This window comes from Pseudomonas sp. Je.1.5.c (assembly GCF_051129895.1).
GTDB classification, from domain to species: domain Bacteria; phylum Pseudomonadota; class Gammaproteobacteria; order Pseudomonadales; family Pseudomonadaceae; genus Aquipseudomonas; species Aquipseudomonas urmiensis.
The window spans coordinates 1-81930 of the sequence record NZ_JBCPSP010000026.1 but is presented as its reverse complement, the minus strand read 5'-3'; the positions used below and the strand labels follow the sequence as shown (position 1 = coordinate 81930).

Annotated in this window: 72 protein-coding genes, 1 tRNA gene and 2 pseudogenes; 27 read left to right on the top strand and 48 right to left on the bottom strand. The window is 62.2% G+C overall.

Annotation, left to right across the window (positions count from 1 at the left end):
- Positions 1-221: 221 nt before the first annotated feature.
- Positions 222-1085, bottom strand: a complete 864-nt coding sequence (locus AAZU54_RS18450) for a universal stress protein (RefSeq protein ID WP_186557181.1) — start codon at positions 1083-1085, stop codon at positions 222-224.
- Positions 1086-1239: 154 nt separating this feature from the next.
- Here AAZU54_RS18450 and AAZU54_RS18445 point away from each other — a divergent pair, with 154 nt between their 5' ends.
- Positions 1240-1857: a tRNA-(ms[2]io[6]A)-hydroxylase gene (locus AAZU54_RS18445; protein WP_186557180.1), complete on the top strand. Its 618-nt coding sequence runs from the start codon at positions 1240-1242 to the stop codon at positions 1855-1857.
- Positions 1858-1888: 31 nt separating this feature from the next.
- Here the strand turns inward: AAZU54_RS18445 and AAZU54_RS18440 are convergent, their stop codons facing one another.
- Positions 1889-2209: a DUF883 family protein gene (locus tag AAZU54_RS18440; RefSeq protein WP_186557179.1), complete on the bottom strand. Its 321-nt coding sequence runs from the start codon at positions 2207-2209 to the stop codon at positions 1889-1891.
- Positions 2210-2340: 131 nt separating this feature from the next.
- Here AAZU54_RS18440 and AAZU54_RS18435 point away from each other — a divergent pair, with 131 nt between their 5' ends.
- A complete protein-coding gene (locus tag AAZU54_RS18435; protein WP_186557178.1) occupies positions 2341-2604 on the top strand; it encodes a hypothetical protein in 264 nt (87 codons plus the stop codon).
- 1 nt (position 2605) lies between these two features.
- Here AAZU54_RS18435 and AAZU54_RS18430 read toward each other — a convergent pair whose 3' ends face one another.
- A complete protein-coding gene (locus AAZU54_RS18430) occupies positions 2606-3094 on the bottom strand; it encodes an LEA type 2 family protein (protein ID WP_186557177.1) in 489 nt (162 codons plus the stop codon).
- A 130-nt stretch (positions 3095-3224) separates the two neighbouring features.
- Between AAZU54_RS18430 and AAZU54_RS18425 the strand changes: the two are divergent.
- The 3 genes and pseudogenes from AAZU54_RS18425 to AAZU54_RS18415 all read left to right on the top strand — a co-directional run.
- A pseudogene (locus tag AAZU54_RS18425) lies at positions 3225-3735 on the top strand (RNA polymerase sigma factor); the annotation flags it as partial.
- Positions 3736-4617 carry a FecR family protein gene (locus AAZU54_RS18420; RefSeq protein WP_312154579.1) on the top strand — a complete coding sequence of 294 codons (882 nt, stop codon included), beginning with the start codon at positions 3736-3738 and terminating at the stop codon, positions 4615-4617.
- Positions 4618-4731: 114 nt separating this feature from the next.
- Complete coding sequence (locus tag AAZU54_RS18415; RefSeq protein WP_186557175.1) at positions 4732-7167, top strand: TonB-dependent receptor; 2436 nt, start codon at positions 4732-4734, stop codon at positions 7165-7167.
- 105 nt (positions 7168-7272) lie between these two features.
- Here the strand turns inward: AAZU54_RS18415 and AAZU54_RS18410 are convergent, their stop codons facing one another.
- Positions 7273-8163 (bottom strand): LysR family transcriptional regulator, encoded by an 891-nt coding sequence (locus AAZU54_RS18410; RefSeq protein WP_434727485.1) that lies wholly within the window; start codon positions 8161-8163, stop codon positions 7273-7275.
- Between the two features lie 101 nt (positions 8164-8264).
- On the opposite strand from AAZU54_RS18410, the gene AAZU54_RS18405 reads away from it, so the two are divergent.
- The 6 genes from AAZU54_RS18405 (at position 8265) to AAZU54_RS18380 (ending at position 13871) form a co-directional block, all read left to right on the top strand.
- Positions 8265-9344: a polyamine ABC transporter substrate-binding protein gene (locus AAZU54_RS18405; RefSeq protein ID WP_186557173.1), complete on the top strand. Its 1080-nt coding sequence runs from the start codon at positions 8265-8267 to the stop codon at positions 9342-9344.
- Between the two features lie 27 nt (positions 9345-9371).
- Complete coding sequence (gene speB / locus AAZU54_RS18400) at positions 9372-10337, top strand: agmatinase (RefSeq protein WP_186557172.1); 966 nt, start codon at positions 9372-9374, stop codon at positions 10335-10337.
- A gap of 199 nt (positions 10338-10536) precedes the next feature.
- The gene (locus AAZU54_RS18395) at positions 10537-10854 is read left to right on the top strand and encodes a hypothetical protein (protein ID WP_405130155.1); all 318 of its coding nucleotides are present in this window, start codon (positions 10537-10539) and stop codon (positions 10852-10854) included.
- A 24-nt stretch (positions 10855-10878) separates the two neighbouring features.
- The gene (locus AAZU54_RS18390) at positions 10879-12030 is read left to right on the top strand and encodes a PQQ-dependent sugar dehydrogenase (RefSeq protein WP_186557170.1); all 1152 of its coding nucleotides are present in this window, start codon (positions 10879-10881) and stop codon (positions 12028-12030) included.
- Between the two features lie 138 nt (positions 12031-12168).
- On the top strand, positions 12169-13275 hold the full coding sequence (gene zapE / locus AAZU54_RS18385) for a cell division protein ZapE (protein WP_434727484.1): 1107 nt from the start codon (positions 12169-12171) through the stop codon (positions 13273-13275).
- Positions 13276-13286: 11 nt separating this feature from the next.
- Positions 13287-13871: a DinB family protein gene (locus tag AAZU54_RS18380; RefSeq protein WP_186557168.1), complete on the top strand. Its 585-nt coding sequence runs from the start codon at positions 13287-13289 to the stop codon at positions 13869-13871.
- Between the two features lie 39 nt (positions 13872-13910).
- Here AAZU54_RS18380 and AAZU54_RS18375 read toward each other — a convergent pair whose 3' ends face one another.
- From AAZU54_RS18375 to yegQ, 6 genes are all read right to left on the bottom strand, one after another.
- A complete protein-coding gene (locus AAZU54_RS18375; protein WP_405130157.1) occupies positions 13911-14909 on the bottom strand; it encodes an alpha/beta fold hydrolase in 999 nt (332 codons plus the stop codon).
- Positions 14910-14984: 75 nt separating this feature from the next.
- Positions 14985-15422, bottom strand: a complete 438-nt coding sequence (locus AAZU54_RS18370; protein ID WP_186557166.1) for a YqaA family protein — start codon at positions 15420-15422, stop codon at positions 14985-14987.
- Between the two features lie 10 nt (positions 15423-15432).
- Positions 15433-15861 (bottom strand): DUF411 domain-containing protein, encoded by a 429-nt coding sequence (locus AAZU54_RS18365; RefSeq protein ID WP_264235843.1) that lies wholly within the window; start codon positions 15859-15861, stop codon positions 15433-15435.
- Between the two features lie 13 nt (positions 15862-15874).
- On the bottom strand, positions 15875-16768 hold the full coding sequence (locus AAZU54_RS18360; protein ID WP_434727483.1) for a copper resistance protein B: 894 nt from the start codon (positions 16766-16768) through the stop codon (positions 15875-15877).
- Entirely contained in the window at positions 16761-18479 is a 1719-nt protein-coding gene (locus tag AAZU54_RS18355; RefSeq protein WP_405130158.1) for a copper resistance system multicopper oxidase, read from the bottom strand. The genes AAZU54_RS18360 and AAZU54_RS18355 overlap by 8 nt, the downstream gene beginning before the upstream one ends.
- 188 nt (positions 18480-18667) lie before the next feature.
- Positions 18668-20002, bottom strand: a complete 1335-nt coding sequence (yegQ, locus tag AAZU54_RS18350) for a tRNA 5-hydroxyuridine modification protein YegQ (protein WP_186557162.1) — start codon at positions 20000-20002, stop codon at positions 18668-18670.
- Between the two features lie 130 nt (positions 20003-20132).
- Between yegQ and AAZU54_RS18345 the strand changes: the two genes are divergently transcribed.
- Complete coding sequence (locus AAZU54_RS18345) at positions 20133-21197, top strand: AI-2E family transporter (protein WP_186557161.1); 1065 nt, start codon at positions 20133-20135, stop codon at positions 21195-21197.
- A 45-nt stretch (positions 21198-21242) separates the two neighbouring features.
- Here AAZU54_RS18345 and AAZU54_RS18340 read toward each other — a convergent pair whose 3' ends face one another.
- The 17 genes from AAZU54_RS18340 to AAZU54_RS18260 all read right to left on the bottom strand — a co-directional run bounded on the left by AAZU54_RS18340 (position 21243) and on the right by AAZU54_RS18260 (position 42295).
- Positions 21243-23306, bottom strand: a complete 2064-nt coding sequence (locus tag AAZU54_RS18340; protein ID WP_434727482.1) for a TonB-dependent receptor family protein — start codon at positions 23304-23306, stop codon at positions 21243-21245.
- Positions 23307-23546: 240 nt separating this feature from the next.
- Positions 23547-25016, bottom strand: coding sequence for an NADH-quinone oxidoreductase subunit NuoN (nuoN, locus tag AAZU54_RS18335; protein WP_186557159.1), 1470 nt, complete (start codon positions 25014-25016; stop codon positions 23547-23549).
- 7 nt (positions 25017-25023) lie between these two features.
- Positions 25024-26556 (bottom strand): NADH-quinone oxidoreductase subunit M, encoded by a 1533-nt coding sequence (gene nuoM / locus AAZU54_RS18330; protein WP_186557158.1) that lies wholly within the window; start codon positions 26554-26556, stop codon positions 25024-25026.
- A gap of 49 nt (positions 26557-26605) precedes the next feature.
- Complete coding sequence (gene nuoL / locus AAZU54_RS18325; protein ID WP_264235850.1) at positions 26606-28459, bottom strand: NADH-quinone oxidoreductase subunit L; 1854 nt, start codon at positions 28457-28459, stop codon at positions 26606-26608.
- Complete coding sequence (gene nuoK / locus AAZU54_RS18320) at positions 28456-28764, bottom strand: NADH-quinone oxidoreductase subunit NuoK (protein ID WP_008096201.1); 309 nt, start codon at positions 28762-28764, stop codon at positions 28456-28458. Before nuoK ends, nuoL begins: the two co-directional genes overlap by 4 nt.
- 3 nt (positions 28765-28767) lie before the next feature.
- The gene (gene nuoJ, locus AAZU54_RS18315) at positions 28768-29268 is read right to left on the bottom strand and encodes an NADH-quinone oxidoreductase subunit J (RefSeq protein WP_186557156.1); all 501 of its coding nucleotides are present in this window, start codon (positions 29266-29268) and stop codon (positions 28768-28770) included.
- A gap of 10 nt (positions 29269-29278) precedes the next feature.
- Positions 29279-29827 carry an NADH-quinone oxidoreductase subunit NuoI gene (nuoI, locus tag AAZU54_RS18310; RefSeq protein WP_027592814.1) on the bottom strand — a complete coding sequence of 183 codons (549 nt, stop codon included), beginning with the start codon at positions 29825-29827 and terminating at the stop codon, positions 29279-29281.
- A gap of 11 nt (positions 29828-29838) precedes the next feature.
- Positions 29839-30846, bottom strand: a complete 1008-nt coding sequence (nuoH, locus tag AAZU54_RS18305; RefSeq protein WP_186557155.1) for an NADH-quinone oxidoreductase subunit NuoH — start codon at positions 30844-30846, stop codon at positions 29839-29841.
- Positions 30843-33557 (bottom strand): NADH-quinone oxidoreductase subunit NuoG, encoded by a 2715-nt coding sequence (nuoG, locus tag AAZU54_RS18300; protein WP_186557154.1) that lies wholly within the window; start codon positions 33555-33557, stop codon positions 30843-30845. The genes nuoH and nuoG overlap by 4 nt, the downstream gene beginning before the upstream one ends.
- Before the next feature lie 133 nt (positions 33558-33690).
- Positions 33691-35070: an NADH-quinone oxidoreductase subunit NuoF gene (gene nuoF, locus AAZU54_RS18295; protein WP_434727481.1), complete on the bottom strand. Its 1380-nt coding sequence runs from the start codon at positions 35068-35070 to the stop codon at positions 33691-33693.
- On the bottom strand, positions 35067-35564 hold the full coding sequence (nuoE, locus tag AAZU54_RS18290; RefSeq protein WP_186557152.1) for an NADH-quinone oxidoreductase subunit NuoE: 498 nt from the start codon (positions 35562-35564) through the stop codon (positions 35067-35069). Before nuoE ends, nuoF begins: the two co-directional genes overlap by 4 nt.
- A 2-nt stretch (positions 35565-35566) precedes the next feature.
- Positions 35567-37348, bottom strand: coding sequence for an NADH-quinone oxidoreductase subunit C/D (gene nuoC / locus AAZU54_RS18285; protein ID WP_186557151.1), 1782 nt, complete (start codon positions 37346-37348; stop codon positions 35567-35569).
- A gap of 79 nt (positions 37349-37427) precedes the next feature.
- Positions 37428-38105, bottom strand: a complete 678-nt coding sequence (locus AAZU54_RS18280) for a NuoB/complex I 20 kDa subunit family protein (RefSeq protein ID WP_012313769.1) — start codon at positions 38103-38105, stop codon at positions 37428-37430.
- A 9-nt stretch (positions 38106-38114) separates the two neighbouring features.
- Positions 38115-38528: an NADH-quinone oxidoreductase subunit A gene (locus tag AAZU54_RS18275; protein ID WP_003251427.1), complete on the bottom strand. Its 414-nt coding sequence runs from the start codon at positions 38526-38528 to the stop codon at positions 38115-38117.
- Positions 38529-38909: 381 nt separating this feature from the next.
- Positions 38910-39572 (bottom strand): lysoplasmalogenase, encoded by a 663-nt coding sequence (locus AAZU54_RS18270; protein ID WP_434727480.1) that lies wholly within the window; start codon positions 39570-39572, stop codon positions 38910-38912.
- Between the two features lie 138 nt (positions 39573-39710).
- A complete protein-coding gene (gene aceA / locus AAZU54_RS18265; RefSeq protein WP_186557149.1) occupies positions 39711-41036 on the bottom strand; it encodes an isocitrate lyase in 1326 nt (441 codons plus the stop codon).
- A 494-nt stretch (positions 41037-41530) separates the two neighbouring features.
- Complete coding sequence (locus AAZU54_RS18260) at positions 41531-42295, bottom strand: secretin N-terminal domain-containing protein (protein ID WP_186557148.1); 765 nt, start codon at positions 42293-42295, stop codon at positions 41531-41533.
- Between the two features lie 127 nt (positions 42296-42422).
- Here AAZU54_RS18260 and AAZU54_RS18255 point away from each other — a divergent pair, with 127 nt between their 5' ends.
- Positions 42423-44138, top strand: coding sequence for a S8 family peptidase (locus AAZU54_RS18255; protein WP_434727479.1), 1716 nt, complete (start codon positions 42423-42425; stop codon positions 44136-44138).
- A 148-nt stretch (positions 44139-44286) separates the two neighbouring features.
- On the top strand, positions 44287-45729 hold the full coding sequence (locus AAZU54_RS18250) for a SulP family inorganic anion transporter (protein ID WP_186557146.1): 1443 nt from the start codon (positions 44287-44289) through the stop codon (positions 45727-45729).
- A gap of 72 nt (positions 45730-45801) precedes the next feature.
- Here the strand turns inward: AAZU54_RS18250 and fusA are convergent, their stop codons facing one another.
- Both fusA and AAZU54_RS18240 read right to left on the bottom strand, forming a co-directional pair.
- Positions 45802-47916: an elongation factor G gene (gene fusA, locus AAZU54_RS18245; protein ID WP_434727478.1), complete on the bottom strand. Its 2115-nt coding sequence runs from the start codon at positions 47914-47916 to the stop codon at positions 45802-45804.
- A 100-nt stretch (positions 47917-48016) separates the two neighbouring features.
- The gene (locus AAZU54_RS18240) at positions 48017-48445 is read right to left on the bottom strand and encodes a hypothetical protein (protein ID WP_312154701.1); all 429 of its coding nucleotides are present in this window, start codon (positions 48443-48445) and stop codon (positions 48017-48019) included.
- A 393-nt stretch (positions 48446-48838) separates the two neighbouring features.
- Between AAZU54_RS18240 and AAZU54_RS18235 the strand changes: the two genes are divergently transcribed.
- Positions 48839-49138 (top strand): hypothetical protein, encoded by a 300-nt coding sequence (locus AAZU54_RS18235; RefSeq protein WP_186557184.1) that lies wholly within the window; start codon positions 48839-48841, stop codon positions 49136-49138.
- A gap of 3 nt (positions 49139-49141) precedes the next feature.
- Here AAZU54_RS18235 and AAZU54_RS18230 read toward each other — a convergent pair whose 3' ends face one another.
- Entirely contained in the window at positions 49142-50392 is a 1251-nt protein-coding gene (locus tag AAZU54_RS18230) for a 2-aminoadipate transaminase (RefSeq protein ID WP_186557143.1), read from the bottom strand.
- Between the two features lie 194 nt (positions 50393-50586).
- Positions 50587-51483, bottom strand: a complete 897-nt coding sequence (gene gcvA / locus AAZU54_RS18225) for a transcriptional regulator GcvA (RefSeq protein ID WP_434727477.1) — start codon at positions 51481-51483, stop codon at positions 50587-50589.
- 258 nt (positions 51484-51741) lie between these two features.
- Between gcvA and AAZU54_RS18220 the strand changes: the two genes are divergently transcribed.
- The 5 genes from AAZU54_RS18220 (at position 51742) to AAZU54_RS18200 (ending at position 56171) form a co-directional block, all read left to right on the top strand.
- Complete coding sequence (locus AAZU54_RS18220; protein ID WP_186557141.1) at positions 51742-53148, top strand: amino acid permease; 1407 nt, start codon at positions 51742-51744, stop codon at positions 53146-53148.
- 196 nt (positions 53149-53344) lie between these two features.
- Positions 53345-53842 (top strand): PaaI family thioesterase, encoded by a 498-nt coding sequence (locus tag AAZU54_RS18215; protein ID WP_186557140.1) that lies wholly within the window; start codon positions 53345-53347, stop codon positions 53840-53842.
- A gap of 316 nt (positions 53843-54158) precedes the next feature.
- Entirely contained in the window at positions 54159-54545 is a 387-nt protein-coding gene (locus AAZU54_RS18210; protein ID WP_264235864.1) for a DUF4398 domain-containing protein, read from the top strand.
- Positions 54546-54557: 12 nt separating this feature from the next.
- Complete coding sequence (locus AAZU54_RS18205) at positions 54558-55343, top strand: OmpA family protein (protein WP_434727476.1); 786 nt, start codon at positions 54558-54560, stop codon at positions 55341-55343.
- Positions 55344-55475: 132 nt separating this feature from the next.
- Positions 55476-56171 (top strand): glutathione S-transferase N-terminal domain-containing protein, encoded by a 696-nt coding sequence (locus AAZU54_RS18200; protein ID WP_405130163.1) that lies wholly within the window; start codon positions 55476-55478, stop codon positions 56169-56171.
- 76 nt (positions 56172-56247) lie between these two features.
- Here AAZU54_RS18200 and AAZU54_RS18195 read toward each other — a convergent pair whose 3' ends face one another.
- Positions 56248-57864: an inorganic phosphate transporter gene (locus AAZU54_RS18195; protein ID WP_405130164.1), complete on the bottom strand. Its 1617-nt coding sequence runs from the start codon at positions 57862-57864 to the stop codon at positions 56248-56250.
- Between the two features lie 128 nt (positions 57865-57992).
- Here AAZU54_RS18195 and AAZU54_RS18190 point away from each other — a divergent pair, with 128 nt between their 5' ends.
- Both AAZU54_RS18190 and AAZU54_RS18185 read left to right on the top strand, forming a co-directional pair.
- Positions 57993-58379: a DUF488 domain-containing protein gene (locus tag AAZU54_RS18190; protein WP_186557135.1), complete on the top strand. Its 387-nt coding sequence runs from the start codon at positions 57993-57995 to the stop codon at positions 58377-58379.
- On the top strand, positions 58369-58800 hold the full coding sequence (locus AAZU54_RS18185) for a GNAT family N-acetyltransferase (protein ID WP_434727475.1): 432 nt from the start codon (positions 58369-58371) through the stop codon (positions 58798-58800). Before AAZU54_RS18190 ends, AAZU54_RS18185 begins: the two co-directional genes overlap by 11 nt.
- Before the next feature lie 137 nt (positions 58801-58937).
- Here AAZU54_RS18185 and AAZU54_RS18180 read toward each other — a convergent pair whose 3' ends face one another.
- The 11 genes from AAZU54_RS18180 to AAZU54_RS18130 all read right to left on the bottom strand — a co-directional run bounded on the left by AAZU54_RS18180 (position 58938) and on the right by AAZU54_RS18130 (position 73260).
- Entirely contained in the window at positions 58938-60392 is a 1455-nt protein-coding gene (locus AAZU54_RS18180; RefSeq protein ID WP_434727474.1) for a right-handed parallel beta-helix repeat-containing protein, read from the bottom strand.
- Positions 60393-60407: 15 nt separating this feature from the next.
- Positions 60408-61556 (bottom strand): polysaccharide lyase, encoded by a 1149-nt coding sequence (locus AAZU54_RS18175; RefSeq protein WP_405130174.1) that lies wholly within the window; start codon positions 61554-61556, stop codon positions 60408-60410.
- Positions 61557-61621: 65 nt separating this feature from the next.
- Complete coding sequence (locus AAZU54_RS18170; protein ID WP_405130166.1) at positions 61622-63031, bottom strand: alginate O-acetyltransferase AlgX-related protein; 1410 nt, start codon at positions 63029-63031, stop codon at positions 61622-61624.
- Positions 63032-63057: 26 nt separating this feature from the next.
- A complete protein-coding gene (locus AAZU54_RS18165; RefSeq protein WP_186557130.1) occupies positions 63058-63687 on the bottom strand; it encodes an alginate O-acetyltransferase AlgF in 630 nt (209 codons plus the stop codon).
- A gap of 18 nt (positions 63688-63705) precedes the next feature.
- The gene (locus AAZU54_RS18160) at positions 63706-64800 is read right to left on the bottom strand and encodes an alginate O-acetyltransferase (protein ID WP_186557129.1); all 1095 of its coding nucleotides are present in this window, start codon (positions 64798-64800) and stop codon (positions 63706-63708) included.
- Between the two features lie 9 nt (positions 64801-64809).
- Positions 64810-66237: an MBOAT family O-acyltransferase gene (locus AAZU54_RS18155; protein ID WP_186557128.1), complete on the bottom strand. Its 1428-nt coding sequence runs from the start codon at positions 66235-66237 to the stop codon at positions 64810-64812.
- 14 nt (positions 66238-66251) lie between these two features.
- A complete protein-coding gene (locus tag AAZU54_RS18150) occupies positions 66252-67706 on the bottom strand; it encodes an alginate export family protein (protein ID WP_186557127.1) in 1455 nt (484 codons plus the stop codon).
- Entirely contained in the window at positions 67703-69154 is a 1452-nt protein-coding gene (locus tag AAZU54_RS18145; protein WP_186557125.1) for a tetratricopeptide repeat protein, read from the bottom strand. The genes AAZU54_RS18150 and AAZU54_RS18145 overlap by 4 nt, the downstream gene beginning before the upstream one ends.
- A gap of 22 nt (positions 69155-69176) precedes the next feature.
- Positions 69177-70340: a PilZ domain-containing protein gene (locus AAZU54_RS18140; protein WP_264235879.1), complete on the bottom strand. Its 1164-nt coding sequence runs from the start codon at positions 70338-70340 to the stop codon at positions 69177-69179.
- Positions 70341-70356: 16 nt separating this feature from the next.
- A complete protein-coding gene (locus tag AAZU54_RS18135) occupies positions 70357-71889 on the bottom strand; it encodes a glycosyltransferase (protein ID WP_186557121.1) in 1533 nt (510 codons plus the stop codon).
- Positions 71890-71952: 63 nt separating this feature from the next.
- Positions 71953-73260: a nucleotide sugar dehydrogenase gene (locus AAZU54_RS18130; RefSeq protein ID WP_392466080.1), complete on the bottom strand. Its 1308-nt coding sequence runs from the start codon at positions 73258-73260 to the stop codon at positions 71953-71955.
- A 608-nt stretch (positions 73261-73868) separates the two neighbouring features.
- On the opposite strand from AAZU54_RS18130, the gene AAZU54_RS18125 reads away from it, so the two are divergent.
- The 5 genes from AAZU54_RS18125 (at position 73869) to AAZU54_RS18105 (ending at position 77527) form a co-directional block, all read left to right on the top strand.
- Positions 73869-74243, top strand: a complete 375-nt coding sequence (locus AAZU54_RS18125; RefSeq protein ID WP_186557110.1) for a helix-turn-helix domain-containing protein — start codon at positions 73869-73871, stop codon at positions 74241-74243.
- A gap of 78 nt (positions 74244-74321) precedes the next feature.
- A complete protein-coding gene (gene gacA, locus AAZU54_RS18120; RefSeq protein ID WP_023631421.1) occupies positions 74322-74960 on the top strand; it encodes a response regulator transcription factor GacA in 639 nt (212 codons plus the stop codon).
- Between the two features lie 9 nt (positions 74961-74969).
- Positions 74970-76793 (top strand): excinuclease ABC subunit UvrC, encoded by a 1824-nt coding sequence (gene uvrC / locus AAZU54_RS18115; RefSeq protein WP_186557108.1) that lies wholly within the window; start codon positions 74970-74972, stop codon positions 76791-76793.
- 33 nt (positions 76794-76826) lie between these two features.
- A complete protein-coding gene (pgsA, locus tag AAZU54_RS18110; RefSeq protein WP_186557107.1) occupies positions 76827-77387 on the top strand; it encodes a CDP-diacylglycerol--glycerol-3-phosphate 3-phosphatidyltransferase in 561 nt (186 codons plus the stop codon).
- A 64-nt stretch (positions 77388-77451) separates the two neighbouring features.
- Positions 77452-77527, top strand: a tRNA-Gly gene (locus AAZU54_RS18105).
- Between the two features lie 121 nt (positions 77528-77648).
- On the opposite strand, the gene AAZU54_RS18100 is transcribed toward AAZU54_RS18105, so the two are convergent.
- From AAZU54_RS18100 to AAZU54_RS18080, 5 genes and pseudogenes are all read right to left on the bottom strand, one after another.
- A complete protein-coding gene (locus AAZU54_RS18100; RefSeq protein ID WP_434727473.1) occupies positions 77649-77909 on the bottom strand; it encodes a PAAR domain-containing protein in 261 nt (86 codons plus the stop codon).
- Positions 77906-78724 carry a DUF6708 domain-containing protein gene (locus tag AAZU54_RS18095; protein ID WP_434727472.1) on the bottom strand — a complete coding sequence of 273 codons (819 nt, stop codon included), beginning with the start codon at positions 78722-78724 and terminating at the stop codon, positions 77906-77908. The genes AAZU54_RS18100 and AAZU54_RS18095 overlap by 4 nt, the downstream gene beginning before the upstream one ends.
- 95 nt (positions 78725-78819) lie before the next feature.
- Entirely contained in the window at positions 78820-79629 is an 810-nt protein-coding gene (locus tag AAZU54_RS18090) for a DUF6708 domain-containing protein (RefSeq protein ID WP_434727471.1), read from the bottom strand.
- A 42-nt stretch (positions 79630-79671) separates the two neighbouring features.
- Positions 79672-80481 (bottom strand): DUF6708 domain-containing protein, encoded by an 810-nt coding sequence (locus AAZU54_RS18085; protein ID WP_434727470.1) that lies wholly within the window; start codon positions 80479-80481, stop codon positions 79672-79674.
- Positions 80478-81930, bottom strand: a pseudogene (locus AAZU54_RS18080) (hypothetical protein); the annotation flags it as partial. The gene AAZU54_RS18085 and the pseudogene AAZU54_RS18080, both read right to left, overlap by 4 nt.

The following is an 81930-nucleotide window of genomic DNA, read 5'->3' as shown; positions in this document are numbered from 1 at the left end:
TCAGTAGTGAAACGATGCATCGCCGATGGTAGTGTGGGGTTTCCCCATGTGAGAGTAGGTCATCGTCAAGATTCATTTCGCAAAACCCCTATCTGCGCGAGCAGGTAGGGGTTTTGTCTTTCCAGACTTGCTATATCGCCGCGCCTAATACGGGCTTGCCACGCCCCCTGTAGGAGCGGGCTTGCCCGCGAAGACATGGCAACTGACACAACAAAGAGGGCTCAGCCCCGCGCTAGTTCTTCCAAGTGCTCCCTGGCCTCTTCACTTTTAAGCACCAGAACATCCCCCTCCAGCGAATCAAGCACAACCTCCGCCGTATTGCCGATCAAGGCCCCGGAGATGCCCGTCCGTGCAACCGTACCAATCACCGTCACCACCGCATCACAGTGCTTCTCGGTATAGGGAATCAACACATCCGCTGGCCCCTCAGCGATGTGCAAGCGCTCATCACTGATATCGAACTCAGCCTGGAAAGCCTTGCAAGCCTCACGATAGCGCTGCTCAATGGTATCCGAGTTCTGATAAACCGGGTCTGCCGCTGAGAGCATGGGGGAGGGGTGGGCGCTGATCACATGCAGTTCACCCTTCGCCAGCGCAGCGATGGCATAGCCATGGTCAATGATGTTGGTATGCAGCAGGCGGTGCGCCTCGTCATGATTGCCTACATCCACTGCCGCGAGGATCACCCCGCCAGTCCAAGGCCGCTCACTCTTGACCATCAGTACCGCAGACGGGCACTGGCGCAGCAGTTTCCAGTCGCTGGGCGTCAGCAATGCCTTTTTCAGCGGGTTGTCTGGCCGATGCTCCTTGATCACCAGATCACACCCTTCGGCTTGCTGCACAGCGATGATCGACTCGTGCAAAGTGTCGTGCCAGGCCTGTTCATGAGTCACGTTGTCGTAGCCGTCATCATGTAGTTGGCTCGCCAGTAGACTTAGCAGCGCACTGTGATCGTGCTTCTTGTCGCACATCAGCAGGTGCAAGCGGGCGCCGGTAACGCCTGCGATCAGTTTCGCCCGGGTCAGGGCGCGGCTATGGGCGTGATCGGGATCAAGTACGACCAGGATGCTACGGACCTGTTGCATGGACATGGGCTCCCCTCGGATTGTTTGGCCTGTGCCTGACTATAGTCGGCGTCCCTATCAATGCCGCTTGACGTGTATCAAGCATAGTCGCTGGCGATCGCCGCCACCCCCGGTATAATCGCCGGCCCTGCCGTTGTTGCGTGATTGTGAGCCTATGTCCCTGATTCCCGAAGTCGACGCCTTTCTCGGTTGCCGCACCCCTGACGCCTGGATCGAAGCGGCGCTCGCCGACCAGGAGACCTTGCTGATCGATCACAAAAACTGTGAGTTCAAGGCAGCGAGCACCGCCTTGAGCCTGATTGCCAAGTACAACACCCACCTTGATCTGATCAACATGATGTCGCGATTGGCTCGTGAAGAATTGGTCCACCATGAACAGGTGCTGCGCCTGATGAAGCGCCGTGGCGTGCCATTGCGTCCGGTTTCGGCAGGGCGCTATGCCTCGGGTCTACGCCGCCTGGTGCGCGCCCATGAGCCGGTCAAGCTGGTGGACACCTTGGTGGTAGGCGCGTTTATCGAAGCGCGCAGCTGCGAGCGATTCGCCGCCCTGGTGCCGCACCTCGATGAAGAGCTTGGGACCTTCTATCACGGTCTACTCAATAGCGAAGCACGGCATTTTCTGGGCTATCTCAAGCTCGCCCGCCAGTACGGCGACGAGGCCGACATCGCTCGCGTCGTGGCGTTAGTGCGTGAAGCTGAGGCTGAGTTGATCACCTCCCCAGATCAGGAGTTGCGCTTTCACAGCGGCATTCCGCTGGCCCAGGCGGCCTGAGCCTGATCTGGCGCCAGCGGATCGAACGAGGCTAGTGACGGCGGCCCAGTAGCAGGCCAATCACCAGGCCGAAGCCGGCCGAGACTGCCACCGTCTGCCAGGGATGGCCGCCGATATAATCCTGCGTGGCATCCACCACCGGTTGCGCTTTGTCGCGCACCGAGCCCGCCGCCTGGCGTGCTTGGCGCAGTTTCAGACTGATCTGCGCGCGCAGGGTGTCGGCTTCTTCGCCCACCAGGGTCGCACTTTGTTCGAGCAGCCTTTCGGATTCTTCGATCAACGACTGCAATTCGCTGAACACCTGGTCCTTGATCTGATCGCTATCGGTTTGCGTGGCAGTTTTCCTGGCCATGAACACGTCCTCGTCGATGGGTGGGTTAAAGCAATGGATGCCGCAGAGGCTGGAAAGTTGCGCCAACGTTCCGGGCGGGCGCTGCATCAGTGTAAGATAGCGCCCAATTCCAAGCGGTAGGGTAGACCTTCATGAGTTTCAATCTGGCCAACAGAAGCTTTGAGGAACGGGCGCAGATCGAAGGCGAGAAAGCGCGGCTGTTCGAGTATTGGCAAAGCAACCTGGGCAAGGCCAAGGCCGAGGCCGGGCGGTTGATCGCCGAAAAATCCCGGCGCAAAGGCAAGTGGGCCGAATGGGTGCGTGCCGAACTGGATGCCATGACGCCGGCCGATTTCGCCAATATGGTGCGCAGCGAAGTCAACAAGATGATGGCCGCCGCCAACAGCAACCGCTGATCTACCAGTTCGCGCTGCTGGCCTGGGGCAGGTCGAGCTTGCCCTTGTCAGTGAAACGCACCGTCCCCAGCGGACCGCCGGCCAACTTGCCGCGCAGCACATAGGGCAGGCCCTGCAGCGACTGCACCTGGCTCAAGCCATAGGCCTGGCGCAGGAAAGCGAACGCGGTGACGCTGACCGGCACCACGATCACAGTCTCGTCATACCGGCCGATATGCCCGCGCTGATCGCTCACGCCCGCGGCCAAGGGCTGATCGTTGACCTCCAGATTGAGCGCGATGCCGTTGAAATCCACCGGCGTCTCGTTCGGGTTCTGCACGCGAATCTTCACGGCCATGCGCAGCTCCAACTCCTGGCCGGGCAGCGGTTCTATGCCGATCACGCTGATGTTCAACGGGTCGCGCGCCTGAAACAGCGCGCACGCATTAACTGTGCAGGCCAACAGAGCGACCAACAAAAGCCGCAGGTGACGGGATAAGCGCAGCGTCATGGGGAAGGGCCTTGTGCATGACAGGTGAATGGCCAGTGTGGCAAATGCACGCCGACGTTGAAAGTGTTGGGCTTAATGAAAGATACTCTCATTAACGTCCGATAATTTTTCTTACTGGCTTTCTCCCTTCATGCTGACGTCTCCCGTGTCTGGGCTGCTGGCAAGTTTCCAGGAGCACTACGACGACCTGTTGCAGTTCCTGACCCGCCGCATGAGCGACCGCCAGCGCGCCGCTGACGTGGCTCAGGAGACGTACTTGAAGCTGGTGAAGATCGAGCAACAAGCGATTCCGGTGCTGCACGCCCGCAGCTTCATCTTCCGTGTTGCTGGCAACCTGGCTATCGATGCGCTGCGTCGCGAACAGCGCATCGCCGCCAATCACCAGACTAGTGAAGCCGCTGGCGAGCTACCGTGCCCGGCGCCGCCACCTGAAGCGGCGCTGCTGGCCAGTGAACGCCTGCAGATGTTGGACCAGGCCCTGCTTGAGCTGTCGAGCAATGCGCGGCAGGCGTTGCTGCTCAATCGCGTCGAGGGCCTGACTCAGGCGCAAATCGCAAGACGGTTGGGCGTTTCCGAGAGCATGGTGGCAAAATACATCGGCCAAGCCCTGCGCCATTGCCGCGACTGGCTCAAACACAACCATGACTGACCTATCTGCCATGCCCGAGCTACATCCGCTCAGCGATCTTTCCGATGATGCTCTCGACTGGCAGGTATTGCTGCATTCGGGCAATGCCAGCGCGGCTGACCAGGCGCGTTACCAGCGCTGGTGTCAGTTGAGCCCGGCGCATGCCGAGGCCGCGAGAGAAGCTGAGGCGTTGTGGGCAGACATCGGGCAGACCAACGCTGCGCAAATCTTCGTTGCTGAACCTGCGCCGCGCAAACGGCGTTGGCCACTGGCAATCGCTGCATCCGCGGTGCTCGCTGTGGCGGGCATCATTGGTTGGCAGCAAGTGCCGGTGTGGACCTCCGATTACCACACTGGCATCGGTCAGCGGCAGGTCATCACCCTGGCGGACGGCTCACGGGTCACGCTTAACAGTGGCAGCGCCTTGTCGCTCGCCTTTAGCGACAGCGAGCGCAAAGTCGTGCTCAAAGCGGGCGAGGCGTTGTTCGAAACGGCAAGCGACCTGCGTCCGTTCGTAGTCGAGGCCGGCGGTGAGCCCGTGCAGGGCCGCGAGGCGGTGTTCAGCGTCCGGCGTTTGGCCAGTGGCCCTAGCGTGGTGCTGGCCGAGGGTGAAGCACGGGTTGGTACGCAAGCGGTGGCGGTCGCCAATGATGCCCGGGCGCTGACCGCCTGGCAGCGTGGCAAGCTGATCTTCAACGGCAAGCCCCTGGGCCAGGTACTCAGCGAGCTTGAGCGTTACCAGCATGGGCGCATCCTGATTTCCGATCACACCTTGGCTGCGCTTGAAGTCAGCGGCGTGTTCGATCTCGACGAGCCAGAAGCGCTATTGCGCACCCTGGAGCAGCGCTACAACCTGAAAATCACCTACCTGCCGTGGCTCGCCGTGGTCCACTGAAGCGATAAAGCGAAATATTTTTCATCTCGCACTGCAAGTTGATGAAAGCCAGAACGTCGTAGTGGGACTGATCAGCAACCCATTCTCATTTACGCCTTGTCTGGAAGCCCTTTCGTGAAGGCCACGCTCAAACCCCTGCACCGCCGCGGCGGTCGTTTCAATCATGCCCTGTTGTCTTGCAGCGCCCTGGCCATGCTAGCCGGGCCGCTGCCCATCGCTGCGGTGCACGCCGCCGGTGACGCCCAGGTCGCAGCGCGTCATGTCCAGCTGGATCTGCCCGCCCAGGCCCTGGATCAGGCGCTGACCAGCTTCGCCGACCAGGCCGGTCTGCACTTGCTGTACACCACCCGCGACGTCGCCGAGCTGCAAAGCCCTGCGTTGCGAGGCAACTACAGCATCGAGCAGGCGCTGCAACAGTTACTCGCCGGCAGCGGCATGAGCTGGCAATTCAGCGATGCGCGCACGGTGACCTTGCGTAAGGCCAATGCTGCGCCGCAGAGCGTCAGCCTCAAGCCCACCGAAGTCACCGTCGCCTCGCGTACCAGCACCGCCATCAGCGAAATCCCCGGAACGGTCTGGGTGGTCGACCAGCAGCAACTGCGCGAGCAGCTCGACAGCGGTGTAAGCCTCAAGGAAGCCATCGGCAAACTGGTGCCAGGCCTTGACCTGGCGCCGGAAGGCCGGACCAACTATGGCCAGAACATGCGCGGTCGCGATGTACTGGTGATGATCGATGGCGTTAGCCAGAACAGCTCGCGCGGGCTTTCGCGCCAATTCGACAGCATCTCGCCCTTTAACGTCGAACGGGTCGAAGTGCTGTCCGGCGCCAACGCGGTCTATGGCGGCGGTGCAACGGGCGGCATCATCAACATCGTGACCAAGAAGGGCGAGCCAGGAGCGGCCCGCTTCGAAACCCAGATTGGCGCCAGCAGTGGCTTCAACAACAGTGACGACCTGGCCACCCGCATAGCCCAGTCGGTCAGTGGCGGCAACGAGCGGATCAACGCTCGCCTGGGTATTTCCGCCGAGCAGAACGAAGCCTTCTACGACGGCGCCGGCGATCAGATTTTCATCGACAACACCCAGACCGACCTGCAGTACAACCGGGCGATCGACGTCATGGGCAGCGTCGGCCTGAAGCTCACCGATGAGCAGAGCCTGGATTTGCTGGCCCAGTACTACGATTCCGGCAACCATGGCAGCACAGGTATCTATTTTCCCAACCTCAACCACAACGCGCCGTCGGACCTTGAAGATGCGCAGCTGCGTGGCGGCTACTCCTCTGATCTACAACCTCAGACCCGGCGCCTGCTGCTCAACGCAAACTACCACCACAGCGATGTCCTCGGTCAGGATTTCTACCTGCAGGCCTCCTACCGCAAGGAGGACGACAATTTCTACCCGTTCCCCTACTACAACCGTGGTGGGGTGCCAGGTTCGCGCGGCGTGTACTTTGCGGCCTCCCAGCAAAATTTTGAGGTCAGCAGCCTCAAGGCGCTGTTCGCCAAGCAGTGGGACACGCTCAAGCTCACCTATGGCGTCGACCTGGATCGCGAGCGCTTCAACGCCCAGCAAACCACCTTCGACCCACTGACTTCCTCGCAAAGTGGCGGCCTTGACCTGGACAAACTCAGCGAGGCGCCGCGCTATCCCAGCTATCGAGTCGATGGCGTCTCGGCCTACGCGCAGCTCGACTGGCGCCTGACCGACAACCTGACCCTGTCTGGCGGTGCCAGGCGTCAGCAGATGGACGTTGAGGTCAGCGACTTCAAGACGGTGCCGGGCGGCAACAACGACTATCAGGTCAACCTGTTCAACCTCGGCGCCATCTACGACTTCAAGAATGGCCACCAGGTCTGGAGCAACTACGGCGAAGGCTTCGAACTGCCTGATCCGGCCAAGTACTACGGCAAGCAAGGGCTGAGCGTTGACGACAACCCCCTGGCCGGGATCAAGAGCCGTCAGGTCGAACTGGGATGGCGCTATGCCGACCTGGACTGGGACGCCCAGGCTGCGCTGTATTACATCTGGACCGACAAGACCATCACCACCGATCCTGCGACCTTGACCATTGACGTGGTGGACTTCAAGAAGCGCGACTTTGGTTTCGAAGGCGCTCTGACCCGTCATTTCCAGAGTGGCTGGGAAACCGGCGGCACCGTGCATGTGGTCAAGTCGCAAGAGGAAGATCAGGACGGCGACTGGATCAAGCGTGATGCCCGCTACGCCTCGCTGTCCAAGGCCACGGCGTTTGTCGGCTGGAAGGGTGATGGGCGCAGCGCACGGCTGCAAGCCAACCACGCCTTCACTTTGAAAGACGATCAGGACCAGCAGATCGATGGCTATACCACCTTTGACCTGTTGGGCAGTCAGGACACCGGTTTTGGCACCTTCAGCGCCGGTATTCAGAACCTGTTCGACAAGCAGTACAGCACGGTCTGGGGGCAGCGGGCGACGCTGTTCTATTCGCCGACCTATGGACCAGCCTACCTGTATGACTATCAGGGCCGTGGGCGGACCTATACCTTGACCTGGAGTTTGGCCTACTGATAGGGATCGGCAGGGCATCGTCATCCCGGGACAAGCCCGCTGCTACAGGATCGAAGTTGACCTTGTAGGGCTTGTCCGGCGATGACGGCGACTGACACCTCTGTCTCAAGCGAACGCCGCCAATAGATCCTGCACAAACGCTTCCTGCGTGTCCCCCGGCACCTGCCCGCGATGACGCGCCAGGGTAAACGGCACGACGAAATCCAACCCCGAATCCAATGCCCGCAGCATCCCTCGCAGCAGCCAAGGCTCGGCATAGTGACACGGCAGATACCCCACGTGCCGCCCCGACAGGATAAAGGTCAGCACACTCTCGATCTGTTCGGCCTGGGCTGAACTGCGCTGGCTCTGAAACGCATCCGTTCCCTGCAAGAACCGATAGCTATGACGCACTTGGTCCGCCTCCAGCAGCTGTTCGCGGCTCACCGTCTCGGCCGTGAACAAGGGATGGCCCTGGCCGCAATACAACCGCTGGGTTTCCGCAAACAGCGGCTGGTAGTCGAATGCCGCCTGCTTACCGGAAAAATAGCTGATGGCCAAATCCAGCCGCTGCTCCAGCAGCAAGCGTTCCATCTCGGCGGGCGGGGCGCTGATCAACTCCAGTTGCACCGCTTCTTGTCGTTGCCTGAAGCGGGCGATTGCATTGCCCAGGCGTCGGCTCACGGCGCTGTGCTGGTTTTCGGCAATGCCAATGCGCAGGGTGCCCAGCAGTTGCCCGGCAGCGCCATTGGCCTGCTGGCGAAACTGTTCGATCTGCACCAGCAATTCGCGCGTTGCCTTGAGCAGCAACTGGCCTTTGTCAGTCAGCGCAAAGCCGCGTTTGCCGCGGCTGCACAGGCGATAACCCAGGCGCGTTTCCAGGCGTGCCATCTGCTGGCTGATACTCGGCTGGCTCAAGCCCAGCACGCCTTGGGCGGCACTGAAGCCGCCGGCCTCGACTACAGTGACGAACAGCCGCAACAGATGCAGGTCGGGGTCGTGCAGTTGTCCGAGCATCACATTGCTCCTGATGAATGTCAGCTTTGCAAACTTGCCATTCTTGCAATGTAACCCGGCTGGCATGCTGGCGGCATCCACCCATTGCCGAGGTGTCCGTCATGCGTCGATCGCTGTGCTTGCTGTCCCTGGTGCTGGCCCTGCCATTGCAGGCCGAAGAGAAGGTCGTCAACCTCTACAGCTGGGCCGACTACGTCGCCCCGCAAACCCTGGAGCGCTTCGAAAAGGAGACGGGCTACAAGGTGCGTTACGACACCTTCGATACCACCGAGGTGCTGGAAACCAAACTGCTCACCGGGCGCAGCGGTTACGACGTGGTGGTGCCGTCATCCACGGTCCTGGCGCGGGCGCTGCAGGCCAACGCGCTGCAGCCACTCGACCCGCAAACGCTGCCCGGTTATGCCAACCTCGACAAGGATTTGCTGGCCAAATTGGCCGTGGCCGACCCTGGCAACCGCTATGCCGTGCCCTACACCTGGGGCACGCTCGGCCTGGGGGTGAATGTCGAGGCCGTGCGCCAACGTCTGGGCGACGTGCCGCTGGACAGCCTCGACCTGCTGTTCAAGCCCGAGTACGCCAGCAAGCTCAAGGATTGCGGCATCGCCATGCCTGACTCACCACAGGAGGTGATTGGCCTGACCCTCAACTACCTGGGCAAGGACCCTTACAGCCAGAGCAAGGACGACCTGGATGCTGCCCAGGCGCTGCTGCGCCAACTCAAACCGTCGATCAGCTACGTCGCCAATGGTCGCCAGATCAATGACCTGGCCAATGGCAGCGTGTGCCTGGCGCTGACCTACAACGGCGATGCCGCCATGGCCGCCGACCAGGCGCGGCGCGCAGGCAAGCGCTTCGAGTTGGTCTATCGCATTCCCCGCGAGGGTACGGTGGTCTGGCAAGACAACCTGGTCATTCCCAAGGACGCCCCGCACCCAGAAGCCGCCCGCGCCTTCATTGCCTTCATGTTGCAGCCCGAATCGGTGGCGGCGCTGACCAACACGCTGTTCTTCGCCAACGCCAACCAAGCGGCAACGGCGTTGGTCGATGAGGCCGTACGCAGCGACCCGGACATCTATCCGCCTGCCTCCGTGCGTGAGCGGCTGTACGCCGACCGGGGCATGCAACTGTCCGACCTGCGCCAGCGCAACCGGCTGTGGAACGCCCTGCGCAGCGGCCAGTGACCTCTTCTCATGACAAGGAGCACAACCGTGGACCAAGCCCAGCACAATGACCAGGCGATGACCCGCGACAGCTTGTACGGCACTGCTGCCGAAAGCACCTACGCCGGCATTACCAGTTTCTCCCGGCGTCGTTACAGCCGTGATTTGCGCGGCGTTGACGTGGTGGTCAGCGGCGTGCCATTCGACACTGCCACCAGCAATCGTCCGGGGGCGCGCTTTGGCCCGCGCGCCATTCGTGCGGCCTCCGTGCAGCAAGCCTGGGCGCGGCACTGGCCGTGGACGTTTGATCCGTTCGACCACTTGGCCGTGATCGACTATGGCGATTGCGCGTTCGACAGCGGCACGCCGCAGAACGTGCCGGACAGCATCGAGGCGCATGCCCAGCACATTCTCGAGGCCGGCTGCGCCATGCTCACCTTGGGCGGCGATCACTTCATCAGCTACCCACTGCTCAAGGCTCACGCCCGCCGCCACGGCCCGCTGGCACTGATCCACTTCGATGCGCACAGCGACACCTGGCCAGACGAGGAGGGCAAGCGCATCGACCACGGCACCATGTTCTGGCATGCGGCGCGCGAAGGCCTGGTCGACCCTGCGCACTCGGTGCAGATCGGCTTGCGTACCACCAATGACGACAGCCAGGGTTTTGCCATCCTCGATGCGCGCCAGGTGCACCGTCAGGGCACCGAGGCGGTGATCGCGGCGATTCGTCAGCGGGTTGGACAACAGCCGGTTTATCTGACCTTTGACATTGATTGCCTGGACCCTGCCTATGCGCCGGGCACCGGCACGCCGGTGTGTGGCGGCCTCACTACTGTGCAAGCGCTGGAGATACTCGGCGGGCTACGCGGCATCAACCTGGTGGGAATGGACCTGGTCGAGGTGGCGCCGGCCTATGATCATGCCGATATCACCGCCCTGGCAGGGGCCACCTTGGCCATGGAGATGCTGTGCCTGTACGCAGCGCGGCATAAGGTCGACAAGCAGGTGTGAGGACTCAAGCCCGCCACCCACTTGTAGGCGCTAGTACAGCCTGCGATGGGCCGCACAGCGGCCTCCTATGATGGAGCAGGGGGGGCAGCACCGAAACATCAGGAATCATCTCCACACCAATTCCTACTTTTGTTACGAACCAGTCGCGACTTAGGCTATCCAACGCTTGAGCGCGGCTTTTTCGTGCAGGAGGTGAAGTATGAATCCGACACTGCCAGTGCTGGCCCTGGGTCTGCTTGTCAGTCTTCCGCTGTCTGCGGCACCTCCTGCGCAGCCCCTGATCGCGGCCAACGACAACAACCCCTATAACAGCCCGATCCAGCGCGCCAACCCCAACAGCCGCCAGGGCAGCATCCAGGCCACGCCACCGGTTCGCGGGCCTTCTACCCAGCCGATCCCGCGCCCACCGACCCTGGACAACCGCGGCATTGGCAACGGCGAAAACCTGCGCCGCCAACAGCAGACGCCTAACCTAGAACCGACCCGGCCCGCGCGCGATAGCCAACGCGCGCCTTGAGCCCTCAACTGCAAGGAATCGCGCATGCCCCCACGTAGCTGGTTGACCACCCTGGCCGCCGCCGCCCTGTTGCCAATGCTCGCCCAGGCCGCCTCCGAACAGCGCTATCCCAGTGAAGACGGCCAGCTGACCGTCAACACCGTCGCCGACGGTCTGCGTAACCCTTGGGCACTGGCGTTCTTGCCCGGTAGCAAGGACATGCTGGTCACCGAACGCCTTGGCAACCTGCGTGTTGTCAGCGCCGAGGGCAAGGTCGGCCCACCGCTCTCCGGTGTGCCCAAGGTATGGGCGCAAGGCCAGGGCGGCCTGCTGGATGTGGTGCTGTCGCCTGAGTTCGAGCAGGACCGCACCGTGTATCTGTCTTTTGCAGAAGAAGGCAGTGATGGCAAGGGGGGGACAGCGGTGGGGCGTGGCCAGCTCTCGGAGGACAAAGCGCGCCTGGAAAACTTCACGGTGATCTTCCGCCAGATGCCCAAGCTGTCCGACGGCAATCACTTTGGCTCACGGCTGGTGTTCGACCGCAACGGCTACCTGTTCATCGCCTTGGGCGAGAACAATCAACGCCCCACCTCGCAGGATCTGGACAAGCTGCAAGGCAAGATCGTGCGCATCCTGCCCGATGGCGAGGTGCCCAAGGATAATCCGTTCGTCGGCAAGGATGGTGTGCGCCCCGAGATCTGGTCGTTCGGCCATCGCAACCAGCAGGGCGCGGCGCTCAACCCGTGGACCGGCAAACTCTGGACCCACGAGCACGGCCCGCGAGGTGGCGATGAGATCAATATCCCGCAGGCGGGTAAGAACTATGGTTGGCCGATGGCCACCCACGGCATCAACTATTCCTTGTTGCCGATCCCTGAGGCCAAGGGCAAGCACGTCGACGGCATGGTCGATCCGCACCACGTCTGGGAGAAATCCCCCGGCATCAGCGGCATGGCCTTCTATGATCGACCGACCTTCAAGGCTTGGGACCACAATTTGTTCATCGGCGCCCTGGCGACTCAGGAGTTGATCCGGCTGCAGCTCGATGGCGACAAGATCGTCCATGAAGAGCGCCTGCTGGGCGATCTGCAAGCGCGCATCCGTGATGTGCGGGTGGGGCCGGACGGTTACCTGTATGTGCTTACCGATGCCAAGGATGGAGCGCTGTTGAAGGTAGGCCTGAGCCAAACCCCCTGAACAGTCGTAGGTTATCCCGGCTGCTTCGCGGTGGGCGCGCGCGTTGCCGCGAAGAGGCGGGCAGCGCTGACAGAAAATCTGCATGCTCGTCGCCGCCGCGTGCCGTAACATAAGTCTTTTGGGCACACACACCTGGGTATGTCGACCAATCCGCAATCGCTGTACCGCCAGGCTCTGGAGCACCAAGGCTTCGTTGCCGACCCAGCCCAGGCTCGCGCCGTCGCCGCGCTACAAGCCTGCTTTGCAGCCCTGCAAAGCGCCCAGCCGACTCAGGGTGTGTACCTCTGGGGGCCGGTTGGCCGTGGCAAGACCTGGTTGATGGACCAGTTTCATCAGTGCCTGGAGTTACCCTCGAGGCGCCAGCACTTTCACCACTTCATGGCCTGGGTCCACCAGCGCCTGTTCCAGCTCAACGGCACCGCCGACCCCTTGCTGGCGCTGGCTGCGCAGCTGGCCGGGCAGATCCGCGTGCTGTGTTTCGATGAGTTGTTCGTCAACGACATCGGCGACGCGATCATTCTTGGGCGGCTCTTCAAAGCGCTGTTCGAGCATGGGGTGGTGATCGTCGCCACCTCCAACCAACCGCCGAACCAGCTCTACCACGACGGCTTCAACCGCGAGCGTTTCCTGCCGGCCATCGCCGCCATCGAACGGCACATGCAGGTGCTGCCGGTAGCCGGCGAGCAGGACCATCGCCTGCACCCAGGCGAGAGCCACCAACGCTTCTGGCTGAGCGCACCCGGTCAGCCCAGCGCCTTGCAGGCCGTATTTGCGCAATTAAGCCCAGACGATGCCGGCTCGGATCAGCCCTTGCAACTCGGTTCGCGGCAGATCCGCGTGGTGCGCCGCAGCAGCCAGTCGATCTGGTGCCGTTTCAGCGAGTTGTGCGAGCAACCCCTGTCAGCCCTGGAATTCATGGCCCTGTGCGACCTGTTCCCGGCGATCCTGGTAGACGGCATCCCGGCCCTGAGCGGCGAGCAGCGTCCCGGGCGTATTGCCCGCGGCACTGAGGATGGCGCCCGTCGGGTGGAGGCAGGCGATCGCCAGTTGCCGGCACTTTCACCGAAAGATGACAGCGTGCGCCGCTTCATCGCCTTGGTCGATGAATGCTATGACCGGCGCATTGCGTTGTACCTGGAGGCCGAGGTACCGCTCGAAGCGCTCTACACTCAAGGGTATCTGGCGTTCCCGTATCAGCGGACCCTGAGCCGGCTACGGGAGATGCAACTGCAACGCTTCGCTTGAAGGAGCCGACCATGGAGCCGCTGTCGCATCATCTGCTGACCCAGGCCTATAACAATGGCTGGGCCAATCACCGGTTGTACAAAGCCTGCCTGCAACTGACCCAGGACGAGTTCGTCGCACCCCGTTGCAGCTTCTTCCCGTCGATCAAGGCCACCCTCAATCACCTGCTGACCGTGGATTGGTTCTACCTGCATGCGTTGGAGTGTGAACAGCGCGGCGAGGCGCCGGACCCGGATGGCGAGCGGTTTTTCGAGCCTGAACAGCCCTTTGCCACCTGCGCTGATCTGCATGCCGAGCAGGCCCAGGCCGACCATCGCTTGATCGCCTACTGTCGCCAGCTGCGTGACGATCAACTGCGGCGCTATGTCAGCATCGTGCGCCCTGAGCGGGTGCAGCGTGAGCAGCGTCTGCGGTTGCTGGCGCATTTGTTCGAGCACCAGACTCATCACCGCGGCCAGGTGCATGGGATGCTCAGCGATACGGCTGTGCGACCGCCGCAGTTGGATGAGTTCTTCTGTGAAGAAGAGGCTCATTTGCGGGCTGATGATTTTGCCGAGTTGGGGTGGAGCGAGGCGCTGGTTTGGGGGAGGGGGTAGGCTTGTGGGATTGGGGCTGCGCAGCAGCCCCAACAATGCTTATCGCCCGAGCCACCCGATCAGCGCCTGGTGAAACCGCTCAGGCTCTTCGATCTGCGGCGCATGCCCCAGCCCCTCGAAGGTCACCAATTCGCCCTTGGGTATCATCTTGGCTGCCTGCGGCCCCAGCTCCTGGTACTTGCCCAAGCGTGCCTTGACCTCATCGGACGCGATATCACTGCCAATCGCCGTGCTGTCCTGGTCGCCGATCAGTAACAGTGTCGGCATCTTCAAATCCTTGAACTCGTGGTACACCGGCTGGGTAAAGATCATGTCGTAGATCAGTGCCGAGTTCCACGCCACCCGCTCATGCCCCGGCCCTTTGTTCAGCCCCACCAGCATCTGCACCCAGCGCTCGTACTCAGGCTTCCAGCGCCCGGCGTAGTAGGTCTTGCGCTCATAGTTACGCACCCCTTCGGCATCGAGCTTGAGCTCGCGCGCATACCATTGATCCACCGTGCGGTAGGGCACGCCAAGCGCTTTCCAATCTTCCAGGCCGATCGGGTTGACCATGGCCAGGCGCTCGACCTGCTGCGGGTACATCAGCGCGTAGCGGGTGGCGAGCATGCCGCCGGTGGAGTGGCCGAGGATGATCGCCTGCTTGACACCCAAGTGTTCGAGCAAGGCATGGGTGTTGTCTGCCAGTTGCTGGAAGCTGTACTGGTAATAGCCGGGTTTACTGGAGGTGCAGAAACCGATCTGGTCGGGGGCGATTACCCGATAGCCGGCTTGGCTGAGGGCTTGGAGGGTGGTTTCCCAGGTGGCGGCGCAGAAGTTCTTGCCATGCATCAGCACCACGCTGCGGCCATTGGCTTGGCCCTTGGCGGGTACGTCCATATAGCCCATCTGCACGTCTTGGCCCTGGGACTTGAAGTTGAAATGCTTGAGCGGGTGAGGGTAATCGAAGCCTTCGAGCTGCATACCGTAGGTGGGCGACTCGGCAGCGATGGCCGAGCTGCCCAGCAGGCAGGCGAGGGTCAGGGCGGTTGCGCGCAGCATGGGAGTACTCCGTGTAGCACCATGTAGGAAAAAGCGACTCTAACAGCCTGCTGACCGCCTGCAGCGGCAAAGGTGTTACTGGCCGTTAAACCAACCCAGGGTAATCAACGCCAACACCATATAGCGCCCGCCCTTGGCCACCGTGACCAGCAGCAGGAAGCGCCAGAACGGCTCGCGCATAATCCCGGCGATCAGGGTCAGCGGATCACCAATCACCGGCATCCAGCTCAGCAGCAACGACCATTGCCCCCAGCGCTGGTAACGCTGTTGGGCACGCTGCAGCTGTGCGGCGCTGAACGGGAACCAGCGGCGTTCGCGCAGGTGCTCGATGGCCCGCCCCAGCAGCCAATTGACGATCGAACCCAAGACATTGCCCAGGGTTGCCACCAGCAGCAGGGTCAGCCAGGCATCAGGGTCGCGCAGCAGCAGGCCGACCAGCACCGCTTCCGATTGCAGCGGCAGTAGGGTAGCGGCGCCAAAGGCGCTGAGAAACAGCGCCCACAAGCTCAACATCGACGACGTCTCAGTAGTTGGCCAGCACCTGGTCCTGGCCATCCTGGGTCAGGCCGATCACTTGGTAGGGATCTTTGTGATCGCCCATTTCCATGCCCGGCGAGCCCATCGGCATACCCGGCACGGCGATGCCTTTGAGGTCGCTGCGTTTGCTCAGCAGGCGCACCTGCTCGGCCGGTACGTGACCTTCGACGAACTTGCCGTTGATCACCCCGGTGTGGCACGAAGCCAGCCGTGGCGCCACGCCCAGGCGCTGCTTGACCTCGCTCATGTTCGGTTCGACGTGATCGTTGACGGTGAAACCGTTGTCGCGCAGGTGGCTGATCCACAGCTTGCAGCAGCCGCAGTTGGGGTCGCGGTAGACGTCGATGACCTCAGCCGCCTGGGCCAGGCCGGTGAAGGCCAGCAGGCCCAGGGTAATCAGGTGTTTGCGCAGCATGGTGAACAGTCCTCTAGAAACGTAGGCGGATACCGGCGACCAGGCGGGTCTGGCTGATATCTTCGGCATCGTCGCGGGCCATTTCGGCGCGCTGGCCGTGCAGGCGATTGAAGCTGACCCCGACATACGGGGCGAAGCCTCGGCTGATTTCGTTACGCAGGCGCACACCGACTTCGCTCTCAGCCAGCCCCGCGCCTTGCTCGCGGCTGGCATCGTTACGACCGAAGAAGTTGGCCTCAAGGGTCGGCTCCAGTACCCAGCGATTGGTCAGCAGCATAGCGTAACCGGCCTCAAGGCGCAGCGCGGTCTGTTGCCGCTCGCCAGCATACGCGGTGGCTTCCAGCTCCAGGCCATACAGCGGCGTGCCCTGGATGCCGAAGGCCGCCCAGGTCTGGCCGCTGGCAGGCTTGAAATCCTGGCGCAGGCCGCCGACCAGCTCCCACCAGGGGCTGATGGCGTGGCCCCACAAGGCCTGCAGTTCGGCTTTGTGGGTCTTGCCCTGTTCCCGTTCCCCTTCGGTGCGCAGCCACAGCCGGTCGATATCGCCACCCATCCAGGCCGTGGCATTCCAGTTCAGCGCGCTGCTGCTCTCGAAGTTCTGGTATTCCAGCTGGTCGACGATCACCGCCCAGTTGATCGCCCGGTCGTGTACCTGATGGCCTGGCAGCGGTGGGAAGGCGGCGCGGCGGTCGGCGTCGGTGATCACCGCCAGTGGCGTGCGCGGCTGCGCACTGAGCGGCGCAGGAGGCTGCTGCAGGGGCATGGCGCCATGGTTCATCTGGCTGTGGTCCATCGGCATCGCGCCGTGGCCGTGGTGGCTTGCCTCAGTGGCGAGCACGCGCTCGCTGGCCAGCAATGCGGCCAAGGCGGCGCCCGCCAGCAAGCTGCGATTGATGACCTCATTCATCGACCCGTACCTCGCGGAACATTCCGGTTTCCATGTGATAGAGCAGGTGGCAGTGATAGGCCCAGCGCCCCAGGGCGTCGGCGCTGACCCGATAGCTGCGGCGGCTGCCAGGCGGGATATCCACGGTGTGCTTGCGCACCAGGAAGCGCCCGTGCTCGTCCTCCAGGTCACTCCACATGCCGTGCAGGTGGATCGGGTGGGTCATCATGGTGTCGTTGACCAGGGTGATGCGCACCCGCTCGCCATAGCGCAGGCGCAGGGGCTCGGCATCGCTGAACTTGATGCCATCGAACGACCAGGCGAAGCGCTCCATATGGCCGGTCAGGTGCAGCTCGATGTCCCGCGAGGGCTGGCGCCCGTCGGGGTCGGCAAAGGTGCTGCGCAGGTCGGCATAGGTCAGTACCCGTCGACCGTTGTCGCGCAGGCCAATACCGGGGTCGGCCAGGTTGGCGCGTGGGGCCATGGTCTGCATGTCGACCAATGGGTTACCGGTCTCGCTGGCTGGGTGGTGCTGCATGGCCGACATCGCGCCATGGTCCATGCCGGCCATGCTGGCGTGGTCCATCCCGGCATGATCCATGTTGCCCATGCCGCCATGGCCCATGTCATCCATGCTCAGCACCGGGCGCGGATCCAGCGCGGGCACCGCTGCTTGCAAGCCCGGCGCGCGGGCCAGGGTGCCACGGGCAAAGCCGGTGCGGTCCATGCTCTGGGCGAACAGGGTGTAGGCGGGCAGGTCGCCCACCTCCACCAGCACGTCGTAGGTCTCGGCCACGGCAATGCGCAGCTCATCGACTGTAACGGGGGTCACCGGCAGGCCATCGGCGGCGATCACCGTCAGCTTGAGGCCCGGGATGCGAAAGTCGAAGTAGCTCATCGCCGAAGCGTTGATCAGGCGCAGGCGCACGGTTTCGCCGGGTTGGAACAGGCAGGTGAAGTTGCCGTCCGGCGGTTGGCCATTGAGCAGGTAGGTGTAGGTTGCCGCGCTGATATCGGCCAGGTCCGTGGGGCTCATGCGCATGCGCGCCCAGGCCAGGCGGTTGTCGACGGTTGCTTCCCAGCCCTTGGCGGCCACATCGTCGATGAAATCGCCGACCGTGCGCTTGTCATAGTTGAAGGCGTCGGACTGCTTTTTCAGGGTCGCCATCAACTGCTCAGGCGCCTGGTCGCTCCAATCGCTGAACAGCAGCACGTGATCGCGCTGATAACGGTGCGGCTCAGGCTCGCGCGGCTCGATGACGATGGCCCCGTAGACCCCGGCTTGCTCCTGCAAACCCGAGTGGCTGTGGTACCAGTAGGTGCCGCTCTGGCGCAGGGTGAACTGATACAGGTAGTCGCCGCCTGGCTCGATGCCGGCGAAGCTCAAGCCCGGTACGCCGTCCATGTTGGCCGGCAGGATGATGCCGTGCCAGTGGATCGAGGTCGGTTCTGCCAGCTGATTGCGCACCCGCAAGCTGACCGTATCACCTTCGCGCCAGCGCAGCAGTGGCCCGGGCAGGCTGTTATTGACGGTCAAGGCGGTGCGCGGGCGGCCGGTGATGTTGACCGGGGTCTGGCCGATCGACAGGGCAAACTGCTGGCCCTGAAGGATTTGCCCAGGACGAGCGCCTTCAGCGGCCTGTGCCAGTGGGCGCCATAGGCCCAGGCCGGCCAGGGCCGTCGCGGCGCCCAGGCCTTTGACGAAGGTGCGGCGGGAAGAAATGCATGGCATGACGTGGCCTCGTTGCAGGCTGCTGGCGTCCATCGCGGGGCAAGCTCGCTGCCACGTCAGTTCCCGTTGAGGACGATCAGCGTGGGAGCGGGCTTGCCCCGCGATGGGCGTCAGACTGCCCAAAGTGGATAGCCGCCATCCTCGCTGCCAGTGCCTGTCAGCCGCCTGAGCGGCAGATTACAGATCCGTCAGGCGGGCACTGGCTCGCTGTCCAAATCGCGCATCAACAGCCCGTATTCCAGCGATACCTGCTCGGGGATTGGCAGGTACACCACATGGCCATCACCCGGCGCCACCTGAATCTCCTGTTGCTGGCGATTGCACAGGCGGTCCAGGTCAAAATGGTAGTTGCCGCGTGGGGTCATCAGTTCCAGCTGATCGCCGAGGGCAAAGCGGTTTTTCACGTTGACTTCGGCCAGGCCATCAACCCGCACGCCGGTCAGCTCGCCGACGAATTGCTGGCGCTCGGACACCGAATTGCCGCGCTGGTAGTTCTGGTACTCGTCATGTACGTGGCGGCGCAGGAAGCCTTCGGTGTAGCCGCGTTGGGCCAGCGACTCGAGGTTGTCCATCAAGCCGCGGTCGAACGGCTTGCCGGCCACGGCGTCGTCGATCGCCTTACGATAGGACTGCACCGCGCGGGCGCAGTAGAAATGCGACTTGGTCCGCCCTTCGATCTTCAGCGAGTGCACGCCCATCTCGGTCAGCCGCTGCACATGTTGTACGGCGCGCAGGTCCTTGGCGTTCATGATGTAGGTGCCGTGTTCATCTTCGAACGCCGGCATCGCCTCACCGGGGCGGTTGGCCTCATGGAGCAGGAACACCTGTTCGGTCGGTTGACCGATGCCCAGGGTTGGCTCGACGTGCTGCACGATATCGCCAGTGAGGTTTTCGCGCGCCTCGCTGGCTTCATATTTCCAGCGGCAGGCGTTGGTGCAACTGCCCTGGTTGGCGTCACGCTTGTTGAGGTATCCCGACAGCAGGCAGCGGCCGGAATAGGCCATGCACAAGGCGCCGTGGACGAACACCTCAAGCTCCATATCAGGCACCTGCTGGCGAATCTCGCCGATTTCCTCCAGCGACAACTCGCGCGACAGGATTACCCGGCTCAGGCCCAGTTGCTGCCAGAACTTCACGCTGGCCCAGTTCACCGTATTGGCCTGCACCGACAAGTGGATCGGCATCTGCGGGAAGTGCTGGCGCACCAGCATGATCAGGCCGGGATCGGACATGATCAGCGCATCGGGGGCCATTTCGATCACCGGCGCCAGGTCCTTGAGGAAGGTCTTGAGCTTGGCATTGTGCGGGGCGATGTTGACCACTACGTAAAACTGTTTGCCCAGCGCGTGCGCCTCCTGGATGCCCAAGGCCAGGTTGGCATGGTCGAACTCATTGTTGCGCACCCGCAGGCTGTAGCGCGGCTGGCCGGCGTAGACCGCATCGGCGCCATAGGCAAAGGCGTAGCGCATGGTCTTCAGGGTGCCGGCAGGGGCCAGCAATTCGGGCATGGCGAGTGGGGTCATGAGCGCACCGGGGCAAAAGGCGCGGATGGTAGGGGCAAGGCGGGTGGTGGGTATTGATCTGGATCAAGCAGAGCAGGGCACTTTTTGCGAAAGCCTGCGCACTAACGTTGTGAATCCCAGAGGAATGCTCATGAACGAAACCGCTCTACAGAACAAGGCACTGGCCGTATTGCTGGCACTGGTGACCGTCGCCTTCGTGTGGATCCTGTTGCCGTACTACGGGGCGATTTTCTGGGCAGTCATCCTTGGCATCCTGTTCGCGCCGTTGCAGCGTAACCTGCTGATCCGCTTCAACCGCCGACGTAACCTGGCTGCCGCCACCACCTTGATGATCTGTCTAGTGGTGGCGATTTTGCCGGTGATCATCACCAGTGCCTTGTTGGTGCAGGAAGGCGCCACGCTCTACCAGCGTATCGAGAGCGGCCAGTTGGATATCGCCGGCTACGTCGAACGCGGCAAGGACATGCTGCCGGCGTTTGCCCAGAACGGCCTGGATCGCATGGGCATGGGCAATCTCGATGGCTTGCGCGACAAGATCACCAAGTGGGCTACCCAGGGCAGCCAAGTCCTGGCCAGCCAGGCGTTCAGCTTTGGTCAGGGCACCTTCGAATTTTTGGTGAGCTTCGGCATCATGCTCTATCTTTTGTTCTTCTTCCTGCGTGAGGGCGCGGAGCTGGCGCGCAAGGTCCGTCTGGCCGTGCCGCTACCCGAGCACCAGAAGCGTCGTCTGCAACTGAAGTTCAACCGGGTGGTGCGCGCCACGGTCAAAGGCAATGTGCTGGTGGCGATTACCCAGGGCGCCTTGGGAGGGCTGATTTTCTGGGTGCTGGACATTCCCAGTGCGCTGGTCTGGGCGGTGCTGATGGCGTTCTTGTCGCTGCTGCCAGCGGTCGGGGCAGGGATCGTCTGGGCGCCGGTGGCGGCTTATTTCATCCTCACCGGGGCGATCTGGCAAGGCGTGGTGCTGACCGCCTTTGGCGTGCTGGTGATCGGCTTGGTCGACAATGTGTTGCGGCCGATCCTGGTGGGCAGGGATACGCGCATGCCGGACTACCTGATTCTGGTGTCGACCCTCGGCGGCCTGGCGGTGTTTGGGCTCAATGGGTTTGTCATTGGGCCGTTGATCGCGGCGTTGTTCATGTCCAGTTGGGCAATCTTTGCCGCGACCAAACCACAGGTGCAGTTGCCTTCGTAAGGGGGCCGCGCAGCGGCCCCAATTACACTTGGCCTGGATTGCTCATCAACGCAAGGTGTAGGACACCCCGGCATACACCCCGAAGCCTTCACCCGGTGTCATCCGTGGCATGTCCTTGCCAGCATCGTCATAGCCAGGCGTCACCGTCGCCGCGTAACGCTTGTTGGTCAGGTTGCGCAAATCCAGCCAGGTCTGCCAGTCCTGCTTGGGTGAGTCCCAGCCCAGGCGCGCACCGAGCAACGCATAGGCATCGGCGTGGCCGCTGTTGGCATAGTCGACCTGCACCTTGGACGCCATCTGCGTGTTGAGCCCGGCATAGAAGCCGCTTGGCCAGTCGAAGCGCAGCTCGGCCTGGTAGTAATGCATGGGGATGCCTGGCAGGCGGTTGTCGCCGAATTTGTCATCGTCGCGGTAGTGGAAGTCGCTGAAGGTATAGGCCTGGCGCAACGACAGCTTGCCGACGCCGGCACCCTCCCACAGCACGCTGTCCAACGCAGCTTCGACCCCCTGGTGCACGGTAGGGCTGGCGTTGAATTCGGCCGCGGGTATGCCGGGCACGATCTCCACTGCCAACAGCTCATGGCGCACTTGCGAGTAATACCAAGCCAATTCCCAGCGGCCAACAGCGGCCTCACCCCGAGCCCCCAGCTCAAGGGTCGTGGCGGTCTGGTTGTGCATCTCGATGGGCTGGATCTGCCCGCCACTTACGGCAGGCGAACTCCAGATCAGCGACCACGGATGCGGTGGCTCGACCGAACGGCTGAGGTTGCCGTAAACCTGCAGGTTGGGGTTCAGGTCATAGCGCAGGCCCACCCGCGGGGCATAGTCCCAATCATGCTGACTGACCTTGCCGCCAGCGGCGGGGTAGCTGACATCGCTCTCGCGGCGGGTGTAGATCATTGCCAGGCCCGTGGTTAGCCACAGGTCGGGGATCAGCTCCAGGTCGTTGCCCATGTGCAGGACCGTGTCCGAACCCTGGTAGCTGAAGTCGCGCGTGCGCGCGCCGATCACGTCGCCGTTGCGTTTGAACTGCGAGGCGCCACTGTTGGGCAGGTGCTTGGTGGTGCGCCAGCCGACGGTGGTCTTGCTCTCATGGCCAAACAGGGTGTCGCGGCGCAGGTAGTTCAAGGTGCCGCTGACATCGGTGTAGGCGACTTTCAAGCGCATCGGGCCTTCGCGCAGGTCCATCGGGAAGTCGTGATAGACCAGTCCGGCTTCCAGGCGCGAGTCATCGTCGAGGAACAACGTGGTCTTGTTGCCGACCCAGGTGCTGCCCGGTTGTGGGCGGCTGTCGTCGCGGGCCAGGTAGGCAGCGTTGGCTGCCCGTGGGTCGTGCTTGATCTGGTCTTTGCGCAAGCGCCCGGCCAGCTCGTTTTCAGTCTCCCGGTAGCGCAGGTAGAAGCGCGTTTCCAGGTTGGGGTTGAAGCGATAACCGAGGTTGGCGGCGATACCTTTGGCACTACCGCTGCTGTGCTGCTGGTAGCCGTCGTATTCGGCGTCGGTCAGTGCCACATAGTAGTCAAGGTTGCCCAGCACCTGGCCGGAGCTGATGTGGCGTCGGGCATAGCCACGGCTGCCCATTTCATAGCGCAGTTGCAAGGGCGCGGCATCGTAGCCGGTATGGGTCACGTAGTTGATCGCACCGCCCAAGGCCAGCGCGCCTTGATCGAAACCATTGGCGCCACGCAGGACTTCGGCGCGGCTCAGCCACAGCGGCTCGAACAGTTCATAGGGAGTGCCGCCGGGGCCGGTCAGCGGCAAGCCATCGAACATCGTGTAGACACCGGAGCCATGAGCGCCGGGGGCGCGGTTGATGCCTGAGCCGCGAATCGACAGCTTGATGCCGTCGTTACCGGCAGACTGGGCGAACACCCCGGGCTGATAGGCGAGCACGTCCTGGTTGCTGGCCACCCGACCTTGTCCAACCCGCTGCATGTCCACCAGGTTGCTGGCGCCGGGGATCTCGTGCAGGCGCTCGCGGGCGGCGTCGAGCTCGCTTTGCTGCTGATCTTGGATCAGTACCTGGTCGAGTTCGATGCGGCCATTGGCCTGGGCGTTGGTGCTGGCGACGAGCATTGCCAGCAGGGAAAGGGGCAGGGTGGGGCGCATGGCTTTAGAGGGGTTCCAGATCGGGTGCGGGAGTCTGACGCTGCAAATGGCAGACGAAGCACAGTGGTCGATCTGTAGTGAAATCACCGGCCTCATCGCGGGGCAAGCCCGCTCCCACGCCAGCCTGTAGTGCGCACTTCAGGCTGGCGTGGGAGCGGGCCTGCCCGGCGATGGGCCGCACAGCGGCCGCAAAAAAAAACACCCCGCCGAAGCGAGGTGTCTTGTACCGCCTTGAAGCAATCAGCCGATCAGTTGCAGACCCGCCTGCTGAACCATCTCCAGCAACGGCTGCGGATACACACCGAGGACGAAAGCGAGCAGGGCGATGGCCAGCAGCATCACGCCACCGGTGCGCTGCTCCCACTTCAGCGGGGCATCGTGGCGGCGCAGGTTCGGCTCGACCAGGTACAGGGTAACCATGACCCGCAGGTAGTAGTACACGCCGATGGCGCTACCGATGACCAGGGCACCGACCAACCACCACAGCTGCGACTCGACGCCGGTAGCGATGATGTAGAACTTGCCGATGAAGCCTGCAGTCAGCGGGATACCGGCCAGCGACAGCATCATCACGGTCAAAACCGCAGTCAGGTACGGACGACGCCAGAACAGGCCGCGGTACTCGTACAGGGCATCAGCATCACGGCCAGCGTACGGCGAGGACATCAGGGTGATAACGCCGAAGGCGCCAAGGCTGGTGATCACGTAGGTGACCAGGTATACGCCCATGGCTTCCAGGGCCAGGCCCTTGCTGGCGATCAGGGCGATCAGCAGGTAGCCGAAGTGGGCGATCGACGAGTAACCGAGCAGACGCTTGAGGTTGCTCTGGGTCAGCGCCAACAGGTTACCGATCAGGATCGAGGCGACGGCGATCACTGCCAGTACGGTGCTCAGCACGCCACTGCTAGCGGCAGGGGAGAGCATGAACAGGCGTACCACCACGGCGAACACCGCGACCTTGCTGGCGGTGGCCAGGAAGGCGGCGACCGGCGCCGGGGCGCCTTCGTAGACGTCCGGGGTCCACAGGTGGAACGGCACCAGCGACAGCTTGAAGGCCAGGCCAACCAGCATCATGCCCAGGCCCAGTTGCGCCAGCAGGCTTGGCATGCCAGTGCTGGCCAGGGCCTTGCCGATGCCGTCGAAGCTCAGGCTGCCTGCATCGGCATACAGCAGTGCCATGCCGAACAGCAGGAAGGCGGAACCGGCGGCCGACAAGACCATGTACTTGATACCGGCTTCCAGCGAGCGCTTGTTGAAGAACGCGTACGCCACCAGCCCGTAGACCGGCACCGACAGCAGCTCAAGGCCAATGAACAGACCCGCCAGGTGGTTGGCGCTGACCAGCACCAGACCGCCCAGGGCCGACATCAGCAGCAGCAGGTAGAGCTCTTCGCGGTTGCCCGGATAGCCCTTGGAGCCTTCGCCCAGGTAGGCATGGGCGAGGGTCACGCAGGCCAGGGTGGCGACCAGCATGATCGCCATGTACAGGCAGGCGAACTGGTCGATGGTGATCAGCGGGGTGACCGCCAGCGGCGCGACCTTCAGCGCCGGCAGGATCGACAGCAGGGCCAGGTTCAGGCCGATGGTGGACAGCAGGAAGGTCTGCGAGTGATTGCGCTTCCAGGCGATCGCCAGCATCACCACGACCGTGGTGATGGTGGTGATCAGCATCGGCGCCAGTGCGATGAAGTGTTGAGTGGTGAATTCCATAGCGCTCTTACCGGGCCGAAGCGAGTTGAGTGAAAGCGGAGCCGAGCCACTGCTGCACACCGCTCATGGTGGCGGCAGAGGTGTCGAGGAACGGCTGCGGGTAGACACCGAGCAGAATCAGCAGCCCCGCCAGACCCAGCACCATGATCAGCTCGCGGCTGTCCATGCCCGCCAGGACAGTGTCGGACTTGGCCGGACCGAAGTAGGCGCGGTGGATCATGATCAGCGAGTAGACCGAACCGAAGACCAGGCCGGTGGTGGCGATCACGGTGATCCAAGGCACGTGGACGAAGCTGCCGATCAGGATCAGGAACTCGCCAACGAAGTTACCCGTGCCTGGCAGGCCCAGCGACGCCGCAGCGAAGAACAGGCTGATGGCCGGCAGGTAGGCGATGCGGTGCCACAGGCCACCCATCTGGCGCATGTCGCGGGTGTGCAGGCGCTCGTACAGCTGGCCGGACAGGATGAACAGCGCGGCAGCCGACAGGCCGTGGGCGAGCATCTGGATCACCGCGCCTTGCAGCGCTTGCTGGCTGCCGGAGTAGATACCGATCAGCACGAAGCCCATGTGCGAGACGCTGGAGAAGGCGATCAGGCGCTTGATGTCGGTCTGCGCGAAGGCCAGGAACGCTCCGTAGAAGATACCGATCAGGCCCAGGGTCATGGCGATCGGGGCGAACTCGGCCGAGGCATTGGGGAACAGCGGCAGGGCGAAGCGCAGCAGGCCGTAGGCCGCCGTCTTCAGCAAGATACCCGCCAGGTCCACCGAACCTGCCGTTGGCGCTTGGGCGTGGGCATCAGGCAGCCAGGAGTGGAACGGCACTACCGGCAGCTTGACCGCGAAGGCGATGAAGAAGCCCAGCATCAGCAGGTACTCGGTACCGGCTGGCAGTTCGGCCTTGAGCAGGTCGCTGTAGTTGAAGGTGATCACGCCGGTGGTGTTGTAGTTGACCAGCACCAGGCCGAGGATCGCCACCAACATGATCAGGCCGCTGGCCTGGGTGAAGATGAAGAACTTGGTCGCCGCGTAGATCCGGGTCTTCTTGCCATCTGCCGAGCTGTGACCCCAGAGCGCGATGAGGAAGTACATCGGCACCAGCATCATTTCCCAGAAGAAGAAGAACAGGAACAGGTCCAGGGCCAGGAACACCCCGACCACGCCGCCGAGGATCCACATCAGGTTGAGGTGGAAGAAGCCGACGTGGCGCTGGATCTCTTTCCACGAGCACAGCACCGAGAGCACGCCGAGCAGGCCGGTGAGCAGGATCATCAGCAGCGACAGGCCATCGAGCGCCAGGTGGATGCTGATGCCGAAGCGCTTGATCCACTCGACCTTGTATTCCAAGGTCCAGGCAGGTTCAGCGCCCGGGGCAGGGGCCAGGGTGTAGTCGCCGGTGCCCCACAGCCAGAGGCCGATACCGAGCAACAGGGACATGGTCAGCAGCGCAATCCAGCGCGGCAGGGTCGAGCCGAAGCGCTCACCCAGCCAGCACAGGAAGCCGCCGATGAAGGGGATCAGGATCAGCCAAGGCAAAATCATGACGGGTTCGTTTCCTTTGGCAAAGTCGCAAGGTTCGCAAGATTCATAGTCATACCGCAGCCGCCAGCACGGCGCCGAGCACGAGTACTGCACCTACGGCGATCGAAGCGGTGTACCAGCGCAGCTGGCCAGTCTCGGTCTTGCTCATGGCGACGTGGCCGCCACGCGCCATCCGAGGAATCAGGCCGATGCTGCGGTCCACCGGATCCTTGCGCAGGATGTGGCAGATCAGCAGGTAAGGTTTGACGAACAGCTTGTCGTAGATCCAGTCGAAGCCCCAGGCGGCGAACCACCAGGCCGACAGCGCGCGGCCGATGCCGCTGTTGGCGATCGCGGTGACCAGGCGACGCTTGCCCAGGAACAGCACCGCAGCCAGCAGGATACCGGCGATGGCGATGGCACCCGAGGCGATTTCCAGGCTGTGCTTGGCTTCGCCGCCAGCGTGACCAGCGCTCTCTGGCAGAACACCCGCCAGCGGCGGATGGATCCAGGCGCCGACGAAGGTCGACAGCACGATCAGGGTACCCAGTGGCAGCCAGTGGCTGATGCCGTGGCCGGCGTGGGCTTCGGTCTTGGCTTCGCCGTGGAAGGCGATGAAGATCAGGCGGAAGGTGTACAGCGAGGTCATGAACGCACCGACCAGGCCGGCGTACAGCAGACCGGTGTTACCGCTGGCGAAGGCTTCCCAGAGGATCTCGTCCTTGGAGTAGAAGCCCACGGTGACGATTGGTAGGGCCGCCAGGGCCGCACCACCGACCACGAAGCTGGCGTAGGCCAGCGGCAGTTTCTTCCACAGGCCGCCCATCTTGAAGATGTTCTGCTCGTGGTGGCAGGCCACGATCACCGCACCGGAAGCAAGGAACAGCAGCGCTTTGAAGAACGCGTGGGTCATCAGGTGGAAGATCGCCGCGTCCCAGGCACCTACGCCCAGGGCGAGGAACATGTAGCCGATCTGGCTCATGGTCGAGTAGGCGAGGATACGCTTGATGTCGGTCTGGACCAGCGCGGCGAAGCCGGCCAGGACCAGGGTCACGCCACCGACGATGCCGACCAGGTGCAGGATATCCGGCGCCAGGGCGAACAGGCCGTGGGTACGGGCGATCAGGTAGACGCCTGCGGTCACCATGGTCGCGGCGTGGATCAGGGCCGAAACCGGGGTAGGACCGGCCATCGCGTCTGCCAGCCAGGTCTGCAGCGGCAGCTGCGCCGATTTACCCACCGCACCACCGAGCAGCATCAGGGTGGCCAGAACCATCCAGGTGTCGCCAGCCTGGAACTTCTGCGGTGCCAGCACCAGCAGTTCCTGCACGTTCAGGGTACCCAGCTGGGCGAACAGGATGAACAGGCCGATGGCCATGAACACGTCGCCGATGCGGGTGACGATGAACGCCTTGAGCGCCGCGTTACCGTTGTTGCGGTTGCTGTAGTAGAAACCGATCAACAGGTACGAGCACAGGCCCACGCCTTCCCAGCCGAAGTAGATGAACAGCAGGTTATCGCCCAGCACCAGGAACAGCATGCTGGCGATGAACAGGTTGGTGTACGAGAAGAAGCGCGAGTAGCCGGCTTCGCCACGCATGTACCAGGAAGCGAACAGGTGGATCAAAAAGCCTACGCCGGTGACCACGCCGAGCATGGTCACCGACAGGCCGTCCACGTACAGGGTGAAGTTCGGCGCAAAGCCGTCCACCGACATCCACTGCCACAGCAGCTGGCTGTACGCGCCGCCTTCAGGTGGGGCGACGTTGAACTGCCAGATCACGTAGGCGGCCGTCGCGGCCGAGAGGCCCACCGAGCCGACGCCGATCAGCGCGGACAGGTTCTCCGAGAACCGGCCACGGGAGAACGACAGCAGCAAGAAGCCGATCAGGGGAAAGACGAAAGTCAGGAAGATAAGGTTCATCCGCGCATCTCACTGGCAGCATCGATGTCGAGAGTGTGGAAGCGGCGATACAGCTGCAGCAGGATTGCCAGGCCAATACTGGCCTCGGCGGCTGCCAGGCTGATCACCAGAATGAACATCACCTGGCCGTCGGGTTGCACCCAACGGGCACCGGCGACGATGAACGCCAGGGCAGAGGCGTTCATCATGACTTCCAGGCTCATGAGGACGAAGAGAATGTTGCGGCGGACCATCAGGCCAACCAGACCTAAGCAGAACAGGATGCCGGCGACCGCCAGACCATGCTCGAGAGGGATAGCACCCATGATTTACTCCTTCGCCTCGTTGCGGCCCAGGTGGAAGGCGGTGACGGCTGCGGCGAGCAGCAGCATCGAGGCCAGTTCGACCACCAGCAGGTAAGGGCCGAACAGGCTGATGCCGACGGCCTTGGCGTCCACGGTGGTGCCGCTGATGCCGGCGCCGCTTGGCGCGACGAACAGCACGTAGAGCAGCTCGAGCAGCAGCAGGGTGCCGAGCAACACCGGCCCTGCCCAGATGCCTGGCTTGAGCCAGCCACGTTCCTGGGCGACCGAAGCCGGCCCAAGGTTGAGCATCATCACCACGAACACGAACAGCACCATGATGGCGCCGGCGTAGGCGATCACTTCCAGGGCACCGGCGAACGGCGCACCCAGGCTGAAGAAGATCATGGCCACGGAGATCAGCGAAATGATCAGGTAAAGCAGGGCATGCACAGGGTTGGTACCGGTCACCACCCGAAGGGTGGAGACCACGGCGATCCCGGATGCGAAGTAGAAAGCGAATTCCATCTTTCTGTCCTTATGGGAGCAAGCTCTTCACGTTGATCGGCTCAGCTTCGTTCTGTGCAGAGCCTTTCGGCTTGCCAGCGATGGCCATACCCGCAACACGGTAGAAGTTGTAGTCAGGGTTCTTGCCGGGGCCGGAGATCAGCAGATCTTCTTTCTCGTACACCAGGTCCTGACGCTTGAACTCGGCCATTTCGAAATCCGGCGTGAGCTGGATCGCGGTGGTCGGGCAGGCTTCCTCACACAGGCCGCAGAAGATGCAACGCGAGAAGTTGATGCGGAAGAACTCCGGGTACCAACGACCGTCCTCGGTCTCGGCCTTCTGCAACGAGATGCAGCCAACCGGGCAGGCCACCGCGCAGAGGTTGCACGCTACGCAGCGCTCCTCGCCATCGGGGTCGCGGGTGAGGACGATGCGCCCGCGGTAGCGCGGCGGCAGGTACACAGCTTCTTCGGGGTACTGCAGGGTGTCGCGTTTGCGGAACCCGTGGGAGAACACCATGGCCAGGCTGCGCAGCTGGGTGCCGGTGCCCTTAACGATGTCGCCGATATACTTGAACATGGGTCAAATCCTCACTGGGCCGCGACGGCTGGCGTGTTGTAAAGCACGAGCGCAGCGGTCACCAGCAAATTGATCAGGGTCAGCGGCAGGCAGAACTTCCAGCTGAAGTCCATCACCTGGTCATAGCGTGGGCGCGGGATCGAGGCGCGCAGCAGGATGAACAGCATGATGAAGAACGCGGTCTTCAGGGCGAACCACAGGAACGGTACTTGCGGCAGGATGCCGAACGGACCGTGCCAGCCACCGAAGAACAGGGTTACCAGCAGCGCCGAGATGAGGATGATGCCGATGTACTCACCGACGAAGAACATGCCCCATTTCATGCCGGCATATTCGATGTGGTAGCCGTCGGCCAGTTCCTGTTCTGCTTCCGGCTGGTCGAACGGGTGACGGTGAGTCACGGCGACGCCTGCGATGAAGAAGGTGCAGAAGCCAAAGAACTGCGGAATGATGAACCACAGGTTCTGCGCCTGGTAGTCGACGATGTCGCGCATGTTGAACGAGCCAACCTGCACCACCACGCCCATCAGTGCCAGGCCCAGGAACACCTCGTACGAGACGGTCTGTGCCGAGGCTCGCAGGCTGCCGAGCAGGGCGTACTTATTGTTCGACGACCAGCCGGCGAACAGCACGGCGTAGACCGACAGACCGGCCATGGCGAAGAAGAACAGCAGGCCGATGTTCAGGTCGGCAACGCCCCAGGTCGGGGTGATCGGGATGATCGAGAAGGCAATCAGCAGGGCGCTCATCGCCACCACCGGTGCCAGGGTGAAGATCATCCGATCGACGAAGGGCGGGTTCCAGTCTTCCTTGAAGAACATCTTCAGCATGTCTGCTGCGATCTGGAACATGCCGAACGGGCCAACCCGGTTCGGACCGTAACGGTCCTGCCACCAGCCCAGCAGGCGCCGCTCGACGAAGCTGAGCAGCGCGCCGCAGACCACCACGGCCAGCAAGACCACCACGGCCTTGACCACGGCGATGATCGCATCGATCACTTCGGGGGTGAACCAGCTCATTGTGCTGCCTCCTGCAGGCCTTCTACGGATGCACCGAAGATGGCTGGCGGAATGCCGGCCAGGCCTTTCGGCAACGCGACCAGGCCTGCGCCCAGCTGTTCATTGATCCGCAGCGGCAGGCGCAGTGCCACACCGGCCACGGTCAGGCTCAGCATTGCACCGTCGTTGACGCCCAGGCGATCGGCTTCGGACTTGGCCAGGGCCACGTAGGCGGCCGGGATGCGCTCTTGCACGGGGGCGGCGCGCGAGGAGCTCTCTTCGCTGCCGAACAGGTGGAAGAACGGTACTGCAGTCCAGCTGCCACGGGCCGGGTTGAAGGCGCCCGGAATGGCGTTGAACCAGTTCAGGCGATCACCCTGCGACTCGATCAGGCGGATGCCTGGGTCACCGGCACGCAGGTGGCCACCGACTTCGTCCTGGAACTTGTTCCAGGCCTGCGGCGAGTTCCAGCCCGGCGACCAGGCGAATGGCACCTGCTGACGAGGCTCGACCGAGCCCGAGTAGCCTTCCATGGAGAAGGCGAACGCGGAGTCTTTGTCTTGCGGGGTGCGCGGTTCGTGCACGCTGATGTTGGCGCGCATGGCAGTACGGCCGGAGTAGCGCAGCGGCTCACGGGCAAGCTTCATGCCCTTGATGCGGAACGCAGCACTTGGCGCGGCGTTGACGATCCCGGCCAGTTGCGGCGCGGCGTCGGCGCAGGCGCTGGTGACGTGGTCCAGCTGGGTCCAGTCGACCGGCTTGTTGAGCAGGGTGGCACGCAGGGCGTGCATCCAGCGCCAGCCTTCGTGGATCTGGATGCTGCTGTCCAGGTAGGTCGGATCGAATACCTGGAAGAAGCGCTGGGCACGGCCTTCCTGGCTGACCAGGGTGCCGTCGCCTTCGGCGAACGATGCCGCTGGCAGGACCAGGTGGGCGCGGTCGCTGGTGGCGGTCTTGGAGTGATCGGCGACGATCACTACCTTGGCCGCAGCCAGGGCCGCGTCGACCTTGGCGGCGGGGACGCGGGCGTACAGGTCGTTTTCCACCACCACGATGGCGTCGGCTTTGCCGCTGATCACTGCATCCAGCGCGGCATCCACCGAATCACCGCCGAGCATGGCCAGGCCGAGGCTGTTGGCCTCAGGCACGACCAGGCTCAGCGAGCCGTTCTTCTCGCGCAGCTTGAGCGCCTTGGCGATGTTGGCGGCGGCTTCAATCAGGGCCGGGTCGGCCAGCGAGGTACCGGCAACCACCAGCGGACGCTGGGCGGCGACCAGGGCGTCGGCGATGCGCTGGGCCAGGGCCTTGGCGTCATCGTCCAGGCCTGCTACGGCCGGAGCGCTTGGGTCGATGGCGTGGGCCACGGCAAAGCCCAGGCGCGCCAGGTCGGCGGGGGCTGCGTGCACGCACTCTTCGGCGACGTCGTCGAGCTTGGTTTCAGCAAGGCTGGCGATGAACAGCGGGTACAGCGCGTGCTGGCCGATGTTCTTCACCGCAGCGTCGAGCCAAGGCTGTACGCGCATGGCGTCGGCCATGGCTTCGGCCTTGCCTTTGGTGGCCTGGCGCACGGCCAGGGCGACGCGAGCGGCGGTCTGGGTCAGGTCTTCACCGAGCACGAACACGGCGTCGTGATCTTCGATCTCGCGCAGGGTCGGCACGGGCAGGGGGCTGGCGTTGAGTACATTCAGTGCCAGGCGGACACGGGCCAGTTCGCCTGCTTCCATACCCGAATAGAAGTACTCGGCACCGACCAGCTCGCGCAGGCCGTAGTTGCTTTCCAGGCTGGCGCGTGGCGAGCCGATACCGACGATGGTGCGGCCGCGCAGCAGGTCGGCGGCCTTGTCCAGGGCAGCGTCCAGGCCCAGCTTGGTGCCATCGGCCAGGTGTGGCTGGCGCGGACGGTCCTTGCGGTTGACATAGCCGTAGCCGAAGCGGCCACGGTCGCACAGGAAGTACTGGTTGACCGAGCCGTTGAAGCGGTTCTCGATCCGGCGCAGTTCGCCGTAGCGCTCGCCCGGGCTGATGTTGCAGCCGCTCGAGCAGCCATGGCAGATGCTTGGGGCAAACTGCATGTCCCACTTGCGGTTGTAGCGCTCGGAGTGGGTCTTGTCGGTGAACACACCGGTCGGGCAAACCTCGGTGAGGTTGCCGGAAAACTCGCTTTCGAGCACGCCGTCTTCAACGCGACCGAAGTACACGTTGTCGTGGGCGCCATAGACGCCCAGGTCGGTGCCGCCGGCGTAGTCCTTGTAGTAACGCACGCAGCGATAGCAGGCGATGCAGCGGTTCATTTCGTGGGAAATGAACGGGCCGAGGTCCTGGTTCTGGTGGGTACGCTTGGTGAAACGGTAACGGCGCTCGTTGTGGCCGGTCATCACCGTCATGTCTTGCAGGTGGCAGTGACCGCCTTCCTCGCAGACTGGGCAGTCGTGCGGGTGGTTGGTCATCAGCCATTCGACGACGCTGGCGCGAAACGCCTTGGACTCTTCATCTTCGATGGAGATCCAGGTGCCGTCGGAGGCAGGGGTCATGCACGACATGACGATACGACCACGGGTGTCGTTCTCGTCGGTGTACTGCTTGACCGCACACTGCCGGCAGGCACCGACGCTACCGAGCGCCGGGTGCCAGCAGAAATAAGGGATGTCGAGGCCGAGCGACAGACAGGCCTGTAACAGGTTGTCCGCACCGTTGACTTCGAGCGCTTTGCCGTCTACGTGGATAGTGGCCATGGTTCAAAGTTCTTCGTTGGCCCGCGTGAGCAGGCGTGGCTAATGGAAATCGGTGTGCCTGCGGCTCTGCCCGATACACTCGGACGAGCCTGCGAGGCTGGCGGATGGCACGGACCACCCGCACTTGATCTTGTTATGCGCCGACCACGATCGGCCCGGTCGGAATTGGCTTGGCCAGGTTCGGGCGCAGGGCTTCGCTGGCGCAATCGCTGGCGACGCCGGCCTCGAACTCGGACCGGAAGTACTTGATGGCACTGCCCAATGGCTCGACGGCACCGGGTGCGTGAGCACAGAAGGTGCGGCCAGGGCCGAGGAAGTTGACCAGGCCCAGCAGAGTCTCGATGTCTTCGGCGCGGCCTTGGCCTTGCTCCAGCGAGCGCAGCATCTTCACGCTCCAGGGCAGGCCGTCACGGCATGGGGTGCACCAGCCGCACGATTCGCGGGCGAAGAACTCTTCCATGTTGCGCAGCAGCGAGACCATGTTGATGCTGTCATCGACCGCCATGGCCAGGCCCGTACCCATCCGCGTACCAACCTTGGCGATACCGCCGGCGTACATCTGCGCATCCAGATGCTCTGGCAGCAGGAAACCGGTACCGGCGCCGCCAGGCTGCCAGCACTTGAGCTTGAAGCCATCGCGCATGCCACCGGCGTAGTCTTCGAACAGCTCGCGGGCGGTAACGCCGAACGGCAGCTCCCACAGGCCAGGGTTCTTTACCTTGCCGGAGAAGCCCATCAGCTTGGTGCCGTGGTCTTCGCTGCCTTCGCGGGCCAGCGACTTGTACCAGTCGACGCCGTTGCCGACGATGGCCGGAACGTTGCACAGGGTTTCGACGTTGTTCACGCAGGTCGGCTTGCCCCACACGCCCACGGCGGCAGGGAAGGGCGGCTTGGAGCGCGGGTTGGCGCGGCGGCCTTCGAGCGAGTTGATCAGTGCGGTTTCTTCACCGCAGATGTAGCGCCCGGCACCGGTGTGCACGAACAGCTCGAAATCAAAACCGCTGCCCAGGATGTTCTTGCCCAACAGGCCTGCGGCCTTGGCTTCATCGATGGCGCGGTTGAGGTTCTTGGCGGCGGTGGTGTACTCGCCACGCAGGAAGATGTAGCCGCGGTAGGCCTTCAGGGCGCGGGCGCTGATCAGCATGCCCTCGACCAGCAGATGGGGCTGTTGCTCCATCAGCATGCGGTCCTTCCAGGTGTTGGGCTCCATTTCGTCCGCGTTGCACAGCAGGTAGCGGATGTTCATGGATTCGTCTTTGGGCATCAGGCCCCACTTCACCCCAGTGGGGAAGCCAGCGCCACCACGGCCCTTGAGGCCGGCGTCCTTGACGGTCTGGACGATATCGTCCTGGGACATCTGCGCCAGTGCCTTGCGGGCGGCGGCGTAGCCGTCCTTGGCCTGGTACTCGTCGAGCCAGACTGGCTCACCGTCGTCACGCAGGCGCCAGGTCAGCGGGTGGGTTTCGGCTGCGCGCGCGATGCGGTTGGCCGGGCCGAAGGAAGTGATGGTCATACGTAACCCTCCAGCAGTTTGGTGACGCCAGCAGGTTGCACGTCGCCAAAGGTGTCATCGTCGATCATCAGCGCCGGGGCCTTGTCGCAGTTGCCCAGGCAGCACACCGGCAGCAGGGTGAAACGCCCGTCTGCGGTGGTCTGGCCCAGGCCGATGCCCAGCTCGCTCTGGATCTGGCTGACGACCGATTCATGGCCGCCGATGTAGCAGACCATGCTGTCGCACACGCGAATGATGTGGCGGCCAACCGGCTGACGGAAGATCTGGCTGTAGAACGTAGCCACACCTTCGACGTCGCTGGCCGGGATGCCGAGGATCTCGCCGATCGCGTAGATGGCGCCGTCAGGCACCCAGCCGCGCTGTTTCTGGACGATCTTCAGGGCTTCGATGGACGCCGCGCGCGGGTCCTCGTAGTGGTGCATCTCGTGCTCGATGGCCGAGCGCTCGGTTTCGCTCAGGGCGAAACGGTCGGTTTGGATAAGCGTGCTGTTCATGCTTAGCGGTCCACGTCAGCCATAACGAAGTCGATACTGCCCAGGTACGCGATCAAGTCCGCGACCATGCTGCCTTTGATCACCGAAGGGATCTGCTGCAGGTGCGGGTAGCTTGGGGTACGAATCCGGGTGCGGTAGCTCATGGTGCCGCCATCGCTCGTCAGGTAGTAACTGTTGATGCCCTTGGTCGCTTCGATCATCTGGAACGACTCGTTGGCCGGCATGACCGGGCCCCACGAGACTTGCAGGAAGTGCGTGATCAAGGTCTCGATGTGCTGCAGGGTGCGCTCTTTCGGTGGCGGCGTGGTCAGCGGGTGGTCCGCCTTGTACGGGCCTTCCGGCATGTTGCGCAGGCACTGGTCGATGATGCGGATACTCTGGCGCATCTCCTCGACCCGGACCATGCAGCGATCGTAGGCATCGCCGTTGTGGGCCAGCGGTACTTCGAACTCGAAGTTCTCGTAGCCGGAGTAGGGGCGGGCTTTACGCAGGTCGAAGTCGCAACCGGTGGAACGCAGGCCGGCACCGGTGGTGCCCCATGCCAGCGCTTCCTGGGTGTTGTAGGCGGCAACGCCGATGGTCCGGCCTTTGAGGATGCTGTTCTGCAGGGCCGCCTTGGTGTACTCGTCGAGGCGCTTGGGCAGCCATTCGACGAAGTCCTTGACCAGCTTGTCCCAGCCGCGCGGCAGGTCGTGGGCGACGCCACCGATGCGGTACCAGGCCGGGTGCAGGCGGAAGCCGGTGATCGCTTCGATCACGGTGTAGGCGCGCTGGCGGTCGGTGAAGGTGAAGAACACCGGGGTCATGGCGCCGACGTCCTGGATATAGGTACCCAGGAACAATAGGTGGCTGGTGATGCGGAAGAATTCGGCGAGCATGATACGAATCACGTCGACTTTCTGCGGCACCTGGATACCGGCGAGCTTCTCGACCGCGAGCACGTACGGCAGGTTGTTCATCACCCCGCCGAGGTAGTCGATACGGTCGGTGTAGGGGATGAAGCTGTGCCAGGACTGACGCTCGGCCATCTTCTCGGCACCACGGTGGTGGTAGCCGATGTCCGGGACGCAGTCGACGATCTCTTCGCCGTCCAGCTGCAGGACGATACGGAACGCACCGTGCGCGGACGGGTGGTTGGGGCCAAGGTTGAGGAACATGTAGTCCTCGTTGGCGCCCTGGCGCTTCATGCCCCAGGCTTCCGGGTTGAAGCGAGCCGATTCCTCTTCAAGCTGCTGCTTGGCCAGGGTCAGGCTGTAGGGATCGAACTCAGTGGCGCGGGCAGGGTAGTCCTTGCGCAGCGGGTGACCTTCCCAGGTCGGCGGCATCATGATCCGGCTCAGGTGCGGGTGGCCGGCAAAGTCGATGCCGAACATGTCCCAGACTTCACGCTCGTACCAGTTGGCGTTTGGCCAGATGCCGGTCACGGTCGGCAGGTTCAGGTCGCCTTCGCTGAGTGCGACCTTGATCATCACGTCGCTGTTACGCTCGACCGACAGCAGGTGGTAGAACACGCTGAAATCGGCGGCGGGCAGGCCGCGGCGCTGGGTGCGCAGGCGCTCGTCGACGCCGTGCAGGTCGTACAGCATGCTGTAGGGCTTGGCGACGCCGCGCAGGAAGCTGAGCACCTCTTTGAGCTGGGCGCGCTTGACCCACAGCACAGGCATGCCGGTGCGGGTCTGTTGGGCGACGAATGCTTCGGCGCCAAAACGGTTGTTCAGTTCGACGACCACATCTTGGTCGTCAGCCTTGTAAGGCGGAATGAAAATAGCGTTGTCCGCTGTCATGGTCTCGGTCGCTTTGGGTCAACGTAGAGAATGAAGCCAGGCCGCCGGCTCCAGGGGGAGCGGGCGGCAGGTCGCTGGATCAGACTTCGTCGGGGCTGCGCAGGTTGGTTACCGCGATACGCTGTTCGCGACGCAGGTCTTTCTGGGCAGGCATCTCGGCACGGTAAATGCCTTGATCACCAACCACCCAGGAAAGCGGGCGTCGCTCCTGTCCGATCGATTCCTGCAGCAGCATCAAGCCTTGCAGGAACGCCTCAGGGCGTGGCGGGCAGCCAGGTACGTAGACATCCACGGGGAGGAACTTGTCGACCCCCTGAACGACCGAGTAAATGTCGTACATGCCGCCGGAGTTGGCGCACGAACCCATGGAAATGACCCATTTAGGTTCGAGCATCTGCTCATACAGGCGCTGGATGATCGGCGCCATCTTGATGAAGCAGGTCCCGGCGATGACCATGAAGTCGGCCTGACGCGGCGAGGCCCGGATGACTTCGGCGCCGAAGCGGGCGATGTCGTGGGGTGCCGTGAAGGCCGTGGTCATTTCCACGTAGCAGCAGGACAGGCCGAAGTTATACGGCCAGAGGGAGTTCTTGCGACCCCAGTTGACCGCGCCACGCAGGACATCTTCGAGTTTCCCCATGTAGATGTTCTTGTGGACCTGGTCCTCTAGCAGTTGGTCGGTGACGGTTTCCCGCTCACCGACCGGATACTGCTCGTTGGGCGCATCCGGATCGATTCTGGTGAGATTGTATTGCATGCCAAAGCCTCATTGTTTCAGCTTCGCTTGCCGCTTGCGACGACCTTCGGGAGCCCAATCAAGTGCCCCGACGCGCCATAGGTAGACAAGACCTGCCAACAGAATTGCTATGAAAACGAGTGCTTCGACGAATCCGGTCCAGCCGCTTTCGCGGACGGACACAGACCATGCAAAGAGAAAGAGGGCTTCGATATCGAAGATCACGAACAGCATCGCGACCAGATAGAATTTGGCGGACAGGCGCAGGCGGGCGCTGCCGACAGGCAGCATGCCGGATTCGAAGGGTTCGTTCTTGGCGCGGCCCCAGGCCTTGCTACCGAGCAGGCTGGACAGACCGAGCATGAAGGCACACAGGCCGACGACACCCAGGAGGAAGATGGCAAAGCCCCAGTTGTGGGCGATGAGTCCTGCCGAATCGGACATGCTAGAGATCCTTATACAGAGACCCAGCTCTGCAGTCTGAAATAAGTAAAGCGGCGACGTGGTGTCGCAGGTGCAGTGACCAAATGTCGCAGCTGAATCAATCGCGCTGATTTTATGGGTAAACCCAGTGCAAGTAAAATTTCTGTCGCAAATTTATTCGTAGGATTAAGAACAAAAATCTTTTGTAACTGGCTGAAAGCCTTGATATTCGGGCATTACGCTTGCTTTTGTTAATTATGTTTCTTGCCTCGCGTAACGACTTGTAAGTTGCGTAATGATAATTAATATCATTTGATTTGAGCCGGTTAACTTTACCGGGTCTGGGCCTTGCAAAGTTCATTGGGCACACCTCGCTACTTGCAAATGCGAAAAACTCTCGTTCTAGCAGTTTTGCGCACCGCGTGCCCCGCTCTGGATCAATACTTTATCGATTGAGCCGCGTGCGGCCGACGAAGCGATCGCCCATTGGCCGAGCCAGTAGGCGAGGATGATCAGGTACTGCGCCGCAGCGAACGGGCTGACGAAGCGGTCGACCCCGATCAGGCTGTCGGAGAACACGAACAGGCAGGCACCAAGTGCTGCAAGGCCACCGCAGGCCAGGGCGCGCCAGAGCATTGCGCTGATCACCAGGGCGTACAGCGCCACCGGTAGCAACAGGGGCCCAAGGCCGTGGCTTGCGAGCAGGTAGAACAAGCCGCTGCCAGCGACCGTGGCAAGCAACAGGGCGGGCAGGGTGCTCTGGCGGTTTTGGCTGTAGTAGCCGCGCAGGTAGGCCAGGTGGGCAAAGAGGAAGGCGCCCAGGCCGAATACGAACAGATCCGCGGGGATTGCCAGGAGTATGTCGCCGAGTACCGAAAGACCAAGGCCGATCATGATCCAGCGGCGGTAGGTCGTGGCTGGGGTGGTTCGCAGCCAGAGGATCAGGGCCAGCACCGGAATCGGTTTGGCCAGCAGGGCAAGCACAGCGTTGCCGCTGGCCAGTGCATATAAATAGAGGGCAGCGGCGACCAGGGCCAATAGCAACAGGCTGAATGGGCGGGACATGGGCAGTCCTTGCTGTAGTTATGGGGCAAGCATAGACCCTAACCTCTGTTGCTGCCCGTACAGACGTAGACGACAAAAGGCCCGGGCACCTCGACGGTGGCCCGGGCCTTCTTTATTTCAGTAGCAACCCACTCTTTATCAGTGGAACTGCTCTTCCTCAGTCGAACCGGTCAGCGCGGTCACCGACGAAGCGCCACCCTGGATCACGGTGGTCATGTCGTCGAAGTAGCCAGTACCCACTTCCTGCTGGTGCGCCACGAAGGTGTAGCCTTTGCTGGCGTCGGCGAACTCCTGCTCCTGCAGCTTCACGTAGGCGGTCATGTCGTTGCGGGCGTAGTCGTGCGCCAGGTTGAACATGCCGTGCCACATGTTGTGGATGCCAGCCAGGGTGATGAACTGGTGCTTGTAGCCCATGGCCGACAGTTCGCGCTGGAACTTGGCGATGGTGGCATCGTCCAGGTTCTTCTTCCAGTTGAACGAAGGCGAGCAGTTGTACGACAGCAGTTGGTCTGGGTATTCCTTCTTGATCGCCTCGGCGAAACGACGCGCTTCGTCCAGGTCCGGCTTGGCGGTCTCACACCAGATCAGGTCGGCGTACGGCGCGTAGGCCAGGCCGCGAGCAATGGCCTGGTCGAGGCCGGCACGCACCTTGTAGAAGCCTTCACGGGTGCGCTCACCGAGCACGAACGGCTGGTCGTACGGGTCGCAGTCGCTGGTCAGCAAGTCGGCAGCGTTGGCGTCGGTACGGGCCAGGATGATGGTCGGTACGCCGGCAACGTCGGCAGCCAGACGTGCAGCGACCAGCTTCTGTACGGCTTCCTGGGTCGGTACCAGCACCTTGCCGCCCATGTGGCCGCATTTTTTCACCGAAGCCAGCTGGTCTTCGAAGTGCACGCCAGCGGCGCCCGCTTCGATCATGTTCTTCATCAGCTCGTAGGCGTTCAGAACGCCGCCGAAACCGGCTTCAGCGTCGGCCACGATTGGCGCGAAGTAGTCGATGTAGCCTTCGTCACCTGGGTTCTTGCCAGCTTTCCACTGGATCTGGTCGGCGCGGCGGAACGAGTTGTTGATGCGCTTGACCACGGTCGGAACCGAGTCGACCGGGTACAGCGACTGGTCGGGGTACATCGACTCGGCCGAGTTGTTGTCGGCGGCAACCTGCCAGCCGGACAGGTAGATAGCCTGGATACCGGCCTTGACCTGCTGAACTGCCTGGCCGCCGGTGAGGGCACCCATGCAGTTGACGAAATCTTTTTCAGGGCGGAAAGAGGGGTGGGCACCTTGGGTGACCAGCTTCCACAGTTTTTCTGCACCCACCTGGGCCAGGGTGTGCTCCGGTTGCAGCGAGCCACGCAGGCGAACGACATCAGCGGCCGTGTAGGTACGGGTCACGCCTTTCCAGCGCGGGTTCTCGGCCCAGTCTTTCTCGAGGGCTGCAATTTGCTGTTCGCGTGTCAGTGCCATGGAAATAAACCTCGTCGCATCGATCTTGGGGTAATTGTGCTGATGCTCAAAAGTCGCGGATCAGAGGCCTGACGGCTGTCCTGTTCGGCGGTGTTGCGACGGCGAACGCGAAGGCTCGAAGGGGAAGGAGGTGCAGCGTGGGTCAGCGATGGCTGCAGGTCGGCTCGTGGATGCCTTGCTGCGGTGCGACATGGCTTGCCTGGTGACTGCGGTGATGCGCTTCCGTCCCTCGGGACAACTTCTCGTTGCAGTCGCAATCCGGTCGAACCGCCTTGTGGGCCGTATAGACACGAGACGCCTCCAGGGGTGGGAGGAGCGCGCCTCGAAGACCCTTGCCAGGGCCTCTGATTAGCGGGAGCGAGGCCATCATGCCCTTGGCAAAAAGTACCTGTCAAATGTTTTGTAGTGCTTTTTTCTGGTTACTACATCTTTGGTCTAATGCGACTCGGCAGTCAGTTTCAAGGCCTTTGGTCGAGGCCTTGAATTGCCTGGGATCAGTCCAGAAGGTCGACTTTGACACGCAATGTCATGTTTTCACCGCGCTGGGTGCTGTAACTGAGGCTTGACGGGTTGCGCTCGGCTTGGCTCTGCTGATTGAACCCGGCCAGGGTGATCCATTCGCCGAGCTTGCCGGTGACGGTTGTGTCGGTGCTTTGCACTTTCACTACATCGGGACGTTCGCTGCTCATTCGATCATTATTGCTGCTGATTGCCAGGCGAACCGTCTCACCGCTCAGGCTCGGCGTGACATAGAAACCCTGGGTCACGTTGCGGTATTCGGTGTTGGTCTGGATGCGCCCGTAACCGTCGGTGCTGCTGCTGGTGATGGGGATGCTTTGACCGACCTGGATCAACGCCGGCTGGCCCTCGCTGGCCTGCACTTGCTGCATGCCGCCGTCGCGATTGGCGGTGCCGTAGCGGATGACCCGGGCGTTGCCGCGGTTGTCCTGGAAGTTGCTGTCGTTGTTGTCGACGCTGATCAGCAGGCGCTTGGGGGCGGTATCGAGTTGTTGCAGCAGGGTGCGCAGGTCGTCGATGCGCTCCGGCTCGGCGTTGACGATCAACTTGTTCTCGAAGGCGCTGACGCTGCCGTCCTTGCCCAGGAAGGCCTGGGCGGTGGGCAGCAGTTCGGCGCTGCTGCGGTGCTGAAGCGGCACGACCTCGGTGGCGGCCTGGGCGGTGAGGCTCGCAGCCAACAGTAGGGAGGCGATGAGGGGGCGTAGCGGCATGTCCATGATCTCCGCGGGTGGAATGGACATGATGGCAAATTTGTACGGGTCTTGCCGGGTGTGGATCACACCAAGTGGGTTTTAGGCTGGCACTGCCAGCTATGAACCTTTGCCTTGCCCAGGCAGTCGCAGCCAATGTGGCAACAGGGTCCTCATTATGAAGCGCTATTCAATTTTGCTGTTGTGCCTGCTAACCCACGCCGCCTTCGCGGCGCAGGACCCGTTGCGCATCAAGTCGCTGCAGCGCTGCGCCGATCTGCTCAGCGAAGACCGGCAACAATGGTGTCTCCATGCCCAGGGCCTGGGCGCACAACCTCCTACCGTCTGGCTGGCCGGTCAGCGCCTCCCTCAAGCCGATGTACAGCGCCAGGGCGATAACCTGACATTTACCCTCACCGGCGCACACCAGCCCAGCGCACCGCTATGGCTAGAATCCGCCGGTGAGAAGAGCAACCCCGTCTGGCTTAGCCGCCAGCGCAGCCATGTAGTGGCCGCCACTGCTGATGAAGTGGCAAAGAACATGGATGGCCTGACCACCTACCTGGACTTGGTCAGCCTGCTGATCGAGGAAAAACACCCGGGCTTGCAGGAAGCCCAACGCATCGCCGACAAGTACGGCGCCAAGGTGGTCGGCGCCATCGCGCCACTCAACGTCTATCAGTTGCGCCTACCTGTGCATGACTTGATCCAGCGTGACGCGATGATCCTGCGCATGGGCAGCGAGGCCAGTGTCGATGCGCTGATCATCGAAGAGTCAGCCCCGGAGCGTGGCGAAGAAGGCACAGGGCCGTCCCGGCAGGCGATCAACCAGGCAGACGAGTGGGCCGCCAACCGCTTCATGGACGCGCTGTATTTCTACCAGCGGCGGATCCAGGCCTCGGCAATACCGGTCAAGCCGGTACGCATTGGCGTGATCGAGCGTGAGGTCGACTTCGATGCTCCAGCCTTTACTGGCTATCGTGGGCCTTGCCCACAGGGGCAAACCTGCGTTTACGCCCGCGACGGCGACAAGGTTGAAAGCCACGGCAGCCATGTTGCTGGAATTCTGGCCGGGCAGGGCGCCGAAGGCGGCTTTCTGACTGGCCTTGGCAAGGCCAGCCCAGGCTTCGAGGTCATCGTCGAGCGCAACTCCGACGCTGGGATCACCGCCAACATCGCCGCTTCGGTCAACTTGGTCGAAGATGGCGTACGGGTGCTGAACTGGAGCTGGGGTATCCATCGGGTCGGGGCGAAGAACGTGCAGGGCGATGAGGTCGATTCGCTGGTGCGCTCCGGGCTTGCCATGAGCGGCTATGAAGAGTTGCTCGAGGAGTTCTTCCTGTGGCTGCGCAAGGCCCATCCCGAGGTGATCGTGGTCAACTCGGCCGGCAATGGCGCGTCTTGGTCGGGCACTGACGAGTACCGCCTGCCGTCGTCGTTCGTCACCGACCAGTTGCTGGTGGTCGGTGGTCATCAGCGCAGTGACAAGGGCGTGCCAGTGACCGATCCGCAGCATGTGCGCAAGCGGCAAAGCTCCAACATCGATATGCGCGTGGATGTCAGCGCCGCCGCCTGTATCCGCTCGGCGCAGGCCCGTGAGGCGCATTGCGGTACCTCCTATGCCACGCCGCTGGTGACGGCCACGGTGGCGGCGATGCTGTCGATCAACCCCAGCTTGACCCCCGAGCAAGTGCGCATGCTGCTGCGGCGCAGCGCGCTGACCCTGGGCCTGGAGCAAGACTTCGAGGCCATGGACGCCGAGGACCTGACTGCGCCGATTCTGCCGTCGGAGCGCAATGGCCAGCTCAATCACCCAGACTTGGGCCGATCGGCGCGGCTGGACATGCAGCGCGCCCTGGATTTGGCGGTGCAGAGCCTGCAGCGGGTGCGCTGAGTCGCGCAATGGTGGCCGCTGTAGGACAAATTCCGTAACATCGCTGACCCTATCGCGGGGCAAGCCCGCTCCCACGCTGTCGCTTGAGATCGTGGGAGCGGGCTAGCCCCGCGATAGGGTCAGCCACAGACACCTTCGCAGGAACTTCATGAAACCCGCCCGATTTCGCGCCGACATCCTCGCCGGCCTGACCACCTCTTTCGCCCTGGTCCCGGAATGCATCGCCTTCGCCCTGGTCGCCCATCTCAACCCGCTGATGGGCCTGTACGGCGCCTTCATCATTTGTACCTTGACGGCATTGTTCGGCGGTCGTCCTGGGATGATTTCCGGCGCTGCCGGCTCCATGGCGGTGGTGATCGTCGCCCTGGTGGTGCAGCACGGCGCTCAGTACCTGCTGGCCACGGTACTGCTGGGTGGGGTGCTGATGATCCTGTTCGGCGCGCTACGCCTGGGCAAGTTGGTGCGCCTGGTGCCGTATCCGGTGATGCTGGGCTTCGTCAACGGCCTGGCAATTGTCATCGCCTTGGCCCAACTTGAGCACTTCAAGAGCGGCGAGCAGTGGCTCAGCGGCTCGCCGCTGTACCTGATGATCGGTCTGGTGGCGCTGACCATGCTGGTGGTCTACGTCTTGCCGCGGCTGACCCGCGCCGTGCCGCCGGCGTTGGTGGCGATCCTTGGGGTGGGGCTGCTGGTGTACCTGCTCGATCTACCGACCCGGACCCTGGGCGATATGGCCCATATCGCGGGCGGCCTGCCCCAGCTGGCCTGGCCGGACGTGCCATGGACCCTGGAAACCCTGAAGATCATCGCTCCTTACGCGCTGCTGATGGCCATGGTCGGTCTGCTGGAGACCCTGCTGACCCTCAACCTGACCGATGAGATCACCGAAAGCCGCGGCTTTCCCGACCGTGAGTGCGTGGCGCTGGGTGCGGCCAACATGGTTTCGGGGATGTGCGGTGGCATGGGCGGCTGCGCGATGATCGGCCAGACCGTGATCAACCTCAGCTCCAACGGCCGTGGTCGGTTGAGCGGGGTAGTCGCCGGGGGCATGATCCTGCTGTTCGTGCTGTTCCTGTCGCCGCTGATCGAGCGCATCCCGCTGGCGGCGCTGGTCGGGGTGATGTTCGTGGTGGCCCAGCAGACCTTCGCCTGGGCCTCTTTGCGCGTGCTGCACAAGGTGCCGGTTAGCGATGTACTGGCGATCATCGCGGTCACCGTGGTCACGGTGTTCACCGATCTGGCTACAGCGGTGCTGTTCGGGATCGTCATCGCGGCGGTCAACTTTGCCTGGCAGCATGCCCGTGAGCTGTATGCCGACAGCCATGACGATGGTGAGGGCGGCAAGCGTTACCAGGTGCATGGCACGTTGTTCTTTGCCTCGACCACGCCGTTTCTCAATCAGTTCGACCCGGCGGGCGATCCGCCCAGCGTGACGCTCGATTGCAAGCACCTGAGCTTTGTCGACTACTCGGCGGTGGCGGCGTTGCAGACCTTGCGCGAGCGCTATGCCAAGGCGGGCAAGCACCTGCGGGTGGTGCATCTGTCGGAGCGCTGCAAGAAGCTGTTGAAGCGCGCGGGCGAGCAGCACTGATGCATCGCGGGGCAAGCCCGCTCCCACGCAGCCACAGGTAGTGCGTGAGGGCGGGCTTGCACCGCGATGGGTTCAGGATTCCCCGCGGTTCTTTTTCACGATCGCCTCGGCGATGTTCGCCGGCGCCTCGCCATACTTGGTGAACTCCATGGTATAGCTGGCCCGCCCCTGGGTCATCGAGCGCATCTGCGTCGAATAACCAAACATTTCACCCAGCGGCACTTCGGCGCGGATGACCTTGCCGGCCGGGGTTTCCTCGCCTTCCTGAATCATCCCGCGACGGCGGCTGAGGTCGCCAATGATGTCGCCCTGGTACTCCTCAGGCGTGACCACCTCAACCTTCATCACCGGCTCCAGCAGCACCGCGCCGCCTTTGCTGGAAAGCTGCTTGGTCGCCATCGAGGCGGCGATCTTGAAGGCCATTTCGTTGGAGTCGACATCATGGTACGAGCCGTCGAACACTGCGGCCTTGAGGTTGATCAGCGGATAGCCGGCGAGCACGCCGTTTTGCATCTGCTCCTCGATGCCTTTCTGGATCGCCGGTATGTACTCGCGTGGAATCACCCCGCCGACCACCTCATTGATGAACTGCAAGCCTTCCTTGCCTTCTTCTCCTGGGGCGAAGCGAATCCAGCAATGGCCATACTGGCCACGGCCACCGGACTGGCGGACGAACTTGCCTTCGATCTCGCAGGTGTTGCGAATTTTCTCGCGGTAGGCCACCTGTGGCTTGCCAATGTTGGCCTCGACGCCGAACTCGCGGCGCATGCGGTCGACGATGATGTCCAGGTGCAGCTCACCCATGCCGGAGATGATGGTCTGCGCGGTTTCTTCGTCGGTCTTGACCCGGAATGAAGGATCTTCCTGGGCCAGCTTGCTCAGGGCGATGCCCATTTTCTCCTGGTCGGCCTTGGTCTTTGGCTCCACCGCCACTGAAATCACCGGATCGGGGAAGTCCATCCGTTCGAGAATGATCGGTTTATTGATGTCGCACAGGGTGTCGCCGGTGGTGACATCTTTCATGCCGATCAGCGCGGCGATATCGCCAGCGCAAACGTCCTTGATCTCGGCACGCTGGTTGGCATGCATCTGCACCATGCGGCCGATGCGTTCCTTCTTGCCCTTGACCGAATTGAGCACGGCATTGCCGGAGCTGAGCACGCCGGAATACACCCGGGCGAAGGTGAGGGTGCCGACGAAGGGGTCGGTGGCGATCTTGAAGGCCAGCGCCGAGAACGGCTCGTTGTCGTCGGCATGACGTTCCAGATGCTTGTCTTCGTCGTCGGGGTCGGTGCCATTGATCGCCGGAATTTCGCTAGGCGCGGGCAGGTAGTCGATCACCGCGTCGAGCATCAGCGGCACGCCTTTGTTCTTGAACGAGGAGCCGAGCACCGCCGGCACGATCTGGTTAGCGATGGTGCGCTGGCGCAGCCCGGCCTTGATCTGCTCGGTGCTCAGCTCTTCGCCATTGAGGTACAGCTCCATGAACTCGTCGTTGGCCTCGGCGGCGGCTTCGATCATGTGCGCACGCCATTCGTCGGCCAGCGCCCTGAGCTCTGCGGGGATTTCCTCCTCGCGATAGCTGGCGCCGTTGTCGGCGTCGTTCCAGTAGATGGCTTTCATCTTCACCAGGTCGATCTGGCCGATGAAGTTTTCCTCGCTGCCAATCGCCAGTTGGATCGGCACCGGGTGGTGGCCCAGGCGCTGGTCGATCTGTTTGACCACGCGCAAGAAGTCGGCGCCCTGGCGGTCCATCTTGTTGATGTAGGCCAGGCGTGGCACATGGTACTTGTTGGCCTGGCGCCAGACGGTCTCGGACTGCGGCTCGACCCCATCGGCGCCACTGAACACCACCACCGCGCCATCGAGCACGCGCAACGAGCGCTCCACCTCGATGGTGAAGTCGACGTGTCCGGGGGTATCGATGATGTTGAAGCGGTATTTGTTGGCGAACTGCTTGGTCGAGCCCTGCCAGAAGGCGGTGGTCGCCGCTGAGGTGATGGTGATGCCGCGCTCCTGTTCCTGGGCCATCCAGTCCATGGTCGCGGCGCCATCGTGCACCTCGCCCATCTTGTGGTTGACCCCGGTGTAGAACAGGATGCGTTCGGTGGTGGTGGTCTTGCCGGCATCGACGTGGGCGACGATGCCGATATTGCGGTACAGCTCAATGGGCGTAGTGCGGGCCATGGTCAGTCACCTGTGGGTGAATGCGCGGGGAGGGGTACTCCCAAGGTAGCAGACCGTTGACGGCCTGTTGCCCGTTGACCCGATCAAGCGAGGAGCGGTCTCAGTCAGCTTGCGCTTGCAACTGCCAGATGCCGTCGACTTCACGTGCCAGACCGCTAGCGGCCAGCAAAACCACCAGGCGTGGGTGCAGGGCGGCATCGGTGAAGCCCTTGACGCAGTTAAGGTCGAGCTCGCCGGTCAGCTTCATGTCGGTCTTGGTGTACGACAACCAGGCCTTTTTAAGTACTTGCAGCACGTCACTGCCCGCAGTGTTGGCAAAGCGGCGGTGGGCTTGGCGGCCGTCGAACTCGAAGCTGTGTTGATGGCTGTAGCTGCTTTCCTCGCCATTGCCTTCGACGCAACGGTGGCAGCGGCAGGGGCCATCGGCAAAGGCAGTGCGCAGGTAGCTGTTGAAGTCCACTACGGGCTTGAGGGTCAGGCGTTTGTCGACCTCGAACAGGTCGGCGATCAGGGGTTCTTCGGCGCTCACTCGGTGTCCTCGTGTGGTGTGGCGTGCATCGGCGGGCACCCTAACAGATCGGCGCTTTGCAGGCCATGCGCTTGGTCTGGCGATCGATGTCGTCAGCGCCGCCTTCATCGCGGGGCAAGCCCGCTCCCACGAGGCTGCGTATCCCACCTCTGATGAGTAGCCAGCACGCCACCGGTCGAGGCGCAGGCATTCATGAGGCTCAAGCGTGTGTTGTAGGAGGCGCAGGCATTCACGAGGATCAAATGTGTGATTGTGTGATGTAGGAGGCGCAAACGTGTGTCGTGGGAGCGGGCTTGCCCCGCGATAGAGGGCTAGAGACAACAGGTGACAGCTGCCGTACCCTATGCGCCCCCGGCGTGGAGCACGCCGATCCCTATCGATGAGGCAACCCGATTGAGCAAGTACCCGTATATCGCCACCGTGACCGTCAGCACCGAAGACCGCGGAGGCGACGTCGAGGCGTCGGAGAATGCCAACATCCGTGTTGGCCTTGAGGCTGTGACCGAAACCCTGAAGAAGGTGCATTTCGTCGGCGCCCTGGCAGCCCCGGAAAAGCCGGCTACCCACATCTGCGTCACCCTGGAAAACGGCCTCGTCTATTACGGCCCGATCGTCAACGGTCACGCCGAACTCGAAGGCGGCTGGATCGCCTTCGAATCCGACATGCTCACCCCTGAAGAGCTGGGCCTGTAAGCCTCAGTCCAGCTGCGCCAGGCACTGCTCGAGGATATCCAGGCCTTCTTCGAGCACTGCCGGCTCGATGGTCAGCGGTGCCAGCAGGCGAATGATGTGCCGCGCCTTGCCACTGGGCATCAACAGCAACCCCTTGGCCCGCGCCGCTTCCAGCAGCTTGGCCAGCTGCGCAGGCGCCGGGCTGCCATCGGCATTGACCAGTTCGATGCCGCGCATGGCGCCAACGCCGGTCAGGCGGCCGAGCGAAACGCTCAATCCAGATGACTTCCAGCGTTGATAGCGGCTGACGATGGCTTGCTCCTGACGCTCGCCCCAGGTCGCCAGGTTCTCATCGCTCATCTGCGCAAGGCTGGCCAGGGCCGCCGCGCAGGCAATCGGGTTACCTGAATAGGTGCCGCCCAACCCGCCCTTTGGCAGCGCGCCCATCAGCGCCTTGCGCCCGACCACCGCACCCAACGGCATGCCGCCAGCGATGCTCTTGGCCAGCAGCAGCAAATCCGGCTCGATGCCCAGGCGTGGGAAAGCAAAGCGCTGCCCGGTGCGGCCAAAGCCCGATTGGATTTCATCGATGATGATCAAGATCCCATGCTCGTCGCACAAGCGCCGTAGGGCTTGGGCGAAGGCCGGATCAAGCGCCAGGAAACCGCCTTCGCCTTGCACCGGTTCGAGAATGAACGCAGCCACGTCTTCGACGGCCAGCTCGACACTGAACAGCCGCTCCAGGGCTTTTAGCGCCTGCTCGCAGGTAACCCCGGTGTCGGCGCTGGGGTAGGGCAGGTGATAGACCGGCCCTGGCAAATCGCCGACACGTTGCTTGTACGGAGCGACCTTGCCATTGAGGTTGAGGGTGGCCAGGGTGCGGCCGTGGAAGGCGCCGTCAAAGGCGATGATGGCGCGTTTGCCGGTGGCGCCACGGGCCACTTTCAGGGCGTTTTCCGCAGCTTCCGCGCCGCTGTTGGTGAGCATGCCGGCCAGCGGGTAGCTGACCGGCACGAACGCGCGCAATTGCTCCATCAGTTCAAGGTAGGGGCCATGCGGTGCGGCGTTGAAGGCGTAGTGGGTCAGGCGCGAGGCCTGGGTCTGGATCGCCTCGACCACCGCCGGGTTGCAGTGGCCCAGGTTAAGCACACCAATACCGCCGACAAAGTCGATGTAGCGTTTACCGTCGGTATCCCAGACTTCTGCATTACGCCCATGGGAAAGTGTAATGGGGTGAACTATGGCAATCGATTGGCTGATACTTTCCAGGTTCATGAGCACGCGGACCTTGTTCGAGTTTGTTGATATCCAAACGCGACTTGGGTAGTGTCGGCAAACGAATTATTCGATTGCGATCATTCCATAGATTCTGGAAGTCAGGCCCGGCCTCTTCGCGGGCAAGCCCGCTCCTACAGGTACTTCGCCGCCCCTGTAGGAGCGGGCTTGCCCGCGAAGAGGCCGGAACAAACTCAGCCATCCTCAGCTACACCTTCCAGAATCCACTGCACAAAGGCCCGAACCTTCGGCACCTCGGCGGCATGCTCGGCATGGGCAATGAAGTGCCGGCCATTGCTCGGCACCGGATGGTTCCAGGCCACCACCAGCTTGCCTTCGCTCAGCTCTTCGGCCACCAGGTAGCGTGGGATCAGCGCGATCCCGCAACCGGCGATGGCGGCGCGAATGCACAGGTAAAAGGTGTCGAAACGCGGCCCGTGGTAGCTGTTCTGGCTGTGCAGGCCAAGCCCGAGGAACCACTCATGCCAAGCCTCTGGCCGTGAGGCGCATTGCAGCAGGCGATGTTCGGTCAGCGCCTGGGCGCTGTCAAAACGTGAGCGCGCCAACAGCTCTGGCGCGCACACCGGCACGACTTCTTCGCTGAACAGCTCGATGCAGGTGGCGCCCGGCCAGGTCCCCTGGCCAAAGAAAAACGCGATGTCAGCCTTGGCCTGCACCAGGTCAAAGGGTTCCAGTTCGTTGCGGATATCCAGGTGGATCCGTGGATAGCGTTCGCCAAAGCCCTTGAGCCGGGGTACCAGCCAGCGTGCGCCAAAGGTTGGCTGGGTGGCGATGCGCAGCACTTCGGTTTCGTCGCCGTAGCTGAGGATGTAGCGGCTGGAGATGTCGATCTGGGTGAGGATCTTGTTCACCTCGGCCAGGTACAACGCGCCTGCCGGGGTGAGGTGCAGGCGCCGGCGAATGCGCTGGAACAGCGCGTGCGAGAGCATGTCCTCAAGCTGCGCCACCTGCTTGCTGACCGCGCTTTGGGTCAGGTGCAGCTCTTGCGCCGCGCGGGTGAAGCTCAGGTGACGGGCAGCGGCCTCGAAGCATTGCAGGGCCGTGGTGGAGGGCATCAGGCGTTTGGACATGATGGGTCTATTACCGAGCGAAAAAGGAAGAAGTTCATTCCGAACCGGAATCATGTACGTCGAAAAGGTCGTTTGTTGGTCACGCCCTATAGATTAATACTGACCTGGATCAATGATGACAACCGCTTATGGCAAGAGGAGGCAAAAGGCGCATCGGCGGCATCCTCACAACAACAAGAAACGCGCGATAACGATTAATAAGAATTCTGCTCCAAGTTCAGCCGCCCGTGCGGCGGCCGACCCATTCGAGGGTTTTTCATGGCTTCGCTACAGAACAAAAAACAGCGTTCCCTGCAACACGGCTTGACCTCCCGCCAGGTATCGATGATCTCCATCGCCGGCATCATCGGCGCCGGCCTGTTCATCGGCTCTTCCAACGCCATCGCCACCGCCGGCCCGGCGATTCTGATCTCCTACGCCATGACCGGCCTGTTGGTGCTGCTGGTGATGCGCATGCTTGGCGAAATGGCGATTGCCAACCCCAACAGCGGCTCTTTTTCCACGTACGCAACTGAGGCCATCGGCCCGTGGGCGGGCTTTACCATTGGCTGGTTGTACTGGTGGTTCTGGGTGCTGATCATTCCGGTCGAGGCTATCGCTGGCGCCGACATCCTGCATGCCTACTTCCCGGGCGTCCCCTCGTGGTTGTTCGCCTTTTTGATCATGATCGTGCTGTCGTGCACCAACCTCGTCAGCGTGAAGAACTTCGGTGAATTCGAGTACTGGTTTGCCTTGATCAAGGTGATTGCCATCGTCGCCTTCATCGGCATCTGCAGCATGGCCGTCTTTGGCGTCTGGCCATTGGCCGAGCGCTCAGGGGTCAGCCAGCTGTGGGCTAACGGCGGCTTTATGCCAAACGGGTTTGGCACGGTGCTGGGAGGGGTATTGATCACCATCTTCTCGTTCTTTGGCGCTGAGATCGTCACCATTGCCGCCGATGAAACTGCCAACCCGAAAGACAAGATCCGCCGCGCCACTAACCTGGTGGTGTACCGCATTGCCATCTTCTACCTGGCGTCGATCTTCCTGGTGGTGTCGCTGGTGGCGTGGAATGACCCAGGCTTGAAAGCTGTTGGTTCGTTCCAGCGGGTGCTGGAAGTGCTTAACGTGCCTGGGGCCAAACTGGTGGTCGACCTGGTGGTGTTGGTTGCGGTGACCAGTTGCATGAACTCGGGCCTCTACACCGCCTCGCGGATGCTCTACTCGCTGGGCTCGCGTGGCGAAGCACCAAGGATGATCAAGCGCGTTTCCGGCAATGGTGTGCCGACCGTGGCGGTGCTGTTGTCGACCCTGGCAGGCTTTGCCGGTTGCCTGGTCAACTACGTGTTCCCTGGCAAGGTGTTCGGCTTCTTGCTCTCCACTACCGGCGCCATTGCCTTGCTGGTGTACCTGGTCATCGCTGTGTCGCAACTGCGCATGCGGGCTCGGGCTGATCGTGACGGCACTGAGCTGGCCTTGAAGATGTGGCTGTTCCCGTGGCTGACCTGGCTGGTGATCGGCACCATCGTCATGGTGCTGGGCTATATGCTGTTCAGCGATGCCTATCGATACGAGACGCTGATGACAGCAGGAGTGACGCTGTTCATCCTGCTCATTTCGCTGACCCGTCGGCGGCACACTGCGCCATCGTCACCCGCTGAGCTGGCCAGCAGCGAGGGCGCTTGAGCTGAGGCGCAGGGGATAGTTGGGCTTTAGGGCTTGCAGTGAAGCTGCAGGCCTCTTCGCGGATAAGCCCGCTCCCACAGGTCCTTGTGGGGGCGGGCTTGTCTGTCAATAGCGGCTTGAGATCTAGACAGCACAGCCCGGTATAGCGCTACCATCACCCGGTAAACCTTCCCATTCCAACAAGTCCAGGAAGCGTATGAACGATCCAATCCTTTCCCTCCAGGAGCGCGCAGCCCCGGACGGAGTCTGCTACGGCTGTGGTTGCTCACACCCCAGCGGCCTGCACCTGAAAAGTCATTGGGATGCCGATGGCATCCACCTGTTGTGCCGGCACTCCCCCGACAGCACCTTCCTCGGCTGGCCCGGCCTGGTCTATGGCGGGCTGCTGGCGATGCTGGTCGACTGCCACTCCAACTGGACCGCCATGGCCTACCACTACCGCGCCGAAGGGCGTGAGCCCGACAGCCTGCCGCGCATCGACTGCGTCACCGGCACCCTCAGCCTGAACTACCTGAAGCCCACTCCGATGGGAGTCGAGTTGTTGCTCAAGGCACGCGTTGAAGGTGAGGTCGGGCGCAAGACGCGGGTCATCTGCGAGGTCTGGGCAGGCGAGGTACTGACAGTCACGGCCGATTCGCTGTTCGTGCGTGTCGACACCGAGAAGCTCAAGCACAAGGCCCACGGCCAAGCGTGAGACGCCAGGGTGGGGCGGCAACCGGCCGCCCTCTGGTTGTAGACCGCTATCAGTGATGTTGAAAATTCCTACAGAGCCTGACGAAGAGTCCTATAGGGACTACGTGAGTATCGGAATAGTCTGACCGCGTTTTCACCGCAGGCTGTCCGAGATGCTCGACTCTACTGATTTATCTCTATGCACCCGCTGCCGGCTTGCCGAGCTGCAGGCTGGCGTATGGACATCTCGGCTCACTTTTCCCCCGAAGCAAACACTGCCTGATCGCGGCAATCGCCGTGTACTCGGACGTTCGCGGACGCACTAAAGGAGATGTCCCATGCGTGCCAGATTCAACCCTAAAACCCTGACTGTCGCAGGCTTGCTGCTGGTGCTCTCCGGCTGCGCCAGCGTGGTCGTACCCAACGAGCAGATCGAGCTGACGCGCAGTGCGGTCAACCGTGCAGTTTCGGCAGATGCAACCCAGTATGCACCCGTTGAAATGCGCTCTGCCCAAGACAATCTGCGTGCCATGGAAAGGGCGCTGGGTGAGAAGAAGTTCAAGGAGGTGCGCATCCTCGCCGAGCGAGCCGAATCCGATGCCCGGCTAGCCGAGACCAAGGCACGGGCCAGCAGAACTCAAGACCAGCTGAAGGTCGCCCGCGAGGGCATCCAGGTGCTGCGCAAAGAGTTGCTGGAAGACCCGATCCTCAAATCCGCCCACTAACAGGAGCCGATCATGTCGAAATTGTACATTCTGCCTACCGTGTCGATCCTGAGCCTGCTGTTGGCCGGTTGCGGCACCACCCCAGAAAACCCCACGCTGGTGGAGGCCCGTGAAGGTTTCTCGGCGCTGCAAGGTAAGCCTGAATCCAGCCGTATCGCCGCTCTGGAAACCCAGGAAGCCTCGGTGGCGCTGACTAAGGCTGAGCAGGCTTCGCTGAAAAACCGCAAAGGCGATGATGTCGAGCAGCTGTCCTATCTGGCCAATAACCGGGTCAAGGCAGCTGAAGAGACCATCAAGTTGCGCCTGGCCCAGGCTGGCATGAAAAACATCGAGGCCGAGCGCACCCAGGCGCGTCTGGATGTACGTTCCGAGCAGCTCAAGGCGGCGTTGGCCAACAACGCGCCCAAGGGTAGCAAGGAGACTGAGCGCGGCACGGTAGTGACCTTTGGCGATGTGTTGTTCGCTACCGGGCAAGCCACATTGAATCCGCGCAGCCGTGACAACATCCAGGAACTGGGGCGTTACCTGCGCGATAACCCCAGTCGTAGGCTGCTGGTAGAAGGCCATACCGACTCCACTGGCGGCGACGCGCTCAACCAGCGCTTGTCCGAAGCTCGCGCCGCCTCGGTGGCCAACGCCCTGCGTCGTGAGGGTATTGCCGCCAACCGAATCGTCACTGCCGGCTACGGCAAGGATTACCCGGTGGCTTCCAACACCACCGCGCACTCCCGCCAGCTCAACCGGCGTGTTGAAGTGATCATCTCCCGCGACGACCAGGAAGTCGTGCGTCGCCGCTAAGCAGTACAAGGCGCGGCCAGTGGCCGCGCCTTTGCTTTGTCTTTCTCCTGCAACGGGAGATAGTCAGCGCCCGTCGTTATGCCTAAAGTGTTCGGTCGATGCTTCCCGCTTCTGCCACCAAGGGCACCCACCATGACCGATCTGAGCGCATTCCCCATCACCCGCAAATGGCCCGCGCAACATCCCCAGCGCCTGCAGTTGTATTCCCTGCCCACGCCCAACGGCGTCAAGGTTTCGATCATGCTCGAAGAGATCGGCCTGGCCTATGAGGCGCACAAGGTCAACTTCGACAGCGATGAACAGCTGAGCCCCGAGTTCATCTCCCTGAGCGCCAACAACAAGATCCCTGCCATCCTCGACCCCGACGGCCCGGGTGGTAAGCCGCTGGCGTTATTCGAGTCTGGAGCGATCTTGCAGTACCTGGCGGAAAAAACCGGGCAGTTGCTCAGCGACGACCTGGTTACTCGTTACCAGACCATTCAATGGCTGATGTTCCAGATGGGCGGCATCGGGCCGATGTTTGGCCAGGTGGGGTTCTTCCATTTCTTCGCCGGCAAGGACTTTGAAGACAAACGGCCGCGCGACCGCTACGTCAACGAGTCGCGCCGCCTGCTTGGGGTGCTCGATCGGCACCTGGCAGGGCGCCAGTGGATGGTCGATGAGTACAGCATTGCCGATATCGCCATCTTTCCCTGGGTGCGTAACCTGGTTGATCGGTATAACGCGCGGGAGCTGGTCGGGTTCGAAGAGTTCGCCGAGGTGCAGCGCGTATTGGCGGCATTCCTGGAGCGGCCAGCCGTGCAGCGCGGGCTGAAAATTCCTGGTTGAACCTTCCGCGTCGTATCTGTTTGGGCCTCATCGCGGGACTAATCGCAGCGGCGTGATGAGGCCCTGGCGGGCAATTTCAAAACAATTGATTCAACAACCAGTACAGACTCCCCGCCAAGAGCATCGCCGCCGGCAACGTCAGCACCCAGGCCATCATCAGATTGATCAGCGTGCGCTTCTGAATCCCTGAGCCATTGGCCACCATGGTCCCGGCCACCCCCGAGGACAGCACATGGGTGGTCGATACCGGCAGGCCAAACATGTCCGCCGCGCCGATGGTGCACATCGCTACCACCTCGGCCGAGGCGCCTTGTGCGTAGCTCAAGTGGGTCTTGCCGATCTTCTCGCCCACCGTCACCACGATACGCCGCCAGCCGACCATGGTGCCCAGGCCCAGGGCGATGGCCACGGCGACTTTGACCCACAGCGGAATGTAGCGGGTAGCGTCATCGAGCTGGGTCTTGAACAGTTGCAAGTGGCTGCGGGTATCGGCGTCGAAGGCCACCAGCTGATGCTTGTCGATCAGGCGGATCGCCTCGCTGGTCAGGTACATGTCATTGCGCACGTTGGCCATGGCCTCGGCCGGCACGCGGTTGAGCGAGCCATAGCCTTTGACCTGGTCGCCGATCATCCCGGTCAGCGCAGCCAAGGCCGGCACCAGCTGCGGGCTGGCCTTGGGCTCGGTGATGAAGTTGGCCAGGGTCTGGCGTGGGTCCTGGGCAAGCAATTGCGGGTCGCTACGCAGCAAGGCCTGGCGGGTGACTTCGGCGACAGCAGAAAACTGCAATGCTTGTTCACTGGGCATGGTCTTGTTCAGCGCGTAGGCCATCGGCAGGGTGCCGACCAGGATCAGCATGATCAGGCCCATGCCTTTCTGGCCGTCATTGGAGCCGTGGGCAAACGACACCCCGGTACAGGTCAGGATCAGGATCCCGCGGATCCACCACGGCGGCGGCGTCTTGCCTTGCGGCGCTTGATACAGCTCGGGGCGCTTGATCAGGATGCGCAGTGCCAGCAGTACCAACGCTGCGCAGGCAAAGCCGATCAGTGGCGAGAACAGCAAGGCATAGCCCACCTTGCTGGCCTGGCTCCAATCCACCCCGCTGGTGCCCTCGCGGCCGTGCATCAAGGCGTTGGCCACACCCACGCCGATGATCGAGCCAATCAAGGTGTGCGACGACGAGGCCGGCAGGCCCAGCCACCAGGTACCCAGGTTCCAGATAATCGCCGCCAGCAGCAGGGCGAAGACCATGGCAAAGCCTGCGCCGGAGCCCACCTGCAAAATCAGCTCGACCGGCAGCAGGGCAATGATGCCGAACGCCACCGCGCCACTGGAGAGCAACACGCCAAGGAAGTTGCACAGCCCCGACCAGACCACTGCCACCGGCGCCGGTAGCGAGTGGGTGTAGATCACCGTGGCCACCGCATTGGCAGTGTCATGGAAACCGTTGACGAACTCGAAGCCCAGGGCGATCAGCAGGGCCAGGCCCAGTAACAGAAAAGGCGTGACCGTGGTCACCACGGTGCCGCTGGCGCTGACGTCCTGCTTCAGGCTCCAGGCGGTGTACGCCAGCCCCGCCAACAGCAGGCCGATAAACAAGCTAAGGGTGGCGCGCCCCGGTTTGTGTGACAGCTGCGGGCGCGAATCGTGGTGGCTCAGGTCGGGTTGGCTGGCCAGTGACGGGGTTGCCATGATGGCTCCGATTGACGTCGGGCAAGGTTGCCGAAGGCCTTCAGCATAGAAACAATTCGTTACCAGGACGTGACCTCGGTCAATGAACGCCCTAGGCTGATAGGGAAACAATGTCGCAGGAGAGGGCAATGATTTGCTGCAAACGGGTCTACGACGCGCTCGAGCCCAGTGACGGCCAGCGGGTGCTGGTTGACCGCCTGTGGCCGCGCAACACGCGCAAGGACGAGGTGCATGCACTGTGGCTGCGCGAAGTGGCGCCGTCGGCTGCCTTGCGCAAGGCGTTCCACCAGGGTGAGGTGGATTTTGCCGGCTTCAGCCAGCGCTACCAGCAGGAGCTGGCCGCGCATCCCGAGCATTGGTATCCGCTGCTGGACCTGGCCGCCAAGGGCAACCTGACCTTGCTGTATGCCGGCAAGGACACCCAGCACAACAACGCCCAGGTGTTGGCGGCCTGGCTGGAAGATGAGCTGGAGCGCCAGGGGCCGGGCAGTTCGCCGGTGTGCTATGCCCCTTGAACTGATCCGCGCCAGCGACCAGTACCGCAACTTCGCCCGCGACCTTACCCGGCGGGCGATGCTGCCTTATTACCGTGAGTTCGACTTGCTGTGGATCGAAGAGGCCTTCGATGAAGCCTGGGGCTGGCGCGAACAGTGGCTGGTGGTCGACGGGCCGCGGGTGCTGGGTTTTTGCAGCTTGAGCCAGGACCGGCAGGCGTTGTTCATTCGCGAGCTGCATCTGCTGCCTGAACAGCGTGGGCGCGGGGTCGGCAGCTGGGTGCTGCAGCAATTAGCGCAATGGGCGGCCGAGCGGCGGCTGGGGCTGGTGCGCCTGATGGTATTCAGGAGCAACCCGGCGCGGCAGCTGTATCTGCGTCACGGTGTTGTCGAGATGGGCGAGGATGAGTGTTTCGTGCGTATGCAGCGTACGGTTGGCTGATGGAGGGGGCAGTACTGGCCTCATCGCGGGGCAAGCCCGCTCCCACGAGGTCAGCGTCCATCGTGTAGCAGCGGCGGTGCGCCGCTGCGACTTGTCCTGCAATTAGGTATTACTAGCGCAAATTTACCGCCAGCCGATCAACGTTGCGTCACCCGCACCGTTTCGCCCTGGCGCACCGTGGCATCGAGCAACGCCCCTTGCACCGGCATCAAATCGCCAATCAGCAGATTCTGCAGCACCGGCTTGCCATCGAAGCTGTTGCCACCCAGTTCCACCACGCGCATGCCTTCGACGCGCACCACCGCCTTGCCGACCTGCCCCAAACGGTTGCCGCTGAGCAGCAAGGGCCCTGCCATGGGCGTGCCATTACGCAGGCTGATCGCATACTCCGGGGTATTGCCGATGCGGTTGCCGATCAGCGTCAACGCCGCCACTTCGCTGGCATCGATAGCGCTGCCCTGGCTGCTGGCCAGCAGGTTGTCGTCGATCACCAGTGGCGCTGCCGGAGTCGGGGCGAGGTTGCGCAGTTGAATGCCGTTGCCGCGGCTGTCGCCTATGCGGTTACCGACCAGCAAGACGGCGCCTTGTTGCTCGCTGACTTCGATGGCGGCTTTGGCGGCGCCGAGAATCAGGTTGTCCTCCACCCGCGCACGGGTCTGTCCACGCAGGCGCACGCCACTGTTGTTGTCGACCCCGCGCAGATGATTGCCCGTGACGCTCAGCTGGCTGTCGCGGGCATCGATGGCGTACTGCTGGGACTGCTCGAACTGGCTGCCTTGGATGCTCGCCTGGCTGTGTTGCAGCTCCACTGCGGTGGACAGCTCGCTGAACTGGCTGTCGCGAATCAGCACCGTCGCCGGGCGGCTGTTGGGCGACTGCTGGGCACTGAGGGCGGTGGTCAGGCCGCGCGAGAGGTTGGCGTTGTAGCCCAGGCGCTTGAGGGTCGAGCCGATCACCTGGGTGTGGCTGCCAGCCCAGGCGATCACGAATGGCCGCCAGGCGCGATCGGTGTTGCCCGGCTTGTCGCCCGCCATGCTCTCCAGGTTGGATTGGTTCAAGCCCAGCCAGCCCTGGTTGATCAGCGCGGTGCCGGAGAAGCTGGAGAGGTACAGGCTGGTGCCTTCCAGGACCAGTCCGGCATCGGCGCCGATCATCAGCGGGTAGCTGAGCAGGTAGCCATCTTTGTAGCGCTTGATGATCCGCGGGTCGTTCAACGCGTCGTGCAGTTGCGCCAGGCTGATGCTCCCGCCGCGCAGCATCACCACCTGTGGGTGATGCGCCTGATAGCCGGCGATCGCCCGGAACAGGCCGTTGTTGACGAACGGCTCGAACGGCCAGCTGCCAGCCTGGGACGAGAACATCGGCTGCAGGCTGACGCTGGCGCGGCCTGCCGGGCGCGGGCGCTCGGCCTGGCTGAAGGTTGTCGCCTGGCGTGCCTGCTGGCGCAGTTGCTGCAGATGCAGTTGGTGCTGTTCAGGCTGTAGCACCTCCAGTGCCTGGTTGACCGCCAGCGTCTGGGTGGCGGCCTGGGCAGTGCTGGCCAGCAGCAGGGCGGCCAGGCAAGTGAGGGAGAAGCGGGCGAGCGGGGCCATTGGGGACTTCCTTGTTCAACGCAAAGGGGAATAAGCCGGCTGGATCGGGCCGCCGAGCTGACTGTAGTTGTCCACTTCGCCGTCCTCACTGTCGTACAGCTCGCGGGCCAAGTGATGGCTGGGGTTGCGCTGCAAGAAGGGGATCAGCCAGGCCAGCTTGTACGGCGCGACATCGACTTGCGATTGGCCCTTGAGCTCGGGCAACTGGTCCGGATCGAGCACGCTGCGCGCGGCGAAGTTGGCCAGCAGGTCGAGGGTCTGCTGGTCTTCGGCGCTCCATGGCAAACCGTTGGCGCGTGCCGATTCTGCCAGCAGCACCAGCGGCACCAGGGCATATTGGCTGTAGGTGGCGGCCAGTTTGGAGCGGGCGACTTCCAGCGGCAGGTAGGCATAGCTGCCGTCGCTGCTACGCACTGCTTGTTTGAGGCCCCGGCGCAGATTGCCGTCGGCCCACTGGATGAAGTCATCGCGCCCCACCAGCATGCCGGTGGCGGCTACGGCCCAGGCGGCCCAGTAGTCGTGGTTGTTGAAATACACACCGCTGGCGCTGCGGCGCGGATCGTACTCGCGGATGACCTGTTCACCCAGGCGGGTGAACCAGTCTTTCTGTACGGACGTCAGCTCAAGCTTGCCGGCGCTGGCTGACTGGGTCAGCAGCACGGCGCCGGCCATCGACGCCAGGGCCCATTTGCGCGCGGCCATGCCGGTGCTGCTGGCGTCTGGGTTGAGCAGGGCGCCGGCGCTGGCCCAGTGTTGCAGCCACTGGTCCTGGCAGGCCAGGGCCATGTTGGCGTCCTGCGGTTTCTTCGCGCGCTGGAAGCGTTTGCTGGCGTAGATCAGACCGCCTACGAACTGTTTGACCTGCTTGGCGATGCGTTCGCTGTCGGCGTCGGGGCTGGAGCGCAGGGTCGACTTGCTGGCGTCACGTTGGTCGTATTTGCTTTCCAGGCGCAGGGTGCCGGTGTAGGGCGCTGGCGGCTCCTTGCTACAGGACAGGGTGCGGTAGTCGGCGATCATTGCCGCCTGCGGGGTGGCGCGGGCGGGCCAGATCGAGTGTGCGGCTTGGGCTTGGGGCAGCAATAGGGCGGTAGCGAGGGCCAGGAGGGTTCGGCGCCCAGGCAAGCCCGTTGCTACAGGTTTGGATGGGTACCCAGCTACCGGCACCGACTCGATCCCTGTAGGCGCTGGCTTGCCTGCGATGGGCCGCAACGCGGCCCCAATCACACGGTTCAAAGGCATAGTCGAGTTTCCACGTCAGTAGCCGCGCTACCGGCCTTGGTCGGCTCGAGGAACACCGAAAGCAGGTTGGCCCCGGCGTACGCAGGATCCTTGCTCAGCTCCAGGTAATACTGCCCGCCGGTCACTGCCGCCTCACGCCGGAACCACACTTTGTCGCGCGCGCCATTGTCGTAGTAGACGATCACGTAGAAGTCCTTGACGTTCTTGTCACTCAGGCGGATGTCGAGAAACCCTTTCGATCCACTGAGCGCCTTGCGCTCACTGCCGGCATTGGACAGTAGCTCGATACGCTCGCCAATCTTCAGCGCCGGGCGTTGCAGCTTGGAACTGAGCACCTCTTGCGAGGCCTTGCAGCCACCCTGTACCGCTGGCACCAGTTGCCGGTACATCAGCGGCGAGTCGAGCCGGTAGTTGGCTGGCAGCTCCCAGATGATCAACTTTGGGGGCGCCTCGGCCTTGTAGTCATCCGACAGCAGGTACTCAAGCAACGAGCCATCCTCGCCGACACCGGGCAGGGCGTAGTTGAGAATGTCCACGCCCAGGTATTGCTTGAGGTAGCCGTCGAAGTTGAACTGCTTGCTCTCGTCTTCGCGCGCTGCGGCGTTACTGTCGCCGACCAGAATCACTTCCGGGTCCGGCGCCTCATCGAACAGGGCATCGGCGCCGTCCGCCACCGGGATGGTCTGGTAGCCGCGCACGTACTGGAAACCGTAGTTGTTGCCGCAGATGTAGCTCAGCGCCAGGTTCAGCGTGCCGTCCTTGGGCACCATCACGCCAGGCTCGGTGCGGTACTCCTTCTTGGTCAGCCCGGCATAGAACGGCTGGCGGCGGATTTCATCGGCCATCAAGCGTGCGGTCGCCTCGGCGCCTGCTGGCGTCCAGTGGTGGTCGCGGCGGAAGAAGAACTCGTTGTTGGGCGGCTGCTGCACCAGTTGCATCATCGGCGCCACCACTGCACCGCCCTGGCGCAACTGGCCGAGGTAGGCGGCCAGGTTGGCGCTGGCGCGGTTGTAGTCAAAGCCCAGCGGGTGCTCGCTGGGCAGCTTGTCGCGGTGCATCAGGCCACGGGTCGGCTGGATCGCCATGGCCACGTGAATGCCTTGCTGGTCGAAGGCCTTGATCAGCCGGGCGAATTCCGGGCGCATGGGGGCCGGGATGCCAAACTCGTTGGTCAAGTCGACCACCGAGCGGAACAGCCAGCGGTCCTTGCCGGGCACGATCTCGCGCATCAGCTTCATACGCCCTTCGGCATAGCGCTGCGGGTCGCTCAGGGCCGGGCAGACCATGCACTGCAGGTTTTCGCAGCCAGATTTGGCCGCAGCGCTCGGCTCGGCGGCCTGGCCGGCCTGGCTGAGCAGGGCCAAGGCGGCGCCCAGGCCCAGGGTTACGAGGATCTTCATGTGCCATTCATCCTTGCAGCGGGCGGTCACTCGGTCGGGTCGATGCTGTTGGCCAGGCTCATGCTGCGCCCACCTGGCAGCAGCACGTAGCTGTAGGAACGGCCTTTCTTGAGGAACAGTTCATCGAAGCTGGCCACCTTCTGCTCGGCCTCATAAGCGGCAAAGCCGATCTTGATCTCGTTGACCATGCGGCTGCCGGTCTGGCCATTGCTCAGCGGGTCGACGATCACGTGCTTGCCATCCACGGTCTTCAGTGCGGCCTGCTTGTCGGTCAGGTTGTAGAAGGCGATCTGCGCTTTCTTCGGCTCATTGACGTACTTGTCGGCGATCAGCGTCAGTTGCTTGCCGTCGTAGACCACGGTGCTGGCCGCATTGGCTTTGAGCTGGGGTTCGATGGCCTTGCCGCCAACGGCGATCTTGTGCGCACCGGCCGGGATGAAGCGGTAGCCGCTGAGCTGGCCGGCGGCGACGCGCTGTGGGTTGACCTTGCCGCTGAGGCTGACATCGATGTTGCCTTCCGACAGGTTGAGCACACGCACGAAGGCCGAGTCGGCCGGCGCCACGGCGTCGTACAGGTCGGCGTTGCCTTCGGCGGCAAGGGCGCTGTGGCTGGCAGCAGCCAGGGCGATGGCGGTAAACAGGCTCGAGAGTTTCATCAGGTACTCCTTTAATCGTCAGAAATGCTGGGGCTGGGCGCTACGGCTCAGCGATCCCGGGCGGTGGGCGAGCAGGGTGCGCAGGGGGAACTCCCAGACCACGGTGTCGATCTGCGGGTTGCTCAACTGGTCACTGGCAAGAAACTGGCTCATCGCCTCGAACGGCCCGCGGGCCTCCACGGCGATCGACAGCAGGTCGCGGTTCAGCGCTTCCTTGAGGAAGCCGACGAAGTTCCAGTCGTCGATCTTGCTGTAGCTGGTGCCGACCAGCAGCAGGCTCTGATCTTCTTCAGCGAACAGGTCGTCAGTGTTCTGCTCGGCCTTGAGGGTTTCGTACAGCTCGATCTGGTTGGGGCCGAACTGCGGCGCCAGGCGGCTGTGGTCGAACTGGATGTAGTTCATCAGGTCGCCCTTGATGCTCTTCTCGCCGGCCTTGTGCGACACATACACCTGGTCGCCCAACAGCTGCGGGCGCTGGCGAGCCAGCTCGTAGGCCGACAGCCGGGCACCCTCCGGGCTCCAGTGGGTATCGGACTTGAGGAACAGTTGCGGCCCATTGAGGTTGCTGAGGAAAGCGCCCCGCAGCGGCACCACGTCCAGCTGGCGCGCCTGCAACTCGCCGACGAAGCGGTCGTAAAGGCTCACCACGCGTGGGTCGAAGGCGTGCTGGGCATGTTCGGCATACACATCGAGCTTCATCGGCAGGGGCAGCAGCACCAGCTTCTTGCCATGCTCGGCCAGTTGCTTTTCAACCTTGGCGATCTGCTCCAGCTGGGTGGCCACATTGGCGTCGAGGTCGTTGGGCACGCGGTATTCCTGGCTGGTGTAGAGCCAGCCCTGCTTGCCCAGGACGACACCCTTGGTGCCTTCGCCAAACAGCTGGAACTGGGCATCGGCCCACAGCTCAACCGACGGGTCACGCAGGAAGAAGCGTTTGTCGTAGGCCTGCTCGAACTTGCGCAGCAGCTTGCCGTCGACGAACAGGTTCCAGGTGTCGGTCTGGGTGCGCGCGAAGCTGAACACCGGCGGCAGCGAGTAGACGAACATCGCTGCCAACACCAGGGCGAAGAGAATGCCGTTGACCTTGCTGGCCGTATTCATCACCGGATACATGGCCGTCTCCTAAAACTGGAAATACAGGAAGGGCGAGAACGAGTTGGCCGCCAGGCTGCTCAACGCCAGCAAGAAACCACCCCACAGCAACACGCTGTGCAGCGCGCCGACGTGACGCATGAAGTAGCCCTCTTTGTTGCCGGCGTAGAAACGCACGTTGTTGATCCCGGCCAGCAGCAGCCAGACCAACGCCACCAGGGCAAACGACATGGCCATCTTCGAGGCACCGAGCACATACAGCTCCAGCGAGCCAAAGCCGTTGAGGCCGAACAACGCCTTGTAGATATCCAGGCTGTGGCGCAGGTCCATGGTGAAGAACAGCGGCATGCTCAACACGATCAGCAGCGCCGTGCGCAGGTTGCGGCCCAGGTGGTAGGGCGTGGTGATCTTGGTCGCCAGGTTGAACTTGCGCTCGATGACCATGCCGACGCCAAAGAACAGCCCCCAGCAGATGAAGGCAAAGCTCGCGCCGTGCCACAGGCCCGACAGCAGCATGGTCCAGATCAGCGCCGGCAGGGCGCCGGTGACGCGCTTGCGCACCAGCGGCATGTACACGTAGTCGCGCAGAAAATGCGCCAGGGTCATGTGCCAGCGTGCCCAGAATTCGGTGATGCTTTGCGACACATAGGGCTGGTTGAAGTTCTCCGGAAAGCGAAAGCCCATCATCAGCGCCAGGCCCAGGGCCATGTGGCTGTAGCCGGCAAAGTCGAAGTACAGCTGCAGGGTCGAGACCACCAGGCCGAACCAGGCATCGCTGAACTGCAACGCGCCTTCACCAACGAACAGCACGTTGATCGGCGCCAGGCGGTCGGCGATCAGCACCTTCATGATGAAACCGAGCATGAACCGGCACACCCCCAGCGAGAACAGCTCCAGCGAATGGGTGCGTTCACGCAGCTGCGGCGCCAGTTGGCTGTAGCGCAGGATCGGCCCGGCCACCAGGTGCGGGAATAGCGCGACGAAGGCGGCGAAGTCGATGAAGCGGTTGGTCGGCGTGGCGTCCTTGCGATAGATGTCGACGATGTAGCTCAACGCATGGAACACATAGAAGGAGATCCCCAGCGGCAGGAAGATGTTCTCCAAGGTCCAGGTATTGATGCCCAGCGGTGCCAGCAGTACGGCCAGCACTTCGGCGCCGAAGTTGGCGTACTTGAAGTAGCCCAGGGTCGACAGGTTGCCGATTATCCCGATCCACAGCAGGCGCAACGCCCAGCGCTTGTCGCCGGCATCCAGGCGGTCCTTGATGCGCAGACCGAACCAGTAGTTCCAGTAGGTGATCGCCACGAACAGCAGCAAGAAGTCCGGCCGCCACCAGGCATAGAAGATGTAGCTGGCGGCGACGATCACGGTCGAGCGCCACTGTGGCCTGGACAGGAAATACACGGCCAGGAACAGCGGCAGGTAGAGGAACAGGAACACATTGGAGGCGAAGATCATGGCAGGGTCCGTCCTTAGTAGCTGATCACCACGCCGACGCTCAGCTGGTAGTCATCGCCGGTTTCCAGCGCACTCCCGGCATTGAGGTAGCTGGCGCTGACCAGGGCGTTGATATCCAGGTGCTTGCCGTCCAGGGCTACTGGGAACATCTTCCAGTAGTAATTGACGTCGAGCATTTGCCCGACGTTGCGCCCATTGCCTTGAGTGCCTCGGTCGATGGCGCGGTTGCGCTCGGCACGTTGGTCGCCGTTCATGCGGATCGGCAGGGTGCCGTCTTCATCGCGCAGGTTGAGCTGGGTCACGCGCAGGTCGAGGGCGCTGCGTGGGGTCGGGCGGGTCTCCAGGGACACGCCGTAGTAGCTCAGGTTGCGCAAGTCTAGGGCCACGAACGAGCTGGTCAGGCGAGTGCTGTAGGAGCCACTGCGGGTGATGCGGTCCGACTGGATGGCGTTGAGGCGAAAGCCATCGTTCTCGTCGCTCGGTTTGTCGGTGAGGCCGCCGCGCAAGGCAAGCCGTGGGGTCCAGGGCAAATCGTCGAAGCGCTTGCCCAGCTCGCCCAGGGCCGCCCAGCCTTTGCTGTTGTGGCCGTTGGTGGTTTGGCCGCGGCCGTCGGTGTTGTCCATCTTGCCGTCCAGCGCGGCCAGCTCCAGGTGGTAGTCGCTGAGCACCGGGTAGGCCAGGTTGTCACCGTTGAAGAACAATCCGTAGCGCACGCCCTTGAAGTCGTAGCGGTCGTCGGCGTCATGGCCGCTGTGATCGTTCTCGTGCATCAGGCGCACGCCGACCCGGTTGTTCTGGCTCCAGCGATAGGCGTATTCACCCATCACATAGGTGGTGCGCTCTTCGCTGTCGGCCAGCGAGTTGACGTCGGTGTTGTAGTTGTGGAATTTCTGCCCGACGGCGATGAAGGCATCGGAGAATGTGTCTTGATAGTTGAAGCGCAGCGACTCCAGGCTGTCGTCCCACCAGATGCCGTAGGTGTCGTAAAAACGCTGGCGGCCGAGCGACAGCGAGAAGCGCGGGTCATCGCCGATCAGGTTGCGCTTGACGTACAACTCACGCAGCTCGGCGTACCAGCCTTCAGCTTGTTCGCGGGCCGTGTTGTTGGTCGATTCGTTGGTCAGGTTGCTCGACTGGCTGGAGTCGTAGTTCAGCCACAGGCGGCCGTAGACCATCCATTTGGCCCAGCGCTTTTCCGGTGAATACCAGGCGAAGGACGGCTCGTAGCGCAGGCTGTAGAACATCTCGCGGTCGCTGCCGACTTGCGAGTCTTCTGGGCCATAGCCGGTCTGTACGGTGAGCTTGTTGAAGAACTCCGAGGTGATCACCGGCTCGCTGCCATCGGCCGCAGCAACGCGCACCGGCTCGTTGCTGTCGGCCTCGGGGCCAGTGATTTCTTCAGCCGCCCACGCCGCTGGCAAGGGGGCCAGCGCGAGCAGGGCGCCGAACAGGGGGGAATGCGCTTTCACAGAGTAGCCTCCTTCAACAGATCGTTGCGTGCGGCCAGGGCGCGCTCGATGTCATCCTTGGGCAAAGTTCTTTCCAGTCGGCGTACCAGGCTGCGCGCACCGCGCTCACCCATGTCCAGCGCGATGCGGGCATAGGTGTAGGCTTTGACGGGGTCGTGGCAGATGGCGCGGCCATAGGTGTGCAGGGTGGCCATGCGGTACCAGGCGGTGGAGGAGCCCTTGTCGGCTTCTTCCCGGAACAGTGCCAAGGCTTTCTCCTGATCTGGCTGGTCTTCGACGCCTTTGCTGTAGTACTCGGCCAACAGCAAGCCGGCATCGGGGTAGCCGCTGGCGCGCAGTTCGTCGATCAGCGCGCGGGCTTTGTCCGGGTCCAGGGTCAGCCAGTTGTTGACCATGTAGAACGACGCTTGCAGGGCCTTGGCCCGGGTCGGGTCGCGCTGGCGCACCTGATCGATCAACGCTTGAGTCTCCTCGGCGTTGTGCTCGGTGGGGTTGGAGATCATGTAGTTGGCCTTGGACACCATCGCCGGCACGAAGCCACGGGCGACGGCATCGTCCCGCCAGCGCTGGACCTGCGCAGTGGCCAGCGCCAGGGCGTCGGCCTGGGCCTTGTCGCGGGCCAGTTGCTCAGGGCTTGGCGGCAGGTTGGCGGCGGCAGGATTGCTGGCTTGGCGCTCGAAGCGATCAGCTTCCTGTTCGGCACGCTGGACGCTGGTGATGTTGTCGAGCAAGGCGGCGATGCGGTGGACGATCTCTACCGGCAGTTGCGCCCGCTCCGGCTCCAGCTGGGTGGCGAAGGCGCGAAACGCCTGGTCCTGGTTTTCACCGAGGAACGCGTAGTAGCGATCGATGGCGCGTACGTCGGTGCGCGCCGCTTCCTGGTACCAGCGCTCGGCGCCGGCGCGATCGCCCTGGCGCTCGGCCAGTACCGCGCGGTACAGCTGTGGCCGGCAGTTGAGCAGGCACGACTGCTCATACAAGCCGAGCAGTTCGGCGGCCTGCGGCACGTCGATCAGCTCTGGGTAAACCAGAAACACCTCCAGCGTGGTGCTGGCGTTGCGTGGATCGAGGCGGCTGGGATACCGGCTCAACGCCTGCTCGACCCAGGGCCGCTGGGCTTGACGCAGGCTCGGCGTGCGGTCGATCAGCCGCGCCAGCGAAGCGAGCGCCGGGATCAGCCCGCGGCCTTCGGCGAAGGCCTGGTGATACAGGCCCACCACTTCCTGGGCACTGGCGTCGGCCCGACCCGACAGCACGTCGCCCAGCAGCAGGGCGCTGGCCAGGTCACCGCGGCCGACCAGCTCGCGCAGGTCGCCAGTGACGTCGGCGCTGGGGTCCTTGTACAGGGCGTAGCGGATCTGCTCCAGGCTCTGCCCGGCACAGGCCGCGCTGGCGCAGGCCAGGGCCAGGCTGGCCAGCAGCAGGCGCGAAGGCGTCTTCAGCTTCATCAGGTCATCTCTCTCGACGCGCTCAGTTCGCGCTGGCAAACGGCAGGCCCAGGAACAGGTCGACCGCCACCGCCTTCTGATAGGCCGCTGCCGGCAGCGGGCTGTCTGGCTGGATGGTCAGCGCCAGGTTGCGATTGACTTCATCGACTCGCGCATCGACCACCTTGCCGCTGTAATGCTGGTCGAGGCCGAACACCTGCATGTCCACCGAACGCACGCGGCTGACATCTTCGAGCTTGTCGAACGGCACGTTGGCGCGCACGAACAGGCCCTGATCCTTGGGCAGCAGGTGCATCAGTGGGGCGTCCTTGTAGCCATAGCCATTGAGCGGTTGGCTCGGGTAGTACACCTGGCAGTCGCACGGGCTGTTGATCACCGTCTCGATGGTGGCGCGGCCAAGCAGGGCTTGCAGGTCGCCAGGGGCGAGGTCGGCCACCGCCTTCATGTCGGCCGGGCTGGTGAAGCTGGTCGCCAGCTGCGTGGAGATGCTCGCCAGTGGCTGGCCGGCCTGGACTTCAGTGGTGCCGGCTGGCAGCAGGTACTTCACATAGCCGTTGTCGGGCATGCTGATGATCTGCGCGTTGGTCGCCACTTGCGCCTGCACGGCAGGAATGCGGAAGAACAGCAGGTAGCCCTTGTAGCCGACGAAACCCAGTGCTGCCAGGCCCGCGGCGGTGTACAGCAAGGTGCCGGCCATGGCCTTGAGGCGCGCGCCGGGGGTACGTGCAGTGGCGTGCTTGTGCTTGCGTTCCTTGATGTAGTTTTCCCGCTGCATCACGTTGAACAGGCCATTGATGTCGGCGATCTCGCCAGACATGTAGGCGGTGATGATGTAGCGCAGGATGTCGCGTTTTTGCGCATCGAGGTCGACGAACTGCGCACCGACCTCGTTGCCGCGCTGGGAAACGATGCGCACCTTGCCCTCGATCGCCAGGTCGACCTGGTTCAGGCGCAGCTGGATCGAGGCGTCATACAGCGCGCCGATCTTCAGCGGGGCTTCGTGCAGCAGGCCGATACCGCCCAGGGAAATATCCTGCAGCTGGGTTTCGAAGGCAGTCTGGCCGCCACTGGAGAGGCGCACGCGGGCATTGATCCGAGTGCGCACGTACTGGCGCTCGTCGATCGCCTCGTGAACGATGTTGGCTGCGGACTTGCTCGGGGCTGCGGGGATGTTGGTTGTACTCATGTGCAGGCGCCTTTCCTTAACGTTGCGAGAGTTCTAGAAGCACGGTGATGACCCCGAAGAAGATGGCGATGGAGCTCAACAGCATCGCCTTCGAGGACCAGCGATTGAGGCTGGCGTCGAAGTCGACGCTGCCGGTGGCCAGGGTGGTTTTCTGCCGCGTCCAGCTTTGCTGGTCCATGTGGAACATCGCGTAGACCTTCATCACCGAGCCGACGATTTGGTTGTAATAGAGAACGAAGGGGTACATCGGGCTGACGGGGTGGCCGGCGAAGACGAACAGCACTGTCACCAGGCTGCGCGAGATCAATACCCAGAACAGGTACACCAACAGGTACTGGATGCCGAACACCAAGCCGGCTACCACCGAGGCGGTCAGGCCCATCAGGCAGGTCCACATCGACACCCGCTGATCGAGCAGCACGTACAAGGTGAACAGCCCCAGGCGCGCACGGCCGAGCAGGGCGGTGGCACGGAAGTTCTGCCGCAGCGAGTTGCCGTACCAGCGGAACATCAGCTGGCGGGTGGCGACCCAGAAGCTGTCGCTGGGCGGGTGCTCGACGGTCAGGGTGTGGCTGTCAGGTACATAGAAGGTGTCCCAACCGGCGCGCATCAGGCTCAGCCAGCTGGACTTGTCGTCGCCGGTGAGAAACTGGAAGCGCCCCAGTCGCCAGTGTTCGAGGAAGTCTGCCTCGACGTCGCGGATGAAGTCCGGGTCGGTCATCACGCTGGCGCGGAAGAACGACAGGCGCCCGGTCAGGGTCAGCACCCGATGCGACAGGGCCATCGAACACATGTTGATGTGCCGTTGGACGAAGCGCATCGAGTGCCACTGACGCATCCAGCGGCTACCTTCGACTTCGCAGAACTCGTTGGTGGTCAGGCCGCCAACGTTGGGCAGCACGGCAAACAGCTTGACCGCCCGCTCGACGCAGCCAGGCAGCATCATGGTGTCGCCATCGACCACGCCGACCACCGCGTCCTCCATCGGCATTTGCCGCGACAGGGCGCGGAAGGCGTGGGCCAGGCCATCACGCTTGCCGGTGCCACGGGCACGCACGATCACCAGCTTGATGTCGTCGCGATCGCGCACCTCGTTGCGCATGATGTCCTTGATGAAGTTCTCATCGCCTTTCTCGACGATCGAGGCGATCACCGTGCACGGCACTTTCAGCCGTTGCACTTCCTGGAACACCGACTGGTAGACCTTGAAGGTGGTCAGGGTCGGGATGCGGAAGCTGGTCACCACCATGAACATGTGCGAGGGCAGCGCGGCATCGCCCAGCCGCTCGACCTGGCGGCGCATCCGTGGAAAGCGCCAATGCAGGAAGTACATGCCACGCAGGTAATGGACGATGGCGTTGCCATAGCGCCACATGCCCAGCGTGCCGATGATGAAGATGAACAGGTGATGGTTCGGGTCCAGGTACTGCGGCGCGATCATCTCCGACGCCAGCGCGATCAGCCCGGCCAGGCACGCCCAGGCGCAGAAGCTGGCGGCTGCGCGCAGGTAGCCGGGGGCCTCGAAAGGTCGCTGTTGCACTCGTTCCATGTAGCCTTTGCTCCTGTTTGCGCCCACCCCCACCCCTGAAAGGGCGGGGCGGGCGCGTGTCGGTTACCAGCAGATGCCTTGGCGCTGGGTGTCGCTGGTGCCGTCCATGAACCCGACCAGGTCGATCACTTGCTTGTTGCCGCCCTGCTGCAGAGCGCTGGCGAAGCGTTCGTCGTTGTTGCCCAGGACGATCACCTCGGCCTCGTCGATCACCTGCTGCAGGTCGCTGTGCAGCAACGACGACACGTGCGGGATAACCGCTTCGATGTACTCGCGGTTGGCACCGAACACTCGTGCGTACTCGACGTTGGCGTCGTAGATGCGCAGCTCGTAACCCTTGCCGATCAGCTGTTCGGCCAGGGTCACCAGCGGGCTTTCGCGCAGGTCGTCGCTGCCCGCCTTGAAGGCCAGGCCAAGCAGGGCAATCTTGCGTTTGCCCTGGCGCTCGATGAGGTCAAACGCGGTGTCGACCTGGTTGCGGTTGCTGGCCATGATCGAGGCCAGCAGCGGATGCTCGACGTCGAGCTGGCCAGCGCGGTAGGTGAGGGCGCGCACGTCCTTGGGCAGGCACGAGCCACCGAAGGCAAAGCCTGGACGCAGGTAGTAACGCGACAGGTTGAGCTTGTAGTCCTGGCACACCACATCCATCACTTCACGACCATCGACGCCCGAGGCCTTGGCAATGTTGCCGATCTCGTTGGCGAAGCTGACCTTGGTCGCGTGCCAGACGTTGCAGGTGTACTTGATCATCTCGGCGACTTCGATCGACTTGCGAATCACCGGCGCATCGAGGCCTTCATAGAGCGAGGCGAGCAGATCGCCCGACTGGCTGTCGAGCTCGCCAATTACGGTCATGGCGGGGAAGTCGTAGTCCTGGATGGCTGTACTTTCACGCAAGAATTCCGGGTTGACGGCAACGCCGAAGTCGACCCCGGCTTTCTTGCCCGAGCTCTTTTCCAGAATTGGAATCACCACGTTCTTGACGGTGCCCGGCAGAACGGTGCTGCGCACCACGACTGTGTGGCGGCTGCCTTTGTCGCGCAGGGCGGTGCCGATTTCGCGGCATACCGCTTCCATGTAGACCAGGTCCAGGTCGCCGTTTTTCTTGCTAGGCGTGCCGACGCACAGCAGCGACAGGTCGCTTGCCAGAATCGCCGCTTGCACATCGGTAGTGCCGCGCAGACGGCCATGGCGTACACCGTCGAGCAGCAGTTGCTCAAGCCCCGGTTCGACAATGGGCGACTTGCCCTGGTTTATCAGGTCAATCTTGGCCTGGGAGATATCCACCCCCAGTACATGATGCCCACGAGACGACAAGCAGCCCGCGCAGACCGCGCCCACATAGCCAAGTCCAAAGATACTGATATTCATAGATCCCTCTCCCAAGGCGCGGCAAAGCCGGCCGAGATTCTCAGTTCAAGAAGTGTTCAAAGTGGCAGACGCGCAGAAGTAAGCCGCGCTCAGGAAGTGGCGTTACAGGCTGTTTCTTAGTGGTCTATTTTTATCCTAAAGGCGTTTTTGTTTGTTTCGCAAGCTTTCAAATTGCTTGCGATAAAAATACTTTAATCGCGTCATGTGAAAGTTTAAAAACCGTTATAAATCAATGTGTTAAAGTTTGGCGTTAGTTGGGCGTCAAAAAAACGATTGCGGTGTTGATGCCGAGAAAATGGCGTCAAAAGCGCGTTTTGTTGGCTTCGTCCGGGTTTTTTCATGGCTCTTTTTTTGTCGTTTTTTTGCTTGTGTGCTGTTGCTCGATTGATTTTCCTGCTCTCGGACTGACAGTAAAACGTTGTTTTAACAGGGCGATATGCTGAATGGGTGGGAGCATCTTCGAGTGTGGCCTTCTGCTGTTTTTGCCTGCGGCGAACTCGCCCCCTTGCGCCTGTTGGATCCAATTGGCATAGTTCCATCTGGATTCATGGCTATTCACATGGGTGCGGGACGCATCCGTTCTGGGATGTAAGGACAAGGAGTTGCAAATGAAAGGATTCGGGCCGCGTTTAAGGGAAGAACGCGAACGGCTGGGGCTCACTCAGCGCGTGTTCGGCGACATTGGTGGCGTCGAACCCAACGCCCAGGGCAAATACGAAAGCGGTGAGCGAACCCCGCGAGTCGATTACCTGGCCGCAGTCGCAGCTAAAGGGGTCGATGCGCTGTATGTTCTCAGTGGTCAGCACACACCGGCGCCGCTGGACAGCCTCAGCGTTGACGAAGACCGCCTGTTGGGCGCCTTCCGACGTTTGCCGCCCAGCGATCAGGCAGCCCTCTGGCACTTGGTCGGACGCTTGCTGGGGGAGTCCGGTAGTGATGATTCTGTAAGGAATCGCCGGCTAGATCGTCAGGCATATCTCTAGGACGCATTCCACTAGGTTCAGGCTGAAATTTTTTGTTAAGGTGGCGGGATCCAATCGCCCCCATGACGAGGTGTCTGCTTGATTAGGGTCCTAGTGGTCGACGATCACGATCTGGTGCGTACCGGCATTACCCGCATGCTCGCCGATATCGACGGCCTGCAGGTGGTGGGTGAGGCGGATTCCGGGGAGTCGGCCCTCAAGCTTGCCCGTGAGCTGAAACCCGATGTGGTCCTGATGGACGTCAAGATGCCGGGTATCGGTGGCCTGGAGGCGACCCGCAAGTTGCTGCGCAGCCATCCGGACACCAAGGTGGTGGCCGTCACCGTGTGCGAGGAAGACCCGTTCCCTACGCGTCTGCTGCAAGCCGGCGCTGCCGGTTACCTGACCAAAGGTGCGGGGCTGGATGAAATGGTCCAGGCGATCCGCCTGGCGTTCGCCGGCCAACGCTATATCAGCCCGCAGATTGCCCAGCAGTTGGCACTCAAGTCGTTCCAGCCCCAAGGCTCGCCGTTCGATGCGCTGTCGGAGCGGGAAATCCAGATCGCCCTGATGATCGTCGGTTGCCAGAAAGTGCAGATCATCTCCGACAAGTTGTGCCTGTCGCCCAAGACCGTCAATACTTACCGTTATCGGATCTTTGAAAAACTCTCGGTTACCAGTGACGTCGAACTGACCTTGCTGGCCGTTCGCCACGGTATGGTCGACGCAAGCCTATAAAAGCCGCTCATGTCCCAAGTCTTTGATGCCAGCGCGTTCCTGGCGACCTGCAGTGGTCGCCCGGGCGTGTACCGTATGTTCGACGCCGAGGCGCGGCTGCTCTATGTGGGCAAGGCCAAGAACCTCAAGAAGCGTCTGGCCAGCTATTTCCGCAAAACCGGCCTGGCACCGAAGACCGCCGCGCTGGTGGGGCGCATTGCCCAGGTCGAAACCACCATTACCTCCAACGAAACCGAGGCGCTGCTGCTTGAGCAGACCTTGATCAAGGAATGGCGGCCGCCCTACAACATTCTCCTGCGCGACGATAAGTCCTACCCCTATGTGTTCTTGTCTGACGGAGCCTTCCCGCGCTTGGGGATTCACCGTGGCGCGAAAAAAGCCAAGGGCCGCTATTTCGGCCCGTACCCTAGCGCCGGTGCCATCCGCGAGAGCCTGAGCCTGTTGCAGAAGGGCTTCTCGGTGCGCCAGTGCGAAGACAGCTACTTCGCCAACCGCACCCGGCCTTGCCTGCAATACCAGATTAAGCGTTGCAAAGGCCCCTGCGTAGGGTTGGTCACGCCTGAGGAGTACGCCGAGGATGTGCGCCACTCGGTGATGTTCCTCGAAGGCCGCAGCCAACAGCTGGGCAACGAGCTCAACGCCGAGATGGAACAGGCCGCCATGGCCCTGAACTTCGAGAAAGCCGCCGAGCTGCGCGACCAGATCGCCTTGCTGCGCCGGGTCCAGGATCAGCAGTACATGGAAGGCGGCTCCGGTGATGTCGATGTGGTCGCGGCGTTCGTCAACCCCGGTGGTGCCTGTGTGCACCTGATCAGCGTGCGCGGCGGGCGCGTCCTGGGCAGCAAGAACTTCTTTCCCCAGGTCGGTATCGAGGAGGAGGTCAGCGAAGTCATGGCCGCCTTCCTGTCCCAGTACTATGTGGGCAATGCCGAGCGCGAGCTGCCGGGCGAACTGATCGTCAATGTCGTGCACGAGGACTTCGAAGCCATCAGCGAAGCCGTGCACACGCTGCGCGGTCGCGAGTTGGCCATCACCCATCGCGTGCGCGGTACCCGTGCGCGCTGGCAGCAACTGGCCGTGACCAACGCCGAGCAGGCCCTCAACGCGCGCCTGGCCAATCGCCAACACATGGCCGCGCGCTTCGAGGCGCTGGCCCAGGTGCTGGGCCTGGACGAGGTCCCGCAGCGCTTGGAGTGCTACGACATCAGCCACTCCAGCGGCGAAGCCACGGTGGCCAGTTGCGTGGTGTTTGGCCCCGAAGGCCCGCTTAAATCCGATTACCGGCGCTTCAACATCGAAGGCGTCACCGCTGGCGATGACTACGCCGCCATGCACCAGGCGCTGATGCGCCGCTATGGGCGGATCAAGGACGGCGAGGGCAAGCGCCCCGATGTGCTGCTGGTGGACGGCGGCAAAGGCCAGTTGAACATGGCCCGTGACGTCATGCAGGAGCTGGGCATGACCGACATGACCCTCCTTGGCGTGGCCAAGGGCGTGACCCGCAAGGCCGGTTTCGAGACCCTGTACCTCAATGATGTGGCCCACGAGTTCACCCTCAAGGGCGACTCTGCAGCCCTGCACCTGATCCAGCAGATCCGCGACGAAGCCCACCGTTTTGCTATTACTGGCCACCGCGCGCGGCGCGGCAAGGCCCGCACCACCTCTAGCCTGGAAGACGTCGCCGGGGTTGGGCCAAAGCGCCGACGCGAGCTGCTGAAACACTTCGGCGGCCTGCAAGAGCTCAACCGCGCCAGTGTCGACGAGATCGCCAAAGCACCGGGAATCAGTAAAAAGCTTGCCGAGTCGATTTATGCCAGCCTGCATAGCGAGTAGAATGCCTGGCTCAACCCGCAGCCAGTCGTACCGATGAATATTCCAAATCTGCTCACCGTTCTACGCGTCCTGCTCATCCCGATCTTCATTTTGCTGTTCTATGTGCCCTATCACTGGAGCTACATGGCCGCCAGCACAGTGTTCGCGATAGCCGCCGCGACCGATTGGCTCGACGGCTACCTGGCCCGACGCCTGCAGCAGAGCACCCCGTTCGGCGCCTTCCTCGACCCAGTGGCAGACAAACTGATGGTCGCCGTGGCCCTGGTGCTGCTGGTGCAAGTGCACGCCAACTTCTGGCTGACCCTGCCGGCAGCGGTGATCATCGGCCGCGAAATCGTCGTTTCGGCCCTGCGCGAGTGGATGGCTGAACTGGGGGCGAGGGCACACGTCGCGGTGTCCAACCTGGGCAAATGGAAGACCGCCGCACAAATGCTGGCGCTGGTGATCCTGCTGGCCAACCCACCGGTGCTGACCTTCTGGGTGGTGCTTGGCTATGGCTTGCTGCTGGTTGCCGCCGGCCTGACCCTGGTGTCGATGATGCACTACCTGATCGCCGCCTGGCCGCACCTGCGCGAAGGTTCCGAGCAGAAATAAAGTTTTTTTGAATCAAGGGGTTGACGTTGTTTGCTAGATCGCTAGAATAGCGACCTATCACGACGCGGGAATAGCTCAGTTGGTAGAGCACGACCTTGCCAAGGTCGGGGTCGCGAGTTCGAGTCTCGTTTCCCGCTCCAAATTCGATCCTCAGTGCGTCGCTGGGATCACAAGAAAGAGGCCTTAGGGCCTCTTTTTTTGTGCCTGGAATTTGGCTCGCGCCTAAGCAGATGGGGCACGGCCAGGCTTGATCCTTTTCCGCTACTCATCCAGTAACCATCCGCTATCGCCCTCGACGATAATCCCACCGTGATCGCTGCGATCACCTTGGCGCGCGACGCATTGGCCGTCTATTTGATACTGCGCGGTGCCACTGACAATCAGCGCTCCGCAACTGGTGCGATCTCCCACTCGAGCGACGGCTTTGCCATTGAACCGATAGCTCGTACTGCCGGTTTCCACCACGCCTGGACCATGTATCGGGCAGTCATGGCGATGGCCCACCAGGGCAACGGGTTTCATAGATTAGCTCCTGCAGAGGGTGCCGTACGCGATTCAATGTCGATATCGGTTGGCCATTGAACTTTCGGGGCGATGCAGTGAATAGGGCTCAACTGCGAATCATCGTTCCAGTCTCGGGGAGGGTGGACGAACTCGGGCAGGGCCTCTGGGCCTTGTTGCATGAACAACTGGGCAAGTGCCCAATATTGCTTTCCTTGTTCGATATCGTGGGTGAAAAACAGGCGGTCGATTACCTCTTCGGTACCGGGCTTGATGACCGAAATCACGACGTTTTCGATTAGACCGCCATTGCCCATCGGTGCGTATACGCTGCAGGCTTCGGCGACCAGGTCATCCCAGTCGTAGACGGCCGGGCGTACACCCCAGCGTTGGCGGCTGAATAGGTGGAATCGGTCAAAGTGGTATTGGTAGAAATAGACTTTGCGGCGTAACCGGTTGAAGCGGATAGGTTCGTCGCGGGGGAGTTCAATATCCATGCGTATGGTGGGGATGACTAGCCAGTACATTCCAGTTATGAATAACGATCCAGCGATCATCATTGCAGGGCCAATCTCTTCTCTGGCTGTCAGTGCCAGATATAGAAAAAACAGTGCGGCGGCGCTGTTTATTACGACGCAAATTCCGCCGCCGAAAATATTTACACCTCTAAGCCTTATTGTAGAGCGTGGTAATTCTAAGTAGGTGTTGCAAAAATGGTTTGGTGGTGTCTTAAGTTTTGCCGTGAGATAACATGGCTGTGGCGTGTCATTAGGCTTGTTTAGATCGTATTTCCAGCCTGGTGCACGACGCGGCAGGGGTGGTGATTGAGTTTTCATTCGGGCTCACTCTTAGAATGTTGCCTAACATTAAAAACGATGTGTTGATTCACTGGTTCATGCAGATTTGCAAATGACACCGGACCGCATAGGCTTTAGCCCGAGAGCGGTGCGGTACGTGATTGGAGGTCGATCGCGTCGGGCCATCTAACTTTAGGGGCAATGCGCCGGATAAAGCTTAATTGCGCATCATCGTTCCAGTCTCGGGGCGGATGGACAAAATCGGGCAGGGCGTGGGGACCTTGTTGCATGAACAGCTGAACAAGGGCCCAGTATTGCTTTCCTCGCTCGATATCGTGGGTGAAAAACAGGCGGTCGATTACCGCTTCGGTACCGGGCTTGATGACCGAAATCATGACGCTTTCGATTAGACCGCCATTACCCATCGGTGCGTATACGCTGCAGGCTTCGGCGACCAGGTCATCCCAGTCGTAGACGACCGGGCGTACACCCCAGCGTTGGCGGCTGAATAGGTGGAATCGGTCATAGTGGTATTGGTAGAAATAGACTTTGCGGCGTAGTCGGTTGAAGCGGATGGGTTCGTCGCGGGGGAGTTCTATGTCCATGCGGATGCTCGGGATGACTAGCCAATATAAAACAATAGAGAAGCCAACTGTGAAAACTATGAGGTCCACGCCCGCCTCCCATTGGTGTGTCAGCGTCTCATAGAGGAACTGCAAGAGCCACACGGTATAGCTCGCAGTCAGTATTGTGCCCACGAGGCTGCCAAGCCCTCGTATTCTTAACGATGACCTGGAGAGTTCGAGATTGATGTTGTTGATTTGGTTTGGTGCGGGATATAGGTGTCTTAAGCTTAGGTTGAGCTCAGGCGGCTCATTAGGTTTGCTTAAATCGTATTTCCAGCCTTGCGAACGGCGCGGCATGGTTGGTGCGTGGGTTTTCACTCGACGTCTCTCTTAAGAAATGGTGTGGAGTATGTGGTTGATTCAATGGGAGCGCGGCGCGCTGCGTGATTCGAGGTCTATCTCTTCGGGCCAATGAACTTTAGGGGCAATGCACCGAATAGGGCTTAACTGCGAATCATCGTTCCAGTCTCGGGGCGGGTGGACGAACTCGGGCAGGGCCTGGGGGCCTTGTTGCATGAACAACTGGGCAAGTGCCCAGTACTGCTTTCCTTGCTCGATATCGTGGGTGAAGAACAGGCGGTCGATTACCTCTTCGGTGCCGGGCTTGATTACCGAAATCACGACGTTTTCGATTAGACCGCCGTTACCCATCGGTGCGTATACGCTGCAGGCTTCGGCGACCAGGTCATCCCAGTCGTAGACAACCGGGCGTACACCCCAGCGTTGGCGGCTGAATAGGTGGAATCGGTCAAAGTGGTATTGGTAGAAATAGACTTTGCGCCGTAGCCGGTTGAAGCGGATAGGTTCGTCGCGGGGGAATTCTATGTCCATGCGGATGGTAGGGATAACAGTCCAATACATTAATGCTATGAAAAATAAGCTAAGTAACGTATATTTGACTTCGAGTTCAAAGCTGGGTGTTAGTGCCGTATATATAATCATCAGTGCTGTAGCGCTGATTGCACAGATACAGACAATCCCCCCGAAAATCCCAACCCCCCTAAGTCTAATTGTAGATCGCGGTAGTTCTAAATAGGTATCGCAGAAATGGTTAGGTGGTGTCCTAAGCCTTGCTGTAGGAGAAGATGGTTGTGGCTTTTCATTTGGTTTGTTTAGGTCGTATTTCCAACCTGGCGCACGGCGTGGAAGTGGTTGTGTTATCTTTTTCATGAATGATTCTGCTCCTGTACTATTTTGGCGTATGCATCTGGAATGGCGCGGTCAGGCCAATAGGTGATGGATAAGGTTGCAGCTAAGATGTTGTGTCTACCAATGTCAGGTATTAGTTCGACACTGCCCTTAAGGTCATAGTAAGGGAACCCTCGTTTTTCCGAATTAGTCTGATGTCTGATTTTTTGCTCCACGACGCTGTCTTTTTTGTAATCAGGAAATTTTGGCATCTTTGATGGCAGTAGTGAGGATTGCCTTGAAGTTGTGGCTGAATAGGGTGGCGGATTGAACTCGCCGCAAGCGACAATCTCTCCGCCGGTGTAGTTGTGCGAGCTTCCGTCTCCGTGTCTGTGGACTGTAAGCGTCCAATGATACGCAGAGCTGCTTTCATCAAACCCTGGGAGAATGATTTGATATTTGAGGAATTGCTTTGTGGTTAAGTTTGCCAGTCCGCCGATTTTCGAGCTGGTTGCTGGATCCGCTTTTAAAGCTATGAATTTGAGGACGGTGGTGAGCCCAAGCGTGGCCGCATTGAGTTCAGCAATAGCAATGTCGACATGCTCGGGTTTATTCCAGTGTACGACAGGGCTTTCATCCGCTTTGCCGAAATAACATCGCTTGGCCCAGCGTTCCAGCGGAGTTGACTCAAGTTGCTCACCCATCCTTGTTAAGCTGTAAGCAGTAAGGGAAAGTACTATTGCGATGCCCAATGGGCCAAAAAACACCTGGTGAGAGATAGCAAGAATGGAATGATGGACGCCAAGAACTGATACCAAACTTGCTAGTGAATATGAGAGCCATGCAGGGGTGTCCCTTTCAGCAAAAGTACGTTTAACTGCCAGACTCGTTTGAGCTGCATCCAAAACGCCCGTCACCGCACTTATCATCGCGCCCACTCTAACCAATGAATGGCCCACCGCTACCCCCGAGCTTGCGCCTGACGCCCCGGCCGCCGCCAACGCCGCGCTTTTCTGAACCTGCAAAGCGCTCTGCCGGACAATCAACCCGACCGTTTCAACGCTCCCTCCGAGTATCGCCAAGCTGGAGCCCTGCAATGCCAGCCAGGCTTCCATGGACTTATCGCCAATTTCGGCCTCGGCCTTTTGCATGTTCTTTTCCAGGCTGTCACTGAGCAGGTACAGCCCGCCCATGGCCAGCAGCAACTCCCAGCTTCCCGCGACCCCGCGCAGCCCTGTGAAACTGGTGCCAAGCAACTGCGCCGCTTGTCGCGAGGTCACCCGCAGGCCTTGCAGCGCCTGGCGCGCATTCGGCTCCAGGGTGCCTACGGCGACGGACAGATCGAGCATCGTCACCCGCGCTGCCCGGTTCAATTCCTCAAGGCTGGCGCGTGTGCCATTGACCAGCGTGTCGCGCACTTGCTCTGCCGTTCCTTGGACCCAGACGCTGACGACAATCACGCTGTGCGCCAGCTTCGGATCGAGTACCGCC

Bases quoted from the DNA above. Each gene is read 5' to 3' on its own strand.
- AAZU54_RS18450 (WP_186557181.1), bottom strand. From the start codon at position 1,085: ATGCAACAGGTCCGTAGCATCCTGGTCGTACTTGATCCCGATCACGCC.
- AAZU54_RS18445 (WP_186557180.1), top strand. From the start codon at position 1,240: ATGTCCCTGATTCCCGAAGTCGACGCCTTTCTCGGTTGCCGCACCCCT.
- AAZU54_RS18440 (WP_186557179.1), bottom strand. From the start codon at position 2,209: ATGGCCAGGAAAACTGCCACGCAAACCGATAGCGATCAGATCAAGGAC.
- AAZU54_RS18435 (WP_186557178.1), top strand. From the start codon at position 2,341: ATGAGTTTCAATCTGGCCAACAGAAGCTTTGAGGAACGGGCGCAGATC.
- AAZU54_RS18430 (WP_186557177.1), bottom strand. From the start codon at position 3,094: ATGACGCTGCGCTTATCCCGTCACCTGCGGCTTTTGTTGGTCGCTCTG.
- AAZU54_RS18420 (WP_312154579.1), top strand. From the start codon at position 3,736: ATGACTGACCTATCTGCCATGCCCGAGCTACATCCGCTCAGCGATCTT.
- AAZU54_RS18410 (WP_434727485.1), bottom strand. From the start codon at position 8,163: ATGCTCGGACAACTGCACGACCCCGACCTGCATCTGTTGCGGCTGTTC.
- AAZU54_RS18405 (WP_186557173.1), top strand. From the start codon at position 8,265: ATGCGTCGATCGCTGTGCTTGCTGTCCCTGGTGCTGGCCCTGCCATTG.
- AAZU54_RS18395 (WP_405130155.1), top strand. From the start codon at position 10,537: ATGAATCCGACACTGCCAGTGCTGGCCCTGGGTCTGCTTGTCAGTCTT.
- AAZU54_RS18390 (WP_186557170.1), top strand. From the start codon at position 10,879: ATGCCCCCACGTAGCTGGTTGACCACCCTGGCCGCCGCCGCCCTGTTG.
- zapE (WP_434727484.1), top strand. From the start codon at position 12,169: ATGTCGACCAATCCGCAATCGCTGTACCGCCAGGCTCTGGAGCACCAA.
- AAZU54_RS18380 (WP_186557168.1), top strand. From the start codon at position 13,287: ATGGAGCCGCTGTCGCATCATCTGCTGACCCAGGCCTATAACAATGGC.
- AAZU54_RS18375 (WP_405130157.1), bottom strand. From the start codon at position 14,909: ATGCTGCGCGCAACCGCCCTGACCCTCGCCTGCCTGCTGGGCAGCTCG.
- AAZU54_RS18370 (WP_186557166.1), bottom strand. From the start codon at position 15,422: ATGTTGAGCTTGTGGGCGCTGTTTCTCAGCGCCTTTGGCGCCGCTACC.
- AAZU54_RS18365 (WP_264235843.1), bottom strand. From the start codon at position 15,861: ATGCTGCGCAAACACCTGATTACCCTGGGCCTGCTGGCCTTCACCGGC.
- AAZU54_RS18360 (WP_434727483.1), bottom strand. From the start codon at position 16,768: ATGAATGAGGTCATCAATCGCAGCTTGCTGGCGGGCGCCGCCTTGGCC.
- AAZU54_RS18355 (WP_405130158.1), bottom strand. From the start codon at position 18,479: ATGCCATGCATTTCTTCCCGCCGCACCTTCGTCAAAGGCCTGGGCGCC.
- yegQ (WP_186557162.1), bottom strand. From the start codon at position 20,002: ATGACCCCACTCGCCATGCCCGAATTGCTGGCCCCTGCCGGCACCCTG.
- AAZU54_RS18345 (WP_186557161.1), top strand. From the start codon at position 20,133: ATGAACGAAACCGCTCTACAGAACAAGGCACTGGCCGTATTGCTGGCA.
- AAZU54_RS18340 (WP_434727482.1), bottom strand. From the start codon at position 23,306: ATGCGCCCCACCCTGCCCCTTTCCCTGCTGGCAATGCTCGTCGCCAGC.
- nuoN (WP_186557159.1), bottom strand. From the start codon at position 25,016: ATGGAATTCACCACTCAACACTTCATCGCACTGGCGCCGATGCTGATC.
- nuoM (WP_186557158.1), bottom strand. From the start codon at position 26,556: ATGATTTTGCCTTGGCTGATCCTGATCCCCTTCATCGGCGGCTTCCTG.
- nuoL (WP_264235850.1), bottom strand. From the start codon at position 28,459: ATGAACCTTATCTTCCTGACTTTCGTCTTTCCCCTGATCGGCTTCTTG.
- nuoK (WP_008096201.1), bottom strand. From the start codon at position 28,764: ATGGGTGCTATCCCTCTCGAGCATGGTCTGGCGGTCGCCGGCATCCTG.
- nuoJ (WP_186557156.1), bottom strand. From the start codon at position 29,268: ATGGAATTCGCTTTCTACTTCGCATCCGGGATCGCCGTGGTCTCCACC.
- nuoI (WP_027592814.1), bottom strand. From the start codon at position 29,827: ATGTTCAAGTATATCGGCGACATCGTTAAGGGCACCGGCACCCAGCTG.
- nuoH (WP_186557155.1), bottom strand. From the start codon at position 30,846: ATGAGCTGGTTCACCCCCGAAGTGATCGATGCGATCATCGCCGTGGTC.
- nuoG (WP_186557154.1), bottom strand. From the start codon at position 33,557: ATGGCCACTATCCACGTAGACGGCAAAGCGCTCGAAGTCAACGGTGCG.
- nuoF (WP_434727481.1), bottom strand. From the start codon at position 35,070: ATGACCATCACTTCCTTCGGCCCGGCCAACCGCATCGCGCGCGCAGCC.
- nuoE (WP_186557152.1), bottom strand. From the start codon at position 35,564: ATGAACAGCACGCTTATCCAAACCGACCGTTTCGCCCTGAGCGAAACC.
- nuoC (WP_186557151.1), bottom strand. From the start codon at position 37,348: ATGACAGCGGACAACGCTATTTTCATTCCGCCTTACAAGGCTGACGAC.
- AAZU54_RS18280 (WP_012313769.1), bottom strand. From the start codon at position 38,105: ATGCAATACAATCTCACCAGAATCGATCCGGATGCGCCCAACGAGCAG.
- AAZU54_RS18275 (WP_003251427.1), bottom strand. From the start codon at position 38,528: ATGTCCGATTCGGCAGGACTCATCGCCCACAACTGGGGCTTTGCCATC.
- AAZU54_RS18270 (WP_434727480.1), bottom strand. From the start codon at position 39,572: ATGTCCCGCCCATTCAGCCTGTTGCTATTGGCCCTGGTCGCCGCTGCC.
- aceA (WP_186557149.1), bottom strand. From the start codon at position 41,036: ATGGCACTGACACGCGAACAGCAAATTGCAGCCCTCGAGAAAGACTGG.
- AAZU54_RS18260 (WP_186557148.1), bottom strand. From the start codon at position 42,295: ATGTCCATTCCACCCGCGGAGATCATGGACATGCCGCTACGCCCCCTC.
- AAZU54_RS18255 (WP_434727479.1), top strand. From the start codon at position 42,423: ATGAAGCGCTATTCAATTTTGCTGTTGTGCCTGCTAACCCACGCCGCC.
- AAZU54_RS18250 (WP_186557146.1), top strand. From the start codon at position 44,287: ATGAAACCCGCCCGATTTCGCGCCGACATCCTCGCCGGCCTGACCACC.
- fusA (WP_434727478.1), bottom strand. From the start codon at position 47,916: ATGGCCCGCACTACGCCCATTGAGCTGTACCGCAATATCGGCATCGTC.
- AAZU54_RS18230 (WP_186557143.1), bottom strand. From the start codon at position 50,392: ATGAACCTGGAAAGTATCAGCCAATCGATTGCCATAGTTCACCCCATT.
- gcvA (WP_434727477.1), bottom strand. From the start codon at position 51,483: ATGTCCAAACGCCTGATGCCCTCCACCACGGCCCTGCAATGCTTCGAG.
- AAZU54_RS18220 (WP_186557141.1), top strand. From the start codon at position 51,742: ATGGCTTCGCTACAGAACAAAAAACAGCGTTCCCTGCAACACGGCTTG.
- AAZU54_RS18215 (WP_186557140.1), top strand. From the start codon at position 53,345: ATGAACGATCCAATCCTTTCCCTCCAGGAGCGCGCAGCCCCGGACGGA.
- AAZU54_RS18210 (WP_264235864.1), top strand. From the start codon at position 54,159: ATGCGTGCCAGATTCAACCCTAAAACCCTGACTGTCGCAGGCTTGCTG.
- AAZU54_RS18205 (WP_434727476.1), top strand. From the start codon at position 54,558: ATGTCGAAATTGTACATTCTGCCTACCGTGTCGATCCTGAGCCTGCTG.
- AAZU54_RS18200 (WP_405130163.1), top strand. From the start codon at position 55,476: ATGACCGATCTGAGCGCATTCCCCATCACCCGCAAATGGCCCGCGCAA.
- AAZU54_RS18195 (WP_405130164.1), bottom strand. From the start codon at position 57,864: ATGGCAACCCCGTCACTGGCCAGCCAACCCGACCTGAGCCACCACGAT.
- AAZU54_RS18190 (WP_186557135.1), top strand. From the start codon at position 57,993: ATGATTTGCTGCAAACGGGTCTACGACGCGCTCGAGCCCAGTGACGGC.
- AAZU54_RS18185 (WP_434727475.1), top strand. From the start codon at position 58,369: ATGCCCCTTGAACTGATCCGCGCCAGCGACCAGTACCGCAACTTCGCC.
- AAZU54_RS18180 (WP_434727474.1), bottom strand. From the start codon at position 60,392: ATGGCCCCGCTCGCCCGCTTCTCCCTCACTTGCCTGGCCGCCCTGCTG.
- AAZU54_RS18170 (WP_405130166.1), bottom strand. From the start codon at position 63,031: ATGAAGATCCTCGTAACCCTGGGCCTGGGCGCCGCCTTGGCCCTGCTC.
- AAZU54_RS18165 (WP_186557130.1), bottom strand. From the start codon at position 63,687: ATGAAACTCTCGAGCCTGTTTACCGCCATCGCCCTGGCTGCTGCCAGC.
- AAZU54_RS18160 (WP_186557129.1), bottom strand. From the start codon at position 64,800: ATGTATCCGGTGATGAATACGGCCAGCAAGGTCAACGGCATTCTCTTC.
- AAZU54_RS18155 (WP_186557128.1), bottom strand. From the start codon at position 66,237: ATGATCTTCGCCTCCAATGTGTTCCTGTTCCTCTACCTGCCGCTGTTC.
- AAZU54_RS18145 (WP_186557125.1), bottom strand. From the start codon at position 69,154: ATGAAGCTGAAGACGCCTTCGCGCCTGCTGCTGGCCAGCCTGGCCCTG.
- AAZU54_RS18140 (WP_264235879.1), bottom strand. From the start codon at position 70,340: ATGAGTACAACCAACATCCCCGCAGCCCCGAGCAAGTCCGCAGCCAAC.
- AAZU54_RS18135 (WP_186557121.1), bottom strand. From the start codon at position 71,889: ATGGAACGAGTGCAACAGCGACCTTTCGAGGCCCCCGGCTACCTGCGC.
- AAZU54_RS18130 (WP_392466080.1), bottom strand. From the start codon at position 73,260: ATGAATATCAGTATCTTTGGACTTGGCTATGTGGGCGCGGTCTGCGCG.
- AAZU54_RS18125 (WP_186557110.1), top strand. From the start codon at position 73,869: ATGAAAGGATTCGGGCCGCGTTTAAGGGAAGAACGCGAACGGCTGGGG.
- uvrC (WP_186557108.1), top strand. From the start codon at position 74,970: ATGTCCCAAGTCTTTGATGCCAGCGCGTTCCTGGCGACCTGCAGTGGT.
- pgsA (WP_186557107.1), top strand. From the start codon at position 76,827: ATGAATATTCCAAATCTGCTCACCGTTCTACGCGTCCTGCTCATCCCG.
- AAZU54_RS18100 (WP_434727473.1), bottom strand. From the start codon at position 77,909: ATGAAACCCGTTGCCCTGGTGGGCCATCGCCATGACTGCCCGATACAT.
- AAZU54_RS18095 (WP_434727472.1), bottom strand. From the start codon at position 78,724: ATGAAAACTCAATCACCACCCCTGCCGCGTCGTGCACCAGGCTGGAAA.
- AAZU54_RS18085 (WP_434727470.1), bottom strand. From the start codon at position 80,481: ATGAAAAAGATAACACAACCACTTCCACGCCGTGCGCCAGGTTGGAAA.